This window comes from Sodalis sp. dw_96, assembly GCF_018449575.1.
Lineage (GTDB): Bacteria > Pseudomonadota > Gammaproteobacteria > Enterobacterales > Enterobacteriaceae > Acerihabitans.
The window spans coordinates 57,672-173,014 of the sequence record NZ_JAAVUT010000005.1 but is presented as its reverse complement, the minus strand read 5'-3'; the positions used below and the strand labels follow the sequence as shown (position 1 = coordinate 173,014).

The following is a 115,343-nucleotide window of genomic DNA, read 5'->3' as shown; positions in this document are numbered from 1 at the left end:
TTTCGACATCACCCAGGGTAAATTAAACGTCGGTGAGGTATTAAAACTAAAGCGGGATGAATCGCTGCTGATAATATCCGGGTAAAAACCGTCATTAATGGCGCTTCGAGCCGTTTTTATGGAAAAATGGCTGCGGCCGTGGGCACAGTCAAAAATAACCCCCCGTTGGCGGGCTTCTTTTACCGCCGTCAGGACATGGCCGTCGCCGCCGATGATGGTGCTGCCCTTACCATGAAAGGCGTGGGCATAAATATCCCCGGATCGGAAAAGCCCCACCAGCTCCTGGGTGGAGACCACCGGATCGGTGGTATGTACCGCCACGGAGCAGCCCAGTTCCTCCGCCAGCGCCACCGCGGCGTGCATCGGCTTGACCCCGAGTTCACCCACCACGCCGGCTTCCTGTTTGATTTTCAAGCCCAGCAGCGTATCCGGATAACGTCGGAATAAAGCTTTGATTTTAGGGATATCATATTTAGCCGGATCCTGGTTTTCCTCGTCCCAGGTTTGTCCGGGTGATGAGGCGGCCAGAAAGCTTTTAATTCTGACCAGGCTTTGGGAAATAACCTGCCGGTGAAACGATTCATAATTTGCGCAGCCGGCCGAACCGGCATCCACCACCGTGGTAACGCCGTAGGGCAAGGTGGCTAAATCGGCGGGAACGCTATATTCAGTGCCCCGGTAAAACACATGGGCGTGGAAATCGATTAAGCCGGGGAACAGGTAATAACCCTCGGCATTGATAAATTCAGTGGCGGAAGAGGGGGGTGTATCAGGGGCGACAATACGGTCACCGATAAAACGTAGCGGTTGTATTCCGTCTATCCCTTGCGCCGGATCAATGATATGTGCGCCGGTAATGAGTATATCTGGATTCAGCATTGTATTTTCTAGAGCGGGAAACTCTAGCCTGCAACAAAAGTATGAGGGGTAAAGGCAGTATTTCATTGCGGCATGGCCTATTCATTAGGCGAATGCATAAATTGCTATTGATTAAAAATCGGTTTTGGGCGGTATTTTACAAGGCAATGTCTGTTTGATCACAATTTCAAGGGTTAATTTGAAGTGGATCACAGCGCTATTTTTTTGGGATTTTTTATTGCGGGAATAATGAAAAGTATTTTTAAGATTTTTAATAATATATTTTAAAACCCGTCGGGGATCATGACGGTTGTGGCATAGCACTACGGCGGGTGGAAAACCACGACCGCTTCGGCCCGGCCTCAGCAAACGCGGTCTCCCTTTAACAGGCTTGATTCAAGCACCGTCGATCGCGGGCCTACCGTGCCATGTGGCGCTCGGTCGGGCGGAAAAACCACGCCCGATTCGACCACATTGGCGCGGTCTCCCTTTAACAGGCTTGATTCAAGCACCGGTGATCGCGAGCCTACCGTGCCATGTGGCGCTCGGTCGGGCGGGAAAACCACGCCCGATTCGACCACATTGGCGCGGTTTCCCTTTTACAGGTTCGTTGCACGCTCGGTGATAGCGGGCTCACCTTGGAGTTCCGACTTAAAATCCCGCCGGGCTTTGCCGGTATAAACCTGATGCGGCCGGTAAATCTGCGGCCGCTGGCTGTGCATTTCGCTCCAGTGGGCAATCCAGCCGGTGGTGCGGCCCACGGCGGAAATAACCGTAAACATGGAGGGCGGTAATCCCATGGCTTTCAGGATAAGCGCGGTGTAGAAATCCGCGCTGGGATAAAGCTTGTTCTCCAGGAAATAGGCATCGGTCATGGCGATATGCTCAAGTTCGATGGCCACTTGCAGCAGATTGTCTTCCATGCCCAGTTCGGCCAGAACCTCATGGCAGGTTTTACGCAGAATGGCGGCGCGCGGGTCGAAATGATGATAAACGGAATTGCCGAAGCCCATTAAGCGGAAGGAGTCATGGCGATTTTTGGCGCGATCGATAAATGCCGGGATGCGATCCACCGTGCTGATCTCTTCCAGCATGCGCATGCAGGATTCATTGGCCCCGCCATGCAAAGGACCCCACAACGACGCGAGGCCGGCGGCGATGCAGGCAAAAGGGTTCGCCCCGGAAGACCCGGCGGTTCTGACGGCGGTGGTGGATGGACACTGTCCGTGATCCGCATGCAGTATCAGGATGCGGTTCATGGCGCGTTCCAGCACCGGATTAACCTCTGACTTTTCCGCCGGGATGGCAAGCAGCATATGCAGGAAATTGCCGGCATAGGAAAGCGCGTTATTAGGATAGACCGCGGGCTGTTCGATGGAATATTTATAACACATCGCCGCCACGGTGGGCATTTTGGACAGCAGCCTCACCGCCGCCAGTTCCCTGTGTTCGGGGTTATCCACATCCAGCTGATCGTGATAAAACGCCGCCAGCGCCCCTACCACCGCGCACATCAGCGCCATGGGATGGGAGTCGCGGCGGAATCCGCTGAGCATGCGGCTCATCTGCTGATGGATCATGCTGTGGCGGGTGATGGTCTCGTTAAAAACGGCGTACTCCGCGGAGGACGGCGCCTCGCCATGCAACAGAATATAACAGACTTCAAGAAAGGAGCATTGGGCCGCCAACTGCTCCACCGGAAAACCCCGGTGCAACAGCACGCTGTTACGGGCGTCGATAAAGGTAATGGCGGATTCGCAGCCGGCGGTATTGATAAAACCGGGATCGTAGGTAAAAAATTCCTCGGCGCCGAAAGGTCGGATATCCAGCGCCGCCGGTCCCCCGGTGCCGGCGTTAAAGTCCAGTACGACGGCCTTTTGGTCGTTGAGGATGAGGGTTGCTTTTTTTTCGGTCATGTTTTTTCTCCAGCCCAAATTTTAGACAAAACAGAACCTGTGGGTGAGTTCTGAAATCGCCATCCCATAATGATTTTACATTACTCGTCTGGAGAGGATTTAACCAGAGGAAAGCCCGTGGGGGACAATATTCAAACAGACCGCATGGGGCTGGCGGTCATGGCGCGATGGCGTATGGGTCCGGCCTGGCCGGGGTATGCTATCCCGACAGGGGAAGTGCGGGTCCGGCCGGGTCAGAGCCGCCGGCTTACCTCCGGGCCGAAGCCATGGAGGGTGAGCGCCGATCCCTGAAGTTCGACGATGGCATAAGGCGTCTGCTCCGCGCCGTCAACCATGCCCTTGAGGGTGATGAAATCGGTGCCGTCGATGCGCTGGTAACCGCCACTGTGCTGATGTCCGCCGAAATAGGCCCGCACCTGATATCGGCACAATAGCGCCGTCACGATCTCGTCGTTCCAGAGATTATGGGTGTTGACCGGGGCAACAGGATAATGCCCGAAAACAATCACCGTTTCCCGACGGGTTTGGGCCTCTTGCAGGGTTTTTTCCAGCCATTGCAACTGCGCCTGGCCCAGCGCGCCGTTCCAGCTCTGCGCCTGGAGTTTGCCGTCGGCGGTGAGCTGCGCCAGCATTCGCTGCGCCGCTTGACGATCGTCGCCGTTGGCCTGGTTGCAGTACAAACTGATATCGTTGCCGTCAATCACGATAAAGCGATAGCCGTTAACCAAAAAGTGGAAATAGTGCTTCGGCAGCCCCAGCGGCGGTTGCCGGCCGGCTAAATAGCGGGAAAGGGTATCCGCATCGTGATTGCCCATGACCGTCACATGGGGATGTCGCAACCGGCGGTAAAGCGGCAGTATATCCCCATAACTGGACCATTGGCGGTCCACCAGATCTCCCAGGGTGGCGACGAAGTCCAGCGGCGATTGGTTAAGGTCGGTGATGGCGGCGGCCAGCTTGCGTAAACTGTGGCGATAATAACGCAGATGGCGCATATCGGGATCCGCGTCGGCATATTGCGGATCGGCCATCAGTCCAAAGCGCACCCTGCCGGGGGGGGTGGTTTCGGCAAATCCGGGCAACCGGTAAAACTCGCCGACCTCCCCCAGCGCCTGCCAGTGCCCGTCGGTCAGTAGTGTGTTCATCATGTTCTCCGCCCATGGCTGACGCTGTAGGCCAGTCGTCGCGCCAGAAAGGTCGTTTCTTCCTGTCAGGACATCAAAAGATAGAGTGGGGGTGTGACGGTTTTATAGCAACATTATGACGGTTTTATGGCAAAGGCCGACCGGCTATAGTGTCAACAAGCTCAACCCGCCGGTATTCTCCGTCGGGTCAGACTGCCGACAAAGTACTCGGAGTTAATCAGGAGAGGCAGGTTGCCAGAAGAGTAAACCGTCCGCGCCAGGGATGGCGCGGATCGAGCCTCCAGGGATGGATTCACGGCGTGTTTACGATCTGGCAGCCTGCCCCGACCGGACACTTTGTCAACAAACTCCCCCGCCGTATTCTCCGGTGGGTATCAATCATCAGCGTCTGGCCGCGGCGCTCAGCTTTCCGGCACGTTTGTTTCCAGCTCCTCGATCCAGATGCGGGCGTTGCCGTCCGAGGGGGCGCGCCAGTCGCCGCGCGGCGATAAGCTGCCGCCCGCGGTGACTTTAGGGCCGTTTGGCGAGGCGGAGCGTTTGAATTGGCTGGTGGTAAAGAAACGATAGAGGAAAACGCGCAGCCAGCGGCGTATTTCCGGCAGCGGATAACCGGGGCGTTTTTCTTGCGGATACCCCGGCGGCCAGGCGCCCGCCGCTGCGTCTTCCCAAGCGTGGAGCGCCAGGAAGGCTATTTTGGACGGCCTGAAGCCGTAGCGCAGGGTATAAAACAGGTTGAAGTCCTGCAAGTTGTAGGGCCCGATGATGGACTCGGTGCTCTGTATCGCGCCGGCATCGTCGGCGGGCACCAGCTCCGGGGAAATCTCCGTCGCCAGAATGGCTTCCAGTGTGTTTGCCACCGGCTCTTCAAACTGGCCGGAGGAGATAACCCAGCGGATCAGATGCTGGATCAGGGTTTTCGGCACGCCGGCATTCACATGGTAATGGGACATCTGATCGCCCACGCCATAGGTGCACCAGCCGAGGGCCATTTCGGATAAATCGCCGGTGCCCACCACCATGCCGTTCTCATGGTTGGCCAGGCGGAACAGGTAATCGGTGCGCAGACCGGCCTGGACGTTTTCGAAGGTAACGTCATAGACTTTTTCCCCCCGGGCATAGGGATGGCCGATATCCTCCAGCATGCGCAGGGCGGCGGGGCGGATATCAATTTCACGATGGGTGGCGCCCAGCGACTGAATCAGGCTCAGCGCGTTTTGCCAGGTTTCATCGCTGGTGCCGAATCCCGGCAGGGTGCAGGCAATGATATTCTCCCGCGGCAGCTTCATGCGGTCCGCCGCCTTGGCGATGACAATCAGCGCCTGGGTGGAATCCAGCCCGCCGGACACGCCGATGACCAGGCGCTTGATACCGGTTGCAAGCGCCCGCTGCGCCAATGCCACCACCTGGATGTTATAAGCTTCGTAGCAATCCTGGGCGAGCCGTTCCCTATCGGCGGGGACAAAGGGAAAACGCTCCACGGAACGTACCAGGCCGTGATCCTCGTCGCGCGGCGCCAGGGTAAAGGCAATGCGTCTGAACGCCCCCACCCGCGCCTCATGGGTCCGCCGGTTATCGTCAAAGGTGCCCATGCGCAGGCGTTCCTGGCGCAGCAGATCGAGATCGATATCCGCCATGGCCCATTGGCTTTGCAGGGCGAAACGCTCGGTTTCCGCCATCAGTTCGCCGTTTTCGTAGATGACGCATTGGCCGTCCCAGGCCACTTCGGTGGTGGATTCTCCCAGACCCGCCGCGGCATACAGATACGCGGCCAGACAGCGCATGGACTGCGAACGGCACAGCTGCCGGCGCGTATCCGCCCGGCCGATGGTGATGGGGCTGCCGGAAAGGTTGGCCAAGACCGTGGCGCCGGCCAGGGCGGCTTCAGCGCTGGGGGGGATCGGCACCCAGAAGTCTTCGCAAATTTCCACATGCAGCACAAAACCCGGCAAATCCTCCGCCTCGAACAGCAGGTCCGGGCCAAAAGGCGCCTCTTGGCGCGCCAGGCGGATAGTGCCTTTGGTTTGGTCGCCGGCGGCACACTGGCGGCGTTCGTAAAACTCGCGGTAGGTGGGCAGGTAGGATTTCGGCACCACTCCCAGCAACCGGCCCCGGTGCAACACCAGGGCGGTATTATAGATGCGGCCGGCATAACGCAGCGGCGCGCCCACCACCAGTACCGTCTGGAGCGCGGCGGTGGCGTCAAGCAGCTCGCTGATGCCGCATTCCACGGCGTCAAGCAGGGTGTCCTGCAACAGCAGATCCTCTATGGAATAACCGGACAGGCATAATTCGGGGAAGATGCCCAGCGCGACGCCCTCGGCATCGAGACGGACGGCCGTCTCGACGATGGCGCGGACATTTTTCGCGGGTTCCGCCAGGGCGCAGGGCAGGGTACAGGCCGCTACCCGGGCGAAACCATGCTGATAAAGGGAGCGAAAGCTCATTGACATAATACGTCTTCTCAAGTTGGGCTAAATAATAATGACCGACTCCCGAAACTATAGCAGATGGGACTGCCTGTTCTGTAGCGGTTTACCCATATCATGAGAGCACCCCTTTATCTTTTCAGAGGGAAGGAGCGGGAGTGTAACGGGTCTGTATCATAATCTGGCCGGCGCTGGTTTGCCGAAACACCTTTGGCGACAGGCCGAAGCTTTTCTTAAATGAACGGGCAAAGTAGGGGCTATCGCAAAAACCGACATTTCTGGCGATTTTATCAATGCTCCACTCCGTTTTTTCCAGCAGATAACGCGCCTCATCCATTCTTTTATTATTTAAATAAGAATTGAACCCCACGCCAAGCAAACGTTTAAACAAACGGGAAAAATAAAACTGGCTCAAATTGGCCATATTCGCCATTTGTTCAAGGTTGAGATTGTCGGAGAAATTCTGATTTATATAATTGACGATTTTCTCGATTTTTGCCCGATGAATATCCGAGGTGCCGATATAGGTCTCGGTGTCATCGTCCGGATTGATACTCTTAATAATACGCACGTCGTATTGCTTGCAAAGATAATTTTCAACGATAACATTCAGTAATTGCGCCGCGGCCCTGATTTTCATCAGATTCATTACCGGGACTTCATGATAAAGGTCGAGCAAATGCGACTCCTTACGCATATCGTTATTGTCGCGCAGGATATTCGGGATAGGCGAGTCGTCCGTTACCCGCGCCTGGCCACAGGCCAAAAATCCCACCAGACTGTCGTTGATAACAATCGGAATGGAAAAATCCACTAAGCCGGCATGGCAACGATAGCAATTGACCTGTTTGATTTTTGAACTTTCAAGACCGCCGCTGCGGTCGCATTGCTGGCAATAGGGATAAAAAGCAGGATTTTTTCTGACATGTTGACAAAAGGACGTGAAATTATACCAAGGCGAGATTTCTTTGCCGTTAAGATCGACCACAACAGAACCCAAACCGGTGGCATAGGCAAAATCATACGAGATCTTATCGATAATATCTTTGGATGGTCGCATATTTTAACCGTAGTTGCTAATGGTAATTAATTAAAATATCTTATGAGTCATCCTAACCTATAAGATAACCTATTTATATCCACAATGGGCGTCATTCCTGCAAGATTATACTATCCCGCATCGCTCTGTTAATCAGAGTAAAATCACATTTTGTCCACCTCCACTCAATGAAAATCAATATTAATTATTAGCAAGTATGTTGGTTTTATGAAATGTTCCGGTAAATTGATATGCCTTATTTAATCCCCGTTTTTTTATTTATTCCTTCAGCATAAAATTGATCCTGAATAAGATTCTTGTGAAAAACCTCCGGCCGCGCCAAGGACCCCGCATAAGAATATATGAAGATGTTTTCTCAGGCGAACGGCTTGAATTATTTAGGGTATAGACTGATGCGTACCATAGTCATCTTTTACGTTTGCTATAAACAGCCGTTGATCGGTTGTCCGATCAACAGCGCTTTTTTTAACCGCTTTACCTCACCGATTCACATGATACCGTGAATAATCCCCCTGATATCGGCCACGCTTGCCGGCAACGGATTGCTTGCCAGCGTCGCGTCCAGCAATGCCGCCGCCGCCATGGCGTCCGTGGCCTCAAGCACCTGGCGCCGTTCAATATTCAGCGCGCTTAGGGTGGCGGCGACATTGAGCTGCAGCATAAGATTGCGCAGATGGTTTATCAGGTTGGCCACGCAATAATCATCTGTTGACTGAAAGTTGGCCAGCCCGCAAAGCTTGCTCAACCGGGCATATTTGGCCCGGGCGGTTTTGTCCCGGCTATTGAAACGGATCACGTGGCACAGCAGCAGAGCATTGGCCAAACCATGGGGAATATGCAATTGTCCGCCCAACTGATGGGCAATGGCATGGTTCAACCCCAGGCCGGCCTGGCTGAAGGCGATGCCCGCCAGGGCGGAGGCGTTGTGCATTTTATCCCGCGCTTCCGGTTGCCGGCCGTTTTGATATGCCTTCTCCAAATTGAGCAACACCATTTGCACCGCCTTCTCCGCCAGGGCGTCGGTAAAGTCGGTGGCGCCGACGGCGACGTAGGCCTCCAGTCCATGGGTCAGCACGTCCAGACCGGTATTTGCCGTCACCGCCGGCGGTACGCTCATCACCAGCCGCGGTTCCAGCAGGGCAATATCGGGATAGATACTGTCATCGAACAGTGGATATTTCACCTTGGTAAGCGGATCGCTAATTACGCAGGCGCTGGTGACTTCAGAGCCGGTGCCGCTGGTGGTGGGGATAGCAATAAAGGTTTCTATCTCGATGCCCAGTTTGCGGCCGAAAAAAATCATCGCTTTGGCGGAATCCAGCGCCGAACCGCCGCCGAAACCGATCACTATCTGCGGCTTAACGCTGCGCATCGCGGTAATGCCGGTCACGACTGTCGCAATCGGCGGATCCGGGATAATGTCGGTAAACAGCGTGGTTTCATTATCCGCACCGATATTATCGGTTACCATCTTGAGGTTTTCACTGCCGGCCAAAAAGCCGTCGCAAACAATCCAAACCTTCTTGCCATGGAGGGTTCGTAGCCGGGACAGGCTTTCGGCACCGCTGTAAATCCGCGTCTTTACGGTAAAAATAGCCATGATTCACCCTTTGATCCCCTAACGAATGGAAAACCCATTGGTGAGCACACAGCGGCGTTTGCGGGCAAAGGTCCGCGGGGACGTCGTCCCCTCGCCGGTGGGCGTGGCAATGGTGAAGGTGGTAAATCCCTCGGCGCCGATACCCAAACCGGCGTAGGAAGGGCCGTTTTTAACGAATATCGATGTCTGCATGGTTTTGGCCGCGCGATTCAACCGGCTGACATTCTGCGAATGCATGATAGCGGTGTGGTGCAGATCATTTTCCACCACCAGCGCCAGCGCCAGACCCTCTTCGAAATCCTTGACCCTCACAATGGGCAGTACCGGCATCAGCTGTTCCACCAGCACCAGCGGGTCGTCTTGACCGACTTCCACGATAATCAGCCGCGGCGAAAATGGCGCGCTCAGGCCGGCCGCCTGCAGAATGACCGCCGGGCTTTTGCCCACCAGTTTTTTATTGGCTTCGCCTTTTTCGGTTATCACCACCTGACGCAATTTCACCACGTCGGCGGCGGCGCTCACCAGCAGGGCGCCGTTCTTTTGCATATTCTCCACCAGACGGTCAGCAATGACGTCAACGACAATCACGCTTTTTTCCGCGATACACAGCACGTTGTGGTCAAAGGAGGCGCCATCGACGATGTCCTTGGCCGCTTTGATCGGGCAGGCGGTTTCATCCACCAGCACCGGCGGATTGCCGGGACCGGCGCCAATGACTTTTTTACCGGTTTTCATCGCCATGTCCACAATGGCCGGGCCGCCGGTGACGGCCAACAGCGCAATGCGCGGATGCGCCATCATTTCCCGGGTGGCGTCAAAGGTGGGATTGGCCACTGTGGTCACCAGATTGTGGATGCCGCTGGCGCGATAGATAATGGCTTCGATTTTTTCTATCAGCCACAGCGAGACTTTCTTCGCCCCGGGATGAGGGCTGAAATAGACGGCGTTGCCGGCGGCGAGCATGCTGATGGTATTATTGATGATGGTTTCGGTGGGGTTGGTGCTGGGGGCGATGGCACCGATGACGCCAAAGGGCGAAAGTTCGAACAACACCATGCCGCCGTCGCCGGTGAGGGCGCGGGTGGTCAAGTCTTCAATACCCGGGGTATTGGTCAGCGCCGCGCTGTTTTTGGCAATCTTGTCCGTGGTGTTGCCCATGCCGGTTTCGTCGGCGGCGCGTTCGGACATCTCATTGATAAGCGGCGCCAGTTCTTCCCTCAGGGTCGCGATAATCTTGGTGCGCAATGCCAGGGCTTCGGACATATATTGCCGGTAGGCGCCATAGCCAGCCATAATAGCATCTTCAACCTGGTCGAATACGGCATTTGGCGTAGCCTTGGAGCCCGCGGCACCATTCAGGTTATCGGCGAGAATGGCGCGGATCATGTTCTCCAGTTCAGTGCTGTTCATGTTTTACTCCCTGATTAAGGCTGTTAACAGCCTCTGTTGCAATAGGTATACCCGTCATAATTCAAGTTGCAGTCGCGTTGGCAATACTCGGCCCCTTCCTGCAACTCGAATTATTTAGGGTATAAATTTTGTTTAACGAAAGCGCTGTTAATCGCGATTCCGCTGGTTAATGTTTCCGGTAAATAAACAGGATTCGCGCCATTGGCGGCCCTGCGTTCACCTTGGGTTTCCTGCGCCTGCAATTGGGCAATAACCTCTTTGATGGCATATTCCAGCAAGACGCGGTGCTCTTTAATAAGGGCGGTTATATCGTCGTCCGGCATCATTCATTCTCCCTTGGGGCTATACCCTGAAACTAAAACCTGTCGATGGTATCGATAATGCCGACAATCGCTAAATCGATGGCCTGGTTCGGCTCCGGAAATATTTTCCTGGCCGAGGAACCACGTGTGACCAGGACCAATTCACCCACGCCGGCCCCGACCGAATCCACGGCAATCTCTTCCAATTCCTCGCGTCGGGCCGGTCCGGAGCCGTCCAGATTCACCCAACTGATCACCATCAGTTTTTTGCCGAACAGTGATGAGGATTTTTGCGTCGACACTACCGACCCTATTACTTTTGCTAATTGCATTTGGTTATTCCCGCCGTATCAGTTTGATATTCCGGTTTTCCATAACATCCCGCGCCAAGGGAGTTATCAGCGTTTCTCTTTCTGTTAACAACCAGCAGTCATGTAATAAAATCGCATCGGCATAACTGATACTGCCGCCGACGGCCATATGCACCGGGATCTCCTGATTATCCACCAGGGAAATCGGCAAACGGCGTAATTCACGAAGCGGCAGGGCGGCTAATAGCTGCCGATGCACCATCAGGCGTAACCGCACGCCAAAGGCCCATGCTTCCAATAGGGTCGCCACGGCCGGATTGCGGGAATCATATACCGACAGGCTTTGAATAAAGGCTAAATCCGGTAATAACAAATACAATTGCCCATGATGCAAATAAATTGTTTTTGCCAATCCGGCGGACAGCTCGGACATATTTACCGCATAGATTTTATATTTCCTTTCCCGCAGCAGCGCGATAACCCGGGCGACAATGATGTCAAGCATAGGTCCCCTCCCCATCAAAACGGCGTCAGCAGGAGTTTCGCTATGGGCTTGCCATCGCCGATATCCGCCGCGTTGGCTTCGTCTGTATCAATATGCATTTCAAGACGCATATCGTCGGCAACCCGAATGCAGACATCGCCAAACACCAAGGTCCGTTCGGTGCCTTTAATTTCGACGTTGACTCTTTCTCCCTGCTTGACGCCATATATCGCCGCATCCAGCCGTGACATATGAATATGCCGGCGGGCAATGATGACGCCTTCCGCCAGGGTTATTTCAGCGGAATCGCTTACCAGGATAATGCCGGTTGAACCGGCTAAATCACCGGATAAACGCAGCGGCGCCGTGATGCCCAGCAAGCGGGCATCGGTACGGGATATTTCGATTTGCGATTGGCTGCGCAGCGGCCCCAACAGGCGGACATTTTTCAACTGGCCCTTGGGCCCTTTCAGGGTAACGGCCTGTTCCGCGGCAAACTGGCCCGGCTGTCCCAGCGCGTTTTTAACCGTCAGCGGCTGCCCGGGAAATAAGCGCTGATAATCCTTTACCGATAAATGGACGTGCCGATTGGATATCCCCAAGGGAATCGCCCGCTGCCGCATTTGGACAATGACCCGATCGGTGAGCAGCGTAATCTCTTTGTTATCCATTTTTTACCTCAATACCGGGTGTTGATAGTGAATACATTTACTGCGGGGTTCCCCTTTATGTCTGCCGCAGCGGGGATCGCCACAGATTTTGCAACTGGCCTGCAGCGCTAGGGAAGGTGCTAATGAAGCTGGGGCGGAAGGTACCGGCACCGTTTTCACCGGCCTGATCAGGGTGTCGGCGAATCCCGCCGTCTTCTCCACAGAGGCCGCGCTGTCCCTCGGACGGCCTGCGTCCTCTATGTCCGGCACCGACGCATCACTGCCGGCGGAAGCCGGCGTTGCAGCGGCGACAGCGTTTATATTTTCCCCGGTGACTGCTGTCCCGTCCGGCGTCCAGGTCGCGCTGTCATCGGTCTCCCCTGTGCCGTTGGCGACGGCTTCCGGATTTTCCAAGATGTCTGCCGCCTCGGCCGGTGCCTCGTTATCATCGGTTTCAGCGGTTTTAACGGCGACAATCTCCCGGGTTTCACCGAGGGTTGTTGTCCCGGCCGGCGTTATCTCGGCACCGACATTGTCCGCCATTACTCCCTCGCCTTGACGGAGCGCCGCTGAAACAATTTCGCTGGTGCCTTTGGCCGGACGGGCGATGGCGGTGCAAGCGATAAAACCCGAACAACGCCGCGCCATCTCTTCGCCGGCGGACAGCGCCGTACGCACCGATGCCACGTCGCCATGGATTTTTACCAGCATCCAGCCGGAACCGATGGTCCGCTCTACCCCAAGTAGGCTGACGGATGCGGTTTTAGCCATCACGTCGGCGACGGTTATCGCCAATGACAAACCCGTGACTTCCAATAAGCCGAGAGAATGTTGCACGTGGTCCCCCCTTATCCTGGTTCAATGGGTTACGCGGTCACCAGGGTCTGGTAAACGGGTAACAGGACTTCCACATCGCTGTGGGGCCGGGGGATGACATGGGTGGATTTCACTTCCCCTACGCTGGCCGCGGCCACCGCGCCGGCTTCCACCGACGCTTTCACCGCGCCGACGTCGCCGCGCACCATGACGGTAACCAGGCCGGAACCGATTTTTTCGTAGCCCACCAGTTGGACGTTTGCCGATTTGACCATGGCGTCCGCGCCGACGATGGCGCCGATCAGGCCATAGGTTTCAATCATGCCAAGTGCATTGTTCATTGATTGGTCTCTCCAGAAATGCTTTTAGTTAACGATCCTTTCTCCCTGGCGGCGTCAGGGTTATGACGCTTGTTCAGGGAGATGCTTTTTCTCTTTTGCTTTGCCGGGCAGCGGCATATTGACCAGACTGCGGTACAGCACCGCGCCGAGACAGGCGCCGACAATCGGGGCGACAAGGGGAATGATAAAGTAGGGAACCTCGCGGCCGCCGGTGAGGGCATTGGTGCCCCAGCCCGCCAGGATACTGAACAGCCTGGGGCCGAAATCCCGCGCCGGATTTAATGCAAAACCGGTCAGCATGCCTTGGGCGACACCGATAAGGGCAACGGTAATGCCTATCAGCAATGGCGCCAGCGGGCCGCGCGGCACGCCGTTGCCGTCGTCGGTCAGCGCCATAATCAGGCACATCAATGTCAGGGTGCCGATCATTTCGCTGGCGAATGCCTGCACCATGTTAATGGCCGGGTTGGGAAAGGTACTGAAAATGCCGGCCTGCGCCAGGCTCTCCATACTCCCGCGCTGGATATGGTGGGCCAGTTCAAAATCGATGAACAAATTGTAATACAGCAAATAAGCCACCAGCGCGCCGCCGAACGCCCCCAGGGTTTGCGACAGGATATAGGGCAACACTTTTCGGCCTTCAAAATTGCCGAACAGCCACAGGGCAATGCTCACCGCCGGGTTGATATGGCCGCCGGAAATTCCCGCCGTCATATACACGCCAAGTGAGACGCTTAATCCCCAGACAATACAGATTTCCCACATGCCGAAACTGGCCCCGGCCAGCCGGTTTGCCGCCAGGCAGCTGATACCGATGAATAAAAATAATCCGGTTCCGAGAAACTCGGCAAGGCATTGTTGCTTTAATGAGGGTGAGGATGTGTTCATAATAAGATCCTGAATAAAGGTTTTTATATAATAACCATCTTTTTTTATCGCTAACCGCCGATAACACAATCTATTCCCAGGGATTCGACAATGCTTTTATATTTCTGAAGACGGCAGTCTTCAGGGGGCTTTATATCAATCAAGCCGTATTGCCTGCCGAGCAGGGTATATTTATTCTGGCCGTAATTATGATAAGGCAATAAATGCAGCCGGGAGACATTTTTCATATGCGTGACAAACGTGGCAATGGCCCTGATACTCTGTTCGTCATCATTAAATGTCGGAATCACCGGTACCCGGACGGCAATATTTTTCGCCAGGGCTGAAATAGCCAGGGCATTGCGCAAAATCACGTCATTCGGGTGGCCGGTGAATTCTTCATGCCGGGCGCTGTAAAAGGTCTTGATATCCAGCAGCAGTAAATCCAGCAACGGGATAACCCGCTCCAGTACCTTCAGAGAGGTAATACCGGTGGATTCCATCGCCGTATGCCAGCCACGGGCTTTACACGCCTTCAGCAATGCCTCGGTAAAGTCAGGCTGGGCCAGCGCTTCGCCGCCGGACAGGGTGATGCCTCCGCCGGAGCGCCGGTAATGCACTTCGTCCTTGCGCAGATCTTCTATGACCTGCGCCACAGTCATTTTTTGACCCGACTGCACCATCGCTCCCGCCGGACAAACCTTCCCACAGGCGCCGCATTGGGTACAAGCCTCCCGGTCGATAAGGCCCGGCCGTTTGGGATCTATCGCGCCGACGGGGCAGGCGGCCACACAGCGCCCGCAATGGATGCAGTTGCGCTCATGATAGAACATCTCCGGCTCGGTTTTTTGCGATTCAGGATTACTGCACCATTTACATGCCAGATAACATCCCTTTAAAAAAACGATGGTTCGAATTCCCGGTCCGTCATGCAAAGAGAACTTCTGAATATTAAACACGGTGCCAGTTTGTTCATAATCAATTGCCGCCATGTCATCACCTTTCATTAAGCAATTCCGCCATCTGTCCGTCGGCTTATATTTTCCCGACCGCGGCCGGGTGAATATTTTTTTGCCGCGGCGTATTCCCGTCGCGGCAAAAAATCCCTATTAAAAGACGTGTTCGGTACGCAGGATAATGTCATCCTGAACGCCTTTATCCAGCGAAACGAACTGCGCGCTGTAACCGGCGACCCGCACCACTAAATCCCGGTATTTCTCCGGTTCCTGCTGTGCGGCCAATAACGTGGCGCGATCAACTACATTAAACTGGACATGCATGCCTTTTTGATCGAAATAGCCGCGCAGTAACGCCGCCAGGTGATGCAGCCCCTCATCGCCTTTCAACGCCGCCGGATGGAATTTCTGATTAAACAGCGTGCCGTTGGAGGCCAGGAAATGATCCAGTTTCGCCACCGAGTTGGCCGCCGCGGTGGGGCCCTTGGTATCCATGCCGCGACTGGGTGATACGCCGTCCGGCAGCGGTTGGCCCGCCAGGCGTCCGTCCGCCGTCGCACCGACGGTTTCCCCCAGCGCTACGTTGGCCGATACCGGGTATAGCCCGGCATGGAAGATCCCGCCGCGGGGGTTGGTGTATTTTTCCACTTCCCGACAGTAAATTTCGGCGCCGACGCGCGCCAGCATATCCACTTCATCAATATCGTTGCCGAATTTGGGCGCGTTATTGATCAACAACTGGCGTACCGCGGTCAGGCCGCCGTTGCCGTTCGACGCATTTGCCGGTTCCCGGGGGGCGATGTTGAGTGAGGAGAGGGCCAGCGCGCCGTTTTCACCCAGGACCTTTTTTACCGCTTCCAGCACCAAATCGTAGGCGGCGTCTTTTTTCACGCCCCCTGCGGCGGATACCGGCGCTGCATCCACCGAACCCACCGGAACGCCGAAATTGGCGTCCAGGGCCTCTTTTAAATGGGCCAGGGACAATTTGCCTTCATCGAACACCAGGCGTTTGATGGCCATCAGCGAATCGCCGACGTTGGCGACGCCCACGCCTTGCGGGCCGGTAAAGTTATAATGCGCTCCCCCTTCCTGCACCGTTTTACCGCGGCCGATGCAGTCGTCCACCATGCTGGAAAGAAACGGCAGCGGCGCCCGTTCTCCATGGGCCAGATCCACACTGTTGTCCGCCATCGCCAGATGGTAGACAAAAAAGGCATTCTGCTTGCGGTAAGCCTCGATGATATCGTCGATATTATGGAACGAATCCAGTTCGCCGGTTTTGGGTCCGAGCTGTTTGCTGCCGCTGCGCCCGTTATTTAAGGCGATTTCCAGCACTTTACTCATATTGTAAAACGCGGCATCGTGCCAGCCTTCGGTTTTGCCCGGCTTTTGCGGTTCCACACAGCCGATAATGCCGTAATCCCGCGCATCTTCCAGGGTCAGGCCGCGATTGATCAAGGACGAAATGATGACTTCATCGTTGTAGTAGGCCGGGATACCCATGCCCATGCGGCTGATTTCACAGGATTTCAGCAGCAGATCATCGGGGGTTTTCGACCACATGCGCAGCGACAGCGAAGGTTCATGCAGCCGTACATGGGCGGTGGCCGCCATGGCCATAAACGATAGGCGGTTGGTGGCATCCTGCCCGCCGCGGGTCTGGCCGCCGACAATCAGATTCTGGAACATCGGATAGCCGCCGAAACCCTTGGTGGAACCCTCGTCGCGCACCTTATTGACGTCGTTGAATTTAACCCACAGGCAGTCCAGCAGTTCCTGCGCCTGTTCATTGCTCAGGGTCTGGTCATGTTCCAGAAACGGGAACATATATTGATCGAAACGGGCCGGCGAAATGGAGTGGCCGTTTGATTCAAGCTGGATGATGGCGTGGGCGAACCAGAATGACTGGCAGGCTTCATAAAAATTACCGGCGCCGTTTTCCGGCACGGTGTCGCAAATTTGAGCAATCTTCAGTAATTCCTCTTTGCGCTCCGGCGTGGCGCTATTTGCCAGGGCGCGGGCCTTGGCCGCATAGCGGTGGGCATAATTCACCGCGGCGTTGCAGGCGATAATCACCGCTTTGTAAAAAGATTCCTGCTTGAGATAATCGGGGGAGGTTTTATCCGCGGCGGCCATGGCGGCCAGCACGTCCTGGATAATGCCTTTATAGCCTTTGTTCAGGACCTTGGCATAATCCACCGCCACATGGCCGACGCCGTTAAAATAATAGTTGCCGACGGTAAAAACGTTTTCCGCCATGCATTCAAGGGTGGCCGGCAGCATATAGGATGTCGCCAATTCATTGGTGGTTTTGCCCTGCCAGTAAGGGAAGACCGCGTCCAATTCCTGCTTGGCCTGCTCTGAAATGGTGAACCGGTCGCCCTTGCGCAGGTTCAGGCGTTCGAATTCATCTTTAATCCAGATATTGGAGTATTCCGGATAGATCTGCGCGGAATGGGGAGTGACCGTCAGGCTGCCGACAATCAGCTCGCCGTCCCGGATGGTGACCGGCAGCTCCGCCAGGATTTTCTCCAGCGCTTTGGCGCGGCGGATAACGATGGGTAATGCTTCCGTTTCTTGGTAAGACGCCGTAATCAGACGGGCGCGATCGGTTTCAATGCAAGGGGTGCTGGCGAGGATTTGTTCCCGCAGTGCGTTGACTCTCGCGGTAGGTTCGCCAAAACCCTGTGATATAAGACTCATTATGTTTTTCTCCGCAACAGGCAGCTAGATGTAAGGTGTGGTGGCCGAAGGCGCTTTGCCGCCCATGGTTTCAAGCAAAACCAGGCCGACTTCCCGCGCTGAGCGCACGGCTTGGCGAACCGCGCCGGAATCGCCGGATACGATCAGAATGACTTCATTGGTGAAACTGGTGCCCTTGGCCGGCGAGCTGTAGGCCACCACATCCACATTGGCCGCCTTGATGGCGGTATCCGCCATCAAGACTCCGATGGCGGCGGGAGCGCCGACGATAACGCCGCAGGCCCGGCCCAACGGCGCGCCGAAGGCTTTTTCCAATGCATAGCTGGCCCGTGCGGTATATTGCAGCTCCACATGGCCGGCATCATTGGCGTAAATATCGCCGAAAGTGCGTTCCAGTTCGTTAAGGGCCACTTCCACCGCCCGTTTGACGTCCGATACGTCCTGGCCGCCGAACAGGACCAGCGAGCCGTGGCCGGCGCCGCCTTTGGTATCGCGTGCCAGTTCAATGGCCACCACTTCGGTATTGGTGGCCTTCACCGCCTCATCCGCCGCCATGATCTGCGGGCCGGCGCCGGTGCGGGCGCCAAGAATGCCGATGGAGCGGTATTTTTTTTCCAGATGCATCGCTTCGAGCAACGCGCTGTCGACATTGGCAATCACCAGGCCGATAGAGTCACCGATGGCGGTGCCGACAAATTCGGTTAACGTGCATATTTTTTCTGACATGATAGGGTCCGCTTGGGGGCTGTATTCCAAAGATGCCGTGGCGGGGGTCTTTAGTTCCCCCACTTTCCCGAGTACCTCGGCGATGATATTTTCCACCAGGTCGTCGGTATTCATGCTTTAAGGCCTTTCGGCAATAAGTTTTCCACGTCGGAGTGCGGACGCGGGATGACATGGGTGGCGATGACATCGCCAATCTGGCGGGCTGAGGCGCAGCCGGCATCGGTTGCGGCTTTCACGGCACCCACATCGCCGCGTACGAATACCGTCACCAGGCCGGAGCCGATCTTTTCGTAGCCAATCAGTACCACGTTGGCAGATTTGACCATGGCATCCGCCGCTTCAATGGCCGCGGTTAGCCCTTTGGTCTCTACCATACCTAACGCTTCTTGCTGCATGTTGTTCTCCTTGGCGCAAATCATGGGTAGGGGGATTAATTTCACTGGGGTAGGGTAAGGGAGAAAAAAATAAAATAATTGCCCTGTTAAATTTTCTGGCAAATACGGTCTTGCGATTAACGGTGTTTTATTGCGGTTGGAATAATGTATATAATTGAATGGTATGGATAATGTTATATTTTTATACTATCCAAAAATTGCGAAGAGCCTATTTATTTTTACATCATGGCTATTGTTTCGTTTGTTTTTTTATGATACACGGCTCGTTCTTTTATCCACCAGGCCTACCACTCCCCTCATCGCGCCGTCGTATTGTTTCCCCTGATTTGCACCTAGCCTGCCGCCGTGCCTTTTATGTCCATAGAGCAGACGATGTTGCGGTTGAACCTAATTCTATATTCTGTGAACTTCATCACCCTTGTCTTCTTGACTGATTGTATGACGATAATATAGTTTTATTCTTATTCAAAACGTTTAGGTAACTCTGTATTAACTCAAAAACAACAATTCAAGGGTCGTCATGAAGGTTCAACCGGCCGATATCGTTTAGGGCGCCGGGCCCGGCAGAAACGGTGATTGAACGTATTTATCACGAGAATTCAATAAGAAATGTGGAGATAGACCATGTCTTTACCCCTTGAGAATTACCGTATTTTTGCCATTAAATATGCTCACCACCACCGTTTGGCCCGTGAAAATTTCATTGGCGGCGACCTGCATGACGGCCCGATGCCCATTGATTATTTTGTCTGGGCCATTATCGGCGGCGAACATACCTATATTGTTGATACCGGCTTTGATGCCGCCATGGCGGATCGCCGGGGCCGCACCATTACCCACCAGGTGGGGATAGGCTTGAGCAAGGTGGGCATCGATACCGAAACGGTGACCGATGTCATCATCACCCATATGCATTATGACCATGCGGGCAACCATCTGTTGTTTCCCGGCGCCCTGTTCCATATACAGGAACGTGAAATGGCCTTTTGCACCGGCCGCTGCATGTGCCATGGCGAATTGCGCCATCCCTTTGCGGTGGAAGACGTGAAAGCCATGGTGGACAAGCTGTTCGCCGGACGGGTGCGGTTCCATAACGGCGACGCCGAGCTGGCGCCGGGCCTGAGCCTGCACCGGGTGGGCGGCCACTCGGATGGATTGCAAATCGTGCGGGTGCATACGGAGCGCGGCTGGGTGGTGCTGGCCTCGGACGCGGCGCATTTTTTCGCCAATATCCAGCAGCAGCGACCCTATCCGGTGGTGTATCACATCGGCGATATGCTGGAAGGGTATGCCACGGTCAATCGTCTGGCGGCATCGGCGGAACATGTGATTCCGGGCCACGATCCGCTGGTATTGGAACGCTATCCGGCGATGGATGAGGATACTGAGGGATGGATTGTCCGGGTGGATCTCTCTCCCCTGGAAATGGCATAACGGCGGCGGAAAGCCTGATAAAGCTGACGGGCCGCGGAATAAATGCGTCATAATCAGGTCGAAAGTAAGTCCGTGGCATAATCGCCCGGGCTGAACTATCGTCGTCCCGGGATGGCATCAGGGACAAGGCAACATTCCATCGGAGAGAAATCATGATTGTTGAAATGCGGGTTTATCATTGTTTGCCGGGACGTTTACCGGCCCTGCAGGATCGTTTCAGAAATACCACTCTGGCTTTTTTTGAAAAATACGGCATTGAGCCCATCGGTTTTTGGACCACGCTGGTGGGTGAGAGCAACCAGTCGCTGACCTATATGCTTAAGTGGGCCAGCCTGGCGGATCGTGAAGCACGCTGGGGCGCCTTCCAGTCGGATCCGGAATGGCTGGTGAAGCGGGCCGCCAGTGAATCGCAAACGGCGATTGTCGCACGTATCGAAAACAGCTTTTTAACGCCGACGGATTTTTCTCCCCTGCGCTGAATCCGGGCGGGCGGTCGGCAACCCTGACTTCAAAAGGATAAATGCAAATGAGTGATGTGTTAAACATCGGTTTTTGCGGCCTGGGTATGATGGGAACCCCCATGATGCAGTGCCTGGCCGACGCCGGCTATACACTCTGTCTTGGCGATGCCGATCGTCGGCGCCAGGAGTCGTTAATGGACCGGCTTCACGCCGGTCCGCTGGATGCCGCCCACGCGGCCGGCCTGGATGCGTTGATTACCATGTTGCCCAATTCGGACATCGTGGAAAACGTCTTGCTGGGGGATCCGTCCCCCGGGTTGGCGTCGATGCTGCCCAAAGGGGCGGTGGTGATAGATATGAGTTCTTCTGAACCGGCGCGATCGCGCCGGCTCGGCGCCCGGTTAAACGAAATGGGCCTGAATTATCTGGATGCGCCGGTGTCCGGCGGTGTGAAAAAAGCCGTGGTCGGTGAACTGGCGATTCTGGTGGGGGGAGAGGCGGCGGTGCTCGACCGCTGCCGGCCGCTGTTGGCGGCGATGGGCAAAAGCATTCTGCATATCGGCGCGGCCGGCAGCGGCCATGCCGCCAAGGCGCTGAACAATTATGTGTCCGCCGCCGGGCTGCTGGCGACGGTGGAAGCCCTGCATATCGCCGAAGGTTTCGGCATCGACCCGGCGGTGATGACGGATGTGCTCAATGCCTCCACCGGCCGCAGCAATACCTCGGAAAACAAGGTTAAGCAATATATGTTAAGCGGCGCCTTTAATTCCGGCTTCGCTTTGCAACTGATGAACAAGGATCTGCGCATCGGCCAGGCGCTGGCCCGGGACCTGAATTATCCCATGCGGTTCGGCGCCGTTTGCGCACAGCTGTGGGATGAGGCGGCCCGGCGCGCCGAACCTGACGCCGATCACACCGAAATGTACCGGCTTGTTAACAGGAGTAAACAATGACTCATGCAGCTCAGTTCTATATCGACGGACAGTGGGTGGCGCCGTTGTCCGCCGCCGGACTCGATTTAATCGATCCGGCCACCGAACGGACGTTTGCCCGATTAGCCATGGGCAACGGCGCCGATGTGGACCGCGCCGTGTCGGCGGCGAGAAGGGCGCTGCCCGCGTATGCCGCCGGCCCGGTATCCGACCGTATCGCCCTGTTGCAGAGCATTCTGCACATTTACCGCCGCCGTTACGACGAATTTGCCGAGACAATGCGCCAGGAGATGGGTTCACCCATTACCTTTGCCCGCGACGGACAAGCGGTACGCGGGGTGGCGCATCTGGAAGCGATACTCAAGGTGCTGGACGGTTTCGCCTTTGAGGCCCGGCGCGGTACGACTCTGCTGCGGCTGGAACCGGTGGGGGTTTGCGGACTTATCACTCCCTGGAATTGGCCGATCAATCAGATCGTGGTTAAAATCGCCCCGGCGCTGGCCGCCGGTTGCACCATGGTCATCAAACCCAGTGAATATTCCTCCCTCAGCGCGCTGCTGTTCGCCGAAGTGCTGGATGAAGCGGGCGTCCCCGCCGGGGTATTCAATCTGGTTAACGGCGACGGCCCCACCGTCGGCGCGGCCCTGGCGCGCCATCCCGACATTGACATGGTGTCGTTCACCGGTTCCACCCGGGCGGGCATCGAGGTGGCGAAAATGGCTGCCGGTACCGTTAAGCGGGTTGCCCAGGAGCTGGGGGGCAAGTCGGCCAATATTCTGCTGGATGACGTTGATTTGCCTGAGGCGGTGAAGCGCGGTGTTGCCGCCTGTTTTACCAATTCCGGCCAATCCTGTTCCATTCCCACGCGCATGCTGGTGCCGAACGCCATGCTGGAGGAGGCGGCGAATATTGCCAAAGCCGCGGCCCAGACCTTTCGCCTTGGGCCGACGGATTCTCCCGCCACCCAGCTCGGGCCGCTGGTGAACCGCAACCAGTTCCAGCGGGTGCAGGCCTTGATTCAGTCCGGCATTGATGAAGGCGCCCGCCTGGTAACCGGCGGCACCGGACGGCCGGAAGGATTTGAGCGGGGCTATTATGTCAAGCCGACGGTTTTCAGCCACGTGACGCCGCAGATGACCATTGCCCGGGAGGAAATATTCGGGCCGGTGCTGTCCATCATGGGATATGAATCGGAGGCGCAGGCCATTGAAATAGCCAACGGCACCGATTATGGACTGGCGGCCTATGTCCAGTCCGGCGACCGGCGGCGGGCGCAGCGGATAGCGCGAGCCCTGCAGGCCGGCGGCGTCCATATCAATTATCCTCCGGCGGATTTCCTGGCGCCGTTCGGCGGCTACAAGCGCTCGGGCAACGGCCGTGAATGGGGAGAAGCCGGCTTGCGGGAGTATCTGGAGATAAAATCCATCGTCGGTTACGGCGAGGATTAACGGGCGGAAATTATTTTTTTTGCCTGAAATTGCTGTCATACAATCATACGATATTAAGTTCGCTGAAATAGCCTGAGGAGTCACCATGGAATTCGAAGAGCGTTTTGAGCGTGGTTTTGCAAATCGTAAGGAAGTGCTTGGCGCCGCCCATGTGGAAAAATCCTGGGCCGCCGCCGATGATTTCAATCGCCCGATACAAAAATTGGTGACCGAGTATTGCTGGGGCGAGGTCTGGGGCGATCCGACGCTGTCGTTCAAGACCCGTAGTATGCTGAACATCGGCATCCTTACCGCCATGAGCCAGCATCATGAACTGTCGGTGCATATCAAAGGGGCATTAAAAAACGGCGTGACCCGCGAGGAGATCCGCGCCGTACTGATCCAGACGGCGGTCTATTGCGGCGCGCCGCTGGCGTTGGCCGCTTTCCGCGTGGCCAGCGCGGCCATCAAAGCCTATGAGGATGAAAGCCACGGCGCCTGACGGAGCGCCCTCACACGCCTTACCCTGTATTCCCTACCTGCCCGCCGCGACTGTTGTACGGCGGATCGCAACCCTACGCATCCGTAAGAGGTGCGCCGAATAACGGGAGACTGATATGGAAACGTTAAGCGACTATTCCATCGCCTCGGCGAAAGAAAGCGAACAATCCATAGAAGTAAAAAGGAAGAACGCCATCAAAGGCGCCTTCTTTTCCGAATACATCGATATGTTTGATATCTACCTGCCGGTGGTGGCGTTGTCGCCGGTGCTGTTCTACTTCCAGCCGCCGCAGCTCTCTCCCGGTCTGGAAACCATCCTGGCGTCGCTGGTCTTTATTACCACGCTGCTCGGCCGACCCATCGGCGCGCTGCTGTTCGGCATCGTGGCCGATCGCATCGGCCGGAGGAAAGCCTCCATTTATTCGGTATCGGGTTTCGGTGTGGTGACCCTGCTGATTGCACTATTGCCCGGTTATGAAAGCTTCGGCGTGGCGTCCTATGTGTTATTGGTGATCTTGCGGTTTGTGGACGGTATTTTCCTCGGCGGCGGTTATACCGGCGCCATGCCGCTGGCTATCGAGTATTCGAAGAAATCCCAGCGCGGATTTGTCGGCGGCCTGATTATCAGCGGTTTCCCCGCCGCCTATGTCAGCATTAATCTTATCACCTGGCTGGTGCTGATGTTCTCTCCCCTGCACGGTTTGCACTCTCCGTTCGCGCAGTGGGGCTGGCGCATACCCTTCGTGATCGGCGCGCTGCTGGCGGGGGTGCTGACGCTTTATTACATGTTCAAAGTGTCCGAGTCGGAAATCTGGCAAAGCGAAAGCAGCGAGAAAAAGGAGAAATTGGCCCTTACCGATCTGCTGCACGGCAAAAGCGGGCGCAACCTGCTGCAGGTGATTGTGATGATGACCGGCTTCTGGCTGACCCAGAATATCATCACGATTTTCCTGCCCACCGGCCTATTGGTGAAAACCCTGCATTTTAACGGCATAGAAATGACCGCGACCCTGATGTTGACCTATTTCGTGCTGTTTTTCACCTATATCGGTTCCGGCATGCTGGGGCAAAAAATCGGTCGCCGGCTGTTCTTTCTGATTGTCGGTCCGCTGATTGCCGTGGTGGGCTCGGCGCTGCTGTATATCCTGAGCACCCGGCAGGGCATGCCGGTACCCATCATTGTTGCCCTGGTCTGCCTGCTGGCGGTATTGGTGACCTCGCCCTGGGGCGTGATTGTCACCTATATCAATGAACGCTTTGTCACCGATGTCCGCGCCACCGGTTTCGGGGTGGGCTTCAGCCTGTCGGTGATCATTCCCTCGTTCTATGCTTTCTATATGGATTGGCTCAGCGCCTGGATGCCGCTGGCCCTGACCGCGGTGGCGCTGCTGGCCCTGGGGGGAATCATCGGCACCCTCGGCGCCGCCATGGGACCGGAAACCAAAGATGTGGACTTTTCCTGAGGGGGATCGGCCCGGCGCGAGGTGGTAACTTTTCACCACCGGCGGGGACCGGCACTATCAGATGCCTATAAAGAGGGTGAAATGATGAATATCGATCGGGCGGGATTTATCGGTTTAGGCAATATGGGGGGGCGCATGACCCGGCGGCTGGTGGATGCCGGCATCGCGGTGCGGGGGTATGACACCGATACGGCGCGGGCCGCCGCCGCGGGTGCCCAGGCCGCCGCATCGCTGCGTGAAGTGGCGGAGTATGGGGACGTGCTGCTGCTGTCATTGCCCGACAGCCGGGTGGTGGAGGCGGTGGTTGAAGGCCGGGACGGACTGCTTGCCCATTGCCGCGCCGGGCAAACGGTGATTGATCTCAGCACGTCCGCCGCCACCTCCACCCGGCGGCTGCACGGCCTGTTTAACGCGCGGGGCGTGGCTTATATCGACGCGGGCATTTCCGGCGGCGCGGCGGCGGCGGAAAAAGGCGCGCTGACGCTGATGGTGGGAGGGGAAGCCGCTGCCATCGACGCGGTGCAATGGGTGTTCCGTCCCATCGCCGCCAAAGTGGTTAATATGGGGGACAGCGGCACGGGGCATACCGCCAAGCTGCTGAACAATTTCCTCAACGCCGTCAGCCTGGCGGCCACCTCGGAGGTGATGGTGGCGGCGAAAAAGGCCGGGCTGGATCTTCATTCGCTGCTGGAGGTGCTGAACAGCAGCAGCGGCGTCAATTTCGCCACCCTGAATCGCTTTCCGAAAATTGTCGACGGTGACTATCTGGACGGGGGACTCACGTCCCGGCTGATGACCAAAGATGTGGTGCTGTATACCGACCTGACCCATGAACTGGGGGTCGCTTCCCTAAACGCGGCGGGTCCGCTGGCCAGTTTCGGCTTGGCCAGCGCCCTGGGCTACGGCGATAAAATCAGTAATCGCGTGGTGGACGCCATCGGCGATATCTGCGGAGGTATCAGACTTTATGATGCCGGTCCAACCCTAGAGGGAGAACATACATGAAGATTTTTTACGGCAGGGCGCCGGATGCGGTATCCGAGCAGCGCACCGACAGCTTCAGCGGCGTGGTTTGGGCGGATCCCGTCATGCCCGCTACCGATAATATCACTATCGCCAACGTGTTTTTCTCGCCGGGGGCGCGGACCTATTGGCATACCCATGAGCAGGGTCAGATTTTACAGGTCACGTCGGGCTGCGGCTGGATTTGTGTCGACGGCCAGGAGGCGCAAAAAATCCGCCAGGGCGATGTGGTATGGATTCCCGCCGAGGAACGCCACTGGCACGGCGCCGCCCGCGACAGTTACCTGGTGCATACCGCCACCTCCCTCGGCAAGACCCGCTGGCAAGAGGAAGTGACGCAGCAGGACTATCAGCGCGCCGCGGGCTGATGGCGCGCGGTAGTCCGCAGCAGCGGAGGCCGGCTTACGGCGTTACCCTTTTCATTTTAAAGCGAATGGAGCGAAATCATGAGCTTAAAGGAAACATCCCTACCCATCGACGAGACCGACGTTTCCTCCCAGGGGGAGTGGGGTGCGCAATGGGCAAGCATCCGCCGTTTGGACGCCGGGTTTTATGACGCCTGCCGGCAATTGGCGGCGGTGCCCTGGCAAAAAAATCATCTGGACAACAAGACCAAGGCGTTTATCGCCCTCAGCGCCAGCACGGCGGCGACCCATGTTTATCTGCCCGGGATCGGGCGGCACCTGCGTTTGGCGTTGTACTACGGCGCCACTCGGGAGGAGTTGATGGAAGTGCTGGAACTCACCGCCACCCTGGGCATTCACGCCGCCAATATCGGTGTCCCGCTGTTGATGGAAGTGCTGGAAGAGGAGGGATTGCGCAGCGGTTCATCTCCCCTGGACGCCCGCCAGGAAACGCTGAAGCAGCGATTTATAGAAAACCGCGGCTACTGGCACGCCTTCTGGGACGGTATGCTGGAACTGGACCCGGAACTGTTTGACGCCTATGTGGAATTTTCCTCGGTGCCCTGGCGCGCGGGCGTGCTTTCTCCCAAAGTGAAAGAGTTGATTTATTGCGCCTTTGACGCCTCGGCCACCCATCTCTATGTCCAGGGGTTGAAGCTGCATATGCGCAACGCCATCGGCTACGGCGCCAGCGCGCAGGAAATCCTGGCGGTGCTGGAGATCGTCAGCGCCATCGGCATGCATGGCGCCGCCGCCGCCGCGCCGTTGCTGGAGCAGGCGCTGAAGGAGTCCGCGACCGATGGCCGGCGGATGTAGCACTTGGGCGGGGGTACTGCTGGCGCAAGAGTGACCACCGGCTCTTGTTAGCGGCAGGACGGATATGGTACAAAGAAGTCATATTTTGTCGGACAGGAATACAATAATGTCAGCAGAACTGGAAATGATACGGCCCGAATCACTGCGTCACCAGGTCGAGAATGTCCTGCGGCAGGCAATCATGACCGGGCGTTATGCTCCCGGAGAACGGCTTATCGAGCGGGAACTCTGCGAAACCCTCGGCGTCAGCCGTACGTCGGTGCGCGAGGCGCTGCGTAAGCTGGAAGCGGAGAAGCTGGTGCATATCGTGCCGAACAAAGGGCCGATTGTGGCGATCATTTCGCAACAGGAAGCAGCGGAGCTGTATGCGCTGCGGGGTCTGCTTGAGGGCTTTGCCGCCCGCGAATTTGCCCAGCGCGCCAGCGAAGCGGATATTGCCCGCTTCGGCGCCGCGGTACAGCAGCTGCATGCCGCCGGCGCGGCGCAGGATCAAGGCCAGGTATTGGACGCAAAAAACGCTTTGTATGATGTTTTGCTCAACAACTGCGGCAATTCCCTGGTAAAAGAGATCCTCAGCAGCCTGCATTCGCGGATAAATCTGCTGCGCGCCACGTCGCTGATGCATTTGCAACGCCTGCCCGCCAGCCTGGGAGAAATTGATAATCTTTATCAGGCGATACAGCGGCGGGATGCGGATGCCGCTCAGGCGGCGGCGCAGCTGCATGTGGCCAATGCCGAAAAAATGGCCCTGCGCCTGCTGGCCGGCTTGCAGCGCTAGCTCGGCATTGACCGCATCTGACGGTCGGCTCGCAGCATTAACCCGCTATTGACCGCATCTAACGGTCGGCTTGCAGCATTAACCCGCCATGGGCCGCGTCTGCCGACCGGCTTACCGCACTTGCATTAATCCCCGCCGGCGCGCCCGGTAATCCCGTCTGCCGGTCGGGAACGAGAGAGAATAAGGTTGCTTCGTTCAAGATATAAAATATTATACAACGATAACCTTACTAAAATAATGGAAATCACATGCGCTCTTTTCCCTTAATCGGTGCTGCACTGGCGGCGTTATTCCTGGGTTGTGGCTTGAACGGCGGCCTGACCCAGGCTGCTGAACTTCATCTCTATGCCGGCGCCGGGCTGCAACCGGCGGTGGCGACCGTCATTGCTAAATTCGAGCAGGATACCGGCAACCACGTCGTGGTGGAGTATGGCGGCAGCGGGCAGATCATGACCCGTTATCAGCTCACCGGGCAGGGAGATCTGTTCCTGGCGGGCTCGGCTTTCGATATCAATAAATTACAGCAAAAAGGCAAGGTAACGGCCGCCTACCCGTTGGCGCTGCATATTCCGGTGCTGGTGTTGCGGCGGGATAAGGCGCAAGGCATCAACAACTATGCCGATCTTGCCGCCAGCCATCTGCGCCTGGCCATGGGGGACCCCAAGGCTATCGCCCTCGGCCGCAGCGGCGAGAGATTGCTTGATGCCACAGGTTATGGCACCCAGCTGCGCGCCAAAGTGGTGGTGCGCACGGCGGATATGCCCCAGTTGGTGCTGTACGTCTTGCAGGGCAACGTGGATGGAGCGGTGGTCGGCCGTTCCGATGCGGTTAAGCATCTGGATGTCTTGAAAGTCCTGCCGTCTCCCAATAATGTTCCGGCGGAAGTGGTCACGCTGGCGCAATTAACCACCAGCCAAAACGTACCGTTAACCAAACAGCTGGCAGGTTACTTTACGTCCCCGCAGGGCATCAAGGCGTTTGCCGACCAGGGTTTTCTGCCCATCGGACGCGGTGTTAAACTCAATCCATGACCCGACTGGCGCTGGTTCCGCTGTTTATCCTGCTGACGCTGGTTATCGGTTCGCTGCTGGCACTGATTTTTCAACTGGATCTCGCCACCCTCGGACACATTTTGTTCGAGCCGGAACTGCATTTTGCGCTGCTGCTTTCATTAATAACGGCCGCGACGGCGCTGCTGCTGTCGCTGCTGCTGGGCGTCCCCGCCGCCTGGGCGCTGGTTCGCCAGCCGTTGCCCGCCAAGCGGTTGATGAATCTGCTGCTGGATTTGCCGCTGGTCATGCCGCCGCTGGTGGTGGGCATGGGATTATTGCTGCTGTTGGGACAACAGGGCCCCCTGAGCGCCGTCGCGCCGCAAATGTCCCGTCTGCTGTTCTCGCCGCTGGGTATCGTGATTGCCCAGACCTATGTTGCCAGCGCCATCGTGCTGCGTTCCGCCAGCGCCGCGTTCGGCGCGCTGGATCCGGCCTATGTCACCACCGCGTTCAATTTGGGACTGTCGCCGATACGCACGTTCCTGCTGGTGGAGATTCCGCTGTGCCGCCAGGCGTTGTTAAGCGGCGCCGTGCTGGCCTTGGCGCGTGCACTGGGGGAATTCGGCGCCACGCTGATGCTGGCCGGCATGGTGCGGATGAAAACGGAAACCCTGCCCATGGCGATATTTCTCAATATTTCCAGCGACGATTTCCCGCTGGCGGTGGGGTGTGCCCTGCTGCTGATGCTACTGGCCTGCGTATTGCTTCTGGTATTGCAGTGGCTGAACCCTCCCGCCGTAAGATCCTATGCTGGACATTGATCGATTGAGCGCGGGCATTTTACAGCAGGTCTCTTTCCAGGGGGCAACGGCGAGCTGCAGCGCGATACTCGGTCCCTCCGGGGCGGGGAAAACCACGCTGCTTAACGCGATTGCCGGCGTCATCCCCTATCAGGGCAGCGTCCGTTTCGGCCAACAAACCCTGGACGGACTGCCGTCCTGGCAACGTCCGTGCCGCTACCTGAACCAGCGGCTTTATCTTTTCCCGTATTTGACCGTGGAGGGCAACCTGAAGCTTGCCCAGTACGGCGCCGGCCAACGGCGCGCCGCCGGGCCGCGGCGGGAACTAATGCAACGGTTAGGCATCGCCCATCTGGCCCGGCGTTATCCGCAGCAGATCTCCGGCGGCGAACAGCAACGGGCCGCACTGGCGCGCGCGTTGATCGGCCGCCCGGCATTGCTGCTGCTGGATGAGCCTTTTTCCAGCCTGGACTGGGAGACCCGCACCCGGCTTTGGCAGGTGCTGCGGGAGATTCACCGGCTGTTTGCCGTCACCATCCTGCTGGTGACCCACGAACCGCGCGAGGCGGATGCGCTGGCCGACAGCCAGTGGTCGTTGCAGCGGGGCGTTCTGCGCCGGCTATAAAGCGGCATCCTTTCCCCGCGAACCGGTGGTTTTTTTCTGACGGTTAGCCATCATTATCCTTGGGCAATCTAGGGCTTTTTCTGTCTGGTCAAGGAAAGTCTTCCAATCCAAGGGCGCTTGCCTTCTGAAACTCCTTGATTGAACGGCGCCTTATCCGTATAGCTGAATGTGCCTAAAGTTAAATGTTAGGAAAGCGAATGTCTTTGGTGGTTGGAGAGCGTGATATGTCAGGAAAAACCGGCAAAAAGTCCCCCTGGGCCATGATGGCGTTTTTGAGCAGCCTCAGTTTTTGGTCAATATTGCCCGCCGGCGCCGCCACCGTGCCGATCGGCGTTGAACTGGCGGTCAAGCAGGAAATTGTGCGCAATAACGGCAGCGAACCGGCATCACTCGACCCGCATAAAGTGGAGAGCGATGTGGAATTCAATATCATCAGTGACTTTTTTGAAGGGCTGGTGAGCATCGACAATGACGGCCATGTCCAGCCGCGCTTGGCCGCCCGCTGGGAAAACAAAGACAACCGCGTGTGGACCTTCCATTTGCGTCCGGGGCTGAAATGGTCGAACGGCGATCCCCTCACCGCCGACGATGTGGTCTACAGCTGGCGTCGCCTGGTGGATCCCAAAACCGCCTCGCCTTATGAAAGCTACCTGGCCAATATGCATCTGCTGAACGCGCGGCAGATTATTGACGGCAAAAAGAGTACCGAGACCTTGGGTATCCGGGCGCTGGATGCCGCGACGCTGGAGATAACCCTTGAGCAGCCGACGGCGTATTTTTTGGCGATGCTGGCCTATCCCTCGCTGGTTCCGGTGCCGCAAAAAGCCATAGAGCAGTTTAATGATAAATGGACCCAGCCGGGACATTTTGTCAGTAACGGCCCCTTTACCTTGTCGCAGTGGGTAGTGAATGAGCGGCTGGTGGGAGTGCGTAATAAACAGTACTGGGACGACAGCCATACGCAAATTAATCGGGTGACCTATTTGCCCATCGGTTCCGAGACCGCCGATGTCAACCGTTACAACGCCGGTGAGATCGACATCACCTATACCGTGCCGCAGACCTTATTCAAGTCGTTGCAGCAGAAATTGGGTCATCAGGTTCATATTTCGCCGAAACTGGCCACCTATTATTATGAGTTTAACACCCGCAAGGCGCCGTTCAATGACAGCCGCGTACGGCAGGCGCTTAATCTCGGTCTGGATAAGGATATTATCGCCGATAAGGTGCTGGGACAGGGGCAGATTCCCGCCTGGCTGATAAGCCAGGAAAACATTGGCGGCGTGGCGCTGCACAAACCGGACTATGCGGGCTGGACCCGGGAAAAGAGGCTAAGCGAAGCGAAAAAGCTGCTCACACAGGCCGGATTTACCGCCGGGCATCCGCTGACGCTGGACCTGTTGTACAACACCTCCGAATCACACCAGCGCATTGCCATTGCCGCCAGCTCGATGTGGCGCAAAAATCTCGGCGTCGAGGTAACACTGCATAACCAGGAATGGAAAACCATGCTGGATACGATGCACGGCGGTCAGTTTGATCTGGTGCGTTATGCCTGGGTCGCCGATTATAACGACGCCTCCACTTTCCTTGATAACTTCCGCACAGGCGACAGTGAAAACACCTCGTTGTACAGTAACCCGGACTATGACAAGGCGCTGGAGCTTGCCGCCCGATCGGGCACCACGGCGGAACGGGGGAAATATTATCAGCAGGCGGAAGATATTCTGGCCCGGGATGTGCCGGCGATTCCGGTCTACCATTATGTGTCGGTGATGCTGGTGAAACCCTATATCGGCGGCTTCAGCCCGAGTCCTCTGGGGGTGTATTACACCAAGGATCTTTACGTGATCAAACATTGACGGGAAAGCGCGCCGCGGTGGTCCGGCAAGAGGAAAGTCGCAGTCCGGGGTGTTGCAAACTGAAAGGGGGCAAATCGAAACCTGATCGCTATGTCCCACAGGGATTCAGTCGCGATTGTTAAGGGATTGCCTCGCCATTCCATCCAGCATTCCCTCCTGTTTCAGCTGCTCCGCAATAGTCATCAGTTCCTCCCTGTAACGTGGCGTATTTCCTGCCAGAATACTGAAAAGACTTTATAGTCAAGGGCATTTCCCTCTTGAGTCAAATAGCGGAACAGCGATTTCACCTGTTCTTTACTGTACTCCGCCAGCTTTAGCAAAAAGGCGATATTCAGCAAACTGATTATTTTTCGTGGGGCATCGCAATTTAATGCAACGAACCGGCTCTTTTCATTTAATTATTATAGGAAACGAATTTACGCGAATAAAATATAGACATGACGCTATTAGAATTGAATATGACTATTCTAATAGCGAGCGCCGGTTATTTAAACCGTGTGCTAAATAAACGCGCTTATTATCGCTGCTCCTATTTTTTGAGCATGCTTCAGTTGAGTTAGCGCAGGAAGTAACAAAGGGTTGGCGAAAGTGAAGCACTATTTGGCGCAGTTATTCATGTATAAAGTACCGTCAGCAACCGCCGCCATTGAGGGTAAATGGCGGCGGCGGATGCTGGAAGATCCGTGGTTAAGAATTAAAAGATCCCGCTATGAAAGATCCTTATGGGACGAGATAATCTGTCCCACAATCCCATAATCCAGGGCTTCCGGCGCGGTGAGCCAGAAATTGCGATCGGTGTCTTTTTCTACTTTTTCCAGCGGTTGCCCGGTGGCGTCGCTGATAAGTTTATTGACCCGGTCCAGCATGCGCAGGATTTCCCTGGCTTCGATCTCGATATCCGTCGCCTGTCCCTGCACGCCGCCGAGAGGCTGATGGATCATGAAGCGGGTATTGGGCAGGGCGAAGCGGTTCTTCTTCTCCGCCGCCAGAAAAATGGTGATGCCGGCGCTGGCCACCCAGCCGGTGCCGATAATCTGCACTTCCGGTTTGATAAATTTAATGATGTCATGGATAGTATCGGCCGCTTCCACATGTCCGCCCTGGCTGTTGAGGAAGATCTTTATCGGCTTGTCATTCACTTCCTGCAGGATAAGCAGCTGCGACACCACCTTTTCGGTCAATGCCTGATTGATCTCGCCGGAAATAATCAGTGAACGGGCATCCAATAGCTTGTTCAGGGCAAAGGAAGAAATCGCCGGCTGATCTTTCTCTTTATCATCATCGTTATCTTTTGCTTGAGACCACATAGCATTCCTCTCTTGTGCATAAGGTGAATTTTTTGACGTTACCTAAGCTTACCTCAATGAAGGCACGGAAGCATACCTTTGTGGCGTTCGTCCGGGGGAAAAGAAAGATCCCCCGGGCGGCGCATCGCGTGTCGCCCGTTGTCGCCCGACATTCTGGTTTTCACTATCACAGGCGGTGGCGGTAACAGACGGCACCCCTATCTCATGGTTATCGATTTTAGGTAGGGAAGATTGCCTGAAGGAGGGCGGAATCGTTTTTACACAAGAAGGATTGCCCGAAGGAGAGCGGACAGATTACTATCTGCCGGTCAGTGCGGAAAAATGATCTCATGGGCGACCCCCTTTTATTAATCAGCACTCTTTGTTTTCGAGACCACGCTATGTTAAATGTGCCGTCGCTTTCTCCTTCCCTGCGGGAAAATACCTTACGCCTGGAGGCCACTCTTTCGGATATTACCGATGAGGTATTTTCATCGTTATTAAAAATGAAAGAATATACCGAGCTGACGCCGGTGGTCAGGCTGGATGTGAATGAGTCCATAGCCTTTTCCGCCCGTCTCTGGTTTCAGTCTATTTTAGGCGGTACACCGCCTTCCCAAGAGGATTTACAATTATTCCAGGAATTCGGCAAACGGCGGGTGCATCAGGGTATGCCGTTACCGGCGCTGTTGCGGGCATTTAGGCTCGGGTCTCTTGAGTTATGGCGCAGTTATATCCGCATTGCGGAACGAAACCAAGGTTTGCGTGAGGAGCTGTTGTTTAACATCTCACCTTATCTGCTGGAGTATTTTGACGATATGGCCCAGCTGATTTCCCAAGCCTATCTTCTGGAACAGTTCCGTCAGGCACGCTGGCGAGAATCTTTGCAGCATCAATTGTACGGCCTGATTTTCAATTTTCCCGAGGATAGCGGGGAATTTCATAAAACCGCCGCGGCCCTGGGGCTGGATCCGGCTGCCCCCAGGATTGCTTTCGCCATCGAACTCCCGGATACAGACAGCCATTCCCCGCGATTTACCCACCAGCTTGACCGGGTGGTGGCGGAGATTGCCCGTCGGCTTGAAGTCGCCGAGGACTTTCTGGTGAGCGCCTGGCATCATGGCCGATTAATTATCTGGGTGCCGGCGATGCCGGGCAATGTCATGAATGCCAACGATCGCATTATGGCGGGGCGCGCTGACGCGTTGCGAGAGGCATTGCCCGCAGCGGCCATCATGGGGGTGGGGCTGATGGGGCAAGGCGCCAAAGGGTGGGCCACTGCCGCCGAGGAGGCCATCCGGGCCCTCGATGACGGCGCGCGCTGTCGCGATGACAGCCGGGTTTACTTCTACTCCGATATTGTTATGGAAGAGAGCGTACGCGGTACCGATACGATTTTACGTTATCTGGTGTCGTTGATAGAACAATTATCCGGTGAGCCGGATCTGCTGCTGACCCTTGAAACCTATTTCGAACACTGCCAGCGCCGGAAGGTGGCGGCAAGCGTACTGGGTATTCATCCCAATACGCTTAACTATCGGCTGGAGCGAATCGAAAAGCTGTTGGGGGCCCGGTTGGATGACGTGGGCTGGACGACAAAACTCTCCATTGCGCTCAAGCTGCGTCGCTAATAAAGGAAATCATCCTGTTTAAATAAGCCGCCATTAACTATCAATTCTTTTCTATCCACTCTTGTGCGGCTCTTTTGGAAAAAGATCGACATGAATTGTGATTATTCACAATTCATCTTTACCTGTTTATTTACCCTAAAACACCCATTGACAGTGATGAGGTTCATATATACTTTAAACCCATCCCAGCAACGATAAATCCTGTAAAAGACGTCCGCAGTTTAACGTCCCTACGTCGGGGTTTTTATAATGGTTGAGATTATATGAAAGATCTTACACTGGGAGCGTTAATATTTTTCCCGACATTGATATGGGTGATTTTTTTGGGTTTTTTTATCTGGCTGCTGGTCCGCATAGCCTATCGCGATGTTATTTTTAACGGCTATTTTTGGCATCCAAATCTTATTGATCTTGGCGTTTTGTTTTTGTGCATTTATCTAAGCCATATGCTGATGATATCGTTGGAAGTCTGATTATGAAAACCATTGGTAAATATATCTTCAGTGTGGTCATGCTATTTATGATTGTGGTAGTCAGTTATCGCCTGTGGAATTTTTATACTCTCGGGCCCTGGACCCGGGATGCCAAAATCCGTGGAGAGGTCATACAAATCGCCGCGGAAGTCCCGGGCAAACTCATTAACCTGCCTATCGCCGACGATCAAAAAGTGAAGCGGGGCGACCTGCTGTTGACAATCGATCCCAGCGATTATCAGATCAACCTCGACAATGCGCTGGCAAAATCGGCGCAGTTGAGTATCCAGCGGGATCAGGCGCTGCATCAATACACCCGGCGCGCGCGGTTAACCCATCAGGTTATTTCGCAGGAAGATCTTGAGACGGCAAAAACAGCGTTAGCGTCGTTAAACAATCAGATAGACCAGGCAACCATCGCCATTAAAAAAGCCCGGCTGGATTTGAGCCGCACCCGGATATATGCCCCCGCCGACGGTTACGTTACCAACCTGGGGTTACGGGAGGGAAATTACATTAGCCCCGGGCAATCCTTATTGGCGCTGGTTGATGCGAATTCTTTTTATGTCATGGCCTATTTTGAAGAAACGAAAATGCGGTTTATCGTCGCCGGCAAACCGGTGGAAATCATACCTTATAACGGCGGGCAGCCTATGTACGGACATATTATCGGTATCGGGCGGGCCATCGTCGATCAAAGCGCGTCGACGGGAGAACAGCTGTTGCAAAACGTCGAACCCGATTATCCCTGGGTCCGGCTGGCCCAGCGGATCCCGGTGCGAATTGCCATTGATCGGCGGGATGACGGGGCGGCTACTCCGCCCCTTATCGCCGGCAGTACCTGCACCGTAAAAATAAGGGACCGCTAATGGGCGTAGCGGCCGGCGGCAAAACCGTGCCGATGGCGAAGATCGCCCGGTTTTTCCAACGACCGGATTACCTTTTTGCCCTGCGTTTTTGGCTGGCGGCGCTGCTTGCCTGGTGGGCCGCCTTTTCCCTGCAGCTTGATAAGCCTTATTGGGCCATCATGACGGTGGCGGTGGTCAGTTATCCAAGCCAGGGGATGCTCATCGCCAAGTTTATCGCCCGGCTGTCGGGCACCGTGATAGGCATCCTGATGGTGACCTGGATTGCCGGCATCAGCCTGGACGCGCCCTGGCTGATGTCGCTCTATCTGGCGTTATGGCTCTCCCTTTGTACCTATGTTGCCGGCTGTTATAGCGGCATGGTCACCTATGCCTGCGCCCTGTGCGGCTATACGTCGGCCATTGTGGGATTCGGCATCTCGGTTTCACCGACGACCTATGCGCTGTTTTTTATCAGCCAGGCCAGGCTGTCGGAAATCGCGCTGGGCCTGACGGCCGCGCTGCTGGTGACCTTCCTGCTGCCGTCGCGGCTGGATAATCGATTGTTTTTGCAGGCGGCGCAGGGTAATCGCCAAAGGATGCGGGGCCTGATCAGTGCCTGTTTACAAGAGTATGTGCCCGAGCGGGCGCTGTTCCTGCGCTGGTATGAACTCGTTACCGGTTTGATGAATGCAAAACTGCTGGAGGTGAACGACTCCTGGTCCCTGTTGACCGATAAAACCCTGAACCGGCGGCAGTCCGGCCTTACCCGCCGGCAACTGGGACTGGCGAGCGGTCTTTTGTCTCTGAAAACCCAGTCCTGGCATCTTATGCGGGACGGCGGCGGGGATGCGGTGTCCTATCTCAATGAGTTGGAGATATGGCTGAACGAGGGCCCATTTCCACCCGACACGGCCCCGCCGTCGCCGCCTACCGGCTTAACGGCCCGCCGCGCAGGCAAACACTTCTGTACAACCCTGCTTTCCTGCCTTGAAGAGGAGCGCCCCCAGGCCGCCGCAGCCGGAGAAAAAAGAACCGGACCGGTATTTGCCGGGTCCCGTGTGTTCCGCGATCGTCACGAATTGCTGCTTAATGCCGCCCGGACCTTTTGCAGCGTCCTGATCGGGGTGTTCTTCTGGCTGGGGACCGATTGGGATATGGGCTATATCCTTACCGTGCTCATCGGTATCTCATGTGCTCTGGGCGCCCATTATCCCATGGTGAACAAACTGGTGCTGGTGGTATTGGCCGCCGTCGCGCTGGCGGTGCCGGTGGCATACACTCTGTTGTTTTATGCGTTCATTTCCACCACCGAACTGCTGCCCGCCATGCTCGCCATGACGCCGGTGCTGTTATTCGCCGGCGTGGGGAAGACGCTTTCTCCCATTGCCTTTATCTTTTTTCATGTGTTTATCCTGGGGGTGATTTTCCTGATCAATTTTGCCAACCCCATGGGCTATGACTTTTCGCGCTTTGCCAATATGGCATTGGCGGCGGTCTTCAGCGTATTGATCGTCGTCCTGGTATTTTATTTCATTCCCCAAAGCCCCGACCGGGTCAAACTGGCGAGGATGTCTCGCGCCATCGCCGGGCGTTTCTCCCGCGATATGGCACGGGAACCACGGCACGCCGCTTTTGAAGACTACGTATACAGCGCGCTTTTTGTCACCCGCGTTATGCCGCGCTCCTGGGAAAAACAGCGCTTTATCCGGTTGTGTTGTTTGACCCTCGCCATCAGCCGGATACGATCAAGGGCCTGGCTGCACGCCTCCAGAGAACTGGTTTTGCCGGCGGCATTTATCGACGCGTTGATGCGGGGCGAGTATGCCGTTTGCCGAGTTTTGACCGGGCAAAAAATGGCGGAGGGTGATGAAGATGCCTGGGGATATTGGTGGGAAATAGGGACTGTTCTGGGCTATATGAATGGGAATATGAATGGGAATATGAACGGGAATGCAGTCGGGGAGCTGAACTGAAAACCTAAAGGAAATGCCACGAATCGGGACCGGGGGAGGCGAATGTGCGATGCCCGGCAGATTCCGGCACGGTAGCGCCGCGTACCGGCTGCGGTTGACGCGGCATTGTGTCGTCGCCCGGCAGCGGCAACCGCCGGCGAACTAGATCAGCGGTTTATGCAGCAGGGACTCCAGTACCTTTACCGGCGCATGGCGGGGATTTTTCATGGCATCCGGCGGTAATAAAAAGGTTTGCTCCAGCATAAATTGTCCGTTCATTGCCGCGTGGGGGGTCTGATCGGAAAAACAGATCCAGCTGCTGCCGGGGGGAAATTCCACCGCCAGCTGAGGCCCATACTGTTGGTAATCCCGATCCGCTTTCATGGCATCGTGCAGCTGTAGCATCAGTTGATCATAGGGGCTGCGGCGGGTTTTGGTGATGCCAATCTTGTCCAATAGCCAGCTTTTCAGCGGTGAATAGCCACCGAGATTCGGCAAGAAGCGCTGCGCCAACTGCGGAAAGGGTTCGCCTACCCGCCAGGAGCGGTTTTCCCCGTTGGGATTGATATTGGTGAAGATGCGCAGTATGCGCTGGCCGCGGGTAGGGCGGGAAGGAAAGGCATCCACATGCAGGCGACTGTCGTCTTTGCGCCATGAGGTGGTGTTTTTCCAGGCGGTAATCGGGTGCAGCCGCAAGGTATCGGTGGGGCTGTGCAGGGTCTGCCGGTAGAAGGGCAGTATCGCCTCTATCAAGCGACAGCTGTCCTGGTAGTAGCGTTCGAGCAGTTGCCGGATCGCGGGGAGCCTTTCCGTCAACGCCACCCCGGTGAGCCGGTTTTTCAACGGCTGGAAGCTGATATTTTTACGTTTAGGGTCAACCAGCTTCGGATCCAGCAGGGTGAGTTCATCCGCGGTCAGGGTAAAAGAGAGGTGGGGGAAAAAAAGTATCTTGCCCTCTTCCAGCGCTTCCAAAGCCAGAGGCGCGTCTTGCCCGTCGGTGTCCCAGCGTTCATGATCCAAAGTGGTTACGGCTTGCTCAAAGACAATTTTATTATTAGACATATCATATCCTTGCCATATCTTTGCTAGACGTTTTCTATAGCTATAGAAGGTAGATCGCCAATTTTCTCACAATATTTTGTAGCGAAACAATACTGGGGTTAAATGAAGTGTAAATGCAATGACATTATTTTTCAGGCAAAAAAACGTCATAATTTATTTCCGTTGGTTTTCCCCACCGGCTTCCACTGTGATAAGCATCACCTTTTGCTGGACAGACGGCGCAATAAATATGCCTTCTCAGGCTGTTTTTTATCCATCCGGACATATTAAATATCCGGCGGCCACCGGATAATACTGCCAGGCATTAAACTAACGCAGGAAATAATAATGAATGAAATATTAAAAAATTAAATCGAATAAAATGATGATCTATACATTACATAGATAATGAACCTTACATCTAAAACGGGAGTTTATTTATCATGCAAGATTTGCCATTGGCTTGGTATGGCGCCATATTGGGCCTTTTTATAGCCATATTTTTAATTTTAAGAAAAATCAATCCTGTCTATGCTCTGTTTTTTGGCGCCATAACCGGCGCCATTATCGGCGGCGCTAATTTACAACAAACCATCACCGTGCTGATTTCGGGTACCCAAAGTATTATGGGCACGGTAATTCGAGTATTGGCGGCGGGGATCCTGGCGGGTGTTATGATGGAGTCCGGCGCCGCCAATACCATTGCCCGGGAAATAGTACGCAGGATGGGCGAAGGAAAAGCCATTTTTGCCCTGGCGCTGGCTACCATGGTGATAACCGCTGTCGGCGTATTTATTCCCGTGGCGGTGCTGATTGTGGCGCCGATTGCTCTCTCGGTGGGCAACCGCATGGGTTTATCCAAAACCGCTTTATTATTGGCGTTATCCGGCGGAGGGAAAGCGGGTAATATTATTTCCCCCAACCCAAATACCATCGCCGCCGCCAATGGTTTTCACCTTGGTTTGAGCGATGTCATGATTGCCGGTTTTATTCCCGCCGTCGGCGGACTGATTATTACCGTATTACTGGCTTCGTTAATCAAGCATAAGGGTCAAATGGTCACGGACGTGGAGGCCGACACCGATAATTCCGCCCAGGCCGCCGGCCCTTCGCTGGGAAAAGCCGTCGTTGCACCCGCCGTGGCGGTGATATTGCTGATGATAAATCCCCTGGGCTCCATTTTACATATCACCGCCCTGAGCGCATTTAAACTGGATGCGATGTATGTGCTGCCTATTGCCGGCATTATCGGCATGGTGGCCATGGGGCAAAGCGGGAAAATAGTCCGGTACACCGCCTCCGGCATTGAAAAAATGACCGCCACCGTGCTGATCCTGATTGGCGCCGGCGCCATTGCCGGGTTAATCGGCGCGTCCAATCTTTCCCAGCAGGTGATTGCCTTGATTAATGTAGCGGGCATTTCGGGAACCTTTCTCGCCCCGATTTCGGGCATCCTGATGGCCGCCGCCACCGCGTCAACGTCCACCGGTGTGATTCTCGCCACCGGCACGTTCGGCGCCACCATTACCCATATGGGGATTCCCGCTCTGGCATCGGCGGTCATGGTGCATACCGGCGCCACGGTCATTGATTCCCTGCCGCAGGGTAATTATTTCCATGTCACCGCCAACAGCATGTTTATGTCCATCAGGCAGCGTATGTGCCTGATTCCTTACGAGGCGCTGGTGGGCGGCACCATGACCATTATCGCCACGCTGCTTTATGGTTTTATTCTGTAATTGTAATAAGGTAAGTAAAATGACTCACATGAAATTCGTCCTGGCGCCGGATTCCTTCAAGGAGAGCATGACCGCCAAACAGGTCTGCGTGGCGATGGAGCAGGGGTTTAAAACCGTTTTCCCCGACGCCGAATTTGTCCATGTGCCGATGGCCGATGGCGGCGAAGGTACGGTGCAGTCGCTGGTGGACGCCACCGGCGGGAAGCTCTTCCAACAGGAGGTCACCGGCCCGCTGGGAAGCCGGGTCAAGGCCGGCTACGGCGTGCTGGGGGATGGTAAAACCGCGGTGATTGAAATGGCTTCCGCCAGCGGGATTCAGTATATCAATGCCGAAAACCGCAATCCCCTTATCGCCACCTCCTATGGTACCGGGGAACTGATAAAAGCCTGTCTGCACCGGGGGATCCGTCGCATCATCATCGGCATCGGCGGCAGTGCCACCAACGACGGCGGCGCCGGCATGGCCCAGGCGCTGGGAGTGAAATTACTCGACGGGGACGGCGGCGAGCTGCCTTATGGCGGCGGCGCCCTGGGACGGCTGCATGACATCGATCTGTCGGGACTGGATCCGGCCATCGGCGAGACGGAGATTATCGTCGCCTGCGATGTCACCAATCCCCTGTGCGGCGAGCACGGCGCATCCGCGGTGTTCGGTCCGCAAAAAGGCGCAACGGCGGAGATGATCCAAACCCTGGACGGCAATCTTGCGCATTACGCGATGATTATCCGGCAGCAGCTGCGGCGCGAGGTGGGCACCATTGCCGGTGCCGGGGCGGCGGGAGGATTAGGCGCCGGTCTGCTGGCGTTTACCCAATGCGAATTGAAAAAAGGCATCGATATTATTATCGACTTCAGCAAACTGAATGAAAAGCTGGCCGGCGCCGATTATTGCATTACCGGGGAAGGGGGTATCGATTTTCAAACCAAATTCGGCAAGACGCCCTATGGCGTGGCAAAAGCGGCCAAAGTCCGCAACGTGCCGGTAATTGCGCTGGCGGGACGCATTGGCAAAGGTACCGATGAGTTATACCAGGAGGGAATCGATGCGATATTCGGCATCATTCCGGATATCGGCGAATTGGAATCGTTATTGTCCGCCGGGCAAATCAATATAACCAGAGCCAGTGAAAATATTGGCAGATTGTTGAAAATAGCCACGCATAAGCCAAAAGTGATGCGGTAAAATATCCATTTTTTTTATTGATGGTATTTGCCGTGGCAATGTTTGTTATTAATTAGTAGCCGAAACGCAAGACATGTAAAATATCATGTTGCATTATTTAAAGCGGCGCTGGAATTTTCCGCGCTGCTTTTACTGAAAATGAAAATTTCGCTAACAAAACTCCAGGGAATGATTGATTGAAATAATTTGAAATATATGTGATGTTAATTAAAGAACATCTGTTTCTAAATCATCATTTCACCATAATACCGGAGGAAAATATCCTGAAATATATTTTCCCTTAATGTGGAATTTTTTCTGCTTAAAGGGTTAATGTTTTTTTTGGAAATAATTACAATGAATGATTATCTGGAACCTAAACTTGCCCGGCAAATTGTTGCAAAGACTATGCAAATTATTCATTGCAATGTTAATGTTATGGACGGCCAGGGGAAAATAATTGCCAGCGGCGATCAGGATCGCATTGGAGAATTACATGAGGGCGCGTTATTGGTGCTGTCCCAGGCGCGCATCGTGGAAGTGGATGACGGCATGGCTAAACATCTGTTTGGCGTCCGTCCCGGAATCAATTTGCCGCTGAAAATCGACGGCAGAATTGCCGGGGTTATCGGTCTGACCGGTAATCCCTCTCAATTAAGGCAATACGGCGAGCTGGTTTGCATGGCGGCGGAGATGATGGTGGAGCAGGCGAAATTACTCTCTTTCCTGGCGCAGGACAGCCGGCTGAGGGAAGAGCTGGTGCATAACCTTATCCGCTCCGATGAAATCTCTCCCATGCTGGCGGAATGGGCCGAGCGTCTGGGTATCGACCTGCACCAACCCCGGGTCGCCGCCGCGGTTGAAATCGACAGCGGCCAGCTCGACGTGGAGAATCCCATCGAGGAACTCCAGCAATTACAGGCACTATTAACCCAGCCGGGGGAGAAAAATCTCATCGCCATTATTTCCCTCACCGAACTGGCGGTGCTGAGGCCGGCGCTGAATAAATACGGCCGCTGGGATGAAAATGAACACCTGCGGCAGTTTAAGGACATGCTGTCGCTGCTGAAAACCAAGGGCCATTTGCGGATACGTTTTGCTTTGGGCAATTATTTTTCCGGCGCCAACAGCATTGCCCGATCCTGGCAAACGGCGCACTCCACCATGACTATCGGTAAACGGCGTATGCCGGATGAGCGTTGTTACAATTACCGTGATTTAAAATTGCCGGTATTACTGCAGCGACTACAGGGGGGCTGGCAGGAAACGGAACTGCTGCTGCCCATGACCAAACTGAAAATGATGGACAAGAACGGCCAGTTGCTGCACTCGCTGAAGATCTGGTTTAAGCATAATAATCAGACCAGCGCCGCCGCCGGCGGGCTATTTATTCATCGCCATACCCTTGAATATCGCCTCAATCGGATCGCCGATATCACCGGCCTCAATCTGTCGGATTTTGACGACCGGCTGGCCCTGTATATCGCCGTGCAGCTTGACGAAGAGAGCCAGATGAAAAACAGCGCGTTGGCCGTTCATTCTCTTTGATGCCGGTAAAACCGGTACGGACGGCTATTTGATGCCGGCATCGTGCAGTTCTTCCACCAGCGGTTCCGGCGGCTGCGGCACCAGATGATCCAGTATTTGCCTTTGCACCCGATAGAGATGATTGCGCATAGCCTTTTCCGCCGCATCCGGGTTTCGCGCGGCGATGGCCCGGGCGATTTCGCCGTGTTCATGGTTGCGCACCGTCAGGCGGTCTTTTGACAGCGGCAGGTCGTTTTTCTGGATATGCAAACGCACATCGGAGCCGATCTGCCGCAGCAGACCGTAGAGCTCCGCCGCCAAACGGTTATTGGAGGCGGCGGCCACCTGTTTGTGAAAGGCCAGATCCACCTTGCCGTTATCATGACCGCCCTCCATGGCCGCGGTGCGCAGAATACGATCGATGTCCTGCTGCGAGGCGCGAATGGCGGTCAACCGCACCAGCATCGGTTCAAGCAGCAGGCGCAGTTCGATGACCTCCAGGGGATTGGTGATTTGCGTCAGGCTTTTTTTACTGGCCTCGAAGGAGGTTTTGGCGCGCCCGGCGGAGGCCGCCGGCATCAGGCCCGATTGCCTCAGCTGCTCCAGGGCCTTGCGCAGGGCATAGCGTTTCACCCCCAATTCATCCACCAGCGTCCGCTCCGAGGGCAGAATTTCCCCCGCGGCCAGACGCGGGGTCAGGATCTCAACAATGTGTTCAACCAGGTCTTTTTTACTGTCATGGTGATGTAATGGCATGTTTGATTGCATATCGCTATCGGGTTACCGTAAAAGTGGAAAAATATCCGCCGGCTAACAGCATGAGCCGCAGGCGACCTCTGGATTTATCAGGCCGCCGGGATGCCATCCGTCGCGACCGAACCCCAGGGCGGCGATAAGCTGCTCGGCCGCCTCCATGGCGGTGATAAGGTCCAGCCCCGAACACGCCTCCCCTATCTCTACCCGTGTCACCCGGATCCCCCTGTGCGTCAGGGCCGGCAGGTCCATGGCCGCGTGTAAGGCGCCCAGCACGCATACCGCCTTTAATAACGGCAGGCGAGCCAACAGGCCGGCATCCAGACAATGTCGCCCGGTGATCAGTACCGCCGCGTTGCCGGCCAAGGCTGAATAAAGATCCTCGCCGCACGCCTGGTGCGGGGCGGTTTGCCGGACATCGAAGAAGTGTCCCAGACGTTCAACGGCGGCGGCGGCCAGCGGCGCGCACAGCAATATCGGGTGTTTAGCTAGACTTAAGCTCATTTTATACCTCAATGCAAGAGGGGTGAATTCATCGCCGGCTCACCCTGTGGGTCAGCGCTTGACCGGATTGGCCGCCAGCAGGAAAGAGGCGTCGAAGGCGGCGTTATAATCGGCGTCTTTAGCAAGCACCTGTTGGGATATCAGGATATCGGCGGTTTTTTTCCACTGTTCGGCGGTGATGATCCCCAGCCCCCGGCTTTTGGTGAATTCGCTCATGGCGGTATGTTTAATGTCCTGATCAAGCTCCTCGGCCAGGACTTTTTCCTTGCCCTGGTATTCCGGGTTGTCTTTCACCAGGATGGCCACCGCTTCTTGGGGATGATCCAGGCTATAGGCGAAGCCTTGCAGGTAGGCTTTGACAAAACGCTTAACCACCTCGGGCCTGGCGGCGATCATTTTGTCGGAGGTAAATACGCCGGAGCCGTAGGCGTCGTAACCAAAATCCCCGCCGTACAAAATCGACAGGGATCCGGCGCCCCCCGCTTTGGCTTCCAGCTCAGGCACCTCCGCGTCGACGTACCCCGGCACGCTGTCCACCCGGCCCAGCAGCAGGAAGCTCTCATAGGGCGGCGAAACGGTGCTTTGCTTGATATCCCCCAGGGCCATGCCATTGGAGGATAAAAACGCCTTAAGGAACACAAAGGTCGAGCCGGACGGATGTACGCCGATATTCAGGCCTTTCAGGTCGGCGGGTGTGTTTAGCGGATGTTTGGCTTTGATGCTCAGCATCGCCAGCGGCGTTTTCTGGTTGAAAGCAATCAGGGCTTTGTCATTGACCCCCTGGAGAAATTTTTTTATAAAGATCGGTGTTTTGCAATGGACATGCAGCTTTTCGCCGTCAAAAACCGCGGCACATCGTTACCGGGCGAATACCCTTATATCCGCCACGACAATGCTGATACAGGTTAAGGCGCAGGCGATAATCACCGTCAGCGACACCGCACTGAGGATGTGGGGTGAAATAATTTTCAAGCCGTTTTTTCCATAGGCGGGGGAAAAATGGCGGGTAAGCACGATGCCCAGGGTGAGCAGCAATAACAGCCCCCCCGCCAGGCAGGTAAAAATATTGCTGTTTATCAGCCCGATGCGCAGGAAAAATACAGCGTCGAGCATAATGACTAACAGGGTGCGGTCCCATGCCTGCCGGGTGCGTTCCGGCTGCAGGCCGGGGTCGTTGTTTTGCCCGGGGATGTTCTGGTCTTCCGGGCCACCGGCTGTGCCCCGCGCCATTTATCCCCAACCGCCGATAATGATAAACGCGATAAAACAAACCGCCGTCAATACCACCAGGATGGTAATAGTGGGTAACAAGCGGGTATAAGGCAGCGGCCGATCGTTGCGCATCGCCTGTTCATTTTCTTGCCAGCGCCGCAGGGCAACCAGGGCCAGCACCGCTCCCCCCAGGGACAGGAATATCGCCAGCAGGCTGCGGATTAACGGCGAGGCAAACCCCGACGCCAGCTGATCCAAGGCTATGGAACCCGCCAGAAAGGCGAGGGCGGTGCGTATCCACGCCAGATAGGTGCGCTCATTGGCTAGCGAAAAACGGTAATCCGGATCTTTACCCTGCCGCTGCCAGCCGTTGTTTTTAAAAAACATGTCTCTTCCCGCGATGAGCTTAGTATTCCAGAGTATGTAAACGAGTACTGCAAGTAAATGACAGACTGCTTACGCCCGGCAGATTGTCAGCTCTGGCGATCGCGGGCCTACCGTGCCATGTGGCGCTCGGTCGGGCGTAAAAACCACGCCCGATTCGACCACATTGGTGCGGTCTCCCTTTAACACGTTTGTTGCACAATCAGTGATCGCGGGCCTACCGTGCCATGTGGCGCCCCGGTTATTGCGGGTACGGCACCCAGTCGCCGCCGTCAAGGCGGATAAAGGTCTTGCCCTGATAATTGATCACCGTGCTGGCATCGTTTTCCGACACGGCGGCGGTCTGGGGCAAATCCTTGGTCAGGGCGGTCCAGTCGATTTGCTGCGCCTGAAACACCTTGCCGTCCACCAGGCGGGAGACCAGCTCCGACAGCGCCAGATAGCTGCTGGGGGCGGTTATACGCAGCGACGGCTGCTGGTGGGGCGCCTTGATGCCGATAAATTTGATGCCCATCGGCACATGGGTAATGGACGGGCTGGGAATATCCCGCAAACCGGGCATCTGCATCTTATCTCCCACCAGGGCGGCGCCATGTTCGGGCACCACCACCACCACGACCCGGCGGCCTGATTTCTCCAACTGGTCAAAGAAGCTGTCCAGCTGATTAAACAATGTGGTGGCCCTGGAGGCATAATCGGCGGCGCTGTGGGCGCCCACATAGCGGTTGCCGTCATGCAGGGTGATAAGATTAAAAAAGGTGGCCGTGCGCAGATCGCCGTAATGGGTTTGCTGCGTCAGCCAGCGATCGAGCAATTGCAAGTCATCATAGATGGGTTCGCCGTCAAATGAATTTAACGAATGCCCTATCCCCGCCTGAGACATCAGCGGCTCCTGCATATTTCCATCATCGCGGATGTTTTGCAAAAAATTACCGAACTGGCCGCTGTGATCGAGCATGAGCTCGGTCTTGAAACCCAGCTTCGCCAGATTATCGAACAGATAACACTGCTGGTTGGCGGGGGAATAGAGATCCTTGTGTTTTTCCTGACCGCAACTGGCGCGCAGCAGACGTATGGCCGCCGGGCCGCTATAGGCGGTGCCTGAGTTAAAATTATCGAACATCAGATCAAATTTGCCCCAGAACGGTGACGTCTTCATCTGGATCGCTTCAAGATCGGACCAGGACAGTGAGCAGATCTGGATGATCAACAGGGAAAAAGGCGCCGCGTCGGCGGGCAAGGCTTGGGGAAATTGGGTGGCGCGCTGGCTTTCCCGCTGGTAAAACCCATTGAGGTAAGCGGTGAGATTCCCAGTGGTGGGGGGGGCGATCATTGCCGCCGGAACGCTGCCGGCGGCGGCCGGCGCATCGGCTGGCCCGGCGGCAACCGACGTAATCGGGCCCAGCTGGAAGAGCGGCCCGGTAATGTGCATCACATTGAGGCCTATCAACACCGCCATGGTAAATACCGTGATCCGCAGCCACTGCGAGATAAACAAATAAGCCACCAGCAGGGCAAAAGCCGCCCCTACCCATTGCCAGTCGATAAAGCGGTTAATCAGCTCCAGCAAGTACATGGCGCTAAAGCCGGCTACCTGCGATCCCGCCGAGAGAATAGAGTGAATGCCCGGCAACCAGGTATCGCTGTAAAACACCGCGAAGCCGATGGGTATGCCGATAATGTTTCGCCAACGATGCAGGCGCGCTGATGACAAGGGAAACAGCAAATAGGCGGCAAAGACCAGATTATCCAGCGCATGAAAATTAAGATAGCCCAGCCACAACAGCGTAAATTTAATCAGGAAATAATAATTCCACGCGCCAAGACCGCGCCAATGATGCCTCAAACCCGACGTGTTATTCAGATTCATGATTTTCTATTTTTACCTGACGGAAGATCTTTGCGCGTCCAGATGCCTGCCGATTTCAAATAACGCGGAGAGAGAATATGGGATTGCAAAGTGGACAACCAAAAAGGAAACCGGCGGTGAAAAAGGTAGCCCAGAGGGAAAAAAATGATGGCGCAAAATACAATCAGCTGCAGGATATCGTCAATATTCATGGCCGTACGTCCTGTGGCGCAACAAAGGACAGCGTCAGGGGCCGGGGATTATGCCGCACCGAGGCGGGGCGCGTGTAGGCCACGGCCGCCGTGATCGGGGTATCGTCGGCCTGCGGCGAACCGGCTTTGCCAATCTGCCTGACTTCACTGATGATTTGCACGTCATGGGTCCAGACCTGGCGATTGCTGAACGCCTCGGCAATGGGCAGACGAAAGATATAGCCCAGCACGGTATCAAGATCGTTAATGCGGCAATTGGACAGAAACAAGTATATCCGGCGCGGCGTTGCGGTCACCAGATCGCCCCCGCGCCGCAGGCGGCACAGGGATAACGCCTGCCGGGGCGGCAGGCCCGGCACCGGTCTGAGCGCGATGAGAATTCCCTTGTCGTCTTCCGGCATCAAGGGATTCTCAATCAGGTTAGGCACTACCTGGCGAAACGTATCATTGCTTACCGCGCCCTTTAACCGCGAAGGGTTGACGGCGGCCAGCAACGGGTCGACGGTGGCCGGTACATGACGGGTAAAGCGCTGTCCCTGTATGCTTTCCAGCAGGGTCAGAAAGCTCGACAACGGGGCGATGTAGGGTACCACCAGATTGGCGCCGCAGGCCTGCAACAGCCTTTCATCGGTATAACGCAGGCTGGCCTTCATTTCCCGGACCACGATTTTTAAGGCGACGCCGCGCTGACGGCGCAGGGTATGGATCTGCTGCGCCAGTTCGGCAACCTGTTCACTTTCGGTCAGGGCGAAAATCAGCGTGGCGGAGTGTCTCAGCATGCCTTGCTGCATCAGCAGGGCGTTGTCTTCCAGCAGCCGCCAGTTTACCGACAGGGGCGGCGCGCCTTCCAGTACGCTTTTTTCCGCCAGGCACAGCTGTTCATCATTGACCGAAGGAGAATAAGACGGCAATAGGATACTCTGCACAAACCGTTGCCGGTCATCCATTTCCCAGGTCATTGCCTGATTGGCAATTAAACCTTTACCGCTGAACCACCAGGAAACCTGATATCGCACGCAATCTTGCAGTGATTGCACGCTCGATAAACCGGAAAGGGAGGGGAATTGGGAAATAAGTTGATTTTTTAATTGCGATACGCCGCTGCCGTAACTAAGAATTAAAAAAGTGGCGCCGTGCTTTATTAACCACCGTCGGGTATTTCCCAGCCAGTCGTCAATTTCCGTTTGCGAAAAGTCTTGCCATGCGCTAGCGGTGAAAAGAAGGATAAAAAGGCGGTCTTTGACATTACACGCCCGCAATAAATCAGACGTCAGCCGACGAAGGGCCGATTTTTTTTCCGGCAGCCGGAACAGCGGCAGCGAAGCCGGCGGTCCGGCGTTCTCCGTGTCGGGGGGCGGCAGGCCCTCCAGCAGTTGCTCGGGGCTATCGCCGCAGCATATCAGGGCCGCGCGGGTTGCCGCCCCCTGTGCGTTAATGATTTGCCGGCATAACTGGCGGGCATCCCCTTGACGTTCTATATTGACCCAGTAGCAGCCGTGAGACTGCATTACCGATAATTCTTCAAAGCTGTGGTAGATACCAAATGAAAAGGAGAGCGCCATGTGTTCTTTTGCTTTTAGTTAAAAGTCTGTTGAGGTAATAACGCTTTTGAGAGTATGCTAAATTGTCATCTCGCTATTAGCAATAACTAAATCAACTATAGTTCAAACAAAAGCGCAGGGCGAATCCCGAAATTATTAAATCAATGTAGAAAGTTATTGGAATATTTTAAGGCGCGACATGGAAAATAATTTATTTACTCCTGGTGTAACTTCGGTTGCAGAAAAACAAGACGATGTCCGTGTGCTGAGTCATATTTTCGCCCTACCGAAATTTCATTACGTCGATATCAATTTGCAAGAGCAATTTCCACATATTTTGTCGTGCTGGCCCCTGTTGGCCGAGTTTGTTTATTCCGACGGCCTGGATGCCTTGTCCCCGGCAACCGACGGCTCACAGCGGCAAGAGTAAAGCATGCCGATTATCGCCTTGTCGGGTATTCGCGGCGGCGCCGGGACAACCTCAATAACGGCGGCCCTGGCCTGGGCATTATACCAGGCCGGTGAATCCGTGCTGGCGGTGGATCTGTCGCCGGATAATTTGCTGAGGCTGCATTTTAATATGCCTTTTGATCACCCCCGTGGATGGGCGCGGGCGGAATTTGACGGCCAAGGCTGGCACGAAGGTGCGATGGAATACCTGGAAGGGCTGGCGTTTCTGCCGTTCGGGCGCACCACGGCGGAGGAGCGGCTGCGGCTTGAGCACCCGCTGTCCGGGCGGGAGGGCTGGGGGCACGACCTCGCGCGGCTGCGCGCCGCCAAAGGTTACCGCTGGATCCTGCTGGATATACCTGGCGGCGATAGCCCCGCCACGCAACAATGCCTGTCTGCCGCGGACCATATCCTAATGGTCATTAACCCGGACGGCAATTGCCATGCCCGTTTGCACCAGCAGGCGCTACCCGCCGGCTGCCGGCTGCTTATTAATCAATATATGCCCGCCAGCGGGCTTCAGCACGATATCAATCAGCTTTGGCAGCAGACTCTGGAAGGCGTATTGCCGGTGATCATTCATCGCGATGAGTCGATGGCCGAAGCCCTGGCGGCGAAACAGCCCTTGGGGGAATATCGGCCGGACAGCAACGCGGCCGAAGAGATCGTGACGCTGGCCAATTGGTGCCTGATCCATTGTTCAGAATCCGCCCCATGAGCATGCTGTTGCGGTTCTTCCTGATGCCGCCGGTTTCATGGCGCCTGCGGCGGCGCTACCTGGGGTATCGCGGGCAGGGCGCATCGCGGTCGGCATCCTGGCTGATGAGCGCCATGGTGATCCTGTGCTGGATGTTCCTGCGCCTTGAGTCGGCCTCCTGGCGGCGGGTGCGCTATCGCCGCCGGTTATGGTTTCCGCATATTTCCCCGGAGCGCCCCCGTCTGATGGACGGCTTGCGCTATCTGCTGCAAGGGATCTGGCTGATGGTGGTTATGTCCGGCCGGCGGCGGGAAAAGTGGCTGACGCCGCCTGCGTTCATTATCCGGGGGCGGCGATATTATTATCAGTGGCTGCACATGCTGCCCCGGCGTCTTAGCAACGCGGGGTTGGGGCAGGAGACCGTGCAACGGCTGGGCCATCTGAATCGCGGTCTGCGCCGGGTGATGCTTTACTCCCTCAGTCTGGTGGCGGCGGTGACCACGCTGTTTTGCATCTCGCAGCCCTTCAGCCTTTGGGCCCAGTTTGTCTTCGTCTTGTTGCTGTGGTGTATCGCCATGGTGGTCAGACGGATTCCCGGCCGGCTGCCGGCGCTGATGCTTATCATTTTGTCCCTGACCATTTCTTGCCGCTATATGTGGTGGCGCTATACCTCGACCCTGAACTGGGACGATCCGGTGAGCCTGGCCTGCGGCCTGCTGCTGCTGATGGCGGAAACCTATTCCTGTCTGGTGCTGGTGCTGGGCTATTTCCAGACCATCTGGCCCCTGCACCGCAAGCCGGTGGCGATGCCGCCGGATGTGGCGTCCTGGCCGACGGTGGATATCCTTATCCCCACCTTCAATGAAGATCTGGCGGTGGTCAAACCGACGCTCTACGCCGCCCTGGGCATCGACTGGCCGCATAAAAAGCTGGCCATTTACCTGCTGGACGACGGCAACCGGCCGGAATTCAAAGCGTTCGCCGCCGAAATAGGCATTCATTACATCGCCCCGCCGCCCCATAAATATGCCAAGGCGGGCAATGTTAATTACGCCCTGGCGCGATCCCGGGGGGAATTCGTGGCGATTTTCGACTGCGACCATGTTCCCACCCGCTCGTTTTTGCAAGTAAGTCTCGGCTGGTTTTTCAAAGACCGTCAGTTGGGCATGTTGCAAACTCCCCATCACTTTTTCTCCCCCGACCCCTTTGAGCGCAACCTGGGCCGCTTTCGCCGCGCGCCCAATGAAGGCTCTTTGTTCTATGGCCTGGTACAGGATGGCAACGATCTCTGGGATGCCGCCTTCTTCTGCGGTTCGTGCGCGGTCATGCGCCGCTCCGCGCTGGAAGAGATTGGCGGGCTGGCGGTGGAAACCGTGACCGAGGATGCCCATACCTCGCTGCGTCTGCATCGCCACGGCTACTCCTCCGCCTATATTCGCATTCCCCAGGCGGCGGGGCTGGCCACTGAAAGCCTGTCGGCACATATTCGACAGCGCATCCGCTGGGCGCGAGGCATGGTGCAGATATTCCGGCTGGATAATCCGCTGCTGGGTAAAGGGTTGAAGCTTCCGCAGCGCCTGTGTTACGCCAACGCCATGCTGCATTTTTTATCCGGCGTGCCGCGGCTGATCTTTCTTACCGCGCCGCTGGCTTTTCTATTGCTGCACGCCTACATCATCTTCGCGCCGGCCATTGCTATCCTGCTGTATGTCTTGCCGCATATGGTGCATGCCAGCCTGACCAACTCCCGGGTGCAGGGCAAGTACCGCTACTCGTTCTGGAGCGAAATCTATGAAACGGTGCTGGCCTGGCATATCGCCATGCCCTCCACCATGGCGCTGCTAAACCCCCACAGCGGAAAATTCAATGTCACCGCCAAGGGCGGCCTGATTGAAAAACCCTACATCGATTGGGCGCTCACCCGTCCATACCGGATATTGATGTTCCTGAATCTGTGCGGTTTTATCGCCGGCCTCTTTCGGCTGGGGTATGGCGATGTCAATGAAATCATGACGGTTTTCATCAGTCTGGCCTGGACGCTTTACAATATGATGATTCTCGGCGGCGCCATCGCCGTCGCTTTTGAGGCCAGGCAGCTGCGCCAGGCCCACCGGGTGGAGATTGACATGCCGGCGGCGCTGATGGTGGGGGACGGCCATATTTACACCTGCACCCTGCATGATTATTCCGATTCCGGCGTCGGTGTCCAACTGAGCTATGCGGAAGACATCGCCGTCGGCGATCGCGTCACCCTCTTTTTGCGGCGGGGTCAGCAGGAATATACTTTTCCCTGCGACATTACCCGCGTCTACCACGACAGGCTCGGTATGAAGCTGGGTCCCTTGAGCACCCGCCAGCATGTCGAATTTATCCAATGCACCTTTGCCCGCGCCGATACCTGGGCGTTATGGCAGGACGGTTTTCCCGAAGACAAGCCCATCCATAGCCTGCGGGACGTGATTGCCCTTGGGTTTAGCGGCTATCAACAGATGGCGGAGTATGCTCCGCCCTTTTTCCGCCGGCTGTTTTTTGGCCTGACGGCGGTGGTTACCTGGTTTATATCCCTGATGCCTCGAGGCGTGGCGGCCGCGCCCGCCGCCCATCTTAACGACGAGACGGCGTCATGACGCCGATGATAATAATATGATGAAAAACCTGACCTGCTTGACCCTATTATTTTTCACCCTGGGCGCCGCATACGGTGCGCAAGGCGTGGAGTATCAGACGCCGTCGGCGGTGGCGTCCCCGCCGACACAGCCGGCGGCACCGGCTCAGGCACCGGTGCGCGACGTGCGGCTGCGGTTCGCCGATGTCGCCCCGCCGCCGGGCACCTTTGTGCTGCGCGGCGTCAGCCCCGAAGGGCAAATCGAGTTCGGCGTGCGCAGCGATGAAGTGGTCACCCAGGCTCAGCTTGCCCTGGAATTTACCCCGTCGCCCTCCTTGATCCCCATAGAGTCCCATCTCAAGGTCTATCTCAACGACCAACTGGTGGGCATCACCGCCATTACCAAGGATCAACTGGGTAAATCCAATCATGTCCTGATAGATATCGATCCGCTGTATATCGGCGATTTTAACCGGCTGCGGCTGGAATTCATCGGCCACTACCAGGATATCTGTGAAAATCCGGCCAACAGCACGCTGTGGCTGGATATCGGCAAATTCAGCTCGCTGAACCTGCGCTATCAGCGGCTGCCGCTGCAAAACGAGCTGTCGCATTTCCCTGAGCCGTTTTTTGATGCGCGGGATAACCGGCCGCTGGTGCTGCCTATGATGTTTGCCGCCTCGCCGGATGCAGGACAACAGCGCGCCGCCGCCATATTGGCCTCATGGTTCGGCGGTCGCGCGCAGTGGCGCGGCCAGTCCTTTCCCGTGCTTTTTAATCACGTGCCGGAAAGCCACGGCATTATTTTCGCCACCAACGCCCGGCGTCCGGATTTTCTCCACGACCATCCGGCGGTGAACGGTCCGACGGTGGAAATGATTGCCCATCCCACCGACCCCTATGTGAAGCTGCTGCTTATCATGGGGAGGGATGACAACGATCTGATCACGGCGGTGCAGGGGATAACCCAGGGAAATATCCTGTTCCGCGGGTCGCGCGTGACGGTGAATGAAGTCAGCCAGCTGGCGCCCCGGCTGCCTTATGACGCGCCGAACTGGGTGCGTACCGATCGGCCGATGACCCTGGGAGAGCTGAAGCAGTACCCGGAACAGCTGTCGTCCAGCGGCATCCAGCCGTCGCCGATTCCCTTAACCATCAATTTGCCGCCGGATTTGTTTCTTATTCACAGCTCCGGTATCGATATGCGGCTGAAATACCGCTACACCGCGCCGCAGCGGGATAATGATTCGCGGCTGAATATCAGCCTCAATAATCAGTTTGTGCAGGCCTATACCCTTGGGCCAGAGGGCCAGCCGGGCAATGCGGTATTGCACCTGCCCCTGTTGCGGGGACTGTTCGATTCGGCGAAAGCGCTGACCATTCCCGCCCTGAAACTTGGGGAAATCAATCAGTTCAAATTTGACTTTGATTACACCACGCTGCTGGCCAGCGGCGCGGAAGGGCGCTGTGAAACCTATACCACCGCCGTCAATCATGTGGTGATCGACGATAGCTCGACGCTGGATTTCTCCGGCTATCGCCACTTTTTGCCGATGCCGGATCTGCGCGCCTTCGCCAGCGCCGGTTTCCCCTTCAGCCGGATGGCCGATCTGTCCGAAACCCTGGTGCTGGTGAACAAACAGCCGCAGCCGGTGCAGGTGACCACGCTGCTTAACGCATTGGGAGGGATCGGCGCGCTGACCGGTTATCCCGCCCTGGGGCTGCGCCTGAGCGACGACTGGTCGCAGGCGAAAAATCTCGACAGCGATATCCTCATGGTGGGCACCATTCCCCAATCCCTGCGGGATGACCGCAAGATGAGCATGCTGGTGGACGCCACCCAGAGCTGGGTTGAGCAACCTAACCGCCAGGTGCCGCTGCCCGATATGGCCTTGCCGGTGAGCGATGCGGCGGCTGACAGCCAGACCACCGTCAGCGCCCAGGGACCCCTGGCCGCCATTATCGGCGTACAGTCGCCGTCACACTCCCAACGCAGTATCGTCGCGCTGCTGGCGGATGGCCAGCAGGGCTTTGCACTGCTCAACCAGGCGCTGGGGGACAGCGGCAAACGCGCGGCCATGTTCGGGTCGGTGGCGATTATCCGCGATTCCGGCGTCAACAGCCTGCGGGTCGGGGACATTTATTACGTCGGGCATCTGCCGTGGTGGGAGCGGATTTGGAATGCCCTGGCCACGCATCCGGTGCTGATGGCGATTATTGCCATGCTGTCGGTGGTCCTGGTGGCACTGTTATTGTGGCGCGGACTGCTGATATTGACCCGCCGCCGCCTATCCCCCGATGACCGGGACTAAGGCGTATGCATAACATTTCCCTCCTCCGCGGCGTTATGCTGGCCGCGGTGATGCTGCCCCTCTGCCCGCCGCCGGCTTCGGCGGACGTGTCGCCCCGGCAATGGCTGCTGAAACAGGTGCGGGTCGGGGAAGCCGCCCATGACGATCTTCTGGTGCGGCAGTCTCTTTACCGCCTGGAGCTGATGGACCCGGACAATCCCGACGTGATAGCCGCCGGGCTGCGTCTGGCTCTGCGCCAGGGCAACCTGGCCCTGGCCGGCCGGCAGCTGGATAAATTGCAGCGTTTGGCGCCGGATTCGGCCATTACCCGGCAGGCGCGGCTGAACATCAGTCTGACCACGCCGACGGTGCAGCAGCAATTGCAGCAGGCCCGCTTATTGGCCACGGCGGGGCGTTTACCCGAGGCCAAAGCCCTGTATGACGCCCTGTTTCAGGGCCGGCCCCCCACGGTGGATCTGGCGGTGGAGTACTGGCGGCTGACGGCCCGTCTGCCTGGGCAACAATCCCTGGCCATTGACCGGCTGCAGCAACTGGATGGGGAATTTCCCGGCAATGCGGATCTTCGGATACTGCTGGCAAAATTGCTGTTTGCGCAGCACCGCGACGACGAGGGATACGCCTTGCTGCGGCAGTTGGCTGATTCCCCGGCCGGTCGCGGCGACGCGGCCGACATCTGGATGCGAAATATCAAGGCCATGCCGGTGGGGGACGCGAGCATTGATGCGCTACGGCAATTTATAGCGGTTTTTGGCGACGGACCGCCGGTGCGGGAGGCTGAGAAAGAGCTGGCCCGCCAGCAAAGCCTGGCGGCCGATCCCCGTTATCAGGCACGAGTCAAAGGCCTGGCGGCGGTGGAGGGTGGGGCAAGCGCCCGGGCGGTAGCTCCCTTGAAACAGGCCCTTCAGCTGGCCCCGGACGATGCGGAGGTCCTGGGGGCGCTGGGACTGGCTTATGCCCGCAACGGGCAGCGGGAGCAGGCCATTGCGCTGTTCGAGCAGGCGCAAAAGGACGACCAGAACGGTTTCCACGGCGATAAGTGGCGCAGCCTGATCGCCAGCAACCGCTACTGGCTGCTGCTGGACAGGGCCGACAGCGCGCTGAAAGCCCATAACCTGCCCCTGGCTCAGCAGCAATACCGTCAGGCCCTGCAAATCGACAGCGGCCGCAGTCAGGCCTGGGTGGGATTGGGGCAGGTGGCCACGGCACGTTCCGATGATGCCGCCGCCGAAGGCTATTTTCTGCGGGCGTTGCGCATTGAATCGGACAACGGCGGCGCGATACGCGGTCTGAACGGTATATATCAGCGCCGGTCGCCGCAAAAAGCCCTGGCTTTTCTCACCGGTTTGCCTCCGGCCCAGCGTGCCGCCATGCATGACAATATCATCGATTTACAGATTGAGCTGTGGAGCGCGCGGGGGGATGAACATGCGGCCCGGCAGCAGTGGCCGCAGGCGGCGGATGACTACCGTCGGGCGCAGCGGCTGGCGCCGGACCGGGTATGGCTGACCTACCGTCTGGGTAAAGCGTTGCAGAACGGCGGACGGATGGCGGAAGCGGACGCCGTTTTTGCGGCACTGGCCGCACGCCGGCCGGACGATGGGGAACAGGTCTATGCCTACGCGCTGTATCTTTCCTCCAGCGGCAGGCCGGACCGGGCGCTGGCCCATCTGGATACGCTGCCCTCGGCAAGATGGAGCCGGGGCATGGGGGAATTGGCGGCGCGGTTGCGGTTACAGGCCAGGCAGGACAGGGCTTCCCGCCTGCGGGCGCAGGGGGATGAAACGGCGGCCATCGCCTGGCTGTCGGCGCCCCCGGTTGACAACGGCAGCCGGCTGATGCTGGCGGACTGGGCTTTGGCGCGCCGGGACTACGCCGGCGCGCTGGCGGGTTACCGGCAGGTCAGCACCGCCGAACCCGGCAATCGCGATGCGCAACTCGGGGAAATCGAGGCATTGCTGGGGCTGGGGCAAAAAGAGCAGGCGAGACAACGGCTGGTTGCCGTCACGGCGTCTCCCGCCGCCGGCCAAAACGACAGCTTCAATACCCAGCGCAGAATCGCCGTTCTCTGGACCGACGTGGGAGAGCCCCGTCAAGGCCTGGCGCTGTTAAGCCGGCTAAAACCCGCGGCGCGGCGGCAAGGACCCTCACAGGCCGATGCCTTGGTCTTTCGCGACAGCGCGCGGCTGGAACAGCGCTTTAACCAGCCCGGGGCCGCGCGGGAGGACTATCGACAGGCCATGGCGGACAGCGGCATAACCGCCGCGTTGCCGACGGATAATGATGATTACACCCGGCTGACCCGCTACCAACGGGACGATGACTGGCTCAAACGGGGAATTCGCAGCGACGCGGCGACACTCGCCCGGCAGCAAGAGGTCAACGTCACCCTTGCCCATGATTACTCCTCTTCCAGCGGCACCGGCGGCGTTTCCGATTTGACGTCCCATGACACTATGCTGCAGGTGGATCTGCCGTCATGGGACGGACGGGCTTTTTTCCGCACCGACTCCATTGAGATGAACGCGGGAAGTTTCGCTACCCGTCAAGGGACCTACGATAATATCTTCGGCACCTGCGCCGGAGTCAGCACCGGTTGCCATACCGATAGAGGGCAAAGCGCCAGCGGCACCAGTCTGGCCGCCGGCTGGCAAGATGACCGTTGGCAGGGGGATTTGGGCACCACGCCGCTGGGATTCGACGTGGTGGATTGGGTGGGCGGCTTGAGCTATAGCAACGACTGGCGGAATATCGGCTGGACCGCCACCGCGTCGCGCCGGCCCATTTCCACTTCCCTGCTGGCGTTCGGCGGCGCGCGCGATCCCGTCTCCGGCATGACCTGGGGCGGCGTGCGCGCCACCGGGGTAACCCTGTCCGCCAGTTATGACCGGGGGGAAGCCGACGGCCTGTGGGGTAACGCCGGACTGCAGCGGCTAACCGGGGAAAATGTCGCCGATAACCAGCGCGTGCGGCTGATGGCGGGTTATTACCATAAGTTCATCAATGACGATGACCGCCGGATGACGGCGGGGCTTAACAGCATGTGGTGGCATTACCAAAAGGACCTTAGCGACTACGCCCTGGGCCAGGGCGGATATTACAGCCCCCAGCGCTATGTCTCGCTGTCGGTGCCGGTGAATTATCGCCAGCGCAGCGACAACTGGTCATGGCAGCTTGGCGGGACGGTGGGCTGGTCACAGGCCAAAACCCGCGACGGGCTGCGCTATCCGCTGCAGGAACTGATCCCCGATGATAATAGCGACAAGGCGGACATTGAACAGGGGGGCACCAGCTCCGGCATCGGATATACCTTACTGGCCATGGTGGAACGGCGTCTCGATTCACACTGGACGTTGGGGGCAGGCATCGATATCCAACAGGCCAAGGATTACACCCCCAGCCACGGATTTATCTATCTGCGCTATGCCCTGGCAGGCTGGCAGGGGGATCTTGACTCCCCGCCGCAGCCGCTGACGCCTTATGCCGATTTCCGATAACCCGGCGGCCATGGCCGCTGCGACCCGGCCTTGCCACGGTCTTCCTTAAACACCCTAGCTGCACGTTCGGTGAACGCGGATTTGCCGCGCCATCAGAGGTTTGGTTGGTTTTTGCCGCTGCGGTAGGCGGTTAAACCGCGCTTTGGCCGCCGTCTACCACCAGTGCCTGTCCGGTAACGTAAGAGGATCGGTCGGACAGCAGAAACAGCGCCGCCTCGGCCATCTCTTCCGGTTCAGCCAGACGCCCCAACGGGATACCAGCCCCGAACGGGTGAGATTCATGGCCCTGTTCATCGGTGCTGATCCGTGATTGGGTCATAGGCGTACGGGTGATGGAAGGGTTAATGGAATTGACGCGAATGCCCACCGGCCCGAACTCCACCGCCGCCGCCTGTGCCAGCGATACGATGCCGCCTTTGCTGGCGCTGTATATGGAGGTGCCCGGCTGGGCTATCTTCGCCAGCACCGACCCGTTAAACACGATGGCGCCGCCGTCGCCCTGGCGTTTCATCTGCGCCACTTCCGCCTGCAGGCAGAAAAAGGCGGCCTTGAGATTGGTATCCACCACATTATCCCAAACGGTTTCATTCAGTGTCTCAATGGGACCGCCGCCGGACACGCCGGCATTGTTGAATGCGCAGTCCAGCCTGCCATAGACTTCCACCACCCGGGCGATGACCGCCGGTATGGCGTCGATGTGGGTCAGATCGACCTGGATAAACAGCGCGCTGCCGCCGGCGTTTTCGATTTCCGCCACCACTTCGCGTCCGGCCTGCTCCTGCCTGCCGGTAAGGGCGACCTTGGCCCCCTCGCGGGCAAACAGGATGGCGCTCGCCCGACCGATACCCGAGGTGCCGCCGGTGACAAATACCACTTTATTTTTTAACAGTTCCATGGGTTTTCCTTTGTTGGCTGAAGATGCGTCGGCTCGACTGAACTCAGGCTAAAGAAACGTCGGCGGGATATGTGATATTCATTAAGTGCTCCAGGTTTGTCATAGGCAAAAGATTCAGTTCAAGCCAGATAAGCGACATAGGCTTTTTAGATTTCAGTTGTAATCTAAACTAAATTATATGATCACTGACATCTATATTGTCAACAGAAGGATTGTCTACCCAGGCATATCGACGGCGAGGAATGGTTGACCAGGGCGCTTTAAATCCGGAGCGGGTCAGATTAACGGGGATATCAGTGGATCATGTGGCGTAGAGCCGGCAAAAGTCGCAAACCCATCTTGGCGGTTACTCTCTGCAGATTCGCCTTCCGCCCAGCGCTTCACCGCTTGCGTGTGCCGAACGGGAGATAAGCCGAACATCCGGCCATACTCCCGGGTGAACGTGGTGGCACCGGGTGCCATCGAGACCGACTTTGGCGGCGGCGCGGTGCGCGACAACCCGGAAGTAAACAAAATCTTCGCGGATATTACCGCCCTCGGACGTGCCGGCGTGCCGGACGATATCGGGCCGATGATCGCCGGCCTGCTGTCCGAGGACAACCGCTGGGTTAACGCCCAGCGGATTGAAGTGTCCGGCGGCCAGGGTATCTGATGGGGGTGAAATACCGTCGCCCGCGGGCGCCGGGGCGGTAAGAGAGGTTTTACCCGGCAGGAGAGGCTTGTCTTGCCGGGCGGGTACCCTATTATTGAGGCTCTTTTGCCAATAAAGGCGGGACGGTGGGAACTTCCGGCGCCTCATCGATATCTTTTTGCGTCATGCGGAAGGCTACAGGATAGTGATCGCGATGGGTTCGGCGCAGGGGTTCGGTGGAGCGCCAGGTATATAAACAATGCTGGCACTGATAAACCGTCCAGACATCGGCAACCGGCGATTTTGCCATTAACTCAATATGTTCATCGGCACAACGTGGGCAAATCATGGTTATTCCTTATTCATTGATGAGCGGGTGGCCAGCAGTAGGGTCAGTTTATCTACCCAGGCTTTTGTTTCCGGCAGGTCTTTCACCGGCTGGCTATAATGTCCGCGCGTATCGGGGGCCACCGGCGTGGTGGCATCGATAATCAATTTATCGGTGATCCCCGCCGGGGACGAGCCCGGATCCAGTTCAAGCACCGACATATTCGGCAACTGCACCAAATCACCGGCCGGATTCACCTTTGCCGAGAGCGCCCACATCACCTGCGGCAGGTTAAAGGGATCAACGTCCTCATCCACCATGATGACCATTTTCACATAACCCAAGCCATGGGGGGTGGTCATGGCACGCAGGCCCACGGCGCGGGCAAAGCCGCCGTAGCGTTTTTTGGTGGAGATAATGGCGAGCAGGCCGTGGGTATACATGGCATTCACCGCCTGGACTTCCGGAAATTCGGCTTTTAACTGCTGATAAAGCGGAACGCAGGTTGCCGGCCCGATAAGATAATCTATTTCTGTCCACGGCATGCCGAGATAAAGCGATTCAAAGATGGGTTTGGCGCGATAGGAGACTTTATCGATACGCACCACCGCCATATTGCGCCCGCCGGAGTAATGGCCGGTGAATTCCCCGAACGGCCCTTCAATCTCACGTTTGCGGCCTTCAATGACGCCCTCCAGGATAACTTCCGATCCCCAGGGAACATCAAAACCGGTCAGCGGCGCGGTAGAAATCGGATAGGACAAACCCCGAAGCGCACCGGCCATTTCATATTCTGATTGATCGTATTTGAGCGGTGTAGCGCCCATCAAGGTGATAATGGGATCATTGCCCAGCGAAATCGCAATGGGCAAGTCCTCGCCGCGCTCTTCCGCTTTATGCAGATGTAATGCGATGTCATGCATGGGAACCGGTTGCAGCCCAAGTTTACGCTTGCCTTTGACTTCCATGCGATAGATGCCGACGTTCTGTTTGCCGAAACTATTCGGATCCTGCGGGTCCCGTGAAATCACGCAGCCTTTATCAAGATAAAAACCGCCGTCTCCATCATTCAGGCGGAACAACGGCAAAATATCGAACAGGTTGATATCTTCTCCATCCACGGTATTTTCGGCCCAGGCCGGATTTTCCCGGCGTTCAGGCGGGACCGGGAAGGTCTCCCAGCGGCTGATAAACGCATCAATCTGCTGTTTGACCGGCGTATTTGGCGGCAGGCCCAGGGCAATAGCGTGGTTTTGCCACGATCCCAGAGTGTTGAGCACCACCCGTGCGTCGGTAAAACCGTCGATGTTATCGAACCACAGCGCCGGCGCGCCTTCGCCGATCCGTCCGGCGGCATTGGCGGCGGCGGCTAGATCCGGCTCAGCGGCAACGCGCTCGCTGATTTTCAATAACTGCCCGTGCTGTTCCAGCCCGTGCAGGTAACTTCGTAAGTCATCGAATACCATAAATTTTCTCCTGGAATGAATAGCTGTGTAAAAATCTGGGGCCGGCGACAGCATTAAGACCACGCCGAAAGGGTGCTTTTATATTTTTCGGAATAATGTTCGTGTACGAACATTATGTAAATTAACGCTAATTATTTCAGTCTGCAAGGGTATTTTTTCAGCTTTGGAAGGGGAACGGGTAAACCAGGGCAAGAGCCTGTAAAGCAATTTCATAAAAATGATTCAGTTAATGTATTCTTTGCCACAATGCTTTATGACCTGTGGGACAGTAAGAACCATGAAAGTTGAACATCAAGCTTTCCATCTGATGCGCCGAATCTTTCAGCAACATACCTCTAATTGGCAACAGCTGTTGCCGGATCTCACCAAGCCCCAGTATGCGGTACTCTGCGCGATTGCCGAGCATCCGGGTATCGAGCAGGTTCAGCTGATGGCGGCGGCCGTCAGCACCAAAGCGACGCTGGCGGAGCTGCTGGCGCGTTTAGAAAAACGGGGATTGCTGCGCAGGGTTCGCGATGCCGCCGATAAGCGCCGGCGTTTTATCTGGCTGACGGACGAAGGCCAAGCCATGCTTGATGTTTCTCAGCCGTTGGCCTTTGATGCGGATCAGGCGTTTTTGAAACGCCTGTCCGCCCTGGATCAGCAGGTACTGTTGCGTCTGCTGCTGCAGATGGCGGATAACAAAGAAACTGGCTGAAACATCATCAAGATTTAATTTTTACTCGCAGGGCGGGTGATTATCGCCGTCAGTAAAGCCGGCGCGCTCAGGCCGTTATGGATGTTTGCCGAACTCGGCCTGTTGCACTGTCCAGGCCAGGGCCTGTTCGCTTAATGTAAATCCGAGACCGTGGCGGTCGGAAATCAGCATGCGGCCGTCGCGCAATTCAAGCTGCTCATTGAACAGGGGGTTCAGCCATTCGAAATGTTCCAACCAAGGCTCGATGGGATACGCCGCCGCCAGATGCAGATGAATTTCCATGGCGAAATGCGGTGCCAGTTTTCGGCCGTTCCTGGCGGCCAAGTCCATGATTTTCAGGAACGGCGTGATGCCCCCTACGCGTGGGGCATCGGGTTGAACAACATCACTGGCATTGCCCAGGATTAGCTGTTCGTGCTCGCGAAAGCTGGTGAGCATTTCCCCGGTGGCAATAGGCGTATCGAGGGCGGTGGTTAATGCGGCATGGCCTTCCACATCGTAGGCATCCAACGGCTCTTCAATCCACACCAGGTTAAATGCTTCCATTTTACGTCCGATACGCATGGCGGTTGCCCGATCCCACTGTTGATTGGCATCCACCATCAACGGAAAATCATCCCCCAGCTCTTTACGCACCGCGGTGAGCCTTTTCAGATCTTCAGCGGTATCGGGCTGCCCGACCTTTATTTTAATCCCGCCGATACCGCTCTCCCTTGAGATGGCCACATTCTTTATCACCTGATCCAGCGGTGTGTGAAGAAAGCCGCCGGAGGTGTTATAGCACTGAACCGAGTCCCGATGGGCGCCCAATAGCTTTGCCAGCGGCAGCCGGGCCCGTTTGGCTTTCATATCCCAAAGGGCGATATCAAACGGTGAAATGGCCTGCACCGCCATCCCGCTGCGGCCCACCGAGGCCCCGGCCCATAAGAGTTTTGTATAAATCTTATCGATGTCGTTGGGATCTTCACCCAGCAAGTTATCGGCGATTTCCTTGGCATGGGCGTATATGCCCTGGCCTCCGGCCCGTTTGGAATAACTGAAGCCAATGCCCTCAAAGCCATCCCGCGTCCGGATTTCGGCAAAAATAATCGCGACCTCGGTCAAGGGCTTTTGCCGTCCGGTAAGGACCTTTGCATCGCTGACGGGAGTCGCCAGGGGCAAAAACGCCAACGAGACCTTGACCCATTCAATACGGTCCCCGCTTTCAGCGGCGGTACGTATATGTGAAACCTTGGCATAAGAAACCGCATCAGAGTTAGCACTGGCTGTCATATTCATCTCTCCAGGTCGGACGGATAAAAAACATTAAAATGTTTGCGCTAACATTTTTAACCTATGCTGTTTTACACGCCATCGGTTGAAGGTTTATATGAGAGATTGATCACAAAATATAAGGTAGTGCCGTGCCCTTTAGCACCCTGTAATGCGGATTGATCCCGAAAGAGGCTGGCTTACGCCAATAGACGCCTTGGCCGAATGGCCTTGATGGCCGCCAAATGAGCATGATTGATGCCGTTGATGCCGAATGGCATCAACGGGCGCCGGATGATAATGATTGATACAGAATGGCGTCTACGAGTACCCAGCGGTTCCGTGAGATAAAGATTTAAAAACCTGCCATTGAGAATAATGATGGGTCATTAGCCTATTAAATGATTGCGCAACCATTTATTTTTTCGTGGGTTATCATGCCTCTTTCCATGTGGTTGCCTCTCTATACGCCGGCGGCGGGGCAGACGGCGGCGCCGTTTCCCGTCCCATGGCGTTGTTATTGGGCCAAGCCGCATTTTTACGGTAATCTATGCTCATTTAGCGTCGCTCAAGGACCGGTATGAAGGCTAAGAATACGCATAAAAACCCTGGTAAAGTGAAATCCCCTACGCTGGAAGATGTAGCGCGCCAGGCCGGCCTATCACCCATGACGGTAAGCCGGACGCTCAACAATCCACATTTGGTTCGCGCCCTTACGCTGGAAAAAGTCAAGGAAGCCATTGTTTCAACAGGTTATATTCCCAACTTGTTGGCGGGCGGACTGGCCTCCAGGCGAAGCAAGCTGATAGCCGTGGTCGTTCCGCAAATCAATAATAATATGTTTGTGGATACCGTTCAGGCATTAAGCGACCAACTGGCGGAACGCGGATATCATATGCTGTTATGCGTGAGTGGATATAGCCCGGAGCGGGAGGCCGAGATTGTTTCCGCGATTTTATCCCGGCGCCCGGATGGCGTGGTGTTAACCGGCATACAGCATTCGCCCGACATGAAACGTATTATCCTGTCCTCTGAGCTTCCGGTAGTGGAAATATGGGATTTAACACCGACACCGTTAGATATGCTGGTGGGCTTTTCACATGAAAAAGTCGGTAATAAAATAGCCCACTATATGCACGGCAAAGGCTATAAAAAAATCGGACTGATATGGGCCGAGGATAACCGGGCGGCGGTGCGTAAAAAAGGCGTCCTGGATACACTGGATGAACATAAGCTGAAAACGGTTGCTTCCATTTCCGTCCCGTTACCGGCGACCTTATCGAAGGGCAGAAGCGGCTTGAGCCAATTGCTTGATGCCGGGCATGAATTCGATGCTGTTATTTGCAGCTCCGACACGCTCGCTCAAGGGGCCATCATTGAGGCGGCCCACCGTGGGCTGCGCGTTCCCCAAGACCTTGCCGTAATGGGTTTTGGCGATCTGGATTTTTCGCAACATACTGTTCCTTCCATCTCCACGGTACAAATAGACCGCTGGCGTGTGGGCATCGATGCCGCCAATATGCTGTCGGATAAAATCGAGGGGAAAAAATTGAATGATACGGTCAGGGATATTGGCTTTGAATTAATTGAACGGGAATCCACCTAACGCTGTATTTGCCGCTTTTTATACCACCTGCGGCCCTTGGCGCGCCAGTTCCCGGGCGATACTTGCTCCGATCCCTTTTGAAGCACCCGTAACAACAGCCGTTTTTCCTGCAAGTCTTTTCATTGTTAACTCCCCTTAAAATTGTGTCATGCCGCCATCGACGACGAGATAGGTTCCGGTGGAAAAACTGCTTTCGTCTGATGCGAGAAAAGAGCGGCAGCGGCCAGTTCATCCGGCTGTCCTATACGCCCGAGAGGCACCAGGGCCGCAGCCTGTTTACGAAATGCTTCTGCCTCCTGAGGCGTACCGACCTGCGTGTCTATAATAGGTGTATGGACAGGGCCGGGGCTCAGCGTGTTCACCCGGATATTCCGTGCTTTCAGTTCCGCCGCGGCGGTCCGTACTTCACGCCACCATCATTGCAGGACTACTCTGAAAGAATGGCCGGACGTCTCGAAATTATCTGAGATAAAATGAACGAAGCTGGTAATCCGCGATATCGTGTGAGCCCCTCAGCCTTCAAAACCTAGTAAAAACAGGATTCAGAGGCGATGTAAAGCCCCTTATCCTACCTCGTCAGTCAGTTGATGTGCCGTCTTGTCGTTACCCGGAGATATTGCAATCGCTGCGTCAGCAATTTTCAGATGCCATCACGCTGTAGCGGGCGTCGGCTTGAGCTAACCCAATGACAGGAATTGAAACGGCTGTTAATATGTGTATTTAATTGTTTTTATATAATTCAATTAATAAAACCTCTGAAAGGTATAACATCATGAAGTTTTAAACCAGAACCAGATAGAAAATCCAATCATGAATAATCCTAGTAGTATATTCTCCAGTATTCTTGGAATAAATGATTTATCACCTCGATAATGAAATATAAAAGGAGCCATTTTACGATATTCTTTAAATACGCCTTTTTTAAACGAAAAAAAACTTTCGCAAAGAGTATATAGACCTAAAATTACAGAAATTGTTATAATAATGATGTTGCTCATGTCTTTCATAACAACTATATTAGTATTCTTAGAGCTTATATTATCAAAACTGCCCTTACTGAGCGAGCACTACACCCTCCTGGCTGTCGCTAAAACCTGATTTTTTTCATCCGAATCTCCTCGATTCATATTACGAGAAAATTCTACTTGTGAGTACCCAGTTTTGCGGTGGGATTACCTATCAGCGAGTGATCAAGCTAATTACAAGTTAAGAAGGCTATTTGTAATGAAATCTGCATTGAACAACTTCCAGTTGCTGGTGGTCACCTTTTCCAGTCACGCGGTAGACAAACCGATGCTCACCGGAAATCCGTCTTGACCAAAAACCTGAGAGGTCACCTTTGAGTGGTTCGGGTTTACCTAACCCTTTGAAAGGTGTCCTCTTTGTATCCTTAATCAAACTGTTGATTTTAGTGACCATACTGGGGTCGTTTTCTTGCCAGTTTAAATAATCCTGCCAAGCATTTTCTGTCCATAGAAGTTTCATATCAGAGAGTCGGATCCACCTCTACCACCTTCCCGTCATCGAGCTGTTTAATGCTCTCGCGCAGCCGGTCAGCGTTTGCTGGGGTTGAAAGCAAATGCAAGGTTTCCAGAATAGACTCGTATTCACCCTCAGCCAGCATGATCATCGCCTCTGAACCTTGGCGGGTCACAAGCAGCGGTGCCCTTGATGAGATAGCTTTGTCAAAATGAGCTGCGATGTTCTGGCGAAATTCTGTCAAACTAACGTGTGGCATAGGAATGTCTCCTCCAGATAATAAATGTACGCATCTGCGTACAGATTAAGTAAAAAAATTAAAGATGTCAAGATGGGCAAAAGATACCAATATGAAATAGTCTGGCTGCCAAATATCTTGGCTATGCAAAGTACCTAAACGCCGATGGACAGTTTGATTACGTTAGCCTGGTACAGTTGCACGGCGATGAACCGCTTTGTTGTCAACCTGTTTTTTAGCGCTGGGATCCATTCTCTAAGCTAATGGATTTTTATTTTCATCACGCCGCTGCCGGGCATCAGCATCAGATACAGCAGGATAGACGTCGATAAAAAATTCGAGAGATTTTTAACAGACGCGTGCAGACGTGGGGGGAGGGGCATAACCCATTGATAAAAAACCGCCTCAGTTCCCTGACGCAGGTTTTTCTAGAATCTTGGCTCCTCTGACTGGACTCGAACCAGTGACATACGGATTAACAGTCCGCCGTTCTACCGACTGAACTACAGAGGAATCGTTTGAACGGGGCGAATCATATCCGGCCCCTCCAAGGGTGTCAATGCAAAATAAAAAGTTGCGGTGTGATTGCCTAACCCTTAGCCAGATTGCGTGCCGTTAGCGCTGTTAAAGGCTTTTATGGAGCCAAAAGGGCGGTTTTAGTTTTTCGTCGCGGCCATATCGTCGGGGGAGGACGATTGTGCGGATCGTTGCGCGTTAAGCCGCGTCAACGGATCCTGGCGGTAAAATCGTACAAAGCAGCGATAGAGCTCGGGAAATCTATCGGAAAACAATTCCGTCGAACTGAAAAAATATTCCGACAGCACGGCAAAACATTCCGCCGGATCGCTGGCGGCATAGGCATCCATACTGGCCGCGTCTACGCCCACCAAATCCACTTCGTCCTGCAAATCATCCATTGCCGAGCGCAATAGACTTTCCCAATGGGCTACTTCGCGCAGGGGAATCAGCGGCATGCCGTTGACCACGCCGGTATTGCGTCCATCCAGCTTATGCGCGGTTTCGTGGATAATCAGATTGAAGCCGGAAAGATCAAACGAATCCTGGATTTCCTGCCAGTTAAGCACTATCGGTCCCTGGTCCCAGCTTTGGCCGGAATGCACCATTTCGCCGCGATGCACCAATCCCGCGTCGTCTTGCCATTCATCGTTCACCACAAAGGGCGAGGGGTAGATCAGTATTTCATGGAAACCATCCAGCCAGTCCAGACCCAGGCTCAGCACCGGTAAGGAAAAGATCAGGGCGACGCGAGCCTCCATAACGTCATTGAGCACCAGTCCCTGCAGGGCAACCAGCTTCTTTTGCTCGAGGAACCTGTCCGCCAGCAGCACCAAACGGTGCCGCTCCTCGGCAGACAATGGCGAGAGTAACGGGATCGCCAAAGCCTCTTGCCATAAGGCAAGGGTCTCCGACGAGGGGGAAGAGCTTTTCCAAGGCCATTTCATCATCTGGTTGCTCGATAAGTCGTCACTTGAATCGTCAGGCGTGGTTAAACACTATTAAAATGCCGTAAAACAGGGCATGATAGCAACCGCTAAAAAGGAGAGATGCCGGAGCGGCTGAACGGGACGGTCTCGAAAACCGTTGAAGGAGTAATCCTTCCCAGGGTTCAAATCCCTGTCTCTCCGCCACTATTCAAGCACTTATAATCCTAAGAATCACCGATCCCTGTCTCAAATATGAAGGCTTGGAATGTTGACTTGGAATAAGCAAATGAAACATCTGCATACCTAATCTGCATACTTTATGAAATGAAAGCGTCATGCACAGGTTAGGACACTCCCGATCCCCCATGGAATATCAACGCCATAGAATTATTTAGGACAGGTGTAAGTTATCCATTTATCCTGGCGCGAATCGATAATAGCGAATTTCTTATCCGATACGCGTTGCGCCAGAAAACCTTCCGTTGTTACGGCCGAAGGAATGTAAAGAGTCCGGTCGGTGGAATGAAGCATCCCGCTTTCAACCTTTGCTTTTTCCTGCGGCATGGTTACCGTGAACGAATTATACCTGTCCATAATCATTGCGCTGGTGCTACCTAATGGCCGGCCTGCAAGGCTTTTGATTTCCCCTTGGCATTCCACTCCTCGATAATTCGACGAGCAGCCGGAAATCAGTAAAAAAATCGCCGGGGCAAACATCCATGACCGGTTCATACGTTTACATTTTCCTTTTGCGCGTGCGCGGGGGAAATACGTCCCCTCTCCCCGTGGCGGCAATTCACATGCCCTGGCAGCAACCGCAGCATCTTTGGCTTTCTGGTGACTTGGCTGATGATGGCCGGCAGTTTCACGCGTTTTACGGGCTTCCCGATAAGTGCGGCCGAAGAGACAGTGGATTTATCCATTTCTTCCTTAGACGGATTAAAGGTGTCATGAAATATCTTAATTAATTAAGCAATTATAGTCTGCTTTTTTTACCCTGTGGCACCCCTAAGCGAAACGCTGCGCTGAGGCAAGGTCTGGTTTAGGGCAGCGAGCTCGGGGTGTTTCACCGGAAGAGCTTCACCAGAGGAATGTCTACGGAGGATGCGGGGAATGCCTCACGGCAAAAAGGCAAAATCAAAGGTCTACTTCATCCTTACGATACTTGCCGGACGGGGGGTATAAACAATGGAATCCGCGGGGATGTCATCATTGATAAAGGACATGGCGCCAATGGTAACATTATCGCCGATAGTAATATCGTTGCCTATAATACAGCTGTTCGGACCAATAGTGACGTCATTTCCAATAATAATTTTACTGGCCTTATCTATGTCTTTTACACCGATGGTGACATTTTGCGTTATATGAAAATTTGTACCGATAACGGCGCAATCCGCAATGACAATACCGATAAAATGGGATATTTTCATCCCTTCGCCAATGTCCGCGCCAAGCTTTATATCAAGGCTATATTTATTCCTCAGATTACGATTAATCCTGACCGCGCATTTTTTGGCTTTATGACCCCCTGTTTTATATAAATAATTGGCTATACGCCACCAAAAATGGTAACGCCGAGCAGGGAACTTTATTGCTTTATGCAGTACTTCCAGCCACGAGAAGGGCTTGAGGGAGACGATAACTTCGCGTTGAAGGCACACTTTTAAATGTTGCAATGCCAGATCATGAGCGTTTACAAAAGTGAGTAAATCACCCTCTTGTCGTTGCGCATTTATATTATTATTTTTCAATTTTAATGTTTTCATGGGTTTTCTCGAAACTTTTCTGTATGTATTTGTAAGATGTTCGTTTTGCCATTAACATATTTGTTGGTTGACAATATTAATGCAAACAATCTTAAAAAATGCGCCCTTAATCTCCACGGTGTCGCCATGAAACGAATCGACGTGATTGATTAGCACAATATACATTTTTTTTTTGATTTTTTTCAAGAAGGTTTTTATTAGTGTGATAGAACTCCCTAATTGAAAGTTGTCCTGTTCGGGACGTTCTTGCCCTCCCGGCGGCGTGAGTCTTTGTACCGCCGGGTCGGAGCATTTTTTTCCACAACATCAATTGGCTGGGTTTATCGGGTGAAACAGTGCTTCACAGTCTGGTGAAGCTGTGTCTATACTGTATAAAAAATCAGTACTAAGGCGTTTGGTTATGGGTTTTCCTTCTCCAGCACAGGATTATGTTGATAACAGGATCAGTCTGGATAGAACCTGCATTCTCCGTCCGGCCTCGACCTATCTCGTGCGCGTTGAGGAGGGCTGTATGGCGGTGGGCATTTTGCACGGGGCTATTCTGGTGGTGGATGCGGCGTTAAAACCCACCCACGGCAGTATTGTTGTCGCGGTGATTGACGGGGCTTATGTTATTCGTCGACTGCGTTTGTCCCCGTTACCCGCATTGGAAAGCCTGGGGAAAGAAAACGAAATAATGAATATTGATCCGGACGAAGGGGGATTGGTGATTTTTGGGGTGGTCACTTTCGCGGTAAACGATTTGCAGGACCTGGAAAATCATCTTGACCCGACTTTATGAGACGCGCCCGGCTTTCGGCAAATTTACCTAGACCGAAACGTATTGATTTTGATAAAATATTGCACCTTAGCCAAAATCAGACCCTATGAATATCTCTATTGTCTTCGCTGTCTATTTTACCAGCGGCGGAGTTCATCCTATAAATTCGCTTTCACAGCGTGCTTGTCAATCGGTAGTCATATGAATGTTCAAACTGATACTTGGGGGAATGGGGATGTTATTTAATCTCCCAAGCAAAAAGCTGACGCGCCTGGCTTCATTGGTGTCGCTTAGCGTCGCCGTGCTGCTGGTGGGCGTCAAGGTTTGGGCATGGGTGCTTACCGGTTCCATTGCGATGCTGACCTCCGCTGCGGACGGTTTGGTTGACGTCATGGCATCCATCGTCACGTTGGCGGGGGTCTATTATGCGCAGCGTCCGGCGGATAAGGGACACCGCTACGGTCACGGTAAATCCGAGGCGGTAGCCGCTTTTGTCCAGGCGCTACTGCTTGCCGGGGCCGGGCTGGTGTTGGGTATCGAATCCGCGGGGCGTCTGCTCCATCCCCAGCCTCTCTCACAACAAGGTCTGGGTATTTGGGTGATCGTCGGCAGCACGATTTGTGCCGGTATGCTGGTGGCTATGCAGACGTTTGTGGTCAAGAAGACCGGTTCCACCGCCATTGCCGCCGACCGTGCGCATTATGTTACCGATATCGCGGTCAATATTGCCGTGCTGGTGGCCTTGGTCCTTGACGGTTTGTTTGGCTGGACGCGCTCTGATGCGGCGGGGGCGTTGGGTATCTCCTGTTATATGCTGTGGAATGCCCGCGGCATGGTGCTTTCCGCGCTGATTCAGCTTTTGGATCAAGAGCTGGATGTCAGGGACCGACAGCGCATCGAGGCTGCCGCCCTGAGCTGCGAGGGTGTGCGAGGTGTTCATGATATCCGTACACGTAATGGCGGTGATCGGGTTTTTGTTGAATTACATGTTGAAGTGGACGGCCAACTTAGCGTTGATGTGGGCCATGAAATCGGTGATGCCGCGGAAGCGGCGGTCAGGAAGCTGTTTCCGGCAGCGGAAGTTTCAGCTCATCTTGAACCCGCGGGTATTGATGACGAACGTCTTGATAATCTGGTGAAGTAACGCTTTTGCCCTTGTTTTCACTCAAAAAAAACACCCACACAAAAGAAAAGTGGGTGTCCAACATCACATTAACCCGCTCTGGAGCGAGGGGGTTTTAGAAAAATAACACCTGGCTTTGAATGCATCAAATGATAATGGCTAATTATTATGTAAATAATATTCATATATATTATATGTTTACATAACATTTCAAGACTTTACCAAACCTTGGCAAAATTCCTGTTGAAATCCGCCAGTCACAATTGCTCATGAAAAATTCTTGGTTTCGTTCAGGCTTTTATATCCGCGGGGCTTCACTATCGACTAAAATTTAGCGTAAGACCCACGGCAAGACAGAGGCCGCGTGTTTACCGCTTTTAGCGGGGTATAAAACAGGGATGGTATTGATTTGCAATAGACTATTACGTAAAGGTAAGGATTTCGTTATACCCGGCAAAAGATGCGTAAATGGTCTTGCTTAATGGCCCGCAAAGGTCTGTTATGAGAGCATCGGCATGTGTTAGTAGGCGAGAGTTTTGATAGGTATCTTATGATGAAAAAATTTCTGATTCTTTTATTTTCCCTTAGCCTGGTTATGCCTGTAGCCGGTTTTGCCGCGCCCTACTGGCACGGCGGCCATGATCCTTACCGTTACGGTCCCCATGGTTGGATCGGCGGACGACCCCACTATGGTGAAAGGTTTGGTATTTTGCCAGGGTTGGCGGAAACCGTATTGGTGGCAGGCCTGACCTACTATGTTCTGGACGGTGTTTATTACCAGCGCCATGATGATGAATATGTGGTAGTCAATGCACCGAACGTCGTACCCGCGCCGCAAGCGTATGTTTCCGGTCCCGGCAATATGACGGTATTGGATTTGAATGGTGAACGGTATTATGTCAATCAAGGTCACTATTATCGCCGTGATATTAACGGCCAGTATCTTGAAGTGCCAAGACCCGCCGGTCTGTAAACGGTAATCTCCTCAGTGCCTGCCACGTGCGGGCATTTTTTTATTTAATAAATAATTGCAATTCTAATTATTTACGCTGATAACTTTTTATCGAATGCAGGTTAATAAGATAATAACTTTAATTCAGTCATTACGGGAATATCTATGTAAAACCAGTGATTGAGGATAACTCTTTATATTCAATAGATTATGTATACTAATGTTATGTTTGAAATAAAAAACTTATTTTTTCAATTTTTCAAAGTGGTTATTCATCAATAGGTTATAAATTAAGCGCGCCAAAGGAGACGCTTAGAATAGACTATTGGCGGCGAATTTCCCGTTATAAATAAACTTCCACGTTGATAATGATTTTGGCAATTATTGAAATCATGTTCTAGCATATAAGTATTGATGGGGCATCACCTCATTGCTTCTTCAATGTTTTGTTAAGATCTAGCGAAATTTTAATTTATTGATTTCGACATTCACGTTTGGAGGTTTACATGGCAGATCAACGTAAAAGTTCTGGTAATATGACTGACGATAAACATAAATCATCCGAAGAAGGTAAAAAAAGCGGCCAGCATAGCGGGGGCGGTTTTAAGAACAATCCCGAAAAGGCGTCCGAGGCCGGTAAAAAAGGCGGTAAAAGCAGCAACAGCGGCCGTCAATCTTAATTGATGGGCCTGGCGAACACACTGTCGTGACCGGTCACGACAGTTCTCTTCAAATATCATGAGTCGACAGCCACTTTACCGTTTACTTGCCTCACTGCCTCACTTATCTCAGTCTTCTCACTTGCCCTGCCGCTTAAAAACCCCCGGGATATCTCTATCGGACATTTGTTGTATACTCAGTTTTTCGGCCGGTGCGTTGAAATTGAATCTCGCGCCGGTGACGGCAAGACTAGGGGGAAGCCGACATGGATAACGATCCGCATTCTGATTCGCACAATGATCCACACTATGCAGCGCTGCTGGAACGTATTGAAGTGTTGGAAGCCCGCGAGCGGCAGTTAACCGTAACGTCCCATGCATACCAGGTGGTAATTACCACTATTTTGGGAAATCTGGATGCTGAAACACGCGGTCGTATTATCAGCATGGTGGATGAAGCGCATGAAATTGCCTATTCTCAGGCGGTCAATCGCAGTGATAAGAACCTGTCGGAAATTATTAAAGGCGCGGATGAAATTGTGCAGCGCATGTTTAATTATGCCCAGGGCGGTTCCCATTCCGACTTGCCGTAACGCCTTCCGGTGAAGGGGACGGCAGGTGTTCCGAGGATGCCTGCGACCTTATCGCAAACTGGTTTATCGTGCCCGGGGGGTACGGTGACCCTGCTCATTTTTTTCTGTCCTCCGCCTGTTCCCCCATAATCGGTAATTCTTCCTCGACGGCACTTTTCCGCTGCGTTTTCCTGCAAATCGGTCTGATTTTTGCAACAGGGTTATCGTTCATAATAAGGTTCCGGGGCCCGGCCTGATAGGGTGCTTGGTAAAAGGGAAAAGGGATGAATAAATATGCAGTGATATTTACCGTCGCGGCATTGTTGCTGGCCGGTTGCGATAAGCTCTCGCCGCCGCCGTCACACAGCCAGGCTTGGGTCGCGGAAGGGAAAACCATGGGGACGTTTTACCGGGTTACCCTGGCTTCGCCGCCGCCGGATGCGCTGGTGGGCTTGCAAGAGCAGATAAACCAGGTGCTGAACCAGGACAATCACGAATTATCCACATACCTACAGGATTCGGTACTGTCGCGTTTTAATCAATACAACGGCGCCGAACCGCAGCCGATTTCTTCCGCTATGGCCGACCTGGTATCCACTGCGCTGCGCATCGGCGCCAAAACCGGTGGGGCCATGGATATCACCGTGGGTCCTTTGGTTAATCTATGGGGTTTCGGACCTGATAAACAGCCGGTGTCGATGCCGACCCAGTCCCAAATTGACGCCGCGCGGGCACGTGTCGGTCTGGGTCATCTTCGTTTGAGCGAAGATGTTAACGGACAGTGGTTGCAGAAAGATTTGCCAGACCTGTATGTTGATCTTTCGACGCTAGGGGAGGGATATGCCACCGATCATTTGGCTGCCCTGATGGAGCGCCGAGGTTTCACCCGCTATCTGGTCTCGGTGGGCGGGGCGGTGATTTCCAGGGGGCTGTCGCCGCAAGATAAGCCCTGGAGGGTGGCTATTCAAAAACCCACCGATCGCGAAGTGGATGCACAAGCCATCGTGGATTTACAGGGGCACGGCATCAGCACCTCGGGCAGTTACCGTAATTACTACGAATTACAGGGTAAACGGCTGTCGCACATTATCGATCCCGCCACCGGGCGGCCCATTGATCATAAATTGGTATCCGCCACGGTTATCGCCACTACCGCCATGGAGGCCGATGGCTGGGATACCGGACTGATGGTTCTCGGCACTGAAAAAGCCAAGGCGCTGGCGCAACAGCAGGGATTGGCGGTCTATCTCATCACCAAAACCGATCGGGGGTTTGAGACCTGGGCATCACCGCAATTCAAACCCTTTATCATCGAGGGTCTCGATGACCCACGAGAAAAACATTAATAATGCCGTCACGCTTACGTTTCACAGATTTGCATTACGCTAAGATCGCTTTTAAAAAAAGCATATTGATGCTTTAAGTGTGGAACGCCGCGACAACGGGTGTGTTTTTGCTCCCGAAAGCATGCGGCATATAAAATAAACAGGAGAGAAACATGAGAAAAAGCATTGTCGGAGCGCTGATGACTATCTTATTGCCCCTGGTGGTTCAGGTCGCTGCGGCCGACGACAACATGGCCGGCATGAAAATGGATGACCAGCAGGGATTAAGTCCCGCCAGCCGATCCTATATGGACTCGATGAAGGATATGCACGATAAGATGGCTGAAGGGGTCAAAGCCAGCGATCCGGATGTAGCCTTTGCCCAAGGCATGATTCCTCATCATCAGGGCGCTATTGCCATGGCGCAAACCGAATTGAAATACGGTAAAGATCCCCATATGCGCCAGATGGCGGAAAATGTGATTAAAGCGCAGAAAGCGGAGATTAAAACCATGCGAAATTGGCTGGCGGCGCATCCTAAGGCGGCGCATTAGATGAACGGTAGACTTGCAATTCGGCACTAGGTTTGGTAAGTCTAGAACACCCAGGTGTTATCGGGGAACCTTTTGGTCAAACCACCTAATCTGACAAATAAGCGAGGCGTTTATGAGTAGAGGTAAGGATAAGTCAGCCAAGAAGAAGCCGGAGAAAACACTTAAGGAAAAAAGGGCAGATAAAAAGAGCAGGAAAGGGCTTGAAATATAGTCCGTTGCTATTGCTGTCCACAACCCGGCACTTGCCGGGTTTTTTTATCGATGCGCCGCGCAGGGCGGGATGCGCTTTGGCCGTCTCTGCCCTCAGTCTACCCTTTATGCAGGCATTCGATGGTAACCCTCCTTGGTGATAGACTGAGAGACACAGGCCAAGGAAACAGCCCTGTTTGCGTTATTTTTAACAATGAGAGTTGATATACTGATCCGACAGTTGAAAATGGGGTATATAGCCATGAATGACGATGTGTTTGAATTTGATATTGATGCCGAATTGGCCGCGGCGGAAGAAAATGTCAGTAAAAAAGCGCAGGTAATACCGGAACCGCCGGCGGAAGAAGAGGATTGTGAAGGCTGTAAAATTTAATGCCTACCCATCCGGTGACATTGGAAATTAAGAAATGAGCCTTTAACATTGGCTATCTGATTATATTAGGACAACTTAAAAAGGCCCGCTAAAAAGCGGGCGAATAACTGCTTAAGTAACACCAGGGAAATTAATAATATCAGGGTATACTACGCTAAATTTCATAAAATACTATAGGATTAAGAGAGATTCAGGTTCTTTTATGTTATTCGTTCTTAATAATTTATTGCTTAATGAAAGTAAAGGGCTGGCTTGATCTTTTACCTGATTGATTATATTGATTTATAATATCATTGTTTAGGGAAATCACCAGACGATGAATAAAAACTTCCATACTGATTTATATAACATAAGTTATTTACAGTAGTCATCTTCAAAAACGGAGGGGTTGCGTTAAGCGCAGAGTTAATGACGGATCGTTGCGGCACATTTGCGGAGTGACGCCAAAATATTTTTTGAATAATGTGGTGAATTGTGACTGCGAATTAAATCCATAATCCAGTGCTATGTCAATTATACGGTGATCGGTATTGCGCAAACGTTGCACGGCTTCAGTCAATTTCCGTTCTCGTATATAACGGCCAACGGCGATACCGGTGGTGGCGCGGAACACGCTTTGCATATGCCAAACCGAATAACCGGACCGCGCGGCCAATTCGGGTAAAGCGATATCACGGTCCAGATGATCCTCAATCCAGCCGGCGAGAGCCGCTGCCAGAGGTTCATTGGGTTTGATTTCACGCATATAAAAATATTCCGCTGTAGCGGTTACCGGAGAAGGAGACATTCATTCTAAAGGTCGTCCCGCCAGGAGCAAGCTAAAACATCGCCTTTTTTAGCGGCATGAACAATTCACCGTGGGGAATGTCCCCCGCCGCGGCGGGGAAGTGATTTTAGTCGGCTGGCGCAACCGTCAGCGCGATGTCGCCACCGGCGGACCGGGTATTAAACATCGCCTTTATTGTCTTCTTCCACCGCATCATAGATACGTTGCATAATATCGGGAAAGGCGGATTGCACCCGGCTCCAACTGGGGATAAATGGCTTATCGTTGGGCCGTTCGATAAAGGCCTGTCCGGCATCCAGGATACACTGCATAAACAATTCCACGGCCGCTTCCTCACTATGCTGATCGAATTTAAGCCCGTTCATGATGGCGTCATGATGATAGAACTCAAGAATATCGAGGGCATTGCGGTAATAGGTGGCTTTTAACACCCTAAATGAATCGCTGGTGAGGTTTACCCCCATGGTGGCCAGCTTTCGGTACAAAGACTGTATGATATCGTTGCTCATACGCTTTAGGCCGCCGGATCCATCCTCTTCCGCCAGGGGCTGATGTTTATGATCGTAATTATCGGCTATTTCAACCTGGCAAATATGGTTCGGACTGTAGTTTCGATAGATTTCCGACAGCAAACCGATTTCCAAGCCCCAATCGCCGGGAATTTTCATGTCATGCATGACGCGGGTACGCATGGCAAACTCCCCGGACAAGGGATAACGAAAACTATTGAGGTAATCGAGATACTGAGATTGTCCGTAGACATTCTCCAGGGAGCGCAATAACGGGCCCACCAGCAATCTTACCACCCGGCCATTCATCTTGCCGTTAGCCACCCGGGCATAGAATCCTTTGCAAAATTCATAATTGAATTTGGGATGCACTACCGGATAAAGCAAACGGGCCAACATGCCCCGTTCGTAGGTGACGATATCACAATCATGCAATGCCACCGCCAGGGTACGATCCGAGGCCAACGTGTAGCCGGTACAAAACCAGACATTACGGCCCTTTCCCGGTTCAGTGGGAGAGAGGCCCTCTTTTTCCAACTCGGCGTCAATGGCCTTTAAACGTGGGCCGTCATTCCACAGGATGCGATGATGCTGAGGCAGACGGGAAAAAAATTCGCGGGCATAGAGAAACTGATCGCGGTCGGCGCGATCAAGGCCGATAACGATTTCTTCCAGATAGGGTACTTTTGCAATCTCATCGATAATATTAGCCAGGGCCGGACCTTCCAGCTCTGAAAATAGCGAGGGGAGTATCAATCCCATTTTGCGTTTTTTGGAAAATCCAACCAATTCTGTTTCCAATTCTTTGACGTTTCGATCCGATAAATTATGAAAATTTGCAATGATCCCATTTTGATGGAAATCGCTCATAAATATTCTCCCCAATTATAAAAATTTCTTTAAAATTATTGTCTATTACGCTCAGTCGGCCGAGGTAATAAAATGATCCAATCCTTCACACCAGCCTTCAGGTCCATAGGCGACGGTTCTATAGACAGATCGTTGCAACGGGCCGAGTTCCACCGGTGTTTTACTGTAACCGCGGATGATAACCGCGTAGTCCACCGCCCTAAGCATGGAGATATCGTTGGGGCCGTCCCCTAAACCCAAAGATTGCCACGGACGTCCGTCATGCCCGCGATAAAGGTCCAATAGCCAACGTACCGCGGCGCCTTTATTGCTGCCTTTTGACAGCACATGGTAAAAGCGCCCGCCTTGGATCAATGTCAGGTCTTGCGCCGCCAGCGCCTGGACGAATTCAGCCATCCTTTCGTCGCTGTCACGCCAGATCAATGCTTCCGACGCCTGGCGTTGCTGGGCCAAGAGCGCGTCATGGGGGGATAACCCGGTCCATTCTCCAATCAGCTTTTCATCCACGTCGCCGAAGCCAAAAAACTTGAACCCCTGTAACCGGCGGAGTGTCTCCAGCACCTCTCGGACAGCGGCATAATCCTGACCCAAAATTTTGGTTACCGATTGGTCCGGGTGCTGTCCTAGCGCGCCGGCATGCAGCATTGCGCCGTTTTCAGCGATAAACGGCGCATCCTTAAGGCCCATGCCGGTTTGCAATGCCATAATCTCCGCCGAGGTTTTGCTTGAGCAGATGACCACGGGGATATGATGGGACTTCAGTTTTTCCAGCCAGCCTTCGGCGGGTTGCCAGCTATAAGTATGATGGTCGAGCAGCGAGCCATCCAAATCGGTCACAACTAATAAGGGATCTTTTAAGCTGGGCATTTTGAGTCCGCCTTGTCCGCCAATAGTGACAATCTCGCTGTCACCTCTTCTATTATTCATGAGTATATACGATGCTTCGCCATACCAGGGTACATAATCCCGATCTGGTCTTGTTTTCCAAAAAGAACGGAAAAAAATACTGTTATTTTACTAATCAATTATGGGAAAAATCCTAATTTTTGTGGGCCAGATGTTTACCCGCGATCGGCGAATATTGGATGATTATTAGGGTGATAATGATATTATATAATGATATATATAGGTTTTATGTTAACTGGGTCAGGTTCATCGCGAACCACCGTCCCGCTGGGGACTTTAAACGATTCAGTAGTCATCATAATCTAACTTGCCAATCGCCGCCGGCTGGTTACTATTAAGAAGCAATCTGATTTCCCTGTGTAACGGACTTTAAAATGCCCCGCCCTGGCGGGCTTTTCCCCGGTGCGTTTTGCCGGGTTTTTTTTCGCCTGAGGCATCGGGTATCAGCACAAAGAATTTCGGCGGCACAGGGGCGATTAACTATCGGTTAACTTCCGTAACGGTATAGTTGCGGATATCCAGATGGTAGGCTTCGGCCAGTGCGCCATAATTGTTATAACGTTTGCCTTCAGCCGTCACCATATGTGCGTGATCGTTGCTTTGATGTTCATACACATCATGTCCAGCGACCTCTTTAACCGCTTTCAGCAATGAATCAACATCAATGCTGATTTCCCGCTGCAAATGTTGGTTATACTCCTTTGCGAAAGGCATAATATTTTCCTCATCTTTATTTTCACAAACGGTCATTTCACCCGCAGTTTCATTCTTCAAGTATAGCGTCTCGGCACGCGGTTGCCTGTCGAATGCGCGCTGGCTCCCGTCCACACCCTGTATGGCAGCCAAATAGGTATATTGCCGCTATTAATCCCATCACAGGCAGACCGGATAGGGTCATTTGTACTAAACTATTATCTTGGCATATTATGAGGTAAGTCATGAAATTACATGATCGGGTGTCGGTCAAAACCGACGGCGGGCCGCGCAGAAAAGGGACCATACTGGCGATTGAAGAATTCAGCGAGGGGACCATGTATCTCGTGGCATTGGACGATTATCCCACCGGGATATGGTTTTTTAATGAAACAAGTCACCCTGACGGCATCTTCGTGGAACAGTTGACGGGAGACGCCTGAGGGAACGAACCGGCGCGTAGGGAACAGCAGCCGGTGAAGGTGAAATGGCCGGTATCAACGTTACGGGGATACCGGCCATTTCAACAGTCATCGCTCTGGGGTAAATGCCGACGCCTACCGAACATTGACATAGATGCCGCTGGTAACGGTATCGGTCAATCTGACAACGTGATAGATGACCTGTTTGTTATGCGTCTTGATTTTCCGTTTGATATTACCTTTATGGGAAGACACCGTTTTGGCTTTTATTTGCATGCTGTCGGAAATCTGTATGGTATCGTGGCCGGACATCCACATCCGCAGCATATTTGACTCGGTTTGACTCAAACGGACCGGGTTGAGATCCAGCAGTGATTTATGGGAGCTGTCCGGCGCTTTATTCTTGCCACAGCTCAGAATAAGCGAGTTCAAGGTCTCGGGCTTGATAGATTTAGAGGTAATAATCAGGTTCTTACGTACGAAAAGATAGTCCTCGAAATGAATGTTGGTCATGGCCATAAAGATGAAAAACAGCGTATCGGGATGCTGGGTGATGACCCTTTTGATCTTCTCAGTGGCGTCAGGCTCGTTAATGAAACACTCTTCATTAACAAAAACCACATCTGGCTTGATGCGCGCACATTTACTTTGTAACTGGCTGAAGTCGTCTACCGTATTGATATTACGCTTTTTTACGCCGGCATCGGTTAAAAAGCCCGTAAGACCGAGACGGGTATAGCTGCATGAATCCATAATGATCGTTGGCATAACGCACCCTCATTTAAATTCGTTTATCTGTTTTAATCAACGATAAAATGCTTTTCTCTGGCCTGGAAATTTCAAAAAGCGTCACAGTTAGCTAATGTTTTATCAACAATCTATGAGCGAGTTCAACGACATTTTTTTGGGATCAGTCTCTCAAAAGTAAATCTATTAATTTGACTTAAGTCTGATGCGGGTGCTTTTGGGGACTCGCGTTTTGTCTACCCGCTATGACATAGGGGGTTTAAGAGAAGATCTTCAAGCCGTACGCGCTTTCATGCAAAGGCAAGCATATTCTTTACGTCATCATAATATAAAATTAGCTAACTAAACATAAGAAAAATTCATCATTATTTGCTGCGTTTTACTTCACATGGCGGCAGGACAGAAATCATTTGTAACGTATTTATTACAACGATTTTTTTTAAATTTATCAATTTATTAATAAAAATGACTCATTGAATGGTATTGATAATCATTCAATATTGTTTAATATGTGCTCTTTTGGGGTAATTATTACCCAAATATGTAAGGAAAATTACAATTTTTTTACCATTTTCCCCTTTTTTTTGCTTAATTTTCGAACGAATTAACCGTTTTAGTCAGCACAATATGTAGGGACTTATCGAAATTATTGAAGTGTCGGGAAGGCCGAAGGTGGTGAATGGCCGGGATTTATGACATACCAAATATTATTGTCTATACTAACTAATGACTTTAGCCGCCCGAGGGATAGGCGGGATAGAATGCGGTTTCAAAGCTGGCTTCGCGTCATGGCGGCGCTGTTTCAAGGAGAATGACGATTATCAAAATTCACTCCCTTATCATTTTATACTCCTTTGTCATCCGCTTACCTCTTCCTCTATCTCCGCTGGGCTGCTTGAATAAAACGATAGCGCGCCATCATCTATTCGGCGAAGCGCCTGAAACGCAGCGCGCTTATCCAGCGAGGCGTCATGTGTTGCTCGCTTATTGAGCGACGCATTTAGCATGCGGCTCGCTTGCGGTTTTAAACGAGGATAACAGGTATGACTGACAGTGAACCATTACCCCCGATCCCCCTAGAATCATTTGCGTTTTTTTTTGATTTGGACGGCACGCTGGCCGGTATCGAAAAACGACCGGAGTGGGTATCAATCCCCGACGATACTAAGCGGGCGTTAGCCGAGATTTATTCCTTGGCGAATGGCGCCGTGGCGCTGGTCTCGGGTCGCGCCTTAAAAGAATTGGATGCGCTGTGCGCTCCGTTAAAGTGTCCCGCCGCGGGCGTGCATGGGGCTGAGCGCCGCGATGCAGAGGGCCATATCCATCGTACCGAATTGTCGCCGGCGTTGATGTCTAAACTCGGTAGTGAACTCAATCTGGCCATTGCCGCCTATCCCGGATGTCATGTGGAAGGAAAAGGCATGGCGTATGCCTTGCATTATCGTCAGTCCGAGGCCTTTGCCGATGATATATTGGCTTTGGCTGAAACCTTCACTCAGCGCTACCCGGAGCTTGCCTTGCAGCGGGGAAAATGTGTGGTAGAACTTAAACCCCGTGGGGTTGATAAAGGCGCCGCCATTCATGCTTTCATGCAGGAAGCGCCTTTCGTCGACAGAACACCGCTATTTATCGGCGACGATCTCACTGACGAAGCGGGTTTTTCACAGGTGAATGCGCTTGGCGGCGTCTCCATCAAGGTCGGACCCGGGGAAACCGCTGCGCGATATCATTTGGATGATGTTGGCAAAGTCCAGCAATGGCTATTGTCATTGACAAAACAACAAGAGAGTCAATCTATTAAAACCATCATCTCGGTTGGGGAGGATTTATGAGTCGCTTAGTGGTCGTTTCAAATCGCATCGCCGCCATGGAAGGCAAAAAAGAAAGTGCAGGCGGACTCGCTGTTGGCATTATGGATTCATTAAAGGATGCCGGTGGTTTATGGTTCGGCTGGAATGGTAAAATCAGCGAGGAGGAGCTCCCGCTTGAGAACCATCAGCAGGACAATATCTCGTTTGCCGCTTTCAGCCTTAAGCAAAGTGAATACGATCAATATTATTTGAATTTTTCCAATACGGTGATTTGGCCGGCATTTCATTACCGCCTTGATCTGGTGCAATACCAGCGGGAAGATTACGATGGTTATTGTCATGTTAATGAAAAATTAGCCAGACGGTTAAAACCGTTGGTAAAAAAAGATGATATATTGTGGATTCATGATTATCATTTATTACCCTTTGCAGCCGCTTGCCGTAAATTAGGCATGACCAATCGTATCGGTTTTTTTCTGCATATCCCTTTCCCAACCTCCGAAATATTCAATGCGTTGCCGCCGCGAAAAGAATTACTTGAGATGTTATGTGAATATGACCTGATTGGATTTCAGGCCGAAACCGATCGCCTGGCATTTATCGAAAATTTGTCGTTGGTGACGGATGTGGAAGAACTGGCGGAAGATCAATTTTCCGCTTACGGAAAATTTGTCACGGTGCGAGTTTATCCTATCGGGGTTGAACCGGACAGTATTCGCGAGCTGGCGGAAGGCGCATTGCCGCCCAAACTGGCCCATTTGCGGGATAAGCTCAACGGGCAATTGATTATCAGCGTCGACAGGCTTGATTATTCAAAGGGTTTGCCTGAGCGATTCCAGGCTTACGAGACCCTGCTGGAAAATTATCCTCAGCATCGAGGTAACATACGTTACTTCCAGATCGCGCCGACTTCTCGGGGCGATGTGCAGGCCTATCAGGATATTCGCCATGAGCTGGAGACGGAAGCGGGGCGCATCAACGGTCATTTCTCAACGTTGGAATGGACCCCCCTATTTTACCTGAACCAGCATTATGAGCGCAGCCTGCTGATGAAAATTTTCCGGCATTGTGATGTCGGGCTGGTCACGCCTTTACGAGACGGTATGAATCTGGTGGCTAAGGAGTATGTTGCTTCCCAAGACCCCAAAGATCCCGGCGTATTGATTTTATCCCGTTTCGCCGGCGCGGCTAATGAGCTGACCTCTGCGTTGCTGGTCAATCCCTACGACCGTGACGGTGTCGCCTCCGCCCTTGACAAGGCGCTTCGTATGCCGCAGGCGGAAAGAATTGAACGTTACAAGGAGATGATGTCGGTCATTACCAAGAATGATATCGTTCATTGGCGTAAATCTTTCCTTAATGATTTGAAATCCGTGCCTGTCCCTAGTAAACCCGGCAAGCATCCGGCGAAAGAGGGGTCCTTACCCAAGCCCGCGTAAAGGGTTTCTTTTCTTTATTATGCTTCCTCGGCGTAAGCTGTTTGTCCTCCAATTCAGGGCAACAGCATACGCCGCTGTCTCTGATCCATTTGCCGACAGCGTCAGGATGTGTTCTCTATTTAATAAGCCAAATGTTTAGCTTTACGCTGAGTCACGGAGTTTCTTCGAGGCGAGTTAGGCTTTTAGCCATTCAATCCATATGTGTTTGTTTCCTCACGCTACCGCCCTTTCAGTCATGGTGCATTGCAAACGATAGCCCTTCTTTTATTCCGCCTTTGGTATAAGAATTAAGCGAAAATAAAGTTTTAGCTTGCCCGTTGCTAAAATATTGATCAATTTTTGACTCAAGTTTTGATTATCAGAGCCGATGATAGAGTGACACAGCTAATTTTGGCCGTGGAGCTTATTACACCTCATCACCCTACACACAACGATTTACCTTTGATTTCACCATAATGATTGAATATGAACACTTTTAACGTTTTTATGCGATTTGACTAAATTTTCAACAACTCGCCAGCCTCGATTTCGGACCTCCGCAGGTAGATGTTTCATGATTGTTATTGATGCATTTAACGCGGGAATCGTTCAAAAACAGCATATCTACTGGAAAATTTTTTTTAACAACATATTTTAGGCCGAAAATTTGAATAATCGAATGATATTCTGTCATTTTGCATCATGCTAGGATAATGCCCTGATAAAAAGCTTGTAATTGATAATTATTATCATCATTACGATGTGTCTGCTTACTTTTTGACCGCCCATCATGTCTGACCAGTAGCAATTCTGATCAAGTGAACTCATTTTCTGTGATCCGGATCACACTTTATCTAAAATTTGCCTGGGGGTAGATTGTATGAATGGCGGATTCAGCGTTAGAGTTGCGGCGCTATTAGGAATAATCTCACTAAATTGTAAAAATGTTTCAGGGAAGAAACCCTAATGAACCAGGACGATTGTGGGCAAACTTATTCGGAAGACTATTAACGGTTTGGCTTTAAAAAATTGGCCGTTGGAATTGCCGGATAATTAATTCATCGTCTGGTACTGCTGATTTTCATTAGCCACCCAGGGGAAAGATCCCCGGATACCGGGCGATATTTTTATCACCCAAGTTATGTTTTTAAACATAGTCTAGAGGGATGGGAAAATGAATACGAGTGAAATACGCAAACACGTTTACGATATTAATTTGTCATATTTATTATTAGCGCAACGTCTAATCAATCAAGAAAAAGCATCAGCTATGTTCCGCTTGGGTATTGATGAAAGAATGGCGGATGTATTATTGCAATTGACTTTACCGCAAATGGTCAAGTTGGCAGAAACGAATCAGTTATTATGCCTATTTCGATTTAACGATCATCAAACCATAACACAGCTCACGCAGGATTCGCGGGTGGATGAATTGCAGCAAATACATACCGGTATTTTATTATCGAGCCAATTACAAGAGCGGCTGGCCTCGAAAGAAAGTCACATGCCGAAAAAAAGGGCTTAGCGATGGCCGGAAAAAGTATTGTCCAAGAGGCGAAAGACATCCAGCTTGCCATGGAGTTGATAACTCTGGGGGCAAGATTGCAGATGTTGGAAAGCGAAACGCAGCTGAGCCGGGGGCGGTTAATCAAATTATATAAAGAACTGCGCGGCAGCCCGCCGCCCAAGGGCATGTTGCCGTTTTCAACCGATTGGTTCATGACATGGGAGCAGAATATCCACTCTTCCATGTTTTATAATATTTATCAGGTCCTGATGCAGAACGGGCAGTGTCACGGCGTCGAGGCGGTAATCGGCGCCTATCGCTTGTATTTGGAACAATGTCCGCAAGAGGACGGAGAGGTGCCGCTGCTGGCGCTGACGCGTGCCTGGACGCTGATACGATTTGTGGATAGCGGCATGCTGCAACTGACGCCATGCAGTCATTGCCATGGTCATTTTATCACCTATGCCCACCAACCGGAGTATGGCTTCGTTTGCAGTTTATGCCAGCCCCCCTCACGAGCGGTAAAAAGACGTAAACTTTTACCGAGCATGGCCGATATTAACCCCAAGCTGCTGGATGAACCGGCAAAACGCGCGGTCTGAACGGGTCGTTTTCCCTGGATGACAACACTCATGGCGCCGCCTCGGAAGGAGGTCGCCATGGTTATCGTCTTTCGGTTCCTGCCGATTTGACTACGTGTTAGCCGACATCTTTTTACCGGGGGATCAGGCGTGTTAGTGATATTGGGATATATAGTCGTCATTGCCGCGGTGTTTGGCGGTTATGCCTTGGTCGGCGGCCATTTGGGCGCGCTGTATCAACCTTCCGAATTTTTAATTATCGCGGGCTCAGGTATCGGCGCGTTTATTGTCGGTAACAACGGGAAAGCGATCAAAGCGACGTTTCATGCCCTTCCGCTCCTTTTTCGCGGTTCAAAATACAATAAATCCCTTTACATGGATCTTATGGCGCTGTTGTTCCGGCTGATGGCGAAATCTCGTCAGCAGGGGATGTTGGCGTTGGAATTTGATATCGACAGTCCTCAGGACAGTGAAATATTCAAACATTACCCACGTATTCTTTCTGATAATTTGCTGGTGGATTTCCTGACAGATTATTTGCGCCTGATGATTGGCGGCAACATGAACGCCTTTGAAATCGAATCGTTGATGGATGAGGAAATTGAGACCTATGAGCATGAGTGTGAAATTCCCGCCGGCAGCCTGGGCCAGGTGGGGGATTCGTTACCGGCTTTCGGCATCGTTGCCGCCGTGCTGGGGGTGGTGCATGCGCTGGCTTCGGCGGATCGTTCGGCCATTGAGTTGGGCGCGTTGATAGCCCAGGCGATGGTAGGTACTTTCCTGGGGATCCTGCTGTCATATGGTTTTATTTCGCCCTTGGCCTCGTTACTGCGGCAAAAACGCGCTGAAACCACCAAAATGATGCAATGCATCAAGATCACCCTGCTGTCGAGTATTCATGGTTATGCGCCGCAAATTGCGGTGGAGTTCGGCCGTAAAACGCTTTATTCCGCTGAACGTCCTTCGTTTACCGAGCTTGAGGAGCATGTCAGGCTGGCCAGAGATCCGGTGAAGTCATCAGTGAAGGCTCCGGTGGAAGAAGATGCATGAAGAACCAGCCGGTAGTGGTGGTGCGCAAACGCCGAGCGCCCATTGGCCATGCGCAGCATGGCGGGGCCTGGAAGATTGCCTACGCCGATTTCATGACCGCCATGATGGCTTTTTTTCTGGTGATGTGGCTGTTGTCCATCGCCAGCCCGCAGGAATTGACCACCATAGCGGAGTATTTTCGCACGCCGCTTAACGTGGCCTTGACAGGCGGCCCGCGCAGCAGTACGGATAGCAGCCCGATTCCGGGGGGCGGTGACGATCCGACCCGTCAACAGGGGGATGTTCACAAAAGCCTCGATAATTTGATGGAAAAATTGGAAAAGAAACGGCTTAACCAACTGCGGGAACGGCTGGATCAGCTTATCGAATCCGATCCGCGCCTGCGGGTATTGCGGCCTCAATTGTTGATTAATATGGTGCAAGAGGGATTACAAATTCAGATTCTGGACAGTCAGAATCGGCCGATGTTTGAAACCGGCAGCGCATTGGTGGAACCCTATATGCGTGATGTATTGCGTGGCATAGCACCCATTCTTAATGATATTCCCAATAAAATCAGTATTTCCGGCCACACTGATGCCGCTCCTTATGCTAACGGCGAGCGGGGATACAGCAACTGGGAATTATCCGCCGACCGTGCCAACGCTTCCCGACGGGAACTGATTACAGGCGGGCTGGCGGAGGGAAAAATCCTGCGGGTGGTGGGGATGTCTTCCACCATGAGCATTGCGCCGCAGCAGCCTTACGCTGCGATCAATCGCCGCATTAGCCTGGTCGTGTTGAATAAGCAGACCGAAGAGATGATCGAACATGAGAACGTGCAAAACCCGGCGGTGGAAGTAAACGGGTCTAAAGATCTCTCGGCGCAGCCTGCTTTCAAGCAAGCGGCCAGTGCCCGTAAAGGCGAGCCGGCGACGTCAACCCAGCCGGCGGCGCCGGGAGGAAATACAGCGGTTCCGGCAACCCAGCCGGGGGTACCTGCGGGGAATGCATCGCCATCGTCAACCCAGCCGGCGGTCCCGGAGGGGAATACAGCGCCACCGTCAACCCAGCCGGCGTCGCCGGGAGGAAATACAGCGGCACCGGCAAGCCAACCGGGGGTACCTGCGGGGAATACACCGCCATCGTCAACCCAGCCGGCGTCGCCGGGAGGAAATACAGCGGCACCGGCAAGCCAACCGGGGGTACCTGCGGGGAATGCATCGCCATCGTCAACCCAGCCGGCGTCGCCGGGAGGAAATACAGCGGCACCGGCAAGCCAACCGGGGGTATCTGCAGGGAATACACCACCATCGTCAACCCTGCCGGCGTCGCCGGGAGGAAATACAGCAGCTCCGACAGGGAATGCGACGGCCACCAGCCATAGCGCCCGTTCCCGGATAACCACGGCAATTCCTCCGGCTCCGAATGCCCTGCCGGCGGCGCCGGCTAAACGCCCAAGCGCTTCGCTGCCTCCCGCTTCAGGCGCCCGGGCCAATAGCGTGTCCGGTACCCTGTACGAGGCCAGGGTTCATCAGCCTTCCGAAGATATAACGGCGTCGCCTACGGCCTTGTGGTCTAACGAACGTGTTTCAGCAGGGGTAATGTCATGAGCATGGATATTAGCGCATTTTACCAAACATTTTTTGATGAGGCCGCCGAACTGCTGGCGGATATGGAACAACACCTGCTGATACTGGATCCGGAAAATCCGGATAGCGAGCAGTTGAATGCGATATTCCGCGCGGCGCATTCCATCAAAGGCGGGGCGGGGACGTTCGGTTTTACGGTGTTGCAGGAGACGACCCATTTACTGGAAAACCTGCTGGATGAGGCGCGGCGGGGTGAAATGGCCCTCAGCACGGCAATCGTTAACCTCTTTTTGGAAACCAAAGATATCATGCAGGATCAATTAGATGCCTACAAGACGGCTCAGGAACCGGATACGGCGAGCTTTGAATATATTTGCGCCGCGTTGCGCCAGCTGGCGCTGGAAGCCAAAGGCGCGGCAACCGGGGATGTGGAGAAAAACGGTGCGGAACCTGGCGCGCTGAAATCTCCGGATGCGGTGCGGCATATCCGCCTGAGTGCCTTGAAGGAAAACGAGATCCCCCTGATGCTCGAGGAACTGGGCAATCTGGGCACCGTGCTCGAGCACAGCCAAACCGGCGACAGCCTGAGCGCCAGGCTGGAGACCACGGTAAGCGAAGATGATATCTGCGCGGTCCTCTGTTTTGTGCTGGATGAGGATCAGATTCATTTCGAGGAAGCGGGAATAACGGATCGGCAGCAAGCCGCCGCCGCGGATAATCCAGTCCAGGCCGATGACGCTGAGGTCCTTGCGGCGACCGATGGAATCGGTTTCGCCCCGGAAACCGGAATCGATCAGGGGTTATCCGAGTCAGCGACCGGCACTGCCGCTGTCGCCGGGTCGGTAAATGATGCCGTCGCCAATGTGGCGAATGACGGCATGGCCGCGGATAATATTACGCCGCTGAATCCGCCAATGAGCAGCGTCGCCGGGGAAAACGGCGGCAACCGGGACAACGTGACGCCAATCAACGCCGCGTCCCAGCAACCGGGCCGGCCGGCGGATACCGCTGTGGCCGCGCCGCGCATAAAGCCGGCGGATACCAGTATCCGGGTGGCGGTGGAGAAGGTGGATCAGCTCATCAACCTGGTGGGCGAACTGGTTATTACCCAGTCGATGATCGCCCAGCGATCCGGAAGCCTGGATCCCGCGCATCACAGTGATTTGCTCAACAGCATGGGCCAACTGGAACGTAATGCCCGTGATTTGCAGGAATCGGTTATGTCTATCCGCATGATGCCGATGGAATACGTCTTCAGCCGCTTCCCTCGTCTGGTGCGCGACCTGGCCGCCAAACTGGACAAACAGGTACAGCTGACTCTCGAGGGCAGTTCCACCGAGCTGGATAAGAGCCTGATTGAGCGGATCATCGATCCTCTGACCCACCTGGTGCGTAATAGCCTGGATCACGGTATTGAATCCCCCGATGCCCGCGTTGCGCTGGGTAAAAATCCCACCGGCAGTCTGTTGCTGCGCGCCGAGCATCAGGGCGGAAATATCTGCATCGAAGTGATTGATGACGGTGCCGGCCTGAACCGGGAAAAAATCCTGGCCAAGGCGCTGTCCCAGGGCATGGCGGTGAGCGACAGCATGACCGACGAGGAAGTGGGGATGCTGATCTTCGCGCCGGGATTCTCCACCGCGGAACAGGTCACCGATGTCTCCGGGCGGGGCGTCGGTATGGATGTGGTGAAACGTAATATCCAGGCGATGGGCGGCCATGTGGATATTTTATCCCAGGCGGGCAAGGGTACCACTATCCGCATCCTGCTGCCGCTGACCCTGGCCATCCTCGATGGGATGTCGGTACGGGTGAACCAGGATGTCTTTATTCTGCCGCTGAATACGGTAATGGAATCCTTACAGCCGCAGGGGGAAGACTTGCATCCCCTGGCCGGCGGCGAGCAGGTATTGCAGGTCAGGGGCGAATATTTGCCCTTGGTTGAACTGCACCGTTTGTTTGATGTTTCCGACGCCAAAACCGACCCCACCGAGGGTATTGTGGTGATTTTGCAAAGTGCGGGCCGTCGTTACGCGCTGCTGGTGGATCAGTTGATCGGCCAGCACCAGGTGGTGGTGAAAAACCTGGAAAGCAATTACCGCAAAGTACCGGGTATCTCTGCCGCCACCATTCTGGGGGACGGCAGCGTGGCTTTGATCATTGATGTATCCGCATTGCAGGCCCTGAACCGTAATAAACGGGTGGCCGGTGCTGCTTAATTTTTTACATTTAGCCGACTGATTAAAAAGGTGAAAACCATGGCAGGACTCGCAAACGTCACCGCGCTGACGGGGGAAACCGTAGGGCAGGAATTCCTGATCTTTACACTGGGCGATGAGGAATATGGCATAGATATACTGAAGGTCCAGGAAATCCGGGGGTACGATCAGGTCACGCGTATCGCCAACACGCCGGCCTTTATCAAAGGCGTCACTAATCTGCGCGGTGTTATCGTGCCGATTCTCGATCTGCGGATTAAATTTGCCCAAACGGACGTTTTGTATAATGACAACACGGTAGTCATTGTACTGAATTTGAACCAACGGGTGGTGGGTATCGTGGTGGACGGCGTGTCGGACGTGCTTTCCCTCACCGCCGATCAGATTCGTCCGGCGCCTGAATTTGCCGTTACGCTGGCCACCGAGTACCTCACCGGGCTTGGATCGCTGGGGGAACGCATGCTGATTCTGGTGGATATCGAACGTTTATTGAACAGCGAGGAAATGGCGCTGGTGGATACCGCCGCAGCGCATTGATGGTTTGCTCACCGGCGGAATCGGCTGGTTCCGCCAATACGCTTTTATATACCCTATAGCTTTCAAGCTGCGGCAAGGCGGCAAGTTCGTGAACCCCAGGAGCTTAGATAACTAAGTGACTGGGGTGAGCGGGCGCAGCCAACACAGCTGCAGCTTGAAAGATGACGGGTATATGCAATTAGCGATAAAGTTTGCCTGTCCGCTGCCGATAAAAATAACACCAGGTGTAGTGGGACTTCAGGCATGTTTAACCGAATCAAAGTTGTTACCGGCTTAGTTCTTATATTGATTATTTTTGGTTTATTACAAATCTCATCGGGAGGCGTGTTTTATCACTCGCTCAATAAGGATCAGCAGTATTTTGATATCTACCAGAATATCCGTAAGCAGCAGACTTCCCTTAGCGCCAGCTGGGTAGCGTTGGTACAAACCCGCAATACCCTGAACCGCGCAGGCGTGCGTTTCCTGTTGGACGCCAACAAAACCGGCAGCGGCCCGACGGTGACCGAGTTATTGACGGAAGCCCAGGGAACCCTGACCCGCTCTGAGCAAACCTTCGCCGCTTTTGCGGCTATGCCCCTGGTACCTGGGCAGGATGAAGGCACCCTCAAGTCGCTTAAACAGCAGTACGACATATTGCACTCCGCCCTGACGGCACTGAATGCCAGCCTGAACAGTGGCGATATCAATGGCTTTGCCGGTCAGAACACACAGGAACTGCAAAATAAATTCGAGGATTATTATAACCGGTTTTTGGCGGGCAATATTCGGCTCTACAACGATGCGGTGGATCAAAGCCACCAGGCCTATACCGAGTCCATCGGCGTGTTGGCGGGAGTCCTGGCGTTAGTGATAATAATCTCCCTGCTGGTTTGGGTGGGTATTCGCCGTCTGTTGCTGCATCCGTTGAATTATGTGATTAAGCATATACGCGGCATCGCCGATGGGGACTTGACCCATGAGCTTCAGGTCAACAGCCGCAACGAAATGGGCAAACTGGCGGAAAGCCTGCGGGATATGCAGCAATCGCTGGCGGGTACCGTCCAGTCGGTCCGGCAGAGCGCTACCACTATTTACAGCGGCGCCAGCGACATTGTCGCCGGCAATAACTCCCTTTCCGCTCGCACCGAACAGCAGGCCTCCGCCCTGGAGCAAACCGCCGCCAGTATGGAACAGCTCACCGCCACGGTAAAACAGAACGCCGAGAATGCGCGTCAGGCCAAACAGTTGGCGTTAAACGCCTCCGAGACCGCGCAAAAGGGCGGCAAGGTGGTGGCTAACGTGGTGAAAACCATGCATGAAATTGCCGACAGCTCACAAAAAATCGCTGATATCACCGGGGTAATCGACGGTATCGCCTTTCAAACCAATATTTTGGCGCTGAATGCGGCGGTGGAAGCGGCACGGGCCGGTGAACAAGGGCGGGGGTTTGCGGTTGTGGCGGGCGAGGTTCGCAGTCTGGCGCAGCGCAGCGCCCAGGCCGCCAAGGAAATCAAAGGGCTTATCGATGATTCGGTCAACCGGGTGGATGTGGGCTCGACCCTGGTGGAAAGCGCGGGCGAAACCATGTCGGAAATCGTTAACTCAGTGACCCGCGTCACCGACATTATGGGCGAAATTGCTTCCGCGTCCGATGAGCAGAGCCACGGCATCGATCAGGTAGGAGCGGCGGTGGCGGATATGGACCGCGCCACCCAGCAAAACGCCGCCCTGGTGCAGCAATCCGCCGCCGCCGCCGCGGTACTGGAAACCCAGGCCGGGTTATTGACCCAGGCGGTCTCGGTGTTCAGTTTGGTGGAAAAAACGGCGCGGGGGGAGGGGCTTTCTCAACGTGAGGCTCCGCGCTCCGTGCCCCCGGCCAGTCCCCAAACTTCGGCCAGGGCGCCGTTAAAACCCCTTGAAGCGACATCTCAGGAAAATTGGGAAACCTTTTAATTACGCATTGTATTAGTTAAAAAAACCAGCAAGAGGTTAATGATGTTAACGCGTATTCGGATTTCCACCAGCCTGATCATGATTGTCCTGATCTTTGGTTTGATGCAGTTGTTAAGCAGCGGACTGTCCTTTGAAGCTTTCAGGCACAGCAACGAAAATTTTAATCACGTTGAGGCGGACAATCTTAAACGGAATGCACTGAGTCTGAGTTGGACGGAAATACTGCAAACCCGTAATTCCCTCAATCGGGCCGCCACCCGCTTTGCGTCTTATACGCCCCTGGAGCAGATTACACCCATTATGGACGAGGCCAAGCGGACCCTCGCCCACGCACAGACGGTCTATAAGCAATTCAATGACTCACCGGTAAGCAACGATGAGGAACGTGCGCTGCGCGCCCAGACCGCCAAACGATTTAATGAATTGATCGGGGCGTTGAATGACGCGGTAGGCATGCTGGATAACGGGAACGTACAGGCTTTTATGGCGCAGCCGACCCAGCAATTCCAGGATGCTTTCGAGCAGCAATATACCGCCAATATGAACTATCTTTCCGGCGTTATTGCCGATTCCGGCAATGACAATCTTCATGCTTACCGGCTCTCCGGCTGGATGCTGGGTGGGGTCACGGGGATAACGGTTATCCTCATTTTGCTTTCGCTGGTGTGGCTGAAAAGTATGTTGTTGCGCCCGTTGGCGATAATGAGCGGGCATTTTAACGCTATCGCCGGCGGCGATTTGGGTAATCCCATCGTGGCGAGCGGGCGTAATGAAATCAGCCGGCTGTTTCACCAGTTGGAATCCATGCGCGACGAATTGGCGAAAACGGTGTACGCCGTGCGCGAGGGAACCGATGCCATGCTCAGCGGCATCCAGGAAATCGCCAGCGGTAATAATGACTTATCATCCCGTACCGAGCAGCAGGCGGCGTCGCTTGAAGAGACCGCTACCAGCATGGAGGAGCTGACCTCTACGGTGAAACAGAACGCCGAAAATGCCCGCCAGGCCAGCCAACTGGCCCGGGACGCCTCCGCCACCGCCCACAAGGGCGGCGAACTCACCGGCAACGTGGTTCAGCGCATGGCGGATATTGCCACCAGTTCACGTAAAATCAGCGATATTACCAGCGTTATCGACGGCATTGCTTTCCAGACCAATATTCTGGCGCTTAATGCGGCGGTTGAAGCGGCTCGTGCCGGCGAGCAGGGCCGGGGATTCGCGGTGGTGGCGGGGGAAGTCCGTAGTCTGGCGCAGCGCAGCGCCCAGGCGGCCAAGGAGATTAAAGGATTGATTGACGAATCCGCCTCACGGGTCCAGCAGGGCTCCGAACTGGTGGCCTCCGCCGGCAATACCATGGATGAGATTGTCCGCTCGGTAACCCGCGTCACCGATATCATGGGTGAAATCGCCTCGGCGTCTGATGAACAGAGCCGCGGTATCGACCAGGTGGCGGCCGCCGTAAACCAAATGGACGCCGCCACACAGCAAAACGCCTCGCTGGTGGAGCAATCCGCGGCGGCGGCGGGGGCGCTGGAATCCCAGGCGGAGTCCTTGATGCAAGCGGTGCGCGTATTCAGATTGCAGCACCATGGCCAACAGGAAGCCGCCGACGAGCAGCAGACAGTGGATCTCACTTCCCGACCCATCGGACAATCAACCTAAGCCCGGCGCAAGCATGGCACAATGAGAAATTTTATGCCGAATCAGGCTGAAAATGTCGCACGATGGTCAAATTTGGCACTTCCGGTGCCCTTATCCGATGCGCATTTCCAGCGCATCTGCCAGTTGATTTATCAGCGGGCCGGTCTGGTGCTGGCCAGCCACAAGCGGGAAATGGTGTACAACCGTCTGGTGCGCCGGCTGCGCACCCTCGGGATAGCCGATTTCGGCACCTATCTGGCGCGCCTGGAAGCCGACGCCAGCGGGGAAGAGTGGGAGGTGTTCATCAACGCCTTAACCACCAACCTGACCGCTTTTTTCCGCGAACTTCATCACTTCCCGATCCTGGCGCGTCACGCCAAGGAGCGGCCGGGAGCTTATAGCGTTTGGAGTACCGCGGCATCCACCGGCGAGGAGCCTTACTCCATCGCCATGACGCTGCTGGAAACGCTGCCGGGTTCCCTGAGCCAGGTGCAGATTATCGGCAGCGATATCAATACCCAGGTGCTGGATAAGGCCCGGGCCGGGGTGTATCGCCAGGAGGAGCTGCGCGGTCTCAGTACCACGCAGCGGCAGCGGTTTTTCCTGCGTGGTACCGGTCCCCATCATGGTCTGGCGCGGATACGCCCGGAGGTAGGCGCCCTGGTCCGTTTCCAGTATCTGAATTTATTGGCGTCGGACTGGGCCTTGCCGGGCCCCTTTGACGCTATTTTTTGCCGCAATGTCATGATCTACTTCGATAAAGTGACCCAGGAGCGGATCCTGCGCCGTTTTGCGCCGCTGCTGAAACCCGGGGGCCTGCTGTTTGCCGGGCATTCGGAAAATTTCAGCCAGATCAGTGATGACTTCAAGCTGCGCGGACAGACGGTCTATCAGCTGACTAAGGAAAGACGATGAATAAAATCAGGGTGCTTTGTGTCGATGATTCCGCATTGATGCGTCAATTGATGACCGAAATCATTAATGGTTTTCCCGATATGGAAGTGGTGGCAACCGCCCCTGATCCCCTGGTGGCGCGGGAACTGATTAAAAAACTCAATCCGGCGGTATTGACGCTGGATGTGGAAATGCCGCGCATGGACGGGCTGGATTTCCTGGAAAAGCTAATGCGGCTGCGACCGATGCCGGTGGTGATGGTGTCATCCCTCACCGGCCGCGGTTCGGAAATTACCCTGCGGGCGCTGGAGCTGGGGGCGATAGATTTTGTCACCAAGCCGCAAAGCGGCCTGCGTGACGGTATGTTGGCCTACAGTGAATCCATTGCCGAAAAAATCCGCACCGCCGCCCGCGCCCAGTTGCCCAAACGGCATAGCGGCGATACGCCTGCGGTACTGCACGTTCCGCTGCTCAGCAGTGAAAAATTGATCGCCATCGGCGCATCCACCGGCGGCACGGAAGCCATCAGGCATGTGCTGGAGCCTTTGCCCGCCAACAGTCCGGCGCTGCTCATCACCCAGCATATGCCTCCCGGCTTTACCCGATCCTTTGCCGAACGTTTGAATAAGCTCTGTCAAATTACGGTAAAAGAAGCCGAGGATGGTGAACGCATATTGCCGGGACATGCCTATATCGCCCCCGGCGCGCGGCATATGGAGCTGGCGCGCAGCGGCGCCAACTACCAGATCCGCCTGCACGATGGCCCGCCGGTTAACCGGCATCGTCCGTCGGTGGATGTGCTGTTTAAGTCGGTGGCTCAGTACGCCGGTCGTAATGCCGTCGGCGTGATCCTCACCGGCATGGGAAACGACGGCGCCGCCGGCCTGCTGGCCATGCGCACCGCCGGCGCCTATACCCTGGCGCAGGATGAAGCCAGCTGTGTGGTATTCGGCATGCCGCGGGAAGCGATCGCCATGGGGGGCAGTAACGAGGTGGTGCCGTTACATCAAATGAGCCAACGGATGATGACCCAGATAAGCGCCGGGCAGGCATTACGTATTTAGAGACCCGATAGCGGGCAATATTGATAACAGGAGTAGGTATGGCTGATAAAGAACTCAGGTTTCTGGTGGTGGACGACTTTTCGACAATGCGTCGTATCGTTCGTAACCTGCTGAAAGAACTGGGCTTCAATAACGTGGACGAAGCCGAGGATGGCGTTGATGCCCTCACCAGGCTGCGCGCCGGCAACTTCGGTTTTGTCATTTCCGACTGGAATATGCCGAATATGGACGGTCTGGCCTTGCTGAAGAACATTCGGGAAGATGGCGCCCTGGCTTCGCTACCGGTGCTGATGGTTACCGCGGAGGCCAAAAAGGAGAATATCATCGCCGCCGCCCAGGCGGGGGCCAGCGGTTATGTGGTTAAGCCCTTTACCGCGGCTACCCTGGAAGAAAAACTGAATAAAATATTCGAAAAGTTGGGGATGTAATCAGGAGGCAGTATGAACAACACACCAGTCATGCCGAACGCCAACGCGACGGATCTTATTGCCCGCATCGGGCAATTGACCCGCATGCTGCGGGATAGCCTGAAGGAATTAGGCCTGGATCAGGCTATCGCCCAGGCCGCTGAAGCCATTCCCGATGCCAGAGACCGGCTGGATTATGTCGTGCAGATGACAGCCCAGGCCGCTGAACGGGCGCTTAACAGCGTAGAGGCGGCCCAACCACGGCAAACCGCGATGGAAAAGGGCGCCAAATCCCTGACCGGCCGCTGGGACGATTGGTTTGAAAATCCCATTGAGCTGGCCGAAGCCCGTGAACTGGTGACCGATACCCGCCGCTATCTGAAGGAAGTGCCGGAACATACCGCCTTTACCCATACGCAGCTGCTGGAAATCATGATGGCGCAGGATTTCCAGGACCTCACCGGCCAGGTGATCAAGCGCATGATGGACGTGATTCAGGAGATTGAAAAGCAACTGCTGATGGTGCTGCTGGAAAATATGCCTGAACCGGTACAGGCCAAACGCGCCAGCGATGGTTTGCTCAACGGTCCGCAGCTTGATCACAGCGTTGACGGCGTGGTGGCCAACCAGGATCAGGTGGATGACCTGCTCGACAGCCTCGGTTTCTGACAGGTTCGGGCGGGCGTCTTGCTCGGATAGAAAAACCACGCCCGATTCGACCACATTGGCGCGGTCTCCCTTTAACAAGCTCGTTGCACGATGGGTGATCGCGGGCCTAGCGTGCCATGTGGCGCTCGGTCGGGCGGAAAAACCACGCCCGATTCGACCACATTGGCGCAGTCTCCCTTTAACAAGCTCGTTGCACGATGGGTGATCGCGGGCCAACCGTGCCATGTGGCGCTCGGTCGGGCGGAAAAGCCACGCCCGATTCGACCACATTGGCGCGGTCTCCCTTTAACAAGCTCGTTGCACGATGGGTGATCGCGGGCCGACCGTGCCATGTGGCGCTCGGTCGGGCGGAAAAATCACGCCCGATTCGACCATATTGGCGCGGTCTCCCTTTAACACGCCCGGTGCAAGCGTCGGTTATTGCGGTTAATTGACTGTCCGGGTAACCCTATCCGTTAAATAACCCCCCGTTTAGGCCGTTGTTCCCCCCTTCAGGCTGCCGAGTTTTTGTCATGCTATACAGCGAATTTGCAGGCAAAGATCTGATCGGGAACATTGATGGCGGACGATAGCGATCTGGAAAAAAGCGAGGCACCCACCGCCCACCGGTTAGAGAAAGCCCGCGAAGAGGGACAGATTCCCCGTTCCCGCGAAATGACCTCGGTACTGATGCTGCTCACCGGCCTGGCCGTGCTGTGGATGGGGGGCGAAGCGCTGGCGCGCCAACTGTCGGCCATGATGGCCCAGGGATTCCGCTTTGATCACGGTATTATCAGCGACGATCGCAATATTCTTTTCCAGGTTGTTTCACTGCTCAAGCAGACGATATGGGCGCTGCTACCGGTTTTTATCGGCCTGGTGATCATGGCATTGGCGGCGCCGACGCTGCTGGGCGGCATTATGTTTAACCCCGGGTCGATTAAATTCGATCTGACCAAGCTTAATCCGCTGCCGGGCCTAAAGCGTCTGTTTTCCTCCCAATCCCTATCGGAATTGTTCAAAGCCGTCCTCAAGTCCCTGTTGGTGGGGTGGGTGACCGGATATTATCTCTGGTATCACTGGCCGCGCATGCTGCATCTGGTTATGGAGCCGCCGGTAACGGCCATGGGCGATGCGTTGGAACTCATCGCCGTTTGCCTGCTGATGATTATCTTGTCCCTTACCCCTATCGTGGCGTTTGACGTGTTCTGGCAAATCTGGAGCCATAATAAAAAGCTGCGTATGAGCCGTCAGGACATTCGGGACGAGTTTAAGGAGCAAGAAGGCGACCCCCATGTTAAGCAACGCATTCGCCAGCAACAGCGCGCCTTGTCACGCCGGCGCATGATGAGCGATGTGCCGAAGGCGGATGTTATCGTCACCAACCCCACCCACTATGCCGTGGCGCTGCGTTATGAAGACGGTAAAATGAGCGCCCCGAGGGTCATTGCCAAAGGGGCGGGGGAAATTGCCTTGCGGATCCGTGAATTAGGGGAAAATTACCGTATCCCGACACTGGAAGCCCCGCCGCTGGCTCGAGCGCTCTATCGGCATTGTGATATCGGCCAATCGATCCCGACGACGCTTTATGCCGCGGTGGCCGAGGTGCTGGCCTGGGTTTACCAGGTGAAACGCTGGCGTCGCGAAGGTGGTTTGATTCCGAAAACACCGACACATTTACCGGTGCCGGCGGCACTGGATTTTGCCCACGAGAAAGAGTGACATGGCTTACCTGATAGCATTATTACGACTGCCCAGCGACGTCAAATCCATCCAATGGCAAATATTGGCCGGCCCGGTATTGATTTTGATGATCCTGTCGATGATGGTGCTGCCTTTGCCGCCCTTCGTTCTGGACCTGCTTTTCACCTTTAATATCGCCCTGTCGATTTTGGTGCTGCTGGTGGCGATGTTCACCAAGCGCACGCTGGAATTCGCCGCGTTCCCCACCATATTGCTGTTTTCCACCCTATTGCGCCTGTCCCTCAATATTGCCTCCACTCGTATCATTCTGCTGCACGGTCATACCGGCACCGCGGCGGCCGGGCGAGTGATTGAGGCGTTCGGCCATTTTTTGGTGGGCGGTAATTTCGCCATCGGTATCGTGGTATTCATTATCCTGGTGGTGATTAACTTTATGGTTATCACCAAAGGGGCGGGGCGTATCGCGGAAGTGGGCGCGCGGTTTGTCCTCGACGGTATGCCGGGTAAGCAAATGGCCATCGATGCCGATCTCAATGCGGGCCTTATCGCCGAGGCCGAGGCAAAAAGCCGACGCAGCGAGGTGGCGCAGGAAGCGGATTTTTACGGTTCAATGGATGGCGCCAGCAAATTTGTCCGCGGCGACGCCATCGCCGGCTTGTTAATCATGGTGATTAACGTGATAGGCGGTTTGCTGGTGGGGATGATTCAGCACGGTATGGCCTTGGGTGATGCCGCCGCGAGCTATACCCTGCTGACCATTGGCGACGGACTGGTGGCGCAAATTCCGGCGCTGGTGATTTCCACCGCCGCCGGGGTCATTGTGACCCGGGTGGGCACCAACGAAGATGTCGGCCAGCAAATGGTCGGCCAATTGTTCAATAACCCGAAAGTCATGGTGTTGTGCGCCGGCGTTCTGGGACTGTTGGGCCTGGTGCCCGGCATGCCTAACATGGTGTTTTTGATGTTCACCGCCATGCTGCTGGGTCTGGCCTGGTGGCTGCGGGGTAAAATCACCGCCGAGCCGGCGGCCGGCGCACTTCCCGCCAAGCGCGATGACAGTCAAGCCAAGGAAGCCAGTTGGAATGACGTTCAATTGGAGGACCCGCTGGGCATGGAGGTGGGTTACCGATTAATCCCCATGGTGGATTTTCAGCAAAATGGCGAATTATTGGGCCGTATTCGCAGTATCCGGAAAAAATTCGCCCAGGAGACCGGCTATCTGCCGCCGGTGGTGCATATTCGCGATAATCTGGAGCTACAGCCCGCCAGTTACCGGATTTTGCTTAAAGGCGTTGAGATGGGACATGGCGAAGCCTATCCCGGTCGCTGGATGGCGATTAATCCCGGCGGCGCCGTGGGGGAACTGGCGGGGGATAAAACCCAGGATCCGGCCTTTGGATTACCGGCGGTCTGGATTGACAGCGCCCTGAAAGAAGTGGCGCAGACCCAGGGTTATACCGTGGTGGAAGCCAGTACCGTGGTGGCCACCCATCTTAATCATCTGATCAATTTACATGCCAGCGAACTGTTGGGCCGGCAGGAGACCCAGCAACTGCTGGATCGGGTGACGAAAGAGATGCCTAAGCTGACGGAAGATTTTATTCCCGCCGTCTTGACGCTGACCATTTTCCACAAGGTGTTGCAGAATTTGCTGTCGGAGAATGTGCCGATCCGCGATATGCGTACCATTATCGAAACCCTGGTGGAACATGCGCCGATACAAAAAGACCCGGCCGAATTAACCGTGGTGGTTCGGGTGGCCCTGGGCCGGGCGATAACCCAGCGCTGGTTCCCCGGAGAGAGCGAAATTCAGGTCATCGGTCTGGATTTGGCGCTGGAGCGGGTATTGTTGCAGGCGCTGCAAAGCGGCGGCGGGCTGGAACCCGGCATGGCGGATCGGGTATTGGCCCAGGCCAAGGAGGCGCTGCAGAAACAGGAAAGCCTCAACGCGCCGCCGGTGTTATTGGTTAATCACAGCCTGCGTCCGCTGTTGGCCCGTTTCCTGCGCCGCACGCTGCCGCAGCTGGCGATACTGTCGAACCTTGAAGTGAGCGACCAGCGGCAAATCCGCATGACCTCCATGCTGGGGGGGAGCAAGTGATAGGCCGGCAACGGACCGCATGCCGCATTCGCTAACGTCAGGCCCGCGTGACCTCCATGCTGGGGGGGAGCAAGTGATAGGCCGGCAACGGACCGCATGCCGCATTCGCTAACGTCAGGTCCGCATGACCTCCATGCCGGGGTGGAGCAAGCGATAGGCCGGCAACGGACCGCATGCCGCATTCGCTAACGTCAGGCCCGCGTGACCTCTATGCCGGGCCGCAGCATAAGATGGGCGGGAGCCGCTGCGCAAAATGTATTCACTAACGCCCTGTCTGGCCGACGCCGGACTGTGCCGGGGTTCCGGGATGAAACTTAGTCAAACGCCATGTCATCATTCACTGCTCTTCCTTTTATTATTTCCCTCATTATTTTCTCTCTTGCCGCCGTGGGCCGGGGCGCAGGAGACTAATCCGCAACTTCCGCCGGGTATCAAGGCCCTGGCGATTAACGGCAACAGCGTTGCTAATGCCCTGAACGCAAAATCACATTCAGCCTTGCCATCCGGGACCGCCAAGTCGACCTTAGCCTCCGCCTTGACCGCAAACTCACCTGTCACCTTGGCGCCGACAAGGGCCGCCAAATCGGCCTTGGCTCCGGCCTCGACCATTGAATCGTCTCTGGCCTCCGCCGCGACCACGACCACGACCACGACATCGACCTTGTCCTCGACCATGGCATCTTCCCCGCCATCTGCCGCCGCCGCCCCCAAGCGACATCCGATCTCATGGGCAAAAGGCATCATGTCAATAGAGAGCAGCGCGGACGGGGGATGGTCGGCGGAAGGGCATATGCTGATAATGAGTCAGCGCGGGCAGGTTAAAAGCAGCCCGCAGATGCGTCCGCTGACGCATCTGCCCGCCGGTGCGCAGGTGACGTCGGTCAATTGGCGGATTACTACTGACGGAGTGTTGCCGCAGGGGGTGTCCATGATGATTTGTATGCCGGGTAAATGCTTACCGCTGGATGGGCTGGCGGGGCGAAGCGACGCCCTGGCCGGTATACCGGCGGATAATCCGCTGGTGCTGGAACTCAATATGGCGGGTGGCGGTGCTGTCGTGCCGCCGGTAATGTTAAAAACCTACCATATACAGGTAAATTATCGCATCGGGGCTCCACGCTAAGCTCCGCGCTGAGCGCTATGCACTTGATTATAAATGTTGAACTACGCGCTGAATACAGGACACTAGGCTGTATGCGCCAAACACCACGCGCCAAACCCTAGACACTGAACAGCGGGTTGATCTACACGCTGAACTTGCGGCCGAGAATATGGCCGCCCTGAGACTGTCCGTCGGGCCCATACAGGCGCCGGCGGGCCTGGTGTTCTTCCAGCACCGCCATGATTTGCTGGTTTTGTTGCATGTGCTGATTCAACAACATGCCGTTACGCGTATTGCTGCGATTCAAATTTGCGGTCAGTTGGGTAATCGCCTGCCACAAAAGATGCAGTTCCGGATAGCTGCCGTAGGGGGACTCCCCTGCGCCCAAGGACTGTGCCGCCTGTTTGCGTAGCCCGTCAGCATATTGCAGGGTCGCCAGCTGCTCATTTTTATTTTCCGTCACACGATGCAACAGGGCGGCGTTCACCTGTCCGGCGCTCAGCAAACGCTGCTCTTCCATCAGAATCAATTCCAGCTGTTGCAGGATGCTCAGCATCCGACTGCAAAGTTTTTCCAATTCGTTCATGGGTTTGCTTATTTATTCCCGGTCATTCAGCATCGCTTGCGTTTGGCTGATCAGCGCATCGGCGATTTTACCGGTATCGACTTTTAATTCACCGTTGCGGATGGATTGTTTCAGGCTCTCTACTTTTGCACTATCGATATCCAGGCTGCTTGACTGGCGCAAGCTGCTCTGGGCGTCGCTGAGATTCACCTGGGTCTCTTCGCCGGTGGCATTGGTACTGCCGGTCGCTTTGTTTTTTTGCGGCTGGAGAGTACCTATTTCTGAACCCTGTATCGGGGTCAGCGGGGTGATCGGACGGGTACTATCAATACTCATACAGCCTCGCTTATTGCCATGTTTTGTAATACTGTCGGATTGCCTTGGATTATCGGTCTGGGCAGGCAAAGCTTTAATGTTTTATAGCGTTGTCATGCAATAATAAATATAGCATCTATTAATAACATCACATGTTCATAACATCACATGGACGCTGCCATCGGGCATTAGCCGGCCATTGACAATCTGGCCTGAATCCATACGGACTTGCAAGGGATCGTTTACCGCCGCGTTATTCATCGCCTTGCCGGTGTTTTGTATGGCAAATCCCTCCCCCTGGGCCGATACTTGCACCGGCTGGCCCATCTTTATCAGCCAAGGCCGCCGCAGCATGGCGGCGGTAAGGGGCTGGCCGCTGCCGATGGCTCTTTCCGCGACGCTGCCGGTAGCCCAAAGCTTATCGGTTAACGGCAGCGAAGAGAGCAGATCCAGCCGTCCGGTTTGCCAGGCGATATCATCCGCCGACAGGGTCTGGCTGCCGGCGATAGGCCGGGCGGCCACCAGATAACGACCGGTCACTTCAACCTCGGCCTGCAGATAACGCTTTTGCGTATCGCAGACCATGGCAATACTGATATTGCCCCAGGTACGATTGCGGGAGGGCAACGAAAACTGCGGCGCCTCGCAATCCGGTCGCTGTTTGGCGGGGGTTTTTACCACAACCGCCAAAGAGACCGGCGGAGTGGAAAATTGCCGTTGCATAAACGCGGTTAATTGGTCGGTTAAGGTATCCGCCGCGCAGGTTCCGGAGAACACCAGCAGGCAAACCGCCGCCAGACCCCGGCGCCGAAGGGAAGCAGGGCGATGCCGTTGAGCTTGGCCATTAATCGCCGGGGTCACCGGTCTTATTAAGCGCCGGTTGTTACTGTTGACGCCCGGTTCAAAAAGTTTAATTACGCTCACGTCTTGCCTCTGATCGGTTATTTCCCCCTAATGGTTGCCGCGTAGACAAAATAGCGTGGCAATGTGTTCGGGCAATAACAGTGTACTGATTCCTTTTACGGCCAATGGCGAAAATAGCGCTGCAATTAATGCTTATTCCGACGATAGGGAACAGGGTGTTGCGTCTAAGCTGACATCCAATGATTATCACTGTCTCGCGGAAAAGTTATGCTTGATAAACTCGATGCTGCCCTGCAATTCCAGCAGGAGACTCTTAACCTGCGCGTCCAGCGTCAGGATATCCTCGCCGCCAATATTGCCAATGCCGATACCCCCGGTTATCAGGCGAGGGATATTGATTTCGCCAGCGAATTGAAAAAAGCCATCAGCCAGGGCCGGGACAGTGAGAGCGGCCTTTCGTTAACCACCACGTCTCCCCGCCACATTGAGGCCGTCGATCCCGGCGAATCTTTCAGTCAATTACTTTATCGCGTGCCGGATCAGCCCTCGCTGGACGGCAATACCGTCGATATGGACAGGGAAAGAACCGCCTTTGCCGACAACAGCATGCAGTACCAAACCAGCCTGACGGTATTGGGCGGTCAGATTAAAAACATGCTCGCTGTCTTACAGGATTCATAAGCCATGAGTATGACCTCCATTTTTGATATTTCCGGTTCGGCGCTGACCGCCGAGTCGCAGCGTATGAACGTGGCCGCCAGTAACCTGGCCAATGCCGACAGCGTCACCGGACCGGACGGCCAGCCTTATCGCGCCAAGGAAGTGGTTTTCCAGGTGGCGGCCCCCGCCGGGCAAGAAATTGGCGGCGTACAGGTCAGCGGCGTGGTGGAATCACCGGCGGCGGACAAGTTGATCTATGAGCCGGGCAATCCGTTGGCGGACGGCAACGGTTACGTCAGGATGCCGAATGTAAACGTGGTGGATGAAATGGTCAACAGCATGTCGGCGTCGCGCAACTATCAGGCCAACATAGAAGTGTTGAATACCGCAAAAACCTTAATGCAAAAAACCCTGACATTGGGCCAATAACCGGAGGATAGAATGGGTGTCTCAGTCAGTCTTAATGACCCGGTGGACAACACGCAGGTTACCAATACCAGCAGCACCGGTAATACCAGCGCGGATTTGCAAAATCAATTTCTGACCTTGCTGGTGGCGCAAATGCAAAACCAGGATCCCACCAATCCGATGGACAACTCCCAGCTCACCAGCCAGCTGGCGCAAATCAGTACCCTCAACGGTATTGAAAACCTGAATACCACCCTGGGCTCCATTTCCGGACAAATCAATACCTCGCAATCTTTGCAGGCCGACACGCTGGTGGGGCATGGGGTGATGATAGACGGGACGTCCATTCAGGTGGGCAGCGACAGCTCCACGACGCCGTTCGGCATCAATCTTGATTCCGCCTCCGCCAATACCACCGTGACCATCAGCGATTCCACCGGCAAAGCGGTGCGTACGGTGCAGCTCGGTGCGGTAGGCGCTGGGGCGCACAGCTACACCTGGGACGGTACCGACGATTCCGGCACGGCGGTGGCCGCGGGCAATTACACCATTTCGGCAACGTCAACCGCCTCCGGCGGCGGCACGGTAGTGACCACGCCGCTGGAATACGCGGAAGTGTATGGCGTAAGCACCGACAGCAGCGGCGCAACGGAATTGAATCTCGGTCTGACGGGTAATGTCACCCTCGATAAAATCGTCCAAATCATTTAACCGGTAACCGGCACGGGTGCCCGGTCGCGGCATGCCTGCAGTTATTACCACAGGAGAGTCTTATGGGTTTTGCACAAGGTGTCAGCGGGTTAAACGCCGCCTCCAGTAATCTTGATGTGATCGGCAATAACATCGCCAACTCGGAAACCAGCGGGTTCAAGGCCGGTACCGTTTCGTTTGCCGATATCTATGCCGGTTCCCAGGTAGGTCTGGGGGTGCAGGTCACTGGAGTGACGCAGGATTTCAGCGACGGCTCGGTGAATTCCACCGATAACGGGCTGAATGTCGCTATTTCCAACAGCGGATTTTTCCGGGCGGTGGACGCCAGCGGCACGGTGTATTATACCCGCGACGGCGATTTCCAACTGGATGACAATCGCAACCTGCTCACCAGCACCGGCATGAACGTCACCGGTTATCCCGTCAGCGGCACGCCCCCCACTGTTCAACAGGGCGCCACGCCGGTGAATCTGAGTATCCCGCTGACCGGCATGTCGGCCACCGCCACCACCACCGCCACCATGGCGTTGGATCTGGATTCCGACTCCGCAGACATTGACACTACCGCGACGCCGTTCGACGCCACGGATTCCTCCACATACAGTTTCTCCGAGCCGTTGACCACCTATGACAGCCTGGGCAATCCGCATAATATCAGCCTGTATTTTACCAAAACCGCGGACAATACCTGGGATGTCAAGGCCGTGGACGGCAGCGATCCCACCACCCCCACGCCGGTACAGGATCTCGGCACCCTGAAATTTAATACCAACGGTACGCTGGACACGATCACCAGCACCACCGGCGGTATCAGCACCATTAATATGGCCAGCGTGGACGGTTCCGCAGCCGCGACTTTCACGCTTAACTTTGCCGGCAGCCAACAGCAGTACAACTCCGCCAGCAGCGTCAGCGCCCAGAATGCCACCGGCTATCCCGCCGGCGATTTGACCAAATACACCATTAATGACGACGGCACCATTACCGGCACCTACTCAAACGGTCAGAGCCAATTGCTGGGACAGATCGTGTTGGCCAACTTCGCCAATCCGCAGGGCCTGACCTCCGACGGCAATAACGTCTGGAGCGCCACGTCCTCATCGGGCCCGGCGGTACTCGGCACCGCCGGCACCGGTAATTTCGGCACCATGACCAGCGGCGCGCTGGAAGGTTCGAACGTCAATCTCAGCAACGAGCTGGTGGATTTGATCGTCGCGCAGCGTGATTACCAATCGAATGCGCAGACCATCAAGGCGCAGGACACCATCATGCAGACTCTCGTCAGCATGAGCTGATAGCCCGGACGGACTAACCATGGATCACGCAATTTATACCGCAATGGGTGGAGCCAGCCAGTCTCTTGAACAGCAGGCAGTCATCAGTAACAACCTGGCGAATGCCTCCACCACCGGTTTCCAGGCCCAGCTGTCGGCCATGCGGGCGGTGCCCGTCGAGGGAGAGACCTTGCCGACGCGTACTCTGGTAGTGGCCTCCACCCCCGGCACGCTGACGACGCCGGGGCCGCTGGACTACACCGCGCGCGCGCTGGATGTTGCGGTGCAGGATCAAGGCTGGCTGGCGGTGCAACTGCCCAATGGACAGGAAGCCTATACCCGCAACGGCAATATCCAAGAGGACAATACCGGCCAGTTGCTGATCCAGGGTTATCCGGTCGTGGGGCAAAACGGACCGCTGGTGGTGCCTACCCAGGCGTCCATCACCATGGCGGCCGACGGCACGGTGTCGGCGCTGGGGGCCGGGGATCAACCCAATACCGTCGAAGAGGTGGGGCAACTGAAGCTGGTCAAACCCAATGACGGCCAATTGGTGCGCGGCGACGACGGTTTGTTTCATTTGACCCCCGCCGCCGCGGCGCAGGTGGGTCAAGCCTTGCCGGCGGATAACACCGTCAAGGTGATGCCGGGAGTGCTGGAAGGCAGCAATGTGAATACCGCCGAAGCGCTGGTGGACATGATTGGCACCGCGCGACGCTTTGAAATGCAAATGAAGGTGATTTCCGACGCTGATGACAACGCGGATAAAGCCAACCAACTGTTATCGGTGAGCAGTTAAATTACTCGGGAGTATTAACGGATGATCCGTTCATTATGGATTTCCAAAACCGGTCTGGACGCGCAGCAGACCAACATGGATGTTATTTCCAATAACCTGGCTAACGTTAGCACCAACGGATTCAAGGCCCAGCGGGCGGTGTTCGAAGACTTGCTGTACCAGACCGTGCGTCAACCCGGAGCGCAGTCCTCCGACCAAACCACGCTGCCCTCCGGCCTGCAATTGGGCACCGGGGTCAGGCCGGTTTCCACCGAGCGGCTGTTCAGCCAGGGAAACCTGCAACAGACGTCCGAGTCCAAGGATCTGGCCATCAACGGCCAGGGTTTTTTCCAGGTGTTACTGCCGGACGGTACCTCGGCCTATACCCGCGACGGATCGTTTCAAGTGGATGCCAACGGACAATTGGTGACCTCCAGCGGCTATACCATTCAGCCGGCCATCACTATTCCGGCCAATGCCCAAACCATCACCGTCTCTCGCGACGGGGCGGTGAGCGTGACCGTTCAGGGGCAAACCAATGCCCAGCAGGTGGGTCAGCTGACCTTAAGCAACTTTGTTAATGACGCCGGACTGGAAAGCCTGGGTGAAAATCTTTACCAGGAAACCCAAAGCTCGGGGGCGCCGACGGATTCCAATCCCGGCCAAAACGGCGCGGGTTTGCTCTATCAAGGTTATGTGGAAACCTCCAATGTCAACGTGGCCGAGGAGTTGGTGGATATGATTCAAGTGCAGCGCGCTTATGAAATCAACAGCAAAGCCATTACCACCTCCGACGATATGCTGGAAAAACTCACCCAGATGTAATGATTGAATAACGCGGGATTGCTAACCGCGCTTTGGCTGTAGTGCGGTGCTAGTGCGGTGCTAGTGCGGTGCTAGTGCGGTGGTTGTTTTGGATCAATTCACGGCGATCATTTGAAGATAAAGTGACACCGTAACATAAGTGCGCCTACGGCAAATTTGTCTGCCGATCGGGACGCAACGGGCCTTATGAAACAAAAAGAGACGATTATCACCACCACGCCGCCGCATCGGGCGCGATGTGACGGTTCATCCGCAGCCGGCGCCTTAATGGCGCTGGCTGTGCTGACCTTGGCCGGGTGCGGGGCGCACCACGAAACCCTGGTGCAGGGTCAAACCTCCGCGCAGCCGGCGCCGGCGTCGGTGCCGGTGGCCAACGGTTCAATCTTTCAATCGGTACAGCCGATGAACTATGGCTACCAGCCGTTATTTGAAGACCGCCGTCCGCGCAATGTCGGCGATATCCTGACCATCACCCTGCAGGAAAATGTCAGCGCCAGCAAGAGTTCAACCGCCAGCGCCGATCGGGCGGGCAGCGGCACCCTGAAAGTCACCACGGCGCCGACGGCATTGAATGGCCTGGTGGGTAATGGTAAAGCGGATGTCAATACCAACGGCACCAATGACTTCTCCGGTAAAGGGGGTGCCACCGCTCAGAATACCTTTACCGGCACGATTACGGTCACCGTTGACCAGGTCATGTCCAACGGCAATCTGCGGGTAGTGGGCGAGAAACAAATCGCCATCAATCAGGGCACGGAGTTTATTCGTTTCTCGGGCGTGGTTAACCCGCGCACCATCACCGGCGATAACTCGGTATTGTCAACGCAGGTGGCGGACGCCCGTATCGAATATGTCGGCAAAGGTTATATCAATGAAGCGCAGGAAATGGGTTGGCTGCAACGCTTTTTTCTTAAATGGTCGCCTTTTTAAACAGGTAACGATAAGCATGTGGATTTCAACCTTGATATTTTTCCGGCGCTACCGTGGGATTTTGCTGGCGCTGACGGTGCTGGCGATGCCCGCCGGCGCGGAACGGCTAAGGGATCTGGTGGATATCCAGGGCGTGCGGGGGAATCCGCTCATCGGCTACGGGTTGGTTGTGGGTCTGGACGGCACCGGCGATCAGACCACCCAAACGCCGTTCACCACGCAAAGCCTGACCAATATGCTGTCGCAATTGGGCATTACGGTTCCCGCCGGCACCAATATGCAGCTTAAGAACGTTGCCGCCGTGATGGTGACCGCCAATTATCCGGCCTTTGCCCGCGCCGGGCAGAATATCGATGTGGTGGTGTCATCCATGGGATCGGCCAAAAGCCTGCGCGGGGGCACCTTATTGATGACGCCGTTAAAAGGCGCGGATAACCAGGTCTACGCGCTGGCGCAGGGTAACCTGCTGGTGGGCGGGGCTGGGGCATCGTCCGGCGGCAGCCGGGTACAGGTCAATCAGCTGGCCGGGGGCCGAATCAACGATGGCGCGGTCATCGAACGGGAATTACCCAATACGTTCGGCAGCAGCCGCCTGCTTACGCTGCAATTGAAACAGGAAAATTTCAGCCTGGCGCAGCGGGTCAGCGATACCATTAACGGACAAGGCGGCATGGGCCTGGCCAGGGCGGTGGATGCGCGCACCATTGAATTGCAGCTGCCCGCCAATAACAGCAGCCAGGTGCGTTTCCTCTCGCAAATTGAAGATATCGATATCAATATCGGTGAAATAGATGCCAAGGTCATCGTCAATTCACGCACCGGGTCGGTGGTGATGAACCGCAACGTGATGCTGGAAAACTGTGCCGTGGCCCAGGGCTCCCTGTCGGTGGTGGTGGATAACCAGCAAAACGTCAGCCAGCCGGATACGCCGCTGGCGGGAGGACAAACGGTGGTGACCCAGCAAACGCAGATTTCGGTTAACCAGGGCGGCGGCTCGTTGAAAAACGTCAGATCCAGCGCCAATCTCAGCAGCGTGGTGCGTGCGTTGAATGCTTTGGGCGCGACGCCGAACGATCTGATGTCCATCCTGCAAGCGATGCACAGCGCCGGGTGTTTACAGGCCTCACTGGAGATCATCTGATGCAGGTGAATGACCCGGTCGATCCCACCTCCGCCGCCTATGACGCCAATTCATTGGCAAAGCTGCATACCGCCGCGGCACAGTCTTCGCCGCAGGCGCTCAAGGCCGTGGCGAAACAGGTGGAGGGGCTGTTCGTGCAAATGATGCTCAAGAGCATGCGCGAGGCCCTGCCAAAGGGGGGATTAACCGACAGCAGTCAGGCGGATCTTTATACCAGCCTCTACGATCAGCAAATGTCCCAGCAGATGTCGTCAAAAGGATTGGGGCTGGCGGATATGATGGTCAAGCAACTGAGCCGCAACGGCAGCGGACCGGATGACGCCGGAATTACCGCCGCCGCCGGGGATGCCGCCAAGCCGACGCCGATGGATATGACCATCCTCCATGGTCACGCCGCCGGCAGCGTGGCCTATAGTCCTTCGTCGATGATGGGCGGCTCCTATCAGCAGGGACAGCGGCAATCCCGGCAGGGTGAACAATCCGGGGATAATAGCCCCGGCGGACAAGCTTTTACCAACAAGCTCACTATACCGGCCATGGTCGCCAGTCAGCAAAGCGGTATCCCGCACCATTTGATTTTGGCCCAGGCGGCGCTGGAATCGGATTGGGGACGACGGGAAATTCCCGCCACCAACGGCAAGCCCAGTTATAACCTGTTCGGCATCAAAGCCTCAGGCGATTGGCATGGTAAAACCACCGATGTGATGACCACGGAATATCAAAATGGTCAGCCGGCCAAGGTCATGCAGCGCTTTCGGGTGTACGACTCCTACCTTGATGCCATCAAGGATTATGTCCATGTGCTCACCGATAATCCCCGTTATCGCGAGGTGGTGAACGCCGTCCAGCCGGAGGCGGCCGCTTACGCATTGCAGCGGGCGGGTTATGCGACCGATCCGGACTATGGCGCCAAACTGGTGCAGATTATCAGTCAGTTGAAAAATGCCGCCGCCCATGCGGCAACCGCTTATACCCGCGATATCGGCGGGCTGTTTTAAAGCCGGTTCCGGTGGAATCGCCGCAAGCGGCCCCGGTCGGCCACGATTTTTTTCCCCGACACTCAAGTTTGGCCTGGCCGGGACGATATAACAGAAAAGGGTGTGGCGGGTTGACTTAAACGAGAACGGCGCTTAAACCCCAAACAATTCGAGTTGAGGGAAGCCAACGTAACCGCAGCTTGAAGTATGGCGGGTATACACTCCCCGGGATAAGGAAAAACAATGTCCAGTTCACTAACCAATATAGCCGCCAGCGGCATT

General features: G+C 54.8%; 112 protein-coding genes, 2 tRNA genes and 2 pseudogenes (2 of these 116 cut by a window edge). 66 read left to right on the top strand and 50 right to left on the bottom strand.

Annotated elements, in window-relative coordinates; all coding sequences use genetic code 11:
- The 18 genes from HB631_RS10525 to pduA form a co-directional block, all read right to left on the bottom strand.
- Nucleotides 1–879 carry the 5' portion of a metallo-dependent hydrolase gene (locus HB631_RS10525; protein ID WP_213991098.1) on the bottom strand. It extends 255 nt beyond the left edge of the window, so 879 of the gene's 1,134 nt are visible here — the first part of the coding sequence; it begins with the start codon at nt 877–879; the stop codon falls past the left edge of the window.
- 578 nt (nt 880–1,457) lie between these two features.
- Nucleotides 1,458–2,774, bottom strand: a complete 1,317-nt coding sequence (locus HB631_RS10520; RefSeq protein WP_213991097.1) for a citrate synthase — start codon at nt 2,772–2,774, stop codon at nt 1,458–1,460.
- Nucleotides 2,775–3,007: 233 nt separating this feature from the next.
- The gene (locus tag HB631_RS10515) at nt 3,008–3,919 is read right to left on the bottom strand and encodes a metallophosphoesterase (protein WP_213991216.1); all 912 of its coding nucleotides are present in this window, start codon (nt 3,917–3,919) and stop codon (nt 3,008–3,010) included.
- A gap of 401 nt (nt 3,920–4,320) precedes the next feature.
- On the bottom strand, nt 4,321–6,369 hold the full coding sequence (locus HB631_RS10510; protein WP_213991096.1) for an NAD(+) synthase: 2,049 nt from the start codon (nt 6,367–6,369) through the stop codon (nt 4,321–4,323).
- Nucleotides 6,370–6,484: 115 nt separating this feature from the next.
- On the bottom strand, nt 6,485–7,405 hold the full coding sequence (locus HB631_RS10505) for a PocR ligand-binding domain-containing protein (protein ID WP_213991095.1): 921 nt from the start codon (nt 7,403–7,405) through the stop codon (nt 6,485–6,487).
- A 487-nt stretch (nt 7,406–7,892) separates the two neighbouring features.
- Nucleotides 7,893–9,005 carry a 1-propanol dehydrogenase PduQ gene (locus HB631_RS10500; protein ID WP_213991094.1) on the bottom strand — a complete coding sequence of 371 codons (1,113 nt, stop codon included), beginning with the start codon at nt 9,003–9,005 and terminating at the stop codon, nt 7,893–7,895.
- 18 nt (nt 9,006–9,023) lie between these two features.
- On the bottom strand, nt 9,024–10,415 hold the full coding sequence (locus HB631_RS10495) for an aldehyde dehydrogenase family protein (RefSeq protein ID WP_213991093.1): 1,392 nt from the start codon (nt 10,413–10,415) through the stop codon (nt 9,024–9,026).
- Between the two features lie 110 nt (nt 10,416–10,525).
- Nucleotides 10,526–10,741 (bottom strand): hypothetical protein, encoded by a 216-nt coding sequence (locus tag HB631_RS10490; protein ID WP_213991092.1) that lies wholly within the window; start codon nt 10,739–10,741, stop codon nt 10,526–10,528.
- A gap of 29 nt (nt 10,742–10,770) precedes the next feature.
- The gene (locus tag HB631_RS10485; protein WP_213991091.1) at nt 10,771–11,049 is read right to left on the bottom strand and encodes a EutN/CcmL family microcompartment protein; all 279 of its coding nucleotides are present in this window, start codon (nt 11,047–11,049) and stop codon (nt 10,771–10,773) included.
- Between the two features lie 4 nt (nt 11,050–11,053).
- Nucleotides 11,054–11,533, bottom strand: coding sequence for a microcompartment protein PduM (pduM, locus tag HB631_RS10480; protein ID WP_213991090.1), 480 nt, complete (start codon nt 11,531–11,533; stop codon nt 11,054–11,056).
- 14 nt (nt 11,534–11,547) lie between these two features.
- A complete protein-coding gene (locus tag HB631_RS10475; RefSeq protein ID WP_213991089.1) occupies nt 11,548–12,183 on the bottom strand; it encodes a phosphate propanoyltransferase in 636 nt (211 codons plus the stop codon).
- Nucleotides 12,184–12,186: 3 nt separating this feature from the next.
- Nucleotides 12,187–12,999: a BMC domain-containing protein gene (locus HB631_RS10470; RefSeq protein WP_213991088.1), complete on the bottom strand. Its 813-nt coding sequence runs from the start codon at nt 12,997–12,999 to the stop codon at nt 12,187–12,189.
- A 29-nt stretch (nt 13,000–13,028) separates the two neighbouring features.
- Entirely contained in the window at nt 13,029–13,319 is a 291-nt protein-coding gene (locus tag HB631_RS10465) for a BMC domain-containing protein (protein ID WP_213991087.1), read from the bottom strand.
- A gap of 60 nt (nt 13,320–13,379) precedes the next feature.
- A complete protein-coding gene (locus HB631_RS10460; RefSeq protein ID WP_213991086.1) occupies nt 13,380–14,207 on the bottom strand; it encodes an MIP/aquaporin family protein in 828 nt (275 codons plus the stop codon).
- 50 nt (nt 14,208–14,257) lie between these two features.
- Entirely contained in the window at nt 14,258–15,178 is a 921-nt protein-coding gene (locus HB631_RS10455; protein WP_213991215.1) for a glycyl-radical enzyme activating protein, read from the bottom strand.
- A 117-nt stretch (nt 15,179–15,295) separates the two neighbouring features.
- Nucleotides 15,296–17,845 carry a glycyl radical protein gene (locus HB631_RS10450; protein ID WP_213991085.1) on the bottom strand — a complete coding sequence of 850 codons (2,550 nt, stop codon included), beginning with the start codon at nt 17,843–17,845 and terminating at the stop codon, nt 15,296–15,298.
- A 24-nt stretch (nt 17,846–17,869) separates the two neighbouring features.
- Complete coding sequence (gene pduB / locus HB631_RS10445) at nt 17,870–18,685, bottom strand: propanediol utilization microcompartment protein PduB (protein ID WP_213991084.1); 816 nt, start codon at nt 18,683–18,685, stop codon at nt 17,870–17,872.
- Nucleotides 18,682–18,966, bottom strand: a complete 285-nt coding sequence (gene pduA, locus HB631_RS10440; RefSeq protein ID WP_132927612.1) for a propanediol utilization microcompartment protein PduA — start codon at nt 18,964–18,966, stop codon at nt 18,682–18,684. Before pduA ends, pduB begins: the two co-directional genes overlap by 4 nt.
- Nucleotides 18,967–19,590: 624 nt before the next feature.
- Between pduA and HB631_RS10435 the strand changes: the two genes are divergently transcribed.
- From HB631_RS10435 to HB631_RS10370, 14 genes are all read left to right on the top strand, one after another.
- Nucleotides 19,591–20,400, top strand: coding sequence for an N-acyl homoserine lactonase family protein (locus HB631_RS10435; protein WP_213991083.1), 810 nt, complete (start codon nt 19,591–19,593; stop codon nt 20,398–20,400).
- A 152-nt stretch (nt 20,401–20,552) separates the two neighbouring features.
- Nucleotides 20,553–20,879 (top strand): NIPSNAP family protein, encoded by a 327-nt coding sequence (locus tag HB631_RS10430; protein ID WP_213991082.1) that lies wholly within the window; start codon nt 20,553–20,555, stop codon nt 20,877–20,879.
- A 47-nt stretch (nt 20,880–20,926) separates the two neighbouring features.
- On the top strand, nt 20,927–21,814 hold the full coding sequence (locus HB631_RS10425; protein ID WP_213991081.1) for an NAD(P)-dependent oxidoreductase: 888 nt from the start codon (nt 20,927–20,929) through the stop codon (nt 21,812–21,814).
- On the top strand, nt 21,811–23,241 hold the full coding sequence (locus tag HB631_RS10420; RefSeq protein WP_213991080.1) for an aldehyde dehydrogenase family protein: 1,431 nt from the start codon (nt 21,811–21,813) through the stop codon (nt 23,239–23,241). Before HB631_RS10425 ends, HB631_RS10420 begins: the two co-directional genes overlap by 4 nt.
- An 85-nt stretch (nt 23,242–23,326) precedes the next feature.
- Nucleotides 23,327–23,722 (top strand): carboxymuconolactone decarboxylase family protein, encoded by a 396-nt coding sequence (locus HB631_RS10415; protein WP_213991079.1) that lies wholly within the window; start codon nt 23,327–23,329, stop codon nt 23,720–23,722.
- Nucleotides 23,723–23,837: 115 nt separating this feature from the next.
- The gene (locus tag HB631_RS10410) at nt 23,838–25,184 is read left to right on the top strand and encodes an MFS transporter (RefSeq protein WP_213991078.1); all 1,347 of its coding nucleotides are present in this window, start codon (nt 23,838–23,840) and stop codon (nt 25,182–25,184) included.
- Nucleotides 25,185–25,265: 81 nt separating this feature from the next.
- Nucleotides 25,266–26,189: an NAD(P)-dependent oxidoreductase gene (locus HB631_RS10405; RefSeq protein WP_213991077.1), complete on the top strand. Its 924-nt coding sequence runs from the start codon at nt 25,266–25,268 to the stop codon at nt 26,187–26,189.
- On the top strand, nt 26,186–26,575 hold the full coding sequence (locus HB631_RS10400; RefSeq protein ID WP_213991076.1) for a cupin domain-containing protein: 390 nt from the start codon (nt 26,186–26,188) through the stop codon (nt 26,573–26,575). Before HB631_RS10405 ends, HB631_RS10400 begins: the two co-directional genes overlap by 4 nt.
- Before the next feature lie 78 nt (nt 26,576–26,653).
- On the top strand, nt 26,654–27,427 hold the full coding sequence (locus HB631_RS10395; RefSeq protein ID WP_213991075.1) for a carboxymuconolactone decarboxylase family protein: 774 nt from the start codon (nt 26,654–26,656) through the stop codon (nt 27,425–27,427).
- Between the two features lie 106 nt (nt 27,428–27,533).
- Nucleotides 27,534–28,205, top strand: coding sequence for a GntR family transcriptional regulator (locus HB631_RS10390; RefSeq protein ID WP_213991074.1), 672 nt, complete (start codon nt 27,534–27,536; stop codon nt 28,203–28,205).
- A gap of 248 nt (nt 28,206–28,453) precedes the next feature.
- Nucleotides 28,454–29,236 carry a molybdate ABC transporter substrate-binding protein gene (gene modA, locus HB631_RS10385; protein WP_213991073.1) on the top strand — a complete coding sequence of 261 codons (783 nt, stop codon included), beginning with the start codon at nt 28,454–28,456 and terminating at the stop codon, nt 29,234–29,236.
- Nucleotides 29,233–30,018 (top strand): ABC transporter permease, encoded by a 786-nt coding sequence (locus tag HB631_RS10380; protein ID WP_213991072.1) that lies wholly within the window; start codon nt 29,233–29,235, stop codon nt 30,016–30,018. The genes modA and HB631_RS10380 overlap by 4 nt, the downstream gene beginning before the upstream one ends.
- The gene (locus tag HB631_RS10375; RefSeq protein ID WP_213991071.1) at nt 30,005–30,622 is read left to right on the top strand and encodes an ATP-binding cassette domain-containing protein; all 618 of its coding nucleotides are present in this window, start codon (nt 30,005–30,007) and stop codon (nt 30,620–30,622) included. Before HB631_RS10380 ends, HB631_RS10375 begins: the two co-directional genes overlap by 14 nt.
- Nucleotides 30,623–30,882: 260 nt before the next feature.
- Complete coding sequence (locus HB631_RS10370) at nt 30,883–32,484, top strand: ABC transporter substrate-binding protein (RefSeq protein ID WP_213991214.1); 1,602 nt, start codon at nt 30,883–30,885, stop codon at nt 32,482–32,484.
- 707 nt (nt 32,485–33,191) lie between these two features.
- Here the strand turns inward: HB631_RS10370 and HB631_RS10365 are convergent.
- Nucleotides 33,192–33,791 carry an ATP-dependent Clp protease proteolytic subunit gene (locus HB631_RS10365; RefSeq protein ID WP_213991070.1) on the bottom strand — a complete coding sequence of 200 codons (600 nt, stop codon included), beginning with the start codon at nt 33,789–33,791 and terminating at the stop codon, nt 33,192–33,194.
- A 380-nt stretch (nt 33,792–34,171) separates the two neighbouring features.
- Between HB631_RS10365 and HB631_RS10360 the strand changes: the two genes are divergently transcribed.
- From HB631_RS10360 to HB631_RS10345, 4 genes are all read left to right on the top strand, one after another.
- Complete coding sequence (locus HB631_RS10360) at nt 34,172–35,401, top strand: helix-turn-helix domain-containing protein (RefSeq protein ID WP_213991069.1); 1,230 nt, start codon at nt 34,172–34,174, stop codon at nt 35,399–35,401.
- A gap of 263 nt (nt 35,402–35,664) precedes the next feature.
- Nucleotides 35,665–35,874, top strand: coding sequence for a DUF1656 domain-containing protein (locus HB631_RS10355; RefSeq protein ID WP_213991068.1), 210 nt, complete (start codon nt 35,665–35,667; stop codon nt 35,872–35,874).
- 2 nt (nt 35,875–35,876) lie between these two features.
- Nucleotides 35,877–36,743 (top strand): HlyD family secretion protein, encoded by an 867-nt coding sequence (locus HB631_RS10350; RefSeq protein ID WP_213991067.1) that lies wholly within the window; start codon nt 35,877–35,879, stop codon nt 36,741–36,743.
- The gene (locus HB631_RS10345; RefSeq protein ID WP_213991066.1) at nt 36,743–38,695 is read left to right on the top strand and encodes an FUSC family protein; all 1,953 of its coding nucleotides are present in this window, start codon (nt 36,743–36,745) and stop codon (nt 38,693–38,695) included. The genes HB631_RS10350 and HB631_RS10345 overlap by 1 nt, the downstream gene beginning before the upstream one ends.
- Before the next feature lie 141 nt (nt 38,696–38,836).
- Here HB631_RS10345 and HB631_RS10340 read toward each other — a convergent pair whose 3' ends face one another.
- A complete protein-coding gene (locus HB631_RS10340) occupies nt 38,837–39,736 on the bottom strand; it encodes a Kdo hydroxylase family protein (RefSeq protein ID WP_213991065.1) in 900 nt (299 codons plus the stop codon).
- 422 nt (nt 39,737–40,158) lie between these two features.
- Here HB631_RS10340 and HB631_RS10335 point away from each other — a divergent pair, with 422 nt between their 5' ends.
- The 3 genes from HB631_RS10335 (at nt 40,159) to HB631_RS10325 (ending at nt 44,164) form a co-directional block, all read left to right on the top strand.
- Nucleotides 40,159–41,454: a GntP family permease gene (locus HB631_RS10335; RefSeq protein WP_213991064.1), complete on the top strand. Its 1,296-nt coding sequence runs from the start codon at nt 40,159–40,161 to the stop codon at nt 41,452–41,454.
- Between the two features lie 19 nt (nt 41,455–41,473).
- On the top strand, nt 41,474–42,637 hold the full coding sequence (locus tag HB631_RS10330; RefSeq protein WP_255556917.1) for a glycerate kinase: 1,164 nt from the start codon (nt 41,474–41,476) through the stop codon (nt 42,635–42,637).
- A 336-nt stretch (nt 42,638–42,973) separates the two neighbouring features.
- Nucleotides 42,974–44,164, top strand: coding sequence for a CdaR family transcriptional regulator (locus HB631_RS10325; protein ID WP_213991063.1), 1,191 nt, complete (start codon nt 42,974–42,976; stop codon nt 44,162–44,164).
- A gap of 24 nt (nt 44,165–44,188) precedes the next feature.
- On the opposite strand, the gene HB631_RS10320 is transcribed toward HB631_RS10325, so the two are convergent.
- The 8 genes from HB631_RS10320 to bcsE all read right to left on the bottom strand — a co-directional run bounded on the left by HB631_RS10320 (nt 44,189) and on the right by bcsE (nt 50,619).
- The gene (locus tag HB631_RS10320; protein WP_213991062.1) at nt 44,189–44,899 is read right to left on the bottom strand and encodes an FCD domain-containing protein; all 711 of its coding nucleotides are present in this window, start codon (nt 44,897–44,899) and stop codon (nt 44,189–44,191) included.
- 54 nt (nt 44,900–44,953) lie between these two features.
- Nucleotides 44,954–45,400, bottom strand: a complete 447-nt coding sequence (locus HB631_RS10315; RefSeq protein WP_213991061.1) for a hypothetical protein — start codon at nt 45,398–45,400, stop codon at nt 44,954–44,956.
- Between the two features lie 51 nt (nt 45,401–45,451).
- Nucleotides 45,452–46,159 (bottom strand): ABC transporter substrate-binding protein, encoded by a 708-nt coding sequence (locus tag HB631_RS10310; RefSeq protein ID WP_345945705.1) that lies wholly within the window; start codon nt 46,157–46,159, stop codon nt 45,452–45,454.
- Between the two features lie 99 nt (nt 46,160–46,258).
- Entirely contained in the window at nt 46,259–46,630 is a 372-nt protein-coding gene (locus HB631_RS10305; protein WP_213991060.1) for a DUF202 domain-containing protein, read from the bottom strand.
- On the bottom strand, nt 46,631–46,999 hold the full coding sequence (locus HB631_RS10300; protein WP_213991059.1) for a DUF202 domain-containing protein: 369 nt from the start codon (nt 46,997–46,999) through the stop codon (nt 46,631–46,633). It lies immediately after the preceding gene.
- Nucleotides 47,000–47,237: 238 nt separating this feature from the next.
- The gene (gene bcsG / locus HB631_RS10295; protein WP_213991058.1) at nt 47,238–48,866 is read right to left on the bottom strand and encodes a cellulose biosynthesis protein BcsG; all 1,629 of its coding nucleotides are present in this window, start codon (nt 48,864–48,866) and stop codon (nt 47,238–47,240) included.
- Nucleotides 48,863–49,057, bottom strand: coding sequence for a cellulose biosynthesis protein BcsF (gene bcsF / locus HB631_RS10290; protein ID WP_213991057.1), 195 nt, complete (start codon nt 49,055–49,057; stop codon nt 48,863–48,865). Before bcsF ends, bcsG begins: the two co-directional genes overlap by 4 nt.
- Nucleotides 49,054–50,619 (bottom strand): cellulose biosynthesis protein BcsE, encoded by a 1,566-nt coding sequence (gene bcsE / locus HB631_RS10285; RefSeq protein WP_213991056.1) that lies wholly within the window; start codon nt 50,617–50,619, stop codon nt 49,054–49,056. Before bcsE ends, bcsF begins: the two co-directional genes overlap by 4 nt.
- 178 nt (nt 50,620–50,797) lie before the next feature.
- On the opposite strand from bcsE, the gene bcsR reads away from it, so the two are divergent.
- From bcsR to bcsC, 5 genes are read left to right on the top strand one after another with little or no spacing between them, the layout of a single operon-like run.
- Nucleotides 50,798–51,028, top strand: coding sequence for a cellulose biosynthesis protein BcsR (bcsR, locus tag HB631_RS10280; protein ID WP_213991055.1), 231 nt, complete (start codon nt 50,798–50,800; stop codon nt 51,026–51,028).
- A 3-nt stretch (nt 51,029–51,031) separates the two neighbouring features.
- Nucleotides 51,032–51,766, top strand: coding sequence for a cellulose biosynthesis protein BcsQ (bcsQ, locus tag HB631_RS10275; RefSeq protein ID WP_213991054.1), 735 nt, complete (start codon nt 51,032–51,034; stop codon nt 51,764–51,766).
- Complete coding sequence (gene bcsA / locus HB631_RS10270) at nt 51,763–54,372, top strand: UDP-forming cellulose synthase catalytic subunit (protein ID WP_213991053.1); 2,610 nt, start codon at nt 51,763–51,765, stop codon at nt 54,370–54,372. The genes bcsQ and bcsA overlap by 4 nt, the downstream gene beginning before the upstream one ends.
- A 16-nt stretch (nt 54,373–54,388) precedes the next feature.
- Nucleotides 54,389–56,662 carry a cellulose biosynthesis cyclic di-GMP-binding regulatory protein BcsB gene (gene bcsB / locus HB631_RS10265; protein WP_213991052.1) on the top strand — a complete coding sequence of 758 codons (2,274 nt, stop codon included), beginning with the start codon at nt 54,389–54,391 and terminating at the stop codon, nt 56,660–56,662.
- A 5-nt stretch (nt 56,663–56,667) separates the two neighbouring features.
- On the top strand, nt 56,668–60,156 hold the full coding sequence (gene bcsC / locus HB631_RS10260) for a cellulose synthase complex outer membrane protein BcsC (protein ID WP_213991051.1): 3,489 nt from the start codon (nt 56,668–56,670) through the stop codon (nt 60,154–60,156).
- 130 nt (nt 60,157–60,286) lie between these two features.
- Here the strand turns inward: bcsC and HB631_RS10255 are convergent, their stop codons facing one another.
- Nucleotides 60,287–61,051 (bottom strand): SDR family NAD(P)-dependent oxidoreductase, encoded by a 765-nt coding sequence (locus HB631_RS10255; protein ID WP_213991050.1) that lies wholly within the window; start codon nt 61,049–61,051, stop codon nt 60,287–60,289.
- 436 nt (nt 61,052–61,487) lie between these two features.
- Between HB631_RS10255 and HB631_RS10250 the strand changes: the two are divergent.
- Nucleotides 61,488–61,703: pseudogene (locus HB631_RS10250) on the top strand (SDR family oxidoreductase); the annotation flags it as partial.
- 91 nt (nt 61,704–61,794) lie between these two features.
- On the opposite strand, the gene HB631_RS10245 reads toward HB631_RS10250, so the two are convergent.
- Together HB631_RS10245 and HB631_RS10240 are read right to left on the bottom strand one after the other, a co-directional pair.
- Nucleotides 61,795–62,031: a non-oxidative hydroxyarylic acid decarboxylases subunit D gene (locus HB631_RS10245; protein WP_213991049.1), complete on the bottom strand. Its 237-nt coding sequence runs from the start codon at nt 62,029–62,031 to the stop codon at nt 61,795–61,797.
- Nucleotides 62,032–62,033: 2 nt separating this feature from the next.
- Complete coding sequence (locus tag HB631_RS10240) at nt 62,034–63,476, bottom strand: non-oxidative hydroxyarylic acid decarboxylases subunit C (protein ID WP_213991048.1); 1,443 nt, start codon at nt 63,474–63,476, stop codon at nt 62,034–62,036.
- 277 nt (nt 63,477–63,753) lie between these two features.
- On the opposite strand from HB631_RS10240, the gene HB631_RS10235 reads away from it, so the two are divergent.
- Nucleotides 63,754–64,173, top strand: coding sequence for a MarR family transcriptional regulator (locus HB631_RS10235; protein WP_213991047.1), 420 nt, complete (start codon nt 63,754–63,756; stop codon nt 64,171–64,173).
- Nucleotides 64,174–64,248: 75 nt separating this feature from the next.
- Here HB631_RS10235 and HB631_RS10230 read toward each other — a convergent pair whose 3' ends face one another.
- Nucleotides 64,249–65,445 (bottom strand): mandelate racemase/muconate lactonizing enzyme family protein, encoded by a 1,197-nt coding sequence (locus HB631_RS10230; protein WP_213991046.1) that lies wholly within the window; start codon nt 65,443–65,445, stop codon nt 64,249–64,251.
- A 559-nt stretch (nt 65,446–66,004) separates the two neighbouring features.
- On the opposite strand from HB631_RS10230, the gene HB631_RS10225 reads away from it, so the two are divergent.
- Entirely contained in the window at nt 66,005–67,030 is a 1,026-nt protein-coding gene (locus tag HB631_RS10225; RefSeq protein ID WP_213991045.1) for a LacI family DNA-binding transcriptional regulator, read from the top strand.
- 18 nt (nt 67,031–67,048) lie between these two features.
- Here the strand turns inward: HB631_RS10225 and HB631_RS10220 are convergent, their stop codons facing one another.
- From HB631_RS10220 to mtfA, 6 genes are all read right to left on the bottom strand, one after another.
- Entirely contained in the window at nt 67,049–67,153 is a 105-nt protein-coding gene (locus tag HB631_RS10220) for an SDR family NAD(P)-dependent oxidoreductase (RefSeq protein ID WP_345945704.1), read from the bottom strand.
- 23 nt (nt 67,154–67,176) lie between these two features.
- Nucleotides 67,177–67,392 (bottom strand): hypothetical protein, encoded by a 216-nt coding sequence (locus HB631_RS10215; RefSeq protein ID WP_345945703.1) that lies wholly within the window; start codon nt 67,390–67,392, stop codon nt 67,177–67,179.
- An 853-nt stretch (nt 67,393–68,245) separates the two neighbouring features.
- On the bottom strand, nt 68,246–68,515 hold the full coding sequence (locus HB631_RS10210) for a Txe/YoeB family addiction module toxin (protein ID WP_213991044.1): 270 nt from the start codon (nt 68,513–68,515) through the stop codon (nt 68,246–68,248).
- Between the two features lies 1 nt (nt 68,516).
- Nucleotides 68,517–68,768, bottom strand: coding sequence for a type II toxin-antitoxin system Phd/YefM family antitoxin (locus tag HB631_RS10205; protein ID WP_213991043.1), 252 nt, complete (start codon nt 68,766–68,768; stop codon nt 68,517–68,519).
- Between the two features lie 416 nt (nt 68,769–69,184).
- Nucleotides 69,185–69,260: transfer RNA gene (locus tag HB631_RS10200), tRNA-Asn, on the bottom strand.
- A gap of 143 nt (nt 69,261–69,403) precedes the next feature.
- The gene (mtfA, locus tag HB631_RS10195; RefSeq protein ID WP_213991042.1) at nt 69,404–70,213 is read right to left on the bottom strand and encodes a DgsA anti-repressor MtfA; all 810 of its coding nucleotides are present in this window, start codon (nt 70,211–70,213) and stop codon (nt 69,404–69,406) included.
- Nucleotides 70,214–70,306: 93 nt separating this feature from the next.
- On the opposite strand from mtfA, the gene HB631_RS10190 reads away from it, so the two are divergent.
- Nucleotides 70,307–70,396 (top strand) — tRNA-Ser (locus HB631_RS10190).
- Between the two features lie 183 nt (nt 70,397–70,579).
- Here HB631_RS10190 and HB631_RS10185 read toward each other — a convergent pair.
- The 3 genes from HB631_RS10185 to HB631_RS10175 form a co-directional block, all read right to left on the bottom strand.
- Entirely contained in the window at nt 70,580–70,909 is a 330-nt protein-coding gene (locus HB631_RS10185) for a hypothetical protein (RefSeq protein WP_213991041.1), read from the bottom strand.
- An 11-nt stretch (nt 70,910–70,920) separates the two neighbouring features.
- Nucleotides 70,921–71,115, bottom strand: coding sequence for a hypothetical protein (locus tag HB631_RS10180; RefSeq protein WP_213991040.1), 195 nt, complete (start codon nt 71,113–71,115; stop codon nt 70,921–70,923).
- Between the two features lie 222 nt (nt 71,116–71,337).
- Complete coding sequence (locus HB631_RS10175) at nt 71,338–71,961, bottom strand: serine acetyltransferase (RefSeq protein ID WP_213991039.1); 624 nt, start codon at nt 71,959–71,961, stop codon at nt 71,338–71,340.
- Nucleotides 71,962–72,361: 400 nt separating this feature from the next.
- On the opposite strand from HB631_RS10175, the gene HB631_RS10170 reads away from it, so the two are divergent.
- From HB631_RS10170 to HB631_RS26995, 8 genes are all read left to right on the top strand, one after another.
- Complete coding sequence (locus HB631_RS10170; RefSeq protein WP_213991038.1) at nt 72,362–72,742, top strand: S24 family peptidase; 381 nt, start codon at nt 72,362–72,364, stop codon at nt 72,740–72,742.
- 214 nt (nt 72,743–72,956) lie between these two features.
- Nucleotides 72,957–73,865, top strand: coding sequence for a cation diffusion facilitator family transporter (locus HB631_RS10165; protein WP_213991037.1), 909 nt, complete (start codon nt 72,957–72,959; stop codon nt 73,863–73,865).
- Between the two features lie 529 nt (nt 73,866–74,394).
- On the top strand, nt 74,395–74,817 hold the full coding sequence (locus HB631_RS10160) for a DUF6515 family protein (RefSeq protein ID WP_345945702.1): 423 nt from the start codon (nt 74,395–74,397) through the stop codon (nt 74,815–74,817).
- Nucleotides 74,818–75,302: 485 nt separating this feature from the next.
- Nucleotides 75,303–75,476 carry a general stress protein gene (locus HB631_RS10155; protein ID WP_213991036.1) on the top strand — a complete coding sequence of 58 codons (174 nt, stop codon included), beginning with the start codon at nt 75,303–75,305 and terminating at the stop codon, nt 75,474–75,476.
- A 245-nt stretch (nt 75,477–75,721) separates the two neighbouring features.
- Nucleotides 75,722–76,048 (top strand): hypothetical protein, encoded by a 327-nt coding sequence (locus tag HB631_RS10150; RefSeq protein WP_213991035.1) that lies wholly within the window; start codon nt 75,722–75,724, stop codon nt 76,046–76,048.
- Nucleotides 76,049–76,311: 263 nt separating this feature from the next.
- Entirely contained in the window at nt 76,312–77,373 is a 1,062-nt protein-coding gene (apbE, locus tag HB631_RS10145; RefSeq protein WP_213991034.1) for an FAD:protein FMN transferase ApbE, read from the top strand.
- 230 nt (nt 77,374–77,603) lie between these two features.
- A complete protein-coding gene (locus HB631_RS10140; protein WP_255556924.1) occupies nt 77,604–77,906 on the top strand; it encodes a DUF305 domain-containing protein in 303 nt (100 codons plus the stop codon).
- A gap of 451 nt (nt 77,907–78,357) precedes the next feature.
- Complete coding sequence (locus HB631_RS26995; RefSeq protein WP_255556916.1) at nt 78,358–78,489, top strand: hypothetical protein; 132 nt, start codon at nt 78,358–78,360, stop codon at nt 78,487–78,489.
- A 373-nt stretch (nt 78,490–78,862) separates the two neighbouring features.
- Here the strand turns inward: HB631_RS26995 and HB631_RS10135 are convergent, their stop codons facing one another.
- From HB631_RS10135 to HB631_RS10120, 4 genes are all read right to left on the bottom strand, one after another.
- Entirely contained in the window at nt 78,863–79,234 is a 372-nt protein-coding gene (locus HB631_RS10135; protein WP_213991032.1) for a helix-turn-helix domain-containing protein, read from the bottom strand.
- 200 nt (nt 79,235–79,434) lie between these two features.
- On the bottom strand, nt 79,435–80,655 hold the full coding sequence (locus HB631_RS10130) for a glycosyl transferase (RefSeq protein WP_213991031.1): 1,221 nt from the start codon (nt 80,653–80,655) through the stop codon (nt 79,435–79,437).
- Nucleotides 80,656–80,706: 51 nt separating this feature from the next.
- The gene (locus HB631_RS10125; protein ID WP_213991030.1) at nt 80,707–81,522 is read right to left on the bottom strand and encodes a mannosyl-3-phosphoglycerate phosphatase-related protein; all 816 of its coding nucleotides are present in this window, start codon (nt 81,520–81,522) and stop codon (nt 80,707–80,709) included.
- A gap of 519 nt (nt 81,523–82,041) precedes the next feature.
- Nucleotides 82,042–82,335 (bottom strand): DUF2525 domain-containing protein, encoded by a 294-nt coding sequence (locus HB631_RS10120; protein WP_213991029.1) that lies wholly within the window; start codon nt 82,333–82,335, stop codon nt 82,042–82,044.
- A 164-nt stretch (nt 82,336–82,499) separates the two neighbouring features.
- Here HB631_RS10120 and dsrB point away from each other — a divergent pair, with 164 nt between their 5' ends.
- Entirely contained in the window at nt 82,500–82,697 is a 198-nt protein-coding gene (gene dsrB / locus HB631_RS10115; RefSeq protein WP_213991028.1) for a protein DsrB, read from the top strand.
- A gap of 114 nt (nt 82,698–82,811) precedes the next feature.
- Here dsrB and rcsA read toward each other — a convergent pair whose 3' ends face one another.
- A complete protein-coding gene (gene rcsA, locus HB631_RS10110; protein WP_213991027.1) occupies nt 82,812–83,444 on the bottom strand; it encodes a transcriptional regulator RcsA in 633 nt (210 codons plus the stop codon).
- 1,022 nt (nt 83,445–84,466) lie between these two features.
- Here rcsA and otsB point away from each other — a divergent pair.
- The 16 genes and pseudogenes from otsB (at nt 84,467) to flhA (ending at nt 104,511) form a co-directional block, all read left to right on the top strand.
- Complete coding sequence (otsB, locus tag HB631_RS10105) at nt 84,467–85,255, top strand: trehalose-phosphatase (RefSeq protein WP_213991026.1); 789 nt, start codon at nt 84,467–84,469, stop codon at nt 85,253–85,255.
- Nucleotides 85,252–86,673, top strand: coding sequence for an alpha,alpha-trehalose-phosphate synthase (otsA, locus tag HB631_RS10100; protein WP_213991025.1), 1,422 nt, complete (start codon nt 85,252–85,254; stop codon nt 86,671–86,673). Before otsB ends, otsA begins: the two co-directional genes overlap by 4 nt.
- Nucleotides 86,674–87,826: 1,153 nt before the next feature.
- Nucleotides 87,827–88,177: a flagellar transcriptional regulator FlhD gene (gene flhD / locus HB631_RS10095; protein WP_213991024.1), complete on the top strand. Its 351-nt coding sequence runs from the start codon at nt 87,827–87,829 to the stop codon at nt 88,175–88,177.
- Nucleotides 88,178–88,179: 2 nt separating this feature from the next.
- Complete coding sequence (flhC, locus tag HB631_RS10090; RefSeq protein ID WP_213991023.1) at nt 88,180–88,761, top strand: flagellar transcriptional regulator FlhC; 582 nt, start codon at nt 88,180–88,182, stop codon at nt 88,759–88,761.
- A 129-nt stretch (nt 88,762–88,890) separates the two neighbouring features.
- Entirely contained in the window at nt 88,891–89,790 is a 900-nt protein-coding gene (gene motA, locus HB631_RS10085; RefSeq protein WP_213991022.1) for a flagellar motor stator protein MotA, read from the top strand.
- Nucleotides 89,787–90,635, top strand: a pseudogene (motB, locus tag HB631_RS26990) (flagellar motor protein MotB); the annotation flags it as partial. The gene motA and the pseudogene motB, both read left to right, overlap by 4 nt.
- 743 nt (nt 90,636–91,378) lie before the next feature.
- The gene (gene cheA / locus HB631_RS10075; protein ID WP_213991020.1) at nt 91,379–93,580 is read left to right on the top strand and encodes a chemotaxis protein CheA; all 2,202 of its coding nucleotides are present in this window, start codon (nt 91,379–91,381) and stop codon (nt 93,578–93,580) included.
- 39 nt (nt 93,581–93,619) lie between these two features.
- Nucleotides 93,620–94,117: a chemotaxis protein CheW gene (gene cheW, locus HB631_RS10070; protein ID WP_132921207.1), complete on the top strand. Its 498-nt coding sequence runs from the start codon at nt 93,620–93,622 to the stop codon at nt 94,115–94,117.
- Between the two features lie 243 nt (nt 94,118–94,360).
- Nucleotides 94,361–96,052 carry a methyl-accepting chemotaxis protein gene (locus HB631_RS10065; RefSeq protein ID WP_213991019.1) on the top strand — a complete coding sequence of 564 codons (1,692 nt, stop codon included), beginning with the start codon at nt 94,361–94,363 and terminating at the stop codon, nt 96,050–96,052.
- A gap of 42 nt (nt 96,053–96,094) precedes the next feature.
- Nucleotides 96,095–97,714 (top strand): methyl-accepting chemotaxis protein, encoded by a 1,620-nt coding sequence (locus HB631_RS10060; RefSeq protein WP_213991210.1) that lies wholly within the window; start codon nt 96,095–96,097, stop codon nt 97,712–97,714.
- A 33-nt stretch (nt 97,715–97,747) separates the two neighbouring features.
- Complete coding sequence (gene cheR, locus HB631_RS10055; RefSeq protein WP_255556915.1) at nt 97,748–98,608, top strand: protein-glutamate O-methyltransferase CheR; 861 nt, start codon at nt 97,748–97,750, stop codon at nt 98,606–98,608.
- The gene (locus HB631_RS10050) at nt 98,605–99,651 is read left to right on the top strand and encodes a chemotaxis response regulator protein-glutamate methylesterase (RefSeq protein WP_213991017.1); all 1,047 of its coding nucleotides are present in this window, start codon (nt 98,605–98,607) and stop codon (nt 99,649–99,651) included. Before cheR ends, HB631_RS10050 begins: the two co-directional genes overlap by 4 nt.
- Nucleotides 99,652–99,689: 38 nt before the next feature.
- Nucleotides 99,690–100,079, top strand: a complete 390-nt coding sequence (gene cheY / locus HB631_RS10045) for a chemotaxis response regulator CheY (protein WP_213991016.1) — start codon at nt 99,690–99,692, stop codon at nt 100,077–100,079.
- Between the two features lie 12 nt (nt 100,080–100,091).
- Nucleotides 100,092–100,727 carry a protein phosphatase CheZ gene (gene cheZ, locus HB631_RS10040; RefSeq protein WP_213991015.1) on the top strand — a complete coding sequence of 212 codons (636 nt, stop codon included), beginning with the start codon at nt 100,092–100,094 and terminating at the stop codon, nt 100,725–100,727.
- A 558-nt stretch (nt 100,728–101,285) separates the two neighbouring features.
- Nucleotides 101,286–102,428, top strand: a complete 1,143-nt coding sequence (flhB, locus tag HB631_RS10035) for a flagellar biosynthesis protein FlhB (protein ID WP_213991014.1) — start codon at nt 101,286–101,288, stop codon at nt 102,426–102,428.
- Nucleotide 102,429: 1 nt separating this feature from the next.
- Nucleotides 102,430–104,511, top strand: a complete 2,082-nt coding sequence (gene flhA / locus HB631_RS10030; protein ID WP_213991013.1) for a flagellar biosynthesis protein FlhA — start codon at nt 102,430–102,432, stop codon at nt 104,509–104,511.
- A 333-nt stretch (nt 104,512–104,844) separates the two neighbouring features.
- Here flhA and HB631_RS10025 read toward each other — a convergent pair whose 3' ends face one another.
- Nucleotides 104,845–105,186, bottom strand: coding sequence for a hypothetical protein (locus HB631_RS10025; protein WP_213991012.1), 342 nt, complete (start codon nt 105,184–105,186; stop codon nt 104,845–104,847).
- Between the two features lie 115 nt (nt 105,187–105,301).
- On the opposite strand from HB631_RS10025, the gene HB631_RS10020 reads away from it, so the two are divergent.
- Nucleotides 105,302–105,634, top strand: coding sequence for a flagellar protein FlhE (locus HB631_RS10020; RefSeq protein ID WP_213991011.1), 333 nt, complete (start codon nt 105,302–105,304; stop codon nt 105,632–105,634).
- 121 nt (nt 105,635–105,755) lie between these two features.
- On the opposite strand, the gene flgN is transcribed toward HB631_RS10020, so the two are convergent.
- The 3 genes from flgN to flgA all read right to left on the bottom strand — a co-directional run bounded on the left by flgN (nt 105,756) and on the right by flgA (nt 107,417).
- Entirely contained in the window at nt 105,756–106,199 is a 444-nt protein-coding gene (gene flgN, locus HB631_RS10015; RefSeq protein ID WP_213991010.1) for a flagellar export chaperone FlgN, read from the bottom strand.
- 12 nt (nt 106,200–106,211) lie between these two features.
- Nucleotides 106,212–106,514: a flagellar biosynthesis anti-sigma factor FlgM gene (flgM, locus tag HB631_RS10010; RefSeq protein ID WP_213991009.1), complete on the bottom strand. Its 303-nt coding sequence runs from the start codon at nt 106,512–106,514 to the stop codon at nt 106,212–106,214.
- 135 nt (nt 106,515–106,649) lie between these two features.
- Nucleotides 106,650–107,417: a flagellar basal body P-ring formation chaperone FlgA gene (flgA, locus tag HB631_RS10005; RefSeq protein WP_345945701.1), complete on the bottom strand. Its 768-nt coding sequence runs from the start codon at nt 107,415–107,417 to the stop codon at nt 106,650–106,652.
- A gap of 207 nt (nt 107,418–107,624) precedes the next feature.
- Between flgA and flgB the strand changes: the two genes are divergently transcribed.
- The 10 genes from flgB to flgK all read left to right on the top strand — a co-directional run.
- A complete protein-coding gene (flgB, locus tag HB631_RS10000; RefSeq protein ID WP_213991008.1) occupies nt 107,625–108,038 on the top strand; it encodes a flagellar basal body rod protein FlgB in 414 nt (137 codons plus the stop codon).
- Nucleotides 108,039–108,041: 3 nt separating this feature from the next.
- Nucleotides 108,042–108,446, top strand: coding sequence for a flagellar basal body rod protein FlgC (flgC, locus tag HB631_RS09995; RefSeq protein ID WP_213991007.1), 405 nt, complete (start codon nt 108,042–108,044; stop codon nt 108,444–108,446).
- A 12-nt stretch (nt 108,447–108,458) separates the two neighbouring features.
- Entirely contained in the window at nt 108,459–109,136 is a 678-nt protein-coding gene (gene flgD / locus HB631_RS09990) for a flagellar hook assembly protein FlgD (protein WP_213991006.1), read from the top strand.
- Nucleotides 109,137–109,198: 62 nt separating this feature from the next.
- Nucleotides 109,199–110,431 (top strand): flagellar hook protein FlgE, encoded by a 1,233-nt coding sequence (gene flgE / locus HB631_RS09985; protein WP_213991005.1) that lies wholly within the window; start codon nt 109,199–109,201, stop codon nt 110,429–110,431.
- Nucleotides 110,432–110,450: 19 nt separating this feature from the next.
- Nucleotides 110,451–111,209: a flagellar basal body rod protein FlgF gene (locus tag HB631_RS09980; RefSeq protein WP_213991004.1), complete on the top strand. Its 759-nt coding sequence runs from the start codon at nt 110,451–110,453 to the stop codon at nt 111,207–111,209.
- Between the two features lie 21 nt (nt 111,210–111,230).
- A complete protein-coding gene (gene flgG, locus HB631_RS09975) occupies nt 111,231–112,013 on the top strand; it encodes a flagellar basal-body rod protein FlgG (protein ID WP_213991003.1) in 783 nt (260 codons plus the stop codon).
- 267 nt (nt 112,014–112,280) lie between these two features.
- Nucleotides 112,281–112,943: a flagellar basal body L-ring protein FlgH gene (locus tag HB631_RS09970; RefSeq protein ID WP_213991208.1), complete on the top strand. Its 663-nt coding sequence runs from the start codon at nt 112,281–112,283 to the stop codon at nt 112,941–112,943.
- Nucleotides 112,944–113,028: 85 nt separating this feature from the next.
- Nucleotides 113,029–114,084 carry a flagellar basal body P-ring protein FlgI gene (locus HB631_RS09965; RefSeq protein ID WP_255556923.1) on the top strand — a complete coding sequence of 352 codons (1,056 nt, stop codon included), beginning with the start codon at nt 113,029–113,031 and terminating at the stop codon, nt 114,082–114,084.
- A complete protein-coding gene (gene flgJ / locus HB631_RS09960) occupies nt 114,084–115,082 on the top strand; it encodes a flagellar assembly peptidoglycan hydrolase FlgJ (protein WP_213991001.1) in 999 nt (332 codons plus the stop codon). The genes HB631_RS09965 and flgJ overlap by 1 nt, the downstream gene beginning before the upstream one ends.
- Nucleotides 115,083–115,304: 222 nt before the next feature.
- Nucleotides 115,305–115,343: the beginning of a flagellar hook-associated protein FlgK gene (flgK, locus tag HB631_RS09955; RefSeq protein ID WP_213991000.1), read on the top strand. It continues 1,632 nt past the right edge of the window; 39 of the gene's 1,671 nt are visible here — the first part of the coding sequence; its start codon is at nt 115,305–115,307; its stop codon lies off the right edge, out of view.

Coding starts and splice junctions, on each gene's coding strand:
- HB631_RS10520 (WP_213991097.1), bottom strand. CDS start 2,774: ATGACCGAAAAAAAAGCAACCCTCATCCTCAACGACCAAAAGGCCGTC.
- HB631_RS10515 (WP_213991216.1), bottom strand. CDS start 3,919: ATGAACACACTACTGACCGACGGGCACTGGCAGGCGCTGGGGGAGGTC.
- HB631_RS10510 (WP_213991096.1), bottom strand. CDS start 6,369: ATGTCAATGAGCTTTCGCTCCCTTTATCAGCATGGTTTCGCCCGGGTA.
- HB631_RS10505 (WP_213991095.1), bottom strand. CDS start 7,405: ATGCGACCATCCAAAGATATTATCGATAAGATCTCGTATGATTTTGCC.
- HB631_RS10500 (WP_213991094.1), bottom strand. CDS start 9,005: ATGGCTATTTTTACCGTAAAGACGCGGATTTACAGCGGTGCCGAAAGC.
- HB631_RS10495 (WP_213991093.1), bottom strand. CDS start 10,415: ATGAACAGCACTGAACTGGAGAACATGATCCGCGCCATTCTCGCCGAT.
- HB631_RS10490 (WP_213991092.1), bottom strand. CDS start 10,741: ATGATGCCGGACGACGATATAACCGCCCTTATTAAAGAGCACCGCGTC.
- HB631_RS10485 (WP_213991091.1), bottom strand. CDS start 11,049: ATGCAATTAGCAAAAGTAATAGGGTCGGTAGTGTCGACGCAAAAATCC.
- pduM (WP_213991090.1), bottom strand. CDS start 11,533: ATGCTTGACATCATTGTCGCCCGGGTTATCGCGCTGCTGCGGGAAAGG.
- HB631_RS10475 (WP_213991089.1), bottom strand. CDS start 12,183: ATGGATAACAAAGAGATTACGCTGCTCACCGATCGGGTCATTGTCCAA.
- HB631_RS10465 (WP_213991087.1), bottom strand. CDS start 13,319: ATGAACAATGCACTTGGCATGATTGAAACCTATGGCCTGATCGGCGCC.
- HB631_RS10460 (WP_213991086.1), bottom strand. CDS start 14,207: ATGAACACATCCTCACCCTCATTAAAGCAACAATGCCTTGCCGAGTTT.
- HB631_RS10455 (WP_213991215.1), bottom strand. CDS start 15,178: ATGGCGGCAATTGATTATGAACAAACTGGCACCGTGTTTAATATTCAG.
- HB631_RS10450 (WP_213991085.1), bottom strand. CDS start 17,845: ATGAGTCTTATATCACAGGGTTTTGGCGAACCTACCGCGAGAGTCAAC.
- pduB (WP_213991084.1), bottom strand. CDS start 18,685: ATGAATACCGACGACCTGGTGGAAAATATCATCGCCGAGGTACTCGGG.
- pduA (WP_132927612.1), bottom strand. CDS start 18,966: ATGCAGCAAGAAGCGTTAGGTATGGTAGAGACCAAAGGGCTAACCGCG.
- HB631_RS10435 (WP_213991083.1), top strand. CDS start 19,591: ATGTCTTTACCCCTTGAGAATTACCGTATTTTTGCCATTAAATATGCT.
- HB631_RS10430 (WP_213991082.1), top strand. CDS start 20,553: ATGATTGTTGAAATGCGGGTTTATCATTGTTTGCCGGGACGTTTACCG.
- HB631_RS10425 (WP_213991081.1), top strand. CDS start 20,927: ATGAGTGATGTGTTAAACATCGGTTTTTGCGGCCTGGGTATGATGGGA.
- HB631_RS10420 (WP_213991080.1), top strand. CDS start 21,811: ATGACTCATGCAGCTCAGTTCTATATCGACGGACAGTGGGTGGCGCCG.
- HB631_RS10415 (WP_213991079.1), top strand. CDS start 23,327: ATGGAATTCGAAGAGCGTTTTGAGCGTGGTTTTGCAAATCGTAAGGAA.
- HB631_RS10410 (WP_213991078.1), top strand. CDS start 23,838: ATGGAAACGTTAAGCGACTATTCCATCGCCTCGGCGAAAGAAAGCGAA.
- HB631_RS10405 (WP_213991077.1), top strand. CDS start 25,266: ATGATGAATATCGATCGGGCGGGATTTATCGGTTTAGGCAATATGGGG.
- HB631_RS10400 (WP_213991076.1), top strand. CDS start 26,186: ATGAAGATTTTTTACGGCAGGGCGCCGGATGCGGTATCCGAGCAGCGC.
- HB631_RS10395 (WP_213991075.1), top strand. CDS start 26,654: ATGAGCTTAAAGGAAACATCCCTACCCATCGACGAGACCGACGTTTCC.
- HB631_RS10390 (WP_213991074.1), top strand. CDS start 27,534: ATGTCAGCAGAACTGGAAATGATACGGCCCGAATCACTGCGTCACCAG.
- modA (WP_213991073.1), top strand. CDS start 28,454: ATGCGCTCTTTTCCCTTAATCGGTGCTGCACTGGCGGCGTTATTCCTG.
- HB631_RS10380 (WP_213991072.1), top strand. CDS start 29,233: ATGACCCGACTGGCGCTGGTTCCGCTGTTTATCCTGCTGACGCTGGTT.
- HB631_RS10375 (WP_213991071.1), top strand. CDS start 30,005: ATGCTGGACATTGATCGATTGAGCGCGGGCATTTTACAGCAGGTCTCT.
- HB631_RS10370 (WP_213991214.1), top strand. CDS start 30,883: ATGATGGCGTTTTTGAGCAGCCTCAGTTTTTGGTCAATATTGCCCGCC.
- HB631_RS10365 (WP_213991070.1), bottom strand. CDS start 33,791: ATGTGGTCTCAAGCAAAAGATAACGATGATGATAAAGAGAAAGATCAG.
- HB631_RS10360 (WP_213991069.1), top strand. CDS start 34,172: ATGTTAAATGTGCCGTCGCTTTCTCCTTCCCTGCGGGAAAATACCTTA.
- HB631_RS10355 (WP_213991068.1), top strand. CDS start 35,665: ATGAAAGATCTTACACTGGGAGCGTTAATATTTTTCCCGACATTGATA.
- HB631_RS10350 (WP_213991067.1), top strand. CDS start 35,877: ATGAAAACCATTGGTAAATATATCTTCAGTGTGGTCATGCTATTTATG.
- HB631_RS10345 (WP_213991066.1), top strand. CDS start 36,743: ATGGGCGTAGCGGCCGGCGGCAAAACCGTGCCGATGGCGAAGATCGCC.
- HB631_RS10340 (WP_213991065.1), bottom strand. CDS start 39,736: ATGTCTAATAATAAAATTGTCTTTGAGCAAGCCGTAACCACTTTGGAT.
- HB631_RS10335 (WP_213991064.1), top strand. CDS start 40,159: ATGCAAGATTTGCCATTGGCTTGGTATGGCGCCATATTGGGCCTTTTT.
- HB631_RS10330 (WP_255556917.1), top strand. CDS start 41,474: ATGACTCACATGAAATTCGTCCTGGCGCCGGATTCCTTCAAGGAGAGC.
- HB631_RS10325 (WP_213991063.1), top strand. CDS start 42,974: ATGAATGATTATCTGGAACCTAAACTTGCCCGGCAAATTGTTGCAAAG.
- HB631_RS10320 (WP_213991062.1), bottom strand. CDS start 44,899: ATGCCATTACATCACCATGACAGTAAAAAAGACCTGGTTGAACACATT.
- HB631_RS10315 (WP_213991061.1), bottom strand. CDS start 45,400: ATGAGCTTAAGTCTAGCTAAACACCCGATATTGCTGTGCGCGCCGCTG.
- HB631_RS10305 (WP_213991060.1), bottom strand. CDS start 46,630: ATGGCGCGGGGCACAGCCGGTGGCCCGGAAGACCAGAACATCCCCGGG.
- HB631_RS10300 (WP_213991059.1), bottom strand. CDS start 46,999: ATGTTTTTTAAAAACAACGGCTGGCAGCGGCAGGGTAAAGATCCGGAT.
- bcsG (WP_213991058.1), bottom strand. CDS start 48,866: ATGAATCTGAATAACACGTCGGGTTTGAGGCATCATTGGCGCGGTCTT.
- bcsF (WP_213991057.1), bottom strand. CDS start 49,057: ATGAATATTGACGATATCCTGCAGCTGATTGTATTTTGCGCCATCATT.
- bcsE (WP_213991056.1), bottom strand. CDS start 50,619: ATGGCGCTCTCCTTTTCATTTGGTATCTACCACAGCTTTGAAGAATTA.
- bcsR (WP_213991055.1), top strand. CDS start 50,798: ATGGAAAATAATTTATTTACTCCTGGTGTAACTTCGGTTGCAGAAAAA.
- bcsQ (WP_213991054.1), top strand. CDS start 51,032: ATGCCGATTATCGCCTTGTCGGGTATTCGCGGCGGCGCCGGGACAACC.
- bcsA (WP_213991053.1), top strand. CDS start 51,763: ATGAGCATGCTGTTGCGGTTCTTCCTGATGCCGCCGGTTTCATGGCGC.
- bcsB (WP_213991052.1), top strand. CDS start 54,389: ATGATGAAAAACCTGACCTGCTTGACCCTATTATTTTTCACCCTGGGC.
- bcsC (WP_213991051.1), top strand. CDS start 56,668: ATGCATAACATTTCCCTCCTCCGCGGCGTTATGCTGGCCGCGGTGATG.
- HB631_RS10255 (WP_213991050.1), bottom strand. CDS start 61,051: ATGGAACTGTTAAAAAATAAAGTGGTATTTGTCACCGGCGGCACCTCG.
- HB631_RS10245 (WP_213991049.1), bottom strand. CDS start 62,031: ATGATTTGCCCACGTTGTGCCGATGAACATATTGAGTTAATGGCAAAA.
- HB631_RS10240 (WP_213991048.1), bottom strand. CDS start 63,476: ATGGTATTCGATGACTTACGAAGTTACCTGCACGGGCTGGAACAGCAC.
- HB631_RS10235 (WP_213991047.1), top strand. CDS start 63,754: ATGAAAGTTGAACATCAAGCTTTCCATCTGATGCGCCGAATCTTTCAG.
- HB631_RS10230 (WP_213991046.1), bottom strand. CDS start 65,445: ATGACAGCCAGTGCTAACTCTGATGCGGTTTCTTATGCCAAGGTTTCA.
- HB631_RS10225 (WP_213991045.1), top strand. CDS start 66,005: ATGAAGGCTAAGAATACGCATAAAAACCCTGGTAAAGTGAAATCCCCT.
- HB631_RS10220 (WP_345945704.1), bottom strand. CDS start 67,153: ATGAAAAGACTTGCAGGAAAAACGGCTGTTGTTACGGGTGCTTCAAAA.
- HB631_RS10210 (WP_213991044.1), bottom strand. CDS start 68,515: ATGAAACTTCTATGGACAGAAAATGCTTGGCAGGATTATTTAAACTGG.
- HB631_RS10205 (WP_213991043.1), bottom strand. CDS start 68,768: ATGCCACACGTTAGTTTGACAGAATTTCGCCAGAACATCGCAGCTCAT.
- mtfA (WP_213991042.1), bottom strand. CDS start 70,213: ATGATGAAATGGCCTTGGAAAAGCTCTTCCCCCTCGTCGGAGACCCTT.
- HB631_RS10185 (WP_213991041.1), bottom strand. CDS start 70,909: ATGTTTGCCCCGGCGATTTTTTTACTGATTTCCGGCTGCTCGTCGAAT.
- HB631_RS10180 (WP_213991040.1), bottom strand. CDS start 71,115: ATGGATAAATCCACTGTCTCTTCGGCCGCACTTATCGGGAAGCCCGTA.
- HB631_RS10175 (WP_213991039.1), bottom strand. CDS start 71,961: ATGAAAACATTAAAATTGAAAAATAATAATATAAATGCGCAACGACAA.
- HB631_RS10170 (WP_213991038.1), top strand. CDS start 72,362: ATGGGTTTTCCTTCTCCAGCACAGGATTATGTTGATAACAGGATCAGT.
- HB631_RS10165 (WP_213991037.1), top strand. CDS start 72,957: ATGTTATTTAATCTCCCAAGCAAAAAGCTGACGCGCCTGGCTTCATTG.
- HB631_RS10160 (WP_345945702.1), top strand. CDS start 74,395: ATGATGAAAAAATTTCTGATTCTTTTATTTTCCCTTAGCCTGGTTATG.
- HB631_RS10155 (WP_213991036.1), top strand. CDS start 75,303: ATGGCAGATCAACGTAAAAGTTCTGGTAATATGACTGACGATAAACAT.
- HB631_RS10150 (WP_213991035.1), top strand. CDS start 75,722: ATGGATAACGATCCGCATTCTGATTCGCACAATGATCCACACTATGCA.
- apbE (WP_213991034.1), top strand. CDS start 76,312: ATGAATAAATATGCAGTGATATTTACCGTCGCGGCATTGTTGCTGGCC.
- HB631_RS10140 (WP_255556924.1), top strand. CDS start 77,604: ATGGCCGGCATGAAAATGGATGACCAGCAGGGATTAAGTCCCGCCAGC.
- HB631_RS26995 (WP_255556916.1), top strand. CDS start 78,358: ATGAATGACGATGTGTTTGAATTTGATATTGATGCCGAATTGGCCGCG.
- HB631_RS10135 (WP_213991032.1), bottom strand. CDS start 79,234: ATGCGTGAAATCAAACCCAATGAACCTCTGGCAGCGGCTCTCGCCGGC.
- HB631_RS10130 (WP_213991031.1), bottom strand. CDS start 80,655: ATGAGCGATTTCCATCAAAATGGGATCATTGCAAATTTTCATAATTTA.
- HB631_RS10125 (WP_213991030.1), bottom strand. CDS start 81,522: ATGCCCAGCTTAAAAGATCCCTTATTAGTTGTGACCGATTTGGATGGC.
- dsrB (WP_213991028.1), top strand. CDS start 82,500: ATGAAATTACATGATCGGGTGTCGGTCAAAACCGACGGCGGGCCGCGC.
- rcsA (WP_213991027.1), bottom strand. CDS start 83,444: ATGCCAACGATCATTATGGATTCATGCAGCTATACCCGTCTCGGTCTT.
- otsB (WP_213991026.1), top strand. CDS start 84,467: ATGACTGACAGTGAACCATTACCCCCGATCCCCCTAGAATCATTTGCG.
- otsA (WP_213991025.1), top strand. CDS start 85,252: ATGAGTCGCTTAGTGGTCGTTTCAAATCGCATCGCCGCCATGGAAGGC.
- flhD (WP_213991024.1), top strand. CDS start 87,827: ATGAATACGAGTGAAATACGCAAACACGTTTACGATATTAATTTGTCA.
- flhC (WP_213991023.1), top strand. CDS start 88,180: ATGGCCGGAAAAAGTATTGTCCAAGAGGCGAAAGACATCCAGCTTGCC.
- cheA (WP_213991020.1), top strand. CDS start 91,379: ATGAGCATGGATATTAGCGCATTTTACCAAACATTTTTTGATGAGGCC.
- cheW (WP_132921207.1), top strand. CDS start 93,620: ATGGCAGGACTCGCAAACGTCACCGCGCTGACGGGGGAAACCGTAGGG.
- HB631_RS10065 (WP_213991019.1), top strand. CDS start 94,361: ATGTTTAACCGAATCAAAGTTGTTACCGGCTTAGTTCTTATATTGATT.
- HB631_RS10060 (WP_213991210.1), top strand. CDS start 96,095: ATGTTAACGCGTATTCGGATTTCCACCAGCCTGATCATGATTGTCCTG.
- cheR (WP_255556915.1), top strand. CDS start 97,748: ATGCCGAATCAGGCTGAAAATGTCGCACGATGGTCAAATTTGGCACTT.
- HB631_RS10050 (WP_213991017.1), top strand. CDS start 98,605: ATGAATAAAATCAGGGTGCTTTGTGTCGATGATTCCGCATTGATGCGT.
- cheY (WP_213991016.1), top strand. CDS start 99,690: ATGGCTGATAAAGAACTCAGGTTTCTGGTGGTGGACGACTTTTCGACA.
- cheZ (WP_213991015.1), top strand. CDS start 100,092: ATGAACAACACACCAGTCATGCCGAACGCCAACGCGACGGATCTTATT.
- flhB (WP_213991014.1), top strand. CDS start 101,286: ATGGCGGACGATAGCGATCTGGAAAAAAGCGAGGCACCCACCGCCCAC.
- flhA (WP_213991013.1), top strand. CDS start 102,430: ATGGCTTACCTGATAGCATTATTACGACTGCCCAGCGACGTCAAATCC.
- HB631_RS10025 (WP_213991012.1), bottom strand. CDS start 105,186: ATGGTCGAGGACAAGGTCGATGTCGTGGTCGTGGTCGTGGTCGCGGCG.
- HB631_RS10020 (WP_213991011.1), top strand. CDS start 105,302: ATGCTGATAATGAGTCAGCGCGGGCAGGTTAAAAGCAGCCCGCAGATG.
- flgN (WP_213991010.1), bottom strand. CDS start 106,199: ATGAACGAATTGGAAAAACTTTGCAGTCGGATGCTGAGCATCCTGCAA.
- flgM (WP_213991009.1), bottom strand. CDS start 106,514: ATGAGTATTGATAGTACCCGTCCGATCACCCCGCTGACCCCGATACAG.
- flgB (WP_213991008.1), top strand. CDS start 107,625: ATGCTTGATAAACTCGATGCTGCCCTGCAATTCCAGCAGGAGACTCTT.
- flgC (WP_213991007.1), top strand. CDS start 108,042: ATGAGTATGACCTCCATTTTTGATATTTCCGGTTCGGCGCTGACCGCC.
- flgD (WP_213991006.1), top strand. CDS start 108,459: ATGGGTGTCTCAGTCAGTCTTAATGACCCGGTGGACAACACGCAGGTT.
- flgE (WP_213991005.1), top strand. CDS start 109,199: ATGGGTTTTGCACAAGGTGTCAGCGGGTTAAACGCCGCCTCCAGTAAT.
- HB631_RS09980 (WP_213991004.1), top strand. CDS start 110,451: ATGGATCACGCAATTTATACCGCAATGGGTGGAGCCAGCCAGTCTCTT.
- flgG (WP_213991003.1), top strand. CDS start 111,231: ATGATCCGTTCATTATGGATTTCCAAAACCGGTCTGGACGCGCAGCAG.
- HB631_RS09970 (WP_213991208.1), top strand. CDS start 112,281: ATGGCGCTGGCTGTGCTGACCTTGGCCGGGTGCGGGGCGCACCACGAA.
- HB631_RS09965 (WP_255556923.1), top strand. CDS start 113,029: ATGCCCGCCGGCGCGGAACGGCTAAGGGATCTGGTGGATATCCAGGGC.
- flgJ (WP_213991001.1), top strand. CDS start 114,084: ATGCAGGTGAATGACCCGGTCGATCCCACCTCCGCCGCCTATGACGCC.